This window comes from Dyadobacter sp. HNCC25DJ184 (assembly GCF_056895215.1).
Genome location: NZ_JBXHAQ010000009.1, coordinates 1 through 115,343 on the forward strand (window position 1 = coordinate 1; position 115,343 = coordinate 115,343).

Genomic DNA, 115,343 nt, shown 5'->3' on the forward strand with positions numbered 1-115,343 from the left:
TGTTAGACTCTTGCCAAGTCAGTCCTGCAATTATCTCACCTACTCCCCACTATAACAATAGCTATAAATGCGGTAGAGTGTTTCAATAGCACTCAAGATACCCGTGTTTCCTATGCTACATTCTCAATAGCCTGTCCATTTTTATTTTGGTAGGCTTCTCTTTTAAAGGCTTCTATATTTTTCGTGATTGCTTGACTTAGTACCTCGTATGTCGAAAGAGGAAAGAAGTAAACGAGTGCTGCGATATTTTTTCAACTTTCTGACCTCTCGCGGATTAAGTTAGTTGTGGACAGTATTCCAAGCGACCTTCCTTAATGGTTTTAAAGAATTTATGTAGCCTTACTGATGTGAAATTGCCGGAATTAGCACGCCTTTTAATATTTTGCAAGATTTTGACCGTTAACGTTACCGCTATTTATCTTATTTGTTTAATACGGCATTTTAGTTGTTTAAAATTCTTTTTAAATTGCTTTCAACATAGATATTCTGGGTATACTTTTAGCGGTCGTGTCTGAGTAAATTCTAACAGTGAGACGGTATGAAAAAAAGAGATTTTTTACGAATTACGGGTATAGGAAGCTTTGGTGTACTTGGTTCAGGTTTTGGGGAATTTCGACCGAAGATAGATTCGGTCTCTCGACCTGCCGAGTTCAACATGTCAGGATATGCGGCTCCTAAGATCGATACTGTTCGGATTGGATATATAGGGTTAGGTAACAGGGGAGGTGGAGCGGTGCAAAGAATCATTCACATAGACAATGTCGAGGTGAAGGCGTTGTGCGATATTAGGCCGGATCAGGCTACAAAAGCCGCCAAGACTTTCGAAGCAACTACGCATAAGCCACAACTTTATTCAGGGTCGAAAGATGAGTGGAAGAAAGTTTGTGAACGTGATGACATAGATCTGATTTATATATGCACGCCTTGGAGTCTCCATACGCCAATGGCTCTTTACGCGATGGAGCACGGCAAGCACGTGGCTGTGGAAATTCCTGCAGCAATTACTGTAGAGGAATGCTGGAAGTTGGTGGATACGTCCGAAAAGACCAAGAAGCATTGCATGATGCTGGAGAACTGTTGCTACGATTTTTTTGAATTGCTGACGCTGAACATGGCGCGTCAGGGCTATTTCGGGGAGATTGTACACGCGGAAGGAGCATATATCCATGATATTTTTGATTCACTTTTTGATACTACCAAAAGATATGACCTGTGGCGTCTGAGAGAGAATGAGCGCAACGGGAATTTATACCCTACACATGGACTTGGTCCTGTGGCTCAGATATTAGATATCAATAGAGGAGACAAAATGAACTATCTGGTCAGCATGGCAAGTGACGATTTCATGTTGGAGAAAGAAGCAAAAAAGCTAGCGGCCAGCAATTCGGATTTCAAAGAGTTCGCGGATAAGAAGTTCCGGGGAAATATGAATACCACGACCATCCGAACAGCAAAAGGTAAAACGATTATGCTTCAGCATGATGTTTCATCTCCACGAGTATACTCGCGTCTTCATACAATTAGCGGAACAAAGGGATCTGCACAGAAATATCCTTTGCCTGAAAACGCCCTGACCGGGAGAATTGCACAGGGACACGAGTGGGTAAGTGAAAGCGAGTTTAAGATTTTGGAAGAAAAATATCGGCCCGAAATCGTCAAGAAAGTAGGCGAGCTGGCAAAAAAAGTGGGAGGACATGGTGGAATGGATTTTCTGATGGACTGGCGATTGATCGATTGTCTTCGTAATGGCTTGCCACTGGACCAGGATGTGTATGATGCTGCTTCGTGGAGTGTAATATCGCCTTTGAGTGAGTGGTCGGTGAAGAACCGTTCGAATTCGATTGATATCCCTGACTTCACACGAGGGGCCTGGAAATCCAACAAGCCGGTTGATATATCGATGAAAGACGGCGGTAATACAGGCGTAAAATCCTGAAAAGGAATCAAATTAATTGAGAAACCACAGCGTGAATAATGAAAATTAATATTTCACCAGACAAGGAACGGCTTGGAAAGGCAGCCGGAAGATACGCAGGGCAGCTGATCAGAGAGGCTATTTCAGAAAATGGGAAAGCCAACGTGATATTGGCAACCGGCACAAGCCAATTTGAGACCTTGACTCAATTGATTTCTGAGGATGGAATTGATTGGGGCAGGGTGACAATGTTTCATTTGGATGAATATATAGGGTTGTCGATTACCCATCCGGCCAGTTTCAGGAAATATCTTACGGAGCGGTTTCTCGAAAAAGTTGCGCCTCTGAGTGAGGTATACCTTATCAACGGGGAAGAGGATATTGATCAGGAATTAAGTAGATTGAATGAAAAAATCAGCGCCAATCCTATCGATGTTGCATTGGTTGGAATAGGGGAGAACGGGCATTTGGCGTTCAATGACCCGCCTGCCGATTTTGAAACAGATGATCCGTATATTGTCGTAAACCTGGATGAGGCCTGTCGTTTGCAACAGTTGGGAGAAGGCTGGTTTTCTTCACTTGAGGAAGTTCCCAAACAAGCTATTAGTATGTCGATAAAGCAGATTATGAAGTCCAAACATATCGTTTGTTCTGTGCCTGATGGACGAAAGGCTCAAGCGGTAAGAAACAGTTTGACGCAGGAAGTTAATAATCAATATCCGGCGAGTATTTTACAAGCACATCCATTTTGTAGTTTTTTTCTGGATGAAAATTCTGCCTCTTTGATTCCTGATAAGGTTTTGACCGATATTTAGGTTTGACGAATACCTGAACATTTTGAATTGAAGTGCGTATATAGGCTTAGGTAAAAATGAAGTCCTGAATAAAGATTGATAAAAATCGAAACCCATGACCGAAGTATCGCCAGTTATAGAGCAACTAGAAAAACGCCAGTCCACGCGTTTGGCATCGATTGATGCTTTGAGAGGTTTTGATATGTTGATGATCGCGGGTGGCGGGCAGTTTATATATTTGTTAAAAGGCAAGACGGGATCAGCCTTTGTAGATACGATTGCCATGCAATTGGAACACCCTGAGTGGCACGGATTCACTTTTTACGATTTCATATTTCCTTTGTTTTTGTTTCTGGCCGGGACGTCTCTTGCTTTTAGTTTATCATCTGGTATTGCAAAGGGTATTGACCGAAGTATTCTTATCAAAAAAGTATTCTGGCGAATGCTGGTTCTTATTGCTTTGGGAATATTGGATAAAAACGCGCCCATTGACTTATTCGACCCCGCGCATATCCGTTACGGGAGTGTCTTAGGGCGAATTGGGCTAGCGACTTTTGTATGTACTTTGCTATTTCTCCGCTTCGATTTCAAACAAAGATTATACATTAGTTTGGCGGTGCTGGTCTTGTATTATATCGCTGTTGCATTTATACCTGCTCCCGGCTTTGGAAGAAGTGATTTTTCGTTTGAAGGGAATCTGGTTGGATGGATCGATAGAACATTTATGCCCGGAAGACTGAAACAAGGGACTTATGATGAGCTTGCACTTCTAACCCAATTCCCTGCCATATGCCTGACACTTTTTGGAACATTGGCTGGTCAAATATTATTGAAACAAAAAGCATCCAATCAAAAGGTACTGACATTGTTATCTTTCGGTGCTGCAGGATTAGTGCTGGCAGTTTTATGGGGACAGGTATTTCCAATCAATAAGCACTTGTGGTCGAGTTCTTTTATTATGCTGACGGGTGGCATGGCTTTTCTGTTCCTAGCGGTATTTTACTGGATCATTGATGTCAAGGGACACGTGCGATGGTCGTTTTTCTTTCGGGTGATCGGTATGAATTCGCTTGCCATATACCTTGCTTTCCGGTTTGTCGATTTTGGCGAATCGTCTCGACTGTTGTTTGAAGGTATTTATAAATATAGCCCTCCCGCGTTCCATGATGTATTCAATGCACTGGGAGCCACTGTTCTTGTCTGGTTATTTCTGTACTTTCTTTATCGCAATAAGATTTTTATCAAAGTGTAACAATGGGTCAGGAATCGGAGCAGTATTTTCAAGGGAGACGAGATTTTCTCAAAACCGCGGTGCCTATTGCTGGCATTCCTTTTCTTGGATTCCCATCACAATATTCTGAGGAACCATTACCTTTTTCCTTTTCAAATATGTCACAAAAAAGCATTATCGGAACATATGGCCAGTGGGCCACTGGTTTGGTGGAGGATATTCCGGCGTTATCATTTAGACATTCCCGTTGGACTGATATAGGGGCTTGGCGAAAGGAAGCAGTAAACAAAACCAAAGAATTGATATCAAGTCCGGAGCGAAAGGGAGTACCGGTAGTGACTGTTGAAAAAAGGTATACTTATGATGGGCTTGATATAGAGGAAATTTCGTGGCAACTTCCATATGGCCGCCGTACAAAGGCGGTTATTTTAAAACCTAAGGGTGTTACCAAACCATTGCCAGCAATATTGGGTTTGCACGATCACGCCGGGAAGAAATATTTTGGGTATCGTAAAATTGTAAAGACTTCCGATGATCAGCATCCATTGCTCCTGGATCACCAGAAGACGGATTATGGGGGAAAGGCATGGGCAAATGAGATTGCGAAAAGGGGATATGTGGTATTGGTTCACGACGCATTCGCTTTTGGGAGCCGTCGCGTATATTATGAAGATGTATCCGGCCTGGACTGGGGAGAGTTGAATGTCAAAGATAAAACCGACGCCGATCCTGAAAACATCGAGCATATTGAAAAATATAACGCGTGGTCCGGCGCGCATGAGCATGTCATGTCCAAGTCGCTTTTTTGTGCCGGGACTACCTGGCCCGGCGTTTTTCTGTCGGAGGATCAAACTGCGCTGGATATACTAGCGGCACGAAAAGATGTAGATCCTGAAAGAATCGGTTGTGGTGGATTATCTGGCGGCGGTTTGAGAACGGTATATCTCGGAGGTCTGGATCCAAGAATTAAATGTGCCGTTTCTGTGGGTTTTATGACAACATGGGCAGATTTGATTTTGAATAAATCTTACACGCATACCTGGATGACATATACCCCACTTCTGCCAAAGTATATCAATTTCCCGGAAATACTAGGCCTGAGAGCGCCGTTGCCGACCTTAGTGCAGAACAATAACCAGGATGAGTTATATACACTTCCGGAAATGAAAAAAGCGGATCAGATTTTAGGAGAAGTGTATAAAAAGGCTGGAGCTTCGGAGAAATATCAGGCCAGATTCTACGACGGTGAACATAAATTTGATGCTCAGATGCAAGCTGATGCTTTCGCGTGGTTTGATAAATGGTTGTAGACTTCAATTACAGACTTGCCAGGTATTCAGACCTTGTAAGTCTAAATGAGCTCTTTCTCCAAGTACCGCGCATACCGTTTCGCTGCAACTGTTAATTTTTCAAGCACACCTTTCCCAAGTTTGTCAAATGGGAGCAATTCGATATGCACTTTGTCCTTCTTTAAGGTACGACGCCAAATGCCTTTTACTTCTCCATTGACCACAATGGTTGGCATAAACATTCCGTTATTTCCAGGAACGATCTTGGCGATGTGAGATTGCGGAACCATTAAAGTGCGATTGGTGTATCCCAGCATATACTCATCAAATCCTGGAAGCAAGTGTACTGATTTCGTGGATAGTGAATCAGGCAGTTCGGGTGTCATCCAATAGGTAATGCCATCTGTTTCAAAGGATGTCAGTTTTGATTCAATGGATTGGAGACCTTTTTTTGCGTCTGAAATTTTCAATCCGGTCCACCATACAAAGTCATTAAGTGTCGCCGGGCCATGGCCCGAAAAATAGCGATATGCAATTTCGGCGAGTGCTTCGTCGGCTTCTATTACTTTTGAGGAGGGGAGCCAATCGTCGAGCAATACATATGTTGGCTGTTTTTCATTATGAATCCCATGGCATATGATCTGTTTTTGAGCAAGATAGTTCAGGATGTGAATGCCTCGCTGACCAGCCGGGTTAATTCCATTTTTCTCAAAAATCGTGTAGGCTTCGCCTCGAGTCAACTGCTTGCCGCCTTCCATTTCAGATATCAGTAAATCCTGAGTTTTGGCAAAAATAACATCATCCAGTTCCAGTTGTCTGTTCCGTCCAGCCATACCTGAAATGATACGCGGTGTTAGCAATTTCAGCATCCATCGGGCATCTTCGGCGGCAATAAAGTGAAGAGTGCCTCGCATAGGCCAGGTTCGGATGATCGATCTATCAGCAATAGCTTTGTCTATATCCGTTTCTGTTGAGCCGTATAACCTAAGTCCAATTGACCATTTGGCACCTGCATAGTCCTGCGCCTGAATTGCTCCTAATTTTGAGACTATCTCGGAAGTTGAAAGAGGCGACTCTCCTGTGATATGCAGGTTGTGGAGTCTTATGGCAATAAGCTCTCGGTAAGTCATATCATCTTGTTTTAAATTAGAAGATCAACTTTTTGCCAGATAAATTTCTGCCCATTTTAGATCTTCCGGTGTCGTAATTTTGATATTCTCATATGAACCCTCAATGAGGTGGATGGGATATCCGACCATTTCCAACACACTTGCGCAATCTGTAAAAAGTGGTTGATATTCAACTGCGAAGGCATTACGCATCCATTCCAATTTAAAGGTTTGCGGAGTTTGGATAATACGGAACAAAGACCGGTCTTCGGCTTGGTTCCGGTCATTTTCACGGATCGAACGTATGGAGTCTTTCAACGGGACACTTACAACGGCTGTCCCGTTAATTGCAGCACTTTTAAAACTATTTGCAATAATCTCGGCGTTGATAACTGGCCTTACGGCATCATGCACCGCTACTAACCCAGTCTCAGTAGTGATGCTGTTCAACCCATTTTTGACGGAATTGAATCTGGTGGCTCCCCCGGCGACTAAGTTACAGGGGATACTGAATTTAAATTTTTTACATAGTGCTTTCCAAAAAGCAAACTGATCTGCCGGTAAAACAATAATCAATTCGAGGTCCTCCGAATAACTTCTGAAAGCCTTGATCGTATGAAAAATAATGGGCAGGCCGTTTACCTCCAGAAATTGTTTTGGGATATCGCTTTTCATGCGACTACCGCTCCCACCGGCGACTAGTATTGCAAACTCTTGACTCATTTGGAGCTGTTAGCTACTAGCCGTTAGCTACTAGCTTTTGGTTTTTAGGTTTGTAATTCAATGATTTAGCCCAACTTGATTAGGCTGATAGGCCAAAAGATACTGTTTAATATATTTGTGTCTTCGAGTCGTTGTGACAAACAAAAGAGTATCCAGCTATCAAACGAAAAAAGTCATTTACATCCATGGCGAACCACTCTGTAAATGACAATTTATGACTTTTTAGGCTATATTATATAATCAGCATTGCGTCGCCATATGTAAAGAATTTGTACTTTTCTTTGATGGCTAATTCGTAGGCTTTCATCACAAGGTCATATCCTCCAAACGCACAGGCCGACATCAACAATATTGATTCAGGGAGCTGAAAGTTTGAAATCATAGCGTTCGCGATTTTGAAATCGTATGGAGGGAAAACAAATTTGTCTGTCCATCCCTCTACTGCTTTCAGGTGACCGCTTGCCGAAACAGATGATTCGATTGCTTTCAAAGATGTAGTGCCGACAGCGCAAACACGTTTTTTCTTATCGATCGCTTTGTTAACGATCTCTGCACTTTCCTGAGTGATTTTGTAGTTCTCAGAATCGGTTTTATGCTTTGTTAAATCTTCTACGTCAACATTACGGAAGGTTCCCAGGCCGACGTGTAGTGTGATGGGTGCGAAATCCACACCTTTAATTTCAAGACGTTTCATCATTGCTTTGGTGAAGTGCAAGCCAGCTGTTGGCGCAGCAACGGCTCCGATATGCTCAGCAAATATGGTCTGGAAACGCTCACGGTCAGCACTTTCTACTTTGCGACGTGAAATGATTTCCGGAGGAAGTGGTGTTTCTCCCAATTCGTCAACTAGTTTCATGAAAGCGTCATTATCGCCGTCATAAAGGAAACGGATTGTTCTTCCGCGTGAAGTAGTATTGTCAATTACTTCCGCAACCAGGTCGCTATCGCCGAAATACAATTTATTGCCTACTCTTATTTTACGTGCAGGATCTACCAAAACGTCCCAAAGACGCATTTCGCGGTTCAATTCTCTTAGAAGGAAAACCTCAATTTTTGCTCCTGTTTTCTCTTTTTGACCGAAAAGACGTGCCGGGAATACTTTTGTATCATTGATCGCCATTACATCACCATCGTCAAAATAGTTGATGAGGTTGGCGAAAGTTTTATGCTCAATTTCTCCGGTTTTGCGGTGAACGACCATCAGGCGCGACTCGCCGCGATCAGAGGGATGAAGTGCAATAAGACTTTGGGGGAGATCAAATTTAAATTCAGATAGCTTCATAGCCGGATTATCAGTATTTATCGAGAGTCAGTCAGAAAAAAGAGGAATATTGCAGCGACTTGTTTCCTTTTGAGGATGTGAAAATTGTCTTGATCAATGTGGTCGCCGTCTTTATCAAAAGGAGATTTGCAGTTTGTGTTACTGACATAAATCGCACTGAATTATGAATTAACTAACTTATAACTCAGCCATTATAAAAATTAAGTGCGCAAAAGTAGTGAATTTTTCAGGCAAAAGCAAGTCTTTTTTTACGCCTAGGCGCCAAGCCTGTTTCTTTTCCAATTGGATATTGCCTCCCTTTGAGCCGGTTGACTCCGCAAAGGTGCGTTTTTGTCTTTTTCTGCGAGAAATGCGGTGAAGACAGCGGCCAATGAATTTAGGTTGTCGGCAGCTTCCGGATTTAGAAAAGACGGCTCGAAATGTTCTTTTACGAAATTAGTACTGAAAGTTCCGTCCTGAAAATCTGAGTGTTGCATTACAAAACGGCAGAATGGTAAAGTGGTCTTCACGCCACTGATCTGGTATTCATCAATCGCTCTTATCATCTTGCTGATTGCCTCTTCCCGGTTTTCGCCATAGCTGATTAATTTGGCAATCATCGGGTCATAATATATGGGAATATTCATTCCCTGCTCGAAACCGTCATCCACTCGAACCCCGTTACCTTTTGGTATAGAATACGTTGCCAGCGTGCCAACATCAGGCAGAAAATCATTGGCAGGATCTTCTGCATATACTCTGGATTCTATTGCATGACCTCTGAAAGTAATATCCTCCTGCTTGTACGAAAGTGCTTTCCCCTCTGCAATCCATATCATTTGTTTGACCAAATCAATACCTGTAATGAGCTCCGTGACAGGATGTTCCACCTGAAGCCGGGTATTCATTTCCAGAAAATAGAAGTTTTTTTCCTGATCTACAATGAATTCCACTGTGCCAGCACCGTAATATCCGCATGATTTTGCCACCGCGACCGCGCATCGTCCCATTTCAGCTCTCACACTTTCGCTTATAGATACAGAGGGAGCTTCCTCTATCACTTTCTGATGTCTCCTTTGAATGGAACACTCACGCTCGAAAAGGTGAATGATATTGCCGTGTTGGTCACCCAAAATCTGGATTTCTATATGTTTGGGCGAGACAATGTATTTTTCAATAAAAACAGAACCGTCGCCAAACGAAGAAAGTGCCTCACTAATAGCACGATCCATTTGCTGGTCAAAGTCATTTGAATCATTTACAATACGCATACCTTTACCGCCGCCTCCTGCACTGGCTTTGATCAGAACCGGATATCCAATCTGTTCGGCGATTAGCCTGGCTTCGTCGCGATCGTCAATGGCTTCGGCGGTACCAGGAACGAGTGGTATATGATATTGCGCTGCTGCCTGTTTCGCTGACAGCTTGCTCCCCATAATTTCAATGGAAGAAGAGGAGGGACCAACAAAAATCAACCCCGTTTCTTCGACTTGTTTTGCAAACCCGGCATTCTCGGACAAAAATCCGTAACCGGGATGGATCGCGTCTGCGCCGGTAATCATGGCCGCGGAAAGAATTTTCGGAATATTTAAATAGGATTCTGATGCTGGTGCAGGGCCAATGCAAATTGCTTCCCTGGCATATTTAACATGAGGTGAAAGTCGGTCGGCTTCGCTGAAAACGGCTACTGTTTCAATATTCATTTCGTGAGCGGTTCTCATGATTCTCAGGGCAATTTCGCCACGATTAGCAATCAGTAACTTTTTTATTTTCAACATACTACAAATTTACAATGATTCGATTTAACCAAAATAATAGCATTTTTAGTGGTAAGAAATCGTAATTTTTCTAACTTACATTAGGGCTGATTGTTAGGTGCCTATTAAACTTAGGTTATTTTTTTTAATTTTGCACTTATCTAACATTTAAAAGATTGATTACCCACATAAATTAGAAGCGAGTGGATATTTTTGAGAAATTGCACAACAACTCCGGACCAATCGGTACACCGGCCAAAATGCTCAACAGCCATCATTACTTTTCTTTCCCAATGCTTGAAGGCGAATTGGGTCCCAAAATGAGATTTATGGGACGCGAGGTGCTGAACTGGAGTCTGAATAATTATTTAGGCCTGGCAAATCATCCGGAAGTAAGAAAGGTGGATGCTGAAGCTGCTGCAAAGTGGGGATTGGCTTATCCGATGGGTGCAAGGATGATGTCAGGTAATTCAACCCTTCATGAGCAATTTGAAAAGGAATTGGCTGAATTTGTGGGGAAAAAGGATGCTTTTTTGCTCAACTACGGCTATCAGGGTGTCATGTCAGCGATTGAATGTATTTGCGATCACAGAGATGTAATCGTTTACGACGCGGAGTCACATGCCTGTCTGATCGACGGAATTCGTTTGCATAAAGCTAAAATGGGTGCTTATTATAAGTTTAACCATAACGATATGGTTAGCCTTGAAAAGAACCTGAAGAGAGCTACCAAAATGGCTGAGGAAAAAGGTGGTGGGGTATTGGTGATCACTGAAGGAGTTTTCGGAATGTCCGGAAAAGTAGGGAGCCTGAAAGAGATTGTAGAATTAAAAAAGAAATATGAGTTTAGACTCCTGGTAGACGATGCACACGGCTTCGGAACAATGGGTGAAACCGGGGCTGGAGTTGGTGAAATGTTGGGCGTTCAGAAAGAAGTAGATCTTTACTTCTCTACGTTTGCAAAATCCATGGCTGCTATCGGGGCATTTATTGCTTCAGACGATGAGGAGATTGTCATGTACCTGAAATACAATATGCGTTCTCAGACTTATGCGAAAGCGCTTCCAATGCCATATGTTGAAGGTTGCCGTAAGCGTTTGGAGATGATTAAAACAATGCCTGAGTTGCGTACGAAACTTTGGGAAAACGTAAAGGCAATGCAAGACGGTCTTCGTTCTCGCGGATTTAACATCGGAGAAACGGAGTCACCGGTGACTCCTGTTTTCCTTCACAGTGAAGGTGGAGTTCCTGAGGTTACTCGTATGGTGAGAGACCTTCGCGAGAATATGGGTGTTTTCTGTTCAATTGTTGTATACCCTGTTGTTCCGAAGGGACAAATCATGTTGCGCATTATCCCTACGGCCTCCCATACATTGGAAGACGTAGAATATACGCTAAACGCCTTCACAACCCTTGCCGATAAACTTAAAAACAGAGTTTATCAGATCGAAGAAGTTCAGGAAGAAGTATAGCAAAATATGGGCTAAATAAGCATTGGAGGGCATTTTTGGAAACATGCCCTCTTTTTTATTGCTCCGTTAAATAGGTTTTGGTTTTGTATAACCTTCTGATGTACAGATGATTAAGGTTGTGACCGAACCGTTATTGTATTTTAGGGTTGTTTTTTTTTGTTTTTTGGGTTGCGGAAATGTTTTTAATTACTAAATTTCGGTCAAAAGATGCGTTTCTAGCTTGTTAGAGGCACTATTTAAACTAAAAAACAAATACACAAATGGCAAGATTTGATGAAGTAAAAGAATTGATTCTTTCATTGGAAGGAGACTTCGATAAGTTTTATAACAAGGCAAACCAAGCCGCTGGAACTCGTGTTCGTAAAGGAATGCAGGATCTTAAAACTTTAGCTCAGGAAATTCGTTCAGAGGTTCAGGACAAAAAGAACGCTGGAGAATAGTTGTTAAAAACACACTGAGAAATTAGAGCCCGGCCTTGAAGGTCGGGCTTATTTTTTTAAAATTTTTCTTTGTTAATCATCGTAGCCACACCTTTCACGGTAACTTTTTTAGTAGTGCCATCAATTATATCACCTCCAATTTCGGCAAGATGCTTTTCCGGGTTGATGCTTAGTATCGTGAATATTACTTTGTAATCTGTATCCACAAACATCGGGCGTAAAAACTCTAAAGTCTGTTTTACGTATACCGAACCGAAACCAGGAAACTGTGTACCTAATATTTTTGTAAAAACGGTTGCACTCAGCATTCCGTGGATAATCGGACGCTTAAAGGGAGTTGTGGCTGCATACTCGGCATCCAAATGCAGAGGGTTATTATCACCCGTCAATTCTGCGAATTTTTCTACCTGTTCCTGTGTAAATGAAAAGGCATACTCAAATGAGGCGCCTACTACCGGCTCAATATCCATAGTTTATAAAATTAGTCAGTTATGCTGCAAAATTGATGAATTAGTTTTTCACTGCCAACTGCCTGATATTAAAAAAAGAAGCCGCTTGGCGCGGCTTCCTTACATTAGATTTATATTTAGATTATTCCTCTGTTTCGTTCGTGAGTACAAGAAGTTCTTCCTCTTCTTCGACAACAACACCGTCAACAATTTTTGGAGCCCTTGCCTTATTCTTCTTATCCTTAAATTTTTTAACCTGCATTTTTAAAGTATCCACTGCCAGGTCCGTCGCCTCTTCGAAGGTAGTACCTTGTTCTCTCACAAACATTGTTCCTCCCGGCACATAAAGCTTCACTTCCAGTAATTTGGTATGAAGCTTCGCATTTTCATTTTTATCTAACCTCAAAAACACTTCACCACTTGTTATTCGGTCATAGAATGTGTCTAGTTTATCGAGTTTTTGCTGAATAAATTCCAACAATCTTGGATCCGCATCAAAGTGAATTGCTTGCATCTGCAGTCTCATAAGCACTATGGTTTAAGGTAAAACAATACTTACAATTCCTGCCTGACTGCCCCGCAAATGATTCAACAAACACATTCAAATTCGGTTATCCTTTTCTTCAATTGTCTGATGCCTCCGGGGTTTAAGGCAGAAATGTAGAGTGAATAAAACGAAATATTACCGGAATGTCAAGTTAAAATTAAGGTTTTATGAATGTCGCCTTAGTTTTCAGATTCTGTCGGTATTATTCTACACCTCCTGAAGAAGTGTCCGGAAAGAGACATAGTGGCCGTTGAAAATTTCATGATGCGTATCGATGATAAGTGGTTGATGATCTGACTGATACGATAGAAAATCGGCCATGTTTTTGAAGCTGAATTGGTTGGTATACGTAATGCCGTCCGTTTCGATTTCGGTGAGTAAACGTAAGAGCTTAACGTCTGTCGCTAAGCCTGTTGCCAAAATTGCCGGGATATGCTTGGATTTCATATAAGCCAGCCATTCGTTTTCGATTTCGGGGCTTACATTATAGGTTGTATTAAATGTAATCATGATGCTTATGTTATTTCGATGCAAAGATCGGGCAATTATGGTTGTCGGCCTAATAATTGTGAGAAGGCAGATAACAGGCAATTAATTATTTGGGAGAAGAACGACGGAGGATTACCTTTGTAACCATACAGTTGTCACCATAACCAGACTCTAAATGAATATTCTTCTCCATGCCCACTCAGGCTTACGTTATGTCGTCCTGGCATTATTGATTGCTTCCATATTTACAGCATATTCCAAATGGCAGTCCAATGCTCAGGGAGATAGCAAGTTATACCTGTTTGCGCTTATTGCTACACATACCCAACTCCTGATCGGCCTGATACTTTATGTATTGAGTCCAAAAGTTAATTTCAGTTTATTGAGTGAAAAGGTATTCAGATACTTCTCTATTGAACACGTCTTTATGATGGTGATCGCGATCGTATTGATCACAATCGGAAGAATAAAATCAAAGAAACTTTCTGGTGCAGCGAAGCACCGGACGATTCTTTACTTTTATGTGCTGGGCTTGATCATCATGCTGGTTGCTATTCCATGGCCGTTCAGAAACCTTGGATCTGGCTGGTTCTGATACAGTTATCCCTCTTTTGAATTCTTTCAGATTTGTATCTTGAATTCAAAAGAGGGATAATTTCAACCAAAAAGATCGCTCGACAAATATCTGTCACCACGATCGCAGATGATCGTTACAATAATGCCTTTTTCTATTTCCTGAGCCAGTTTAACTGCTCCCCAAACGCCCCCCCCGCTACTCATTCCCGCGAAAATAGCCTCTTCTCTGGCAAGCCTTCTGGTCATATTCGTAGCATCTTCCTGACTCACTTCTATAACCCGGTCTACTTTTGATCTGTCAAAGATCTTTGGTAAGTATTCTTCCGGCCATTTTCTGATACCGGGTATACTCGAGCCATCAGTAGGCTGACAGCCTACAATCTGAATGTCGCTATTCTGTTCTTTCAAATAAGTCGAAACGCCCATAATTGTTCCGGTTGTGCCCATAGACGAAACGAAGTGTGTGATTTTTCCGTCGGTATCGCGCAGGATTTCCGGGCCAGTGGTATTGTAGTGAGCTTTCCAGTTGTCAGGATTTGCAAACTGATTGAGCATGACATATGCACCCGTCGAGGCCTGTTCTTCTGCATAGTCCCTCGCGCTTTCCATTGTTTCGGTTAATATCACTTTTGCTCCGAAAGCCTCCATGGTTAACACCCTCTCACGGGTCGAATTTTGAGGCATAATCAGCTCAATATCAATTGAAAATAGCCTGGCCATCATTGCCAGCGCGATCCCCGTATTACCACTTGTGGCCTCAATCAGCTTGGTTCCGGCAGCGATTTCTCCTCGATCTACTGCGCCTTTTATCATGCTATATGCTGCCCGATCCTTTACGCTTCCACCTGGGTTATTCCCTTCTAGTTTACCGTAAATCTTAACATTGGGATTCGGATTAATTCTGTTTAACTCAACGAGAGGGGTATTGCCCACTAAATCAAAAAGTGATGACATGCGTATTGGAAAGTATCTGGGTGTTAGGACTCTGCTATGTGGATTGAATGCTGATGTTGGTGTCTTCGGGTATTTGTGACAATTTTGCCTAGGGCTACACTACATGTATTTCGGCGTTTGGAAGAAAGTCAGCGTATATATCAGATAATCATCAATCGAGCTTTCGTGTGTGCCGTTTGGTATGGTAATGAGTTCAACGTCAGGTGCACCTAATTTTTTCATTGCGGCATATGCGTTCACCGAATTCAGATAGAAAACCACCGGATCTTCGTCGCCGTGTACAAGCCTGGTTGGGGTAGTCGGTTTCCAGTTATACACATTATTGTCTGCCACAGCATCGATGAAACCTTTATTCGTTCCGTTATTAACTTCCGAAATGAACGTGTCGGTTAATGTGGTATTGAAACTCACATTGATTTCTGTATCAACTCCGTTTTGCTCAACCTGAGTGGCATATGGTTCTTTGAAGTAATAGCTTTTGGGTTTATTCAATTTGTAAACCCTGTCGTATGTCAATAAAACCCACAAATACAGCTTGTTATATTTGGCTACTCCCTGCGTAGTGTTGTTGATGATATTGTCAGTAAACGCGGTTTTGTCATATGCTCCGGCTCCGCAACTGGACGCCTTGAGGTTAAACTCCGCAGATGCCTCTTCTTCAATTTTTTTCTGAAGAGACATCGTTGCATACCCCCCCTCTGAGTATCCTCCAAGATATAGTTTCTGATTCCATTTTACATCATTCTGGCCTTTGATAAACTCCTTCGCAGCTCTAAGCATATCGAGACTTGCTGATGCAAGACTGGCCCGATGCTCATAGGGATGCGGGTAATCTTTCGACGCGCCATATCCTATGTAGTCGGGATAGACAACGATATAGCCGAGCGACGCACTCAAAGCTCCGAAAGTCGCAGCTTCCTGTCCCTCCTGAAAGTTGGACGGTGCGGATTCTTCAGTATAAATAGTCCCGTGTTGAATACTCAGCATAGATGCTTCCTGGTCAGTATCCGGAATGATTAATGCACCCGATGCCGTGATATCAGTGCCGTCTGTATTCTTGGTATGATAAGAGAGTTTGTAAACGGTAACGCCATTTTTGACATATCCCGTCAAAAGCGGACTGATGGCTGCTACCTGGGCTGAAATAGATTCTTTGGTAACGTCAGCAATCTTCGTGCTCTCGATCAGATACTGATTTTCCTCCGGAGTTACTGGATCGTTATTGTTATCACAAGCTGTCAGCAGCAGGAAGCACCATATAAACAGCAGCGAAAATTTGTACTGTAACGTTTTGTAGTCGAGATTCTTCATATTACAAAAAAAGTCAGTGTTTAGCCATGATATAACGAACACTGACTTGAATTAATAAATTCAAGAAGATATTGTTTTGATTAAATTTTGGACATATACCACGATATCATCCTGGAAGCAGCGTCAGGCCTTTCAACCATACCCATATGCCCGGCCTCGGCCAGTATAAAAGGATACATCTGATCAGGATATTCAACGAGTTCAATTGTGTTTTCAAAACTCAATACCTTATCCTGCATTCCGAGAATGAGGAGAACCGGAAATTTGAACGATTTTAGAACAGCCGTCCGGTCGGGACGATTGCGCATTGCAGTAACACCTGCTATCAGCGCTTCTGCCGGTAGCTTGCCAAAACGAGTCACGTGGCCTTTGATTTTCTCAGGAAACACCTCCTTAAACCGATCGCCGAAAAGATTTGGGCCGGTGTTTTTTATAAAAGTTTCCGCTCCATAGTTCCGGAGCATTTCGATCGTTTGGTTGCGCTGGTGTTTCTTGGTTTCATCATCTGCGAATGCGGTTGAATGAAATAGGCCGAATCCTTCCAGCATTTCAGGATACTTTTCCGCGAAAGCCAAGCCAATATATCCACCCATTGAGTGACCAATCAGCGTGCACTTTGTAATGGTTGCGTTGGTCAGGAAGCGGTGAAGCTCCTCTGCATATTGTTCCACAGTTTGACAAAACGTGAACAAGGAAATATTGGGTCTGACAATGGTGAAATATTCATTGAGATTAGCGTCCACATGATCCCAAATCGTATCGTCCATTCCATGACCATGAAGTAATACCAATGTTTTGCGGCGGAGATTCATATCGTTTTCTTATTTGGGTTGAGTAATAAATTAAGAAATGATGGCTGCCTGAATTGAGCCGTGGGATGATGAAACTAGTTGAATATCAATTATTATACAAGCTAAATGCGAATAAGAAGCTAATAATTCTTCAAATTCCTCGCCTTGGGATATTCAAATTAGTTGACTTTTAGAGCAGAAAATGGTGTCGTACGTGTAGCTACAAAAGACAAAAGCCAGAGATAACTACCCTGGCTTTGTCACTCATAATGAGTTAATTAATTATTAAATTCCTTATTTAGCAAGCGCTTCGTCTCTGAGTGCGCGGCGGAGAATTTTACCAACATTCGTTTTGGGCAATTCGTCACGAAATTCAATAACCTTCGGACACTTATAGCCGGTTAAATTTTCTCTGCAATATTTTTTAATTGTTTCTTCTGTCAAACCCTGATCACGTTTCACTACAAATATTTTTACGATTTCTCCGGATTTTTCACTCGGAACGCCCACGCACGCAACTTCCAGGACACCCGGACAACGGGAAACAACGTCTTCAATTTCGTTGGGATATACATTGAAACCCGAAACCAGGATCATATCCTTCTTCCGATCTACGATTTTGAAAAAGCCATCTTCATCTTCGATGCCGATATCGCCAGTTCTGAACCAACGTCCGTCTTTGTCTTCGAAAATAACCTTTTCAGTTTCGTCGGGTCGGTTTAAGTAGCCGAGCATAATTTGTGGCCCGGTTGCACATATCTCACCCCGTTCCCCTAACTCGGCCCAGGTATCGTCATCACGTAATATGCGCATTTCAGTACTTGGGAATGGAATACCGATCGTTCCAGGTCTGTGACGTCCGTTCAACGGATTAACGGATAATACGGGTGATGTTTCGGAAAGACCATATCCTTCAACCAATGTGCAGCCAGTAATTTTCTCCCATTTTTCCGCGACAACCTGCTGGAGTGCCATACCCCCGGCGATGGACACTTGCAGCCCACTAAAATCGACCGATTTAAAATCTTCGTTATTATTTAGTGCATTGAAAAGGGTATTGAGGCCAGGGAATATATTGATCCTGAATTGTTTGAGGTCTTTTATAAACGCCTTCATATCCCGCGGGTTAGTGATGAGCACGTTAAGTGCTCCCCATTTGATCCCACATAATCCATTCACCGTCATTGCGAAAATGTGGTAGAGTGGAAGAGGGGCCGCCATCACAAGTTGCTCGCTGCTTCCTGATTCCCGGAGTTTGGACATGAGCCATTCGTTTACACCTTCCGCATTTGCGATTAAATTGCGATGGGTTAGCATAGCCCCTTTTGCTACTCCCGTCGTTCCACCGGTATATTGAATGAAAGCAACATCAGACCCCTTGATTTCCGGTCGTTTATAACCCATCGCTGCTCCGATTGACAGCGCTTTATTAATTGACACAGCACTGGGCAAATCATATGCGGGAACCATTTTTTTGACATACCTGACCACAGCGTTCACAAGGATTTTTTTCGGAAAACCGAGCAAATCACCTATCTCAGTGACGATCACGTGCTGAATCTGGGTCTCTCCAATAATTTTCTGAAGGTTGGCAGCAAAATTTGCAAGAATTACTATCGCTTTAGCCCCTGAATCGGCAAACTGGTGGCGCATCTCCCTACTGGTATACAGCGGGTTGGTGTTGACAACGACCAGTCCTGCGCGAATCGCAGCAACCATTGCAACCGGATATTGCAAAACATTGGGCATTTGGATTGCAATTTTATCTCCCTTTTTCAGTCCCAAACTTTGAAAATATGCGGCCAGGTGTCGGGAATACACTTCCAGCTCAGCATACGTCATGTTTACGCCCATATTGTAAAAGGCGGTTAGGTTTGCATACTTTTGAAAGCTTTCTTCAAAAAGGTCTGCAATAGAACTATATAGGTCCGGGTTAATTTCTGCGGGAACGCCTTCCGGATAAAATTTGAGCCAGGGATATTTGTTTGTTGACATTTCAAACAGGGTTATGCCGGAACCAGAACATCTCGGTTCGGATGCTTAAAGTACTAAATTAGGGCAAAAAAAAGTAAATTAAGTCCTATATAAATTTTATCGGCAATTGAGTAGATAATTGGACTTTTGGTCAGGTCTCGTCAGGAAATGGTCATTGGATTGTAAAGGGTGAATGCACCTAGATGAAAACGGTATGGGATGTTTTATAAGAGATTGCATATCAATTATATAACTCCAGGTACCTTGCCTTGGAAAGCTCCCACAGCCAAAGCGGCCCTTCTTCCTGGTCTATGATATCCTCCGTTTGCTGGAATCCAATTTTTTGAAGAATATGTACAGAAGCATTTTCTTCCGAGATAGTATGGGCAATCACTTTGTGTACGCCACTTTGACTAAATGCGTGTGTAACCAAACCCCGGGCTGTTTCTTCGCCAAGCCCTCGGAGGCGGTGGGAAGGCATGATTTCATAACCGATTTCGACAGTGCCTGTACTATCAGGTTCGCCTTTGTATCCGCATGAGCCGATGAGTTGGTTGTCTATCGTACAGATTGTAAGATAAACCCACCACTCCCGCAGGGGAGGGTGGGCTTTCCAGCGATGATATGAAGGAGTAAACGTATCTCGGAATTCAGTCCATTTTTTTGGGACATTAGCCCCCAATACTCTGGCTAATATATTATTGCCCATTCTGATAGCGTCAAAAAGCGTATCGTCGCACGGGACAATTCTCAAATTCGGTGTTAGGATCATTTTACTGTAAGTCGGGAAAATGTCCGAATTTAAGCAATTTCGTTAGAAATTATTATCATCCAATCGATCCGTGATCGCCTTTCTTATTGCCTGATGGGGACGCATTCCTGTATTCTTGGTTCTAGTAACAGCCCTATCTGATGAGGAATTGGCCTTCGCCCGCAGCGCCAGGTTAGAAACCGTCAGATGACTGTTACGCCATTCATCGTATTCTTCTTCCGACATTACCGCCCGCGAAACTTGTCCGTGCGCATATCCACTTTCGAACAAGTCCTGACGGCTGTTTGTCATGGCTTCGCGCAATTCAGATTCCAACCTTTCGATCGCCATTCGAAGATTCGTTTCTTCTTCTTTCAATTTCGTAAGAGAAGGAATAAGATTCAGGTCGTTTTCGTGGATATTCTTCTGAGATACGTGCTCATGAATTTTCTCCTGAACAGCAGCTAATTGTGTAGCCAACTTCTTTCTTCTGCGTTTTAATCGCCACAATTTAGGATCCGCCTGCAGCCAGCGATACCAAAATCCCTGGAGTACCGGCAAAGCCATGCCCAGGGAAACAGCACCGGCAATCGCGAAAAGCACTCCACTTAAAACGAATGAAAGCAATGCCCAGGGACTATTCACCAAATCCAGGTTCAGTTGATCTGAATTTTGAAGCGCCTGTTCAATTTTGTTGGTCAATTCCGGACTATTGATTGGTGCACCCGTCAACGGATCAACGGCGTTTAACTGTAAGCTTTTAACCGATTTATTGATCGCCTCTTTTAATTTATCTGTGCGATATGCTTCATAACGGAACCAGCCTAGAACGATTAAAGTGACAATTGCAAAAACAGATAGCGTCAGTTTAAAACCTGCATATCTTGATCTTGCTTTAGGAGTATCCTCATTCCGAAAAGGTTCTTCAATCAAACGGTCATAGGCCGGTTTTAGCAAAACGGAAAGCATCGCCAAACCAATTGCAAAAGCCCATGCTTCGTTGGAGTTTCTGATATTCAAGGCATATGCCACAATTTCGTGGGATATGATAAGGTCACCCGCAATAAAGGATATACCTGCCGCTAGAAAGATTAGCCCGGCTATCAAAGAATAGGAAGGCCCTTTTTCTTCCCTTTTTGTCCGCAGCGTTTCCGAAGTAGTATCTATATCTGCTATCGATTGTTCGATCTGGCTTTCGAGTTGAGTCTGTGAATTTAGTCCTCTTAACTCGTTCTGAAGTTTATCGAAAGCATTTTTATGCAGAAGAGCCGCTTCTTTGTATTCGCTCTGGTTTAAAGCCAACGCCTCTTTTTTCTGTGTCAACTGCTCGGTATACCATTCCTGACTCGTATTGCTTGCCAGGTACGATTTATACGATTGAGGATCAGTTCCTTCAATTCCACTGGTATATCCGGTATTGAATTCCGGTTGTTGATTTTCTGTCTGTTCTTCCATAACTATATATTTCTGAAGATGAGAATGCTATTCTGGTTTTTCGAAGCGCAATGTTAATCGCTATTCTCTGTTGCCGCTGATATATTTTAATTGCTTGCTAGTCAGCTCGTTTTTCATCCTTCTTGCCAGGTAAAACTCACTTTCAAAAAGCTTGATGAGCATATCTCTTTTGGCGAAAATTTTATCCCTGGCGATTTCGGCATCTCTCTGTTCTTTCAAAGCCTGCCATTTTTTGACGCGCAATTCATCTATTTCTTCTTCGAGACGTAATATATCCTCTTCCCAGGTAGTGCAATTCTGCTCCGATTTCTCTTTATCGTTTTTGTTGTCAATCCATATTTTCAGGTCGTTTCGCAACAAGGTAATGTTGCTTAAAAGAAGTTTGCCAGCAAAAAGGAACAGAAAGAAAACAAACACAAACAGCGCCAGCGCTTGCCAGAAAGTTTGATAGGTCAGCGCGTTTATGAAGACAAACAGCGAAGCTGCAAAAGGCAACCCGATCTCCTCCAGAAGCGACCGCCAGGTTACTTTTGAGTCGCCGTCATGAAACATCGAAATTCGGCCAAAGAGGCTGAACATTCCCGCCAGAAAAACACCGATTGATATGGCCCCACTTGCCTTAAACACAGGTTCGAGCGATTCCTTGATCAGATAAAAATTGCCTGTACACATAATGATGCAAAGACCCAATCCGATAAGCGTCCGAGGTAAATGGTGATTGGAATTAAACCTTATTTGCGTTTCTAACGCGAATTTCGAGCTTAAGTCTTCCATCCGCTGGCTTTTTTGACCGATGAAAAGGTTCAACTCCTGAATGCGCTCATTCTGCTGTTCGATATCGGCAATATGCCCGGAAGACAATTGTGAAAAGTACTTATGAATGATTTCCGTTTTCTCCTGAGGATCCGACTCTGACAAACCAAAAAGAACTCCCTCGTCCCGCAAAGTTGCTTCGTCTTCAAGCCAGTAAGGAATGGAAGGACCCGGGTCTGGCGTTGAATTGTTTTCACCCGAATTTGGAATGGTAATGTCAGCCACAGCCGTTGGCTGCAGGTATGTGGTCAACGGATCCGTTGTGTTGTGTTTTTCTACAATTTCGGAAGACTCTTGTTCGTCGTCGTAATAGTCTTCTTCATCTGATCTCGATGAACGAAACCATTGCATTAGTTTTTCAGTGAGTTTGGCCATAATGGTGATGGATTAGCCTGCGATTATCCATCAAAACAGGTAAACTATCCACATTATTGTGATGATCGGTAATTAATTTGGCGTAAATGTCTCTGAACTAGGTATTTGGAAACATCGACTTTAGCGCCAGCCAAAGCTTCTTTTTGATATTGACGTCGGCTTCCACCACCGACAATGGGTCCGCGAGCAGAAACCATATACCTTCTATCTGCTTGGGTGTATACGGAGGGAGCAATAGATCCAGGTTCAGTTTAATTAACGGTACCCCGAATGTGATGAAATAATTGGTTCTTTTTTCAGCCAAAACAACCCGCGCATCTTTACTTTCAAGATGGCTGAAATTAAGCATATCAACTTCGGCAATGGAATGACCCACGGCTTTGAGGATGTTCGTCAGCAAAGTAAGCTCCGAATTATTGATCTCTTTGGATTTTGGTTCATCGGCCAGAACCAATATACTGTGTTTTAAGGCTGGGAAAGTAGTTTGATGAGCAACAGGTGCAACAACCACGGGCGGGATAATCGAAGGCGTAGATGGTAAGACAGGCTCTGAAACTGGCTTGGTGCTTTGCGACTCGGTGCTTTTGTGAATTACCGCTGGCTCGCTAATCTGAAAAAGCGTCTCGTCCTGAAATAATATCTGATAAAGTGCAGCCTCGTTTGTCATATCCTTTTATAATCTCCCCAAATTTATACCCTCCTGACTCCATATCCCAACTTTATTTGTTCTCGCCGTATTCTCAAGATCAGCATATGCCCGATCGGATGAATATTTTTTGAAGTGCACGGCAAGCCCGTTTCTAACCAGACTTTTGTTTAAATTCTCTCCATTGGCAAGAATTACTTCGCCGATGAGCCTACCATATTTATCGAATTCGCCATGATGTTTGATTTTCACCTGAGTGCGAAAACACATTCTGGAGGTATATTGTTTAGCCACTTTATAATACGGTTTGCCACGCTCCGGGCAATTGATATGCATCAATCGAATACGCAACGGCATGTTTTGTCTATGCCCGGCTTTTTTACCGCTATATATGTATTTCAACTCAATCGTGTCTCCATCCTGAATCCCTACAACTTCGGCTGCTAATGGATTCGGTAAATCATCTTTTTCGGCGAGAAATTCATTCGTGTGGAGACTGGTAAATCCTGATAAAATGTACAAAAGGAATATTAAACAAAAGCGGGTATTCGGAAGGAAAGGGAAAGGTTTCAAGAAGTTTTTGGGTATTGAGTAAACGAAAAGTTGTAGATGAACCACCAACATGTTAGGGACATTAAGATTGATTCCTAAGCTTAACTGGTTCAACAAAAAGAGTAGCAATAGTTAGCCTATTGTGAATTAAGCTTATACCATTTAATATCTTTCAACGGAGCCCTTCGCGCCACGGTCGCTGAAGGTGCGTAATATTTTTCCAGATAATCAAGCACCTGAACTTCGGTTTCGCCCAGATCCCACAAATTGTGGTTTGCCTGCATCCATCTGATCTTCTGGCGCCAGCCATCTCTTGAAAAGCGGTGTTGGATAATCAACTTGGTGGAATGGCAATTGGTGCATTGCGCCTTTACCATGTACAGATTTTTATCCTCATACAATCCAGTCTCCGGATCTTTTTTCAGCGTATCTGCAACCGATTCCGAGCCTAGAATTTCTTTTTTTGCAATAACATTTGAAAGCTGAATGCCATCATATCCGAAATACAACGCGGCACTTAACAATATCGTAAAGGCGTATTTAACAGGTAATATCATATCAAAAATTATTCGGCTTTTACAGCGATTCGCTCACATGCATTGTTCAGATATCCTCCCGGATTCCATGCAGGAGATAGCATTGGTTGGGAAATACCTTGGTCATCTGTTGCTTTAACCCACACCTCATAATATCCCTTTGTCGGTAATTTTATTTTAGTATTCCATTGCTGCCACGCAAGGCGATTTACAGGTGCTTCCAAATGGGTTAGTTGCCACGTTGCTCCAAAGTCAATTGAAATATGGACCTGTTTGACCTGTCTGTCGCCAGCCCAGGCATGCCCACGCAATGGCAATTCCTGATCCGGGCTGATTATAGCACCGGATTTTGGATAAGTAATTATAGACTTGACAGGCATTGAACCAATGATCTGAAAATATTCGTCAGTAAGCGGAACTTCGGTACCTGGGGCCACAGGGATTTTTGGAATTTTGTAACTGTGGCCTTCCATTTTTGCGCCGTCGTGAACCTTATTTCGAATTGATATACCGCTCAGCCATTTTCCGGAAGTTGAAGCGGGCCATCCACCGATTACCAAACGAAGCGGAAAACCGTGAAACTCGGGTATATCCTCGCCATTTAGTCCCCAGGCAATTAGCGTCTCGTCTTCCAAAGCTTTCGCAATAGGAACTCCTCGCGAAATAGCCTCTTTTTTGGGATCCCTGCTTAGGTGCAAATCCTTTGAATGATATCCTATATATACAGCATCATCTTTGATGCCCACATCCTTTAATATATCCTTTAGGCGTACACCTGTCCATTTGGCGCAATGAACAGCACCCTGTCCCCATTGATTTCCCGAAGTTTGGGGTTGATATCCCGATCGGCCGTTTCCACCGCATTCGAGGAGGAGCTGATAGGTATAAGTTTTAAACTGCTTTTTTAAATCCGCGATGGTATATGTTTTCGTGGTCTTCGCAGATTCACCATTAATAGTAAGCGTCCACGTTTTGACGTCAAAAGATTCAGGGATAAGCCCATTATTTCTAATAAACATTTTGTCTACCGGCGTCACGTTGTCATCCAGTAAGTGAAGCGGCGTTTCGACGTTCCAGGGCTTGTCACCCAGCACCAGCATTTCGGTGCTTTTGCCTTTCAATGCATCCTTCTCACCCAAAATAACAGGGACATATCCCACTGGCATATTTTCCGCAAAAACGATATTTGTACCGATTGCTGCAGTTAATGCTGCGAGACCAGAATTCTTAATAAATTTTCTTCTATTTAATGGGGTACTCATTATTTCAACGGCCTGGTTTGAACTATCACTTTCAAAAATAAGCAAACCTCGGCAGGGATATACCCATTTTTTAAATTATTGTACTCCTGGTATATCATAAAAAAAGGATTGACCTCAATGAAGTCAATCCTTAGCCAACCTGTTCCACTTTCAACTTTAACCAGTATAATGAATTCGTGTGTGTATAGCTTTAATCAATCTTCTGTTTTACAGAAGATTATGCACTGATGAAAGGGCCCGCGATTGCAAGCACTGCCTCTTTTGTTAATGGTTCATCGAATGCTTCCGTGATGGCAGCCGCACTTTTCCCGGAAAGCCCGTTCAAGTCAGCACCCCCTTGAGTCATATTATCTTCCCCAGCATAAATCGCAGGAACTGCTCCTTCTTTGCCAGTAATCCATCCTTTCATGGCCGCATTGCCCGTCAACACACCTGCCAATCTGCGGGTCACCGCAGCGTGACGTGCTTCCACGGAGTGAATGCGAAGTGCGTACTCAAGAATCGCGGGGTCAGCAATAAGCGCACCCGCCTGTCCTTTATAAGCTCTAACTCCGGTGTCCTCCAATGCGCTTGAAACGGTCACGAAAGTGTTATAGTTAGTGAACACGTCTGCAAAAGCACCTTTGTACTGGAAATCAAAATTAGGTTTAGAAATAGCCTTGTCTCCTAATGCTTTTACCAAAAATGCTACGTGAGCAGTTTCGTGTTTGCCAATTGTAGCGAATATTGCTTTATCCGAATCCGGGATAAGTCCTGTTGCAGCATTACCCATTTGGTAAAAACCATCTTCCAGATACTCTAACGTGAGCGCATAATTGAGCACATCAATTGCGGTTGCAGATTGTGCATATGCCTTGTTGATAACCGAGGCAAGTACTGTCGGAACTGCCACAGATGCAATTTTAGTCCCGATACGATTCATAAAAAGTCGACGTGAAGCATACTCCAGGCGGCCTGCCGCGTCTCCGTCGATTTTTTGAAATTCATCTATTATTTTGAAAATATCCATGAGTTTCTAAGATAGTGTTGTAAGAAATTATTTACCTATGTTGGCGCCGTTGATCGTATTCTTTACATAACCTTTTACGGCGGCAAGAATATCAGCAGGAGCTACTGCTTTGTCAAAACCGTCGGCGTCAATGACGTCACTACCAGCAAAATCCTGAGATTTAGGATTCAACAAATCGCGAATAACTGCTGCGTGGCGAGCCTCTACCGAAACGATTTTTCCCGCTATCAACAGATAGTCCGCATTTTTGATCAATTTTCCTGCACCGTTGTACGCTTGAACTCCAGTATCTTCGAATAACTTCGCAGCACCTAAAACGCTATCTCTTTTCGTAAAATCAATGGTGGAAAAGTTGACCTCCAAATCTTTGATGGCACCGCTTCCCAATGCTTTTTTGAAGAAATCTCTGTGAATAATTTCGTGATCGCGGATGTCGGTCAAAATCATTTTCTCCGCGTCACTCATTCCTGAATATGGAGTTGCGATGATCTGAGTGTAAAACGCGGCTTCCAATTGTTCCAAAGCATAGGCGTAATTTAGAACGCCTGCGTCACCCATACCCAAGTCTACTGTCATATCTCCCTGTATAACAGGGTCATCATCATTGTTACAAGCTCCAAGAATAAATGCTCCCATCGCAGAGGCTACTCCTGCGGAACGAAGGAAAAGCCTCCGGTTGACAACTGAAAGCATTTGACTTTCATTTTTGTCATGCTTGTGTGTGTTGCTTAATTGATCCATAGCGGTTGTGGTTTGAAAATCCCTCCGTTTGTCGGAAGGCTGAACTCTATTAAAACCTACGCCGGGAAAAAATGTTTAGATCAATTGATTTTAAGAATTGGTATACTTCCGAAAGATTTTGTTGGGACGTATAATCTTTTCAGTGCCGATGAAGTATCTGATATTGAGCTGGTTAAAGATTTGTAATTTTTTTGAAAGAAATTTGAAATAAAGTGAGAAACTATCCATCAAAACAGCCCGGGAGCGGCTCGTTCGAATTTTCACGAGTAAGAGATATTAGGGGAAATGAGGTATAGCCTGTCGGGATTTTTGAAGTTAGAAGTTGGCCGGGAAGAGCATATTATTTCGATAATTGTGAATAAGTTTTACTTAAATATAATTTTTTTGAATTGGCACGCGATTTTTTTGGACAAATAGCGGATAAAATCTTCATATACGTAACCTAAAAAAATCTGCCTAAAATATTAAATAGCTGATAATGAGACTATTATTTAGTTGCAGAATTTCAGGCTCAGTCTTTTAATTATCCATATCAGTTAAATTATTGTATTAAATTAATTCTTGGTAACTATGAAAAAGTTAGGAGCGTTGGTAATAGCGATCGGAATGGGAGCAGTAATGAGTGTTAATGCAAATCCACTTAAAGATTCATATAACGTAGTATATGCTTCTCAGGAAAAAGTAGCCGTGAAGCCGGAAGAACTTCCGGAAGCAGTAAAAACTACGCTGGCAGGCGACGCGTTTGCAGGCTGGACAGCAAGTTCTGCGTTTTTAGTAACAAAACCAGATAATTCTCAGTATTACGAAATTACCTTGAAAAAAGGTACTGAAACCGCTAATATCAATCTTGATAAAGATGGGAAGAAAGTAGAGTAGTAATTACACTTTTTTAGAGCTAAGTTTGTTAAAATGCCAAGGAGCCCGGAAGACCGGCTTTTTGGCATTTCTTTGTAATTTTACTGCGCGAATATCGTTAAAATTGTATTTAGTTAATTTTTCACAACATTTATGGCTCAACTACTCCTTGTAGAAGACGATACTACATTTTCCAAACTTCTTACTTCGTTCCTTGGCAAACACGGTCATGAAGTCAGAGTGTGTTCTTCTATTCAAGAAGCTAAAAATGTGCTTGATAAAAGTATAAAAGATGGTGTAGCCTTCGAGGTACTGATGTTGGATTATCGTCTTCCTGACGGGAATTCGGTTGATTTCCTGAAGGGAATTCGCAGCGAAGGAATCAGAATTCCGGCATTTATCATGACGAGTTTTCATGATGTCCGGACTGCAGTTAGCGCGATGCAGAACGGCGCGTTTGACTATATCACAAAGCCTGTCAATCCAGAGGAATTATTGATGGTTTTGGGTGAAGCGATCAGTAAATCCGGCGAAACGCCCGTCACGACTGTTGTGGATACCCCGGCTAAAAAACAAGGCAAAGAGGTTTCAGGGTTTATCGAAGGCCAAAGCGAGCTTTCGAAACAGCTCTATGAATATGTACGACTGGTTGCTCCGACGGATATGTCTGTCATTATTCAGGGGGAGAGCGGTACAGGTAAGGAACATGTAGCCAAATCCATTCACGCTTTAAGCAAGAGAAATAAGGGCCCATTTGTCGCCATTGATTGTGGATCGTTATCTAAGGAACTGGCAGCCAGCGAATTGTTTGGTCATAAAAAAGGTGCTTTTACGGGAGCACTTCAGGATAAATTGGGGCAGTTTGAAGCCGCAAACGGAGGTACCTTGTTTCTGGATGAAATTGGAAACTTGGGATACGACGTTCAGGTGAAGTTGTTAAGGGCTTTGCAGGAAAGAATTATTGTACCGGTTGGAAGTACCAATCAGGTCAAAGTTGATGTTCGTCTTATTGCGGCAACCAACGAGGATTTGATGGCGAACTCAGCAAAAGGAGATTTCAGAGAGGATCTATATCATCGCCTCAACGAATTTAAAATCGATGTGCCGCCATTGCGCCGGAGAGGAGAGGATCTGCATATTTTTGTTCAGCATTTTGTGGACAAAGCAAATCAGGAATTAGGTAGAAACGTGCGACGTTTGTCCCCGGAGGTTATGGACGTTTTTATGCGATATGACTGGCCAGGTAATCTTCGCGAGCTGAACAATGTGATCAAGCGACTGGTCTTGTTGTCGAAAGAAGAGGAGGCTACGTTGAATGGTCTGCCTTCGGAAATGATAACGGCTTTGGAAGAAGAGCAGCAGAAACCATCGGGATCAAACCTTAAAGCTATTCAGGAAAGTCATGAAAAAGAGATGATCGAAAAGGTTTTGCAGGAAGTGCGCTATAACAAAAGCAAAGCTGCCAAGCTGCTCAATATAGATCGGAAGACACTTTATTACAAGATTGAGAAATATCAGATTGAATAAGTATATATTTTCTCTTCGACTGTAACGATCAGTCCTTCCAACATGCCCGTAAGCTCAAGGATCTCAGACACCTCCGCTTTATGGGCATTGTTTTTAATTGCCATTTCAAGTTGCCTGAAGCGAGCCGATACATCTTTGGCGCCAATTTGCCCTGTTCTTCCAGCAAGCTTATGCGATAGTTCCATGATCCCGTTGTCATCTTTACGATCCATGGAGTCTTTCAAAGCGACTATATCTTTCTGTGAATCTTTGACAAATTGTTCCAATACCTCCCGAATCATACCTTCATCACCGAAAGTCATTTCCTGCAGATTGGTCAAGTCCAGGATTGGAGCTTCTGATATTCGTTCTGCGGAATTGACTTCAAGAATATCCAATAGCTCATTAGAATGGAAGGGTTTCATCAATATGCCGTCGAAACCCATTTCCATTAATTTTTCTCGCTCTTCTGGTAAAGCCTGAGCAGTAAGAACGAAGAATTTCACATCTGACGGCACCACTTTTCTCAATCGTTTACACATTTCGGCACCATTCATTCCCTGCATCCGCAGGTCGGTCAATACATATTTCACCTCCGGATCCCAGGGATGGTTGAGCGTTTCTTCAGCCGAGGAGAAACTTGAATTTCTGATACCATGCAAATCCAGCACCGAGGCACACCACTTGAGGATAAAAGCGTCATCGTCAACAAGCCAAACTTTTCCGTTGATCTGATATGTCTTTTCTTCCGGTTTTGCCACCACAGATTGAATGGGCTGCGCTTTTTTTAGTGCTACAGAAACGGTAAACACGGTACCTTCGCCCAGTTTGCTGGTCACCTTGATCTGTCCTTTCATAGCATCCACCAGGGATTTGACAATGCTAAGACCAAGTCCGCTTCCACCATACTTACGGGCGATGGAGGGATCTGCCTGCTCAAACTGGTTGAAAACGCGGTGTTGCTGTTCTTTAGACAATCCGATACCTGTATCGACGATCTCCAGCATCAGGTTGAAATTTGCCTTGTTTTGTTTTCCGCTTGCTTTCAAAATCACTTCGCCATGCTCGGTGAATTTGATCGCGTTGGTCAATAAATTATATAGAATCTGGCGTAGTCTGAAAGGATCGCCTTCGAGGTGTAAGTCTTTATCCAGACTATTTTCCAGCGAGAGTAACAGGGTTTTGGACGACGCGGTGGGGCGCAGCATCTGTATTACTTCCTCCAGCAGTGGTGATATAGCAAAAACCCTTTTTTCAAAACTGAACTGGTTGGATATAATCCTGCTATAATCTAATACGTCGTTGATCAGATACAGCAAGTGTTCAGAGGCAGAGTGGATCGTTTCAAGATCCTGTTTCTTTGGATTGGGCGAATTTTTTAATACCTCTGAATATCCGATAATAGACTGTAATGGCGTCCTGATCTCGTGGCTCATGTTGGACAGGAAGCGCTGTTTTGCCATGCTATGGTATTCAGCCTCTTCTTTTGCTTCTTCCAATTGAGACCTATAGGCATTGCTTTTAGTAATATCAGTGAGAATAAGATATGATAAAAGTGCAATTACAAAGAAAAATCCAAGCGCAACCCATTTAATCTTATCGACCGTGGCGGTGACCAGTTTTTGAGTTTGAGAGTTTTGTTTGTTGTTGTCATTCATCACGTCCCGCTCAACGTTTCGCATAACACCGAGAAGCTGACTAACCAAAGTATTTCCAGCGGTCGCGAGCTGTTGTTCGCGATCCACAAAACGATCAGTCCTTATTTTCTGAGCTTTTTCAATATCATGGACCACCTGTCCAACTTTTTCAATCGTGCTATCTTCCTTAGCTACCGTGAGGGTGTCTACTTCAATTTTGACCTCCTGTTTCTGAACGATTTTGGGAGACTCTTTTACGGTTTGTGACTCTTTCTTTTGTTTTTTTCCAAAAACCCTTTTGAGCAATCCGCTCTTTTTAACTTCTGCTTTTTGTTGGGAATCAGGAATCGAAGTGTATATAGTGGTCGTCGTAACTTTCTTTTCGGTTTTTACAACCGTGCTGTCCGGGCGTTTCTGATTTGTCGTGATCATCCCGGATATTGACTTTACCTGATCGGAAAGATCTTTGTTGCTGACAAGTTTTGAACGGACATCCACGTAGTTTCCATAGATCCCTTCTCTGGCCCTGAGGATCTTTTTCATGGAATCAATTCGAATAATCTGCAAGGGATTCTCAACAGAGAGGTCTTTCAGCGAATCGAGGCACTGGACAAGATATGCTGACTGCAACATTAATTCTTTTCGGGCTTGCTCGCCGCCATGAGGCAGCGCATTTTGCATCTGATCGAGCAATACGATCTCCCTGAACACTTTGTTTACATGTCTTAACTTATCATTCGGCTGCGACAATGTTGCCAGCTTTACCTGCATATCTTCAAATGCAAGTTTGCTGATAAACCAGGAAGCGCTCAAAGCTAACGAGGCAATAAAATAGCCAAATATTACCTTGCCCTTCACTGAACTTAGGAAAGACTTGTCTCGAAACGTTGACATAATGGGGCGTAAATGTTGCTTCAATAACGAAAGTTAAGTAATAAATGATTCATGCAGTCAATAATCGCGCCTGAGGAGGGCTGATGTTGAGGAACTTATCAAAAAAAATCGACCGCTTTTTATTAAGCGGTCGATTCAGGAATTTCCAAAAAGAAAAAAGTGGGCTTATTTAGCCAGTGAGTTAATCCACGAAGCAATTTTCGCTGCATCTCCTTTTGAAACCTGTGGCATCGGCGCCATTGGGGTCGCGAAGTCCGGCCAGTTTTCAGGCTTGGGATTGTAGATTAAATCAACAATTTTCTCATTCGAATATTTGCGTTTAGCCACATCAAGATAAGATGGGCCTACTACTTTTTTGTCAGCTGCATGGCAGGCCAAACACGTGTTTTTCTGAAGTATCGGCTTGATCTCTTCCCAGGTTGGAGCTTTTGCAACAGTTGCTTTCGCACCCGGTGTTTTTCCTTTTCCGTCTGGTGAAACATGGTCTTTCTCAGGTGCTGCTGCAGCTGCGCTTGCTTTTCCTGATCTTGTAGTTTTAAGTTCTGTAACTTTCAACTTTTCTCCGTCAGGGATATTGTTCAAAGTATAATATGCATCCGGGTGAACAAGTGACCATGAGTTATCAGCAGCTCTTATGCCTTCCAGAGATATTTTGTGAACATAATATTGACGAAGCCCGTCAACTACGATTCTCACAGTTTTGCCATCTTCTGATACCTTCACACCCTTTACATTCAGATCCTCGATGTTAGTCTGAGGGCTGCCATATACCGGGTGATGTTTGTAGATATAGCTGTTCACTTTGTATGAGTCCAGATCTTCCGCTGATTTTTTATCAACCGGCATTGTGAATTCGATTTCGAAACCGTCAGGTTTGGCTTTAACAGTATACATTTCGAAAGGCATTTTGCCATTCCAAACCAAGCGTTGTAAGCCCTGATTTGCGTCGCCTGCCGATCCCCAGCCTCTGTTGGTTTCACCCACGAACATCGAACCGTCTTTATCAAATGCCATTCTCAAAACACCCGACTGGAAACCACTGCGGAAACCGATCGAAGCACCCTGATATTCACCTTTTACTTTTTCAAGTACAATACGCATGATATTACTTTGACCTTGGTCACCTACGAAAACCTGGCCTGTAAATGGTCCGAAACCACCTTTTGTATCGTCAAGAATTAGCTCTGAAGTAGATACTCCGTGCACACCATATGGCAGCCATACAGCCGGAAGTCTTACCATATCATATTTTTCTTTCAATTGATATAGGTACTGAGGCGTTTCGTTTACAACATTTTCAGGCTTGATCGCCCTGTTATTTGCATCTCTGTTCTGACGGTTATCACGTTCTGCAAAGAACTGTTTTTCGGTCAATTTTACTGGAGAGTTTGGCAAGCTAGACCAGCGGAGACCAGCCGGGTGACCCATAAAGTCGCCTTTTTTAACCTGGAAAATACCACCAGTTCCCATCCAGTCACCCTGGTTGTCAGTATACCAAAGTTCACCATTCAACATACTGATACCAGCTGGGGAGCGAACACCTGTTGCCCAAGGTTCGAATTTGCCATCATTTGTGATATGGAAAATCCATCCACGGCCAGGTACACGGCTTTCACCTCTCCACCATTCTTCATCACCGAACGCTACGTTACCACTCACGAAAAAGCTGCCATCCGGAGCCAGTTTTGGTCCAAATGAATATTCATGATAGTGACCTGAAACCTGCCATGCATATACTGTTTCATAAACATCTGCTTTTCCATCGCCATTTTTGTCAACCAATTTCGTCAACTCGCCACGTTGTGCGCAGTAAAGCGCTCCGTCTTTATATGCCAATCCCAATATTTCATGAAGGCCTGAGGCAAACTTGCGGAAATAAGGTGCACGGCTAGTTGGGTTATCCACGATCCAAACTTCTCCGCGACGTGTGGAAAGAGCCAGTGAACCGTTAGGCAATGTGATCAATCCACCCACTTCAAGGATAATACCTTCCGGGATCGGCGGAGTTATGATTTTATAGAAATCTTCTTCTTTTGGTGATTCCTGGGCTCTTAGTGCCGGGAATGACGCCAAAATAATTAAGGCTATTAGAGCAATTCTTTTCATTGTCGAAAAATGTTAAAAAGGGTTTATCAGAATAGAATGGAGTATTTTACTTCTCCGTTTTTCACTGGAACGATCAGTTCCTGCTTTCCATCTATAGTTCTGATATCCGGCTTCAAGTTTTTATCAGTCAGTTGGATATAGTACGATTTGTCGTCGATAGCATAAAGTCCATCAGAAATTTTCTCAATCGATTTTCCTTCTGCAACCCTTGCCGCCAGGTCTTTCACAGCGTTGGCAACTTTTATCGTTCTTTCGAAATACTGGTTGTTTACAACTGACAGGTTATCTGATACCAATGAACCAAAAGCCAGGTATTGGAAAGTCGGTACATCTGAGTCGTCCAGGATATATCCTTTCGGGCGGTAGCCGCTTCCTGTAGTATCGGATACCCATTTAACCTGACCTTTTGCTGTTCCTAGAACCATATTGTCTCCTAACAATGAAACGCTTCCGCGAGGTCTTGACGAACCATCGCCACGATCATGCCACATTGGCGTTGCGTCAAGGAACTCGCCTCTCCAAACCTGGAACACAGCACCTTTGTCAAGATCGTATGTGTAGTGAAGGTTTGTCGGGCTACCAACAGAAACTGAATGAACGATACGTTTTCTCTTATTGTCCTCTGTTCTGATATCCATAAAGCTGCGCGTAACATTATTTGTGTTAGCTTCGATCAAAATCGGATCGGTTGAACCGCCGGCCAATGCCGAGCTTTTCGAGCCATATGAAACTTCCCTGAAACCGGGACCATTTACCCAAAGACCTAACGCAGGTCTTAACCATCCGTCTCTTTTGTTATTGAATATTTCAACTGAGTGATCCCCAGCAGTAAGATTTATATCAGCTTCACGGTATTCATTTCCATTTTTCCATTCAGCATCAAGTACTTCTTTTCCGTCGATTTTCATATAGGAATTACCCGCTGCCTGCAATCTGAAATGGTAGTTTCCAGCCGTTGGCGCGTTGTATTTTCCATTGTAAACCAATGAGAAGTTGTTGTTTTCTTTCAATACTTCCCAGGTAAGCTGAGGTGCGCTTCCGGTCTGAGCAGGTTTCAATTTTGAAAGATCTTCAGTTTCGGTAAGAGCACCGTAATAAGTTTTGTAGGTGAGGCCAGAAAGTGTACCGGGCTTTTTGTCAAAATTATTGATCACGATATTGCGGATTGCAAGAGAACCATGATCGCCTTGTAGACGAATCGGGCCCATTGCCACGTCTTCCGCAGTAAGTGAACCACGTGTAGGACCACTTACTTCCACATTTTCATGAATTGTAACTCCATTCAAAATTACTTTCAAGAAAACAGCGTTCGCTATTTTTTTACCGCTAGCATCGAATTTTGGAGCCTGATATGAGATTTTGATATTCTGCCACAAACCCGGAGCTTTTGCTACGTTGTAACGTGGAGCATATCCTTCATATCCTTTTTCGCCTTCTGGCTTGGAGTCGTTCCAGCGTTCGTAAATTCCACCGCAGTCGTTATACTTGGCGGATTTTTTACCCCAGCTATCGAACAATTGAACTTCATAATTTCCTTGCAGGTAGATACCTGAATTGGATCCTTTGGACATCATAAAGTCCAGTTCGATATCCAGATCGCCATGCGTGAAGTTTGATATCAGCTCATACTGAGCGCCATATTTTCCTTTTTCATGAATACAAGCCAAAACACCAGTACCCGGTGTGGTGGTAAGCGCATTTTCTTTTGAAATGTCGGCCGATGCGTTTCCTACAATTTTCCAGTTGGCAGGAGGCGGGGATTTGAAAGCGTTAAGATTGTCTAGTGGTATTGTTTGGGCCATGGAACCGACCGAAAAACAAGAAGCCAAACCAAGCAATAGCGCGTAAAGGGTTTTTCTTTTTGTACTATACATATGGGATTAGAAATTATTATAAACAGATTCGAAAGTTAAGGGTATTAAGTCTAAATGTTGTCAAAATAGAGCCAGAATAGAGAAAAATAGGCGCAATTCGACTCTGGACTGTCGTTAGAAATTGTTTCGTTTTTAATTGGAGCATATAGAAAAGGATGTAGGTTATCGGCTGCCAGCTGCTTCGGATTTTTGAGAAGACTCTCTGATAATCAGCTGAGAAGGCAAAACTACTTTCGCGGGAGAAAGCGGAATCTGTCCATTTTCAAGCGCGTTAAGCATGATCGTGATAATATTATTTGATATTTCTGCGATCGGTTGGGCAACTGCCGATATCGAAGGATTGTATAACTTGAAAAGATCCTGGTCATCAAATGATATCACACCGATGTCGTTCGGTATTTTAAGGTTCAGATTTTTGAGTGACTGTAATCCCCAAACGCATATGTAATTGGTCGTAAAAAAGACAGCGTCGATCTCTTTATTCTGAGTCAGGAAATCTGAAATCTGCGTGGTGTTTTCATCAGAGGTAGCATAATAATCCAGCTTTTTGACAAACGGAGTAAGGTTCTTTTCAGATATGGCTTGTTCGTAACCTTTCAGTCTATCTGCCATTTGTTGTTGAGCGCTATCCGTGGTAATGCAAGCGATGTTCTGGAAACCCTGCGATATCATATGCTTTGTAGCCTCATATGCGCTGGAATGGTTGTCAATGATCACATAATTACAATCCAGTCCTGGAAGACTTCTGTCTGCCAGTACAACCGGGATATTGTCGTTTAACAAGGATTGAATATCATCCTCGACTCCTTCAGGTGGTGTAATAATATAGCCGTCAATCAAACGGTCCCGGAAAATTCCAATAAGCTCACGCGTTTTCTGAGTACGGTTTTCGGTACTGCAATAGATAATACGATATCCTTTCGCATGCGCCTCTTCTTCGATGAGCCGGGCAACTTGTGAAAACAAAAAGTTGTTCGAGATATCTTCCACCATCAGGCATATAATTTTTGATTTGCCTGTTCGCAAGCCCTGAGCCATGGCGTTTGGTCTGAAATTGACCTTTTCCACGAAATCAAGTACCTTTTGAGTCAGCGCATCGCTGATCCGTTTTTCTTTTGCCTTGCCGTTCAGGATGAAGGAAACCGTGGTAATAGAAATCCCGAGTTCCCGCCCGATATCACGAATTGATAGTTTTTTTGTCATATTTAGCTGTTAGCTATTGGTTTTAGCGGTTAGCTTCGATTCGTTGCATTGTTCGTTTTTGAGGATATGTTTTTGACAGGACAACAAAAACACTTCCTTTCCACCGCTTCTGGATGAGTAAAGTTTTGTGTTGCGATTAATTAACCGACCCGATTCTTTTCTTATTAGGCTTGTCGCTCATGGTGAATGTAAGTGTACCACCGTCCATAATTTCAGCATGCGTAAGATAACTCCGTTTAAGTTCTACCCCATTTAACTCAATTTTCTGTACGTATACGTTTTTCTCGCCCTGACCTTTTACATCAACGACAAAGGTTTTCCCATTGCCGGTATTAATGGTAGCACCGGAAACTGAGGGGCTTCCAAAATAGTAAAGTGGCGAACCTGGCGCAACCGGATAAAAGCCCAGCGAACTGAATAAATACCAGGCGCTCATTTGCCCGAAATCATCATTTCCGCCCAATCCGTCAACAGTCGGTTTGTACATCGCCGTCAATATCATTCTGATCTTTTCCTGCGTTTTCCAGGGTTGGTCGAGCCAATTGTACAAGTAGGCTACGTGGTGGGAAGGTTCATTTCCGTGCACATAATTGCCAATGATTCCGTCACGGGAAATATCTTCTGTGTTTTCGAAATATTTATCCGGCAATTCCATTGAAAAAAGAGAATCGAGATGGGTCGTGAACTTCTTTTTCCCACCCATCATATCAATCATCGCAGCCGGATCGTGAGGGATATATAAACTATAGTTCCACGAGTTTCCTTCTATAAATCCTTGTCCGTGTGTTTCCAAAGGATCAAATTCAGCTCTCCAGGTACCGTCGCTCAGCTTCGGACGCATAAAGCCGATCTTCGCATCATATACATTTTTGTAGTTCAGTGCACGTTTGCTGAATTCCTTATAAATATCGTTCCGGTTTAATTTTTTAGCCATTTGGGCAATACACCAGTCGTCGTAAGCATATTCAAGGGTTTTAGAGACTGCGGAAGTGTTTTTGTCATCCGGAACATATCCGTTGGCCATATAGTAATTCAAGCCGTCGTAATACTTGTTTCTGGCTGTGGTGACGCAGGCGTCGAGTGCTTTATTTACATCAAAATCAGCATTTCCTTTCATCACCGCGTCAGCAATAACAGGTACGGAATGATATCCGATCATACACCAGTTTTCATTGGCATAATGTGACCAGACCGGCAGCATTTTATGAACACTCTGATCGTAATGTGCGAGCATCGATTTGATCATATCGCCGTTTCTTTTCGGCTGGAGCACATTAAACAATGGGTGCAAAGTGCGGTAAGTATCCCAAAGAGAGAAGCTCGTATAATTCGTGAAATTCTCTGCTTTATGTTCGTTCATATCAATTCCCTTATATGCACCATCCGCGTCCATATAGATAGTCGGCCCCAGAAACGCGTGGTACATAGCCGTGTAGAAATTGACTTTATCTTCTTCTTTTAAAGTCTTGACAACCACCTTGTTCAGTTCCTGATTCCAGAGCTTTTGACCTTCCGATTTTACTTTATCAAAATCCCAATGTGGAATCTCGGCTTTCATATTGGCAATCGCGCCCTGGGTACTTACGGGTGAAAGCGCGAATTTGATTTTGATTTTTTCCCCGTCATTGGTTTTGAAATCAAAATACATTTTCAGGTTGCGGGCAGCTACTTCGGGGAAATTATGTTCCTGATCAAATTTTTTCCAGAAGCCTTTATATACGTTGTTGTCGTCGATTTTAGTACCATAATTGGCAATCGGCTTGCTAAATGTCATAGCAAAATAGACGATTCTCGTTCGTGCCCAGCCGTTTGTCTGTCGGAACCCGGTAATAAGCGTATCGTTTTCAACACGGACAAATGTCCACACGTTTTTATTATCGTAGTTATAAAGTCCTGATGTTAAGTCTAATATGATATGGGCATCATCCGATTTTGGGAAGGTATATTGGTGCATACCTACGCGCGTCGAGGCCGTTAATTCGGCGGTTATATTATGGTCGTCCAGCTTTACCTTATAATATGCAGGCTCTGCCAGTTCGTTCTGGTGTGAAAACGCAGAACGATATCCGCCTTCCGGTTTATCTTCCGTTCCGGGATTGAGTTGCAATTTGCCAGTTGTTGGCATGATCAGAAAATCGCCTAAATCGGAATGTCCTGTTCCGCTGAAATGCGTGTGGCTAAAACCGACGATGGTCTTACTGCTATATTGATACCCCGCACAGAAGCGGTAGACATCCGCATTATATTTTCCATTCACACCATATGGCAACGTGTCTGTATCCGGGCTGAGCTGCACCATTCCAAAAGGAACCGTGGCTCCGGGATAGGTGTGGCCCATTTTGGCAGTACCGATCATTGGGTTCACGAATGGAACGAGATCGACGGCCTGCTGGGCGAGGGATAGGGTAGAAACAGTTAGAAATGCAGTAGTTAGTATACTGTAAAAGGCTTTCATATGTGAATAGTGATATGCGTCGCGGAATAATTCAGTGAAAATATCACCAAATTTTGAATAAACCGATTTAGCTTTTCCGATTACACGGTATATTTTCAATCTTTATATCATTTTCTAAATTTTTTTGCATTTTTGGAAGCAGAATTTTGACGTGTTCCAGATGGGGGCTGTGGGTGTGAATACTTGAGTTTTCAGTAAGTATAACGATTCAATAGTTGCCTTATCAACACAAACATTAATCTATTTTATGAAATTGGGGTATTGGTTGAAACAACGGTTTCTTCACCGAATTTCATGTGATCTTAAAACAAACAATTAAAGAAATGAAAGGAATTTCTCTTTTAGCGGCTGGTTTGCTTTTTGCCGCTTCCGCACATGCACAATTACAACCTACCAAACAGACTCCCGAATCAAGTGAACTATGGTCGCCTGTTCCGAGAATTGTAACGGCTGGTAAGCCATCGTCTGCGGTTTCAGGCTTCACTGCGCCTTCGGATGCTATCGTTTTATTTGACGGGAAAAATCTGGACAGCTGGGTTTCTGGAAAAGACGGAAGTTCTGCAGCTCCGTGGACTGTAGGTGACGGTGCAATCACTGTTGCGCCAAAATCAGGCGATATCCAGACTAAGCAAAGCTTTGGAGATTACCAGTTGCATATCGAATGGCGCACTCCGGCGAAAGTAGATGGATCTGGCCAGGGACGTGGCAACAGCGGTATCTTCATGCAAGGCGTATACGAACTCCAGGTTTTGGATAGCTATAACAACGTAACTTATTCAAACGGACAGGCTGGGTCAATTTATAAGCAAACTATGCCGCTGGTGAACGCAAGCAATGGTCCGGGCGAATGGCAGACTTATGATGTTGTATATACGGCACCACATTTTAACAAAGATGGCCAGATGACAATACCACCATATATCACTGTAATTCACAATGGCGTGTTGGTTCAAAATCATACTGCGATCCAGGGAACTACCCCATATATTGGTCAACCTGAAATAAAACCTCACGGTCGCGGACCGATCAAATTACAGGATCACAACAATACCACTAGCTTCCGCAATATCTGGATCAGAGAATTGTAAGAGTAGCATCAATTTATTGGCATAATTTTAGGAGCTCAGGTGATTTATCTCGCCTGAGCTCTTTGTATATTTATGAAACCGGATATTGACAAATAAGGAATGCAGGAACTTGAGCCATTTTATAATTGGGAAAAACATTACGTAGCCAGCCGCGACAAGAGGTCGCCATTTTATGGACGAACCTACAATCTGGATTACTACGAAAATGCGATTTATGGGTATTACATCCATCCGCTTTGGGACCATATCGGATCGGAAACGCTATATGTAAAGATCCTTTTCACCGACTACGTGAAAAAATATGCCATTATCGAAATATTCGGAGAGTGGAACGATACGCTTCACAACGATATCATGTTTCTGAAACGGCAGGTCGTGGATCCTTTGGTTGAAGAGGGTATCAATCAGTTTATATTGATGGGCGAAAACGTGCTGGATTTTCACGGGGCACCTGATGACGACTACTATGCCGAATGGTTTGATGACATAGAAGACGGGTGGATTGCCGCAGTGAATTTCAGGGAACATGTACAGCAGCAATGGATGCGTTTCAAGCTCGATTATTATATCAATTTTGGAGGGACGTTAGAGATCGAAAACTGGCGCACTCTGAAGCCGGAACCGTTTTACGAACTTGTTAAAAAATTGATCATTAGACGGTTATCATAATAAGATTAACATTGAATGTTTGGAAGCGTCCGAACTCCTTTGTAGATTTCGAAAACGTAAATTAACCAGGCTATATCAATTCTGAACATGGAGGATAACAATACCCCGAAAGGCAGCGAAGGCGCTGAAGAATCGCTTGACAAAAAAGCAGAAGAGCTGAAGGATGTTGCAGTGGATGCTTCCAAAGAAATTGCCTCAAAGGCAGACGATGTAAAAGAAGCGGCGAAGGAGGTAGTGGCTGAAAAAGCAGAAGAGTTGAAGGAAACAGCGCAAGAAGTCGTTGCCGAAAAAATAGCGGTTGCAGACGAGAAAGCCGCCGCGGTGGTAGAGGAAGTGAAGGAAGTTGCCGCAGCTAAAACGGAAGAAGTTAAAGAAAAAACAGCAGAGGTTGCTGCCGATGTTTCTTCTAATGCAGAAGATTTGAAAGATAAGGCAGCGTCAACAATAAGTGAAATTAAAACCGGCTTGTCCGAAAAAGAGAGCGAAGTTAGCGGTGCTGTGGGTGCTGGTGTAGCGGCCGGAAAGGAAAAAGCAGAGGATATAGCTTCGACGATTTCCGAAAAAGCAGGCGATTTGAAAGATGTCGCAACTGAACAACTGGCGGCCGCTACAGAAAAAGCCAAAGAAGCAGCGGCGAAGTTATCAGAAAGTGTTGATCATATTAAAAGCGAAGCCGCTGAAAAATTAGCTGATCTCAAAGAAGATGCTGCCGAGGCGATTGATGATGCAAAAGAAATAGCGACTCAAAAAATTGCAGAAGTACAGGCAAAAGCCAAAGAGCTTAGTGCAGACGCATCTGAAAAGCTAGCAGATCTGAAGGAAGATGCTGCTCATGTGCTTGAAGAAGCGAAAGAAACCGCTTCCAAAAAGCTTGCCGAAGCGCAGGTAAAAGCGGCAGAAATAAAAGCTGAAGCGGAAGAGCAACTTGAAGATCTGAAAGCTGCTGCTACGGAAAAATTTGAAGAGACCAAAACAAAAGCCAAAGGTTTCTGGGCCAGATTATTTGGTAAATAATCATTTGATGTGATCATATTTAGAGCTTGAATGTATGTTCAGGCTCTTTTTGTTGCCATTAAGTTGAGGTAAATCATCAACGGCGGGCGATTTTGGTACGGTTTTATTATTGTCCGGGCGTGACAACTATTGTCCATTTGCTCACACATTCTCAATTTACGTAATCTGTTTCTGTTATGTCAAAAGTCGCATTTACGCTTCCTTATAAACATCCTTTTGTACCGGATAAAAAATACAAAAAATCAGTCGCCTATTTTTCAATGGAATTCGGCATTGATCAGGCGCTCAAAATATACTCAGGGGGGCTCGGGTTTCTTGCTGGCTCTCATATGCGAAGTGTCTACGCCCTTAAACAAAATTTGATAGGTATTGGCATGCTTTGGAAGTTTGGTTATTACGACCAGGGACGTGCATCGGACAACAGCATGCAACCGGAGTTCCATGAAAAAATATATCACTTTCTGGAAGATACCAATATCCGGTTTCAGATTCCTGTAATGGGAAAGATGGTTTGGGTTGCAGCATATTACCTTCCGCCAGATGTGTTTCAATCTGCTCCGATTTTTCTATTGACCACCGATGTTGACGGAAATGACAAAACTTCAAGAACGATCAGCTATACCTTGTATGATTCGGACGTGACACTCAAGGTAGCGCAGTGCATGATATTGGGTATTGGAGGCGCCAAACTTTTGGAAAAACTCGGATATGAGCCAGAAGTATATCATTTCAATGAAGCACATGCAGTTTCAGCGGTTTTTCAGTTGTATGCCAAGTACAAAAAAGTGGCGGAAGTAAAGAAAAGGGTAGTCTTTACGACCCACACACCGGAAGAGGCTGGCAACGAAAAACACGATATTAATTTTCTTAAAGACCTGGGCTTCTTCGGAGATCTTTCCATCGATACGGTCAAAAAAATATGCGGTAGCAAAAGTGATGTATTCAATCATTCACTCGCAGCCTTGAGCCTTAGCAGAAAGGCCAATGGGGTATCCAAATTGCATGGTGAGGTTTCGAGAAATATGTGGAAGGCATATCCAAAAATTGCCCCGATTGATCATATCACCAATGCTCAGAACAAAACTTACTGGGTTGATCCGATTTTAGAGGAAGCTCGGAAGTCGAAGGATATATACGGGATTGTTAAGAGAAAAAAAGAACTGAAGGCACGTTTGTTCAAAACCGTTGCAGACCAGACCGGGCGACTTATGGATCCTGATATCCTGACAATCGTTTGGGCAAGAAGGTTCGCCGCATATAAAAGACCTGATATGCTGGTGTGGGATATGGAAAGATTTGAAAAGATCATGAACAATACCGACCAACCAGTGCAAGTAATATGGGCCGGGAAACCATATCCGAAGGATGAAGGTGCCATCAATACCTTTAATCATTTATTTTACCTTAGCCATCATTTCTCGAATATGGCAGTGTTGACGGGATATGAACTCGCTCTTTCCAAATTATTAAAAGACGGCTCGGATATATGGCTGAACAATCCGGTGGTAACGCGGGAAGCTTCGGGCACAAGCGGAATGACAGCGGCAATGAACGGGTCATTGAATCTTTCGACGTTTGATGGCTGGATATGCGAGTTTGCCCGGGATGAAGAGAATTCATTTCTCCTGCCCGTGGCAGAAGGTCCGGATATCAATAAGGTTGATTGCGAAAATCTGTTAGACAAGCTGGAGAAAACAGTAATTCCAACGTATTATTCTGACCAGGAAAAATGGATGAAAATTGTCCTCCAAAGTATGGATGACGTCGCCCCTGAATTTGATTCCGATCGTATGGCGAGGGAGTATTACGAGAAATTATATTAACCTATGATATAACCGCAAGGGACGCAATGGAAAGGGGCTGTTCAGCTCTCTTTGCGCCCATCGCTAAAAACCATTGCGTCTATTGCGGTTAAGCTATTCCACTAATTTGAGTAGCCAATATCTTTATCCCCTCATTATTACGAGAAATCGTATTAATCTATTGCGGTTAAGCTATTCCACTAATTTGAGTAGCCAAGATCTTTATCCCCTCCTCGAAACTGTGAGGCTCATAACAAAGTATCTCTCGCGGCCTGGTCAGGTCGAAACCTGTACGCGGAGGTCTTCTTGCTGGTTGCGTAAAATGAGAAGCATCCGTTGGTTGGATTAATGACTTGTCCAGACCAAAATATTCGGCAGTCATGATCGCCATTTCATAGGGAGTCAAAAAGTCTTTTCCAGAGATATTGTAAATACCCGTTGCCTCTTTTTCAGCAATTAACAAACATCCCAGAGCTAAATCCTCTGCTAGCGTTGGCGTTCTGAATTGGTCTGTTACGACTTTGATGGAAGTACCCGCCTCCAGTGATTTTTTTACCCACAAAATGATATTGCTGCGACTCATGTCGTGCGCAATTCCATATACGAGAACAGTTCTCGCAATAGCCCATTTCACCGCAGAATGAATAATGGCCTTTTCCGCCGCATATTTACTCCATCCATAAAAACTGATCGGATTAGGTTCGTCCGTTTCCGTATATGGACCAGATTTTCCGTCGAAAATAAAGTCGGTCGAAACGTGAAGTAGAAAAGAATTATGCTCTTCGCAGGCCTTTATGATGGTTTCTGTGGCAGTCACGTTCAATTTCCAGCAATCGTCCTTTTGAATTTCACACTGATCCACATTCGTCATCGCCGCGGTATGAATCACAATATCAGGCTGTACCTCATTCATTACAATCTGCACGTCATTCGGATTTGAAATATCCATCGACCGATAAATGTAGCTTTCAGAAAACGGCAAGCGGTTTTTACCAACTGATGTAGCCACAGTCTGAAATGTTGGGTGGCCTTGAAATAGCTCCACTAACTTTTGACCGAGAAGGCCGTTGGAGCCGGTGATGAGGATTGTTTTTAAAGGTTGTTTCTGAATGTGCATTTTTTAAAACAGAAGTTGATATTTCCGGCAAGATATGATATTGAGTTGAAAACGCTTTCGTAGTGGTAGGAGTTCATGTCCGAGTTGATGAAACCGAATACTCAGTATTAGTGTAATTGTTTGATCTTCAATATTTTAAAATGTACTTTCATTAAAAAACCATATTAAATATGATCACTATAACTCCCTCCGCAAGTAATAATCTGGATACTTTGGTTTCTCTTAAAGCTGACAAGGCCAAAGAATTTGAAAAACTGTATTCACGTTTTACCGTTACAACAAGCAGTGTCGTTGCGACCGCGACTGTGAAGCTGGAGCCGGGCGCCAGTCATTTTAGACTCTATTGGGGAGACGGAGCAACTTCATATGTGTCGACAAAAGGAGTTAAACACGGAGGTTGGAATGGGCGTAAGGACGATGGCTCTTACGAATTAAAACACGTTTATGCCGCCCCGGAAGATAGAGAAGCATTCGACGAAACCGTGGTTTTAAGGGTAGGGGATGGTGCGGGCAACAATGATTTATTTTCCATTACAGTCACTGTAACTCCGCTATATCGAGTTACTCACTATCCTATCTTTTTTCACCCTATTTCCTTTGAAGATTGGTTTTTTGAGCATGGAGATGAATGGATAATCACATTAAAAACGATTAATATCCTTCCAGAAATTAACAAAATTTGGAAATTTGATTTTGACTACCCGTTTCGTGGCTTTAGTGGATTTATAAAACTGGAAGACAGTACGGTCTCATATGATCTAAAAAAAGGACAGTCGCGTAAATTTTTATTGAAAGTGTTCGATTCGGACGTTCTTTGGGACGACGATATTTTGGAGAATATTTATACATTAAGTGGTGATGACGAAATCCAGACATTAGAATACGTCCGTGTAGAGAACACGAAGGTGAAATTACATTTTCGGAAGTCTGTCATGTTATTGGTTCCACTGCCAGACAACAATGATCTGCCGACACTGGAAATGTTGTAAAGAAGTTATTTGTCTCTCAAATTCAAAGAACATTATTAACAAAAAATCCGAAACGAATCCCCAATAAAATCGGCTCAACATTTCGGATTAAATATTGTCAAGGAAGCTTCCGGACTTAATTAGGATAGCTATATCCGTACTTTCTCGAAATCTTTTTCTTGCTCATCTTCTTTACGGAAATATCCATTGTGATGTTTTTTTCCGGGCGATTGCTCTCGTCTTTTGGTTGGGAAGCGATCTGGTCAATTACTGGTAAGTTGTCGATCACTTGTCCGAAAACAGTATAAGAGCCGTCGAGGTGAGGAGCACCGCCGATGGTTTCATATATTCTCTTTTGCTCATCTGTCAGTTTTCTGGCAGCGCGGGCTTCCTGTTTGGCCAGGTCAGCTTGTCCCCATACGCGTCCTTCTACAATATAAAACTGGCAGCCGCTTGATTCTTTGGCTGGATTGTTATCCCTTGCTGCGGCCAAAGCACCTTTTTGGTGGAATAGTTTCGGACTGAATTCTGCCGGGATTTTGTAGCCATTTTCGCCCCTTCCCAATGGTGTACCGGGTTGAGCGTTCCTTGATTCCGGATCTCCTCCCTGAATCATAAAATCTTCTATGACGCGGTGGAATAACAAACCATCGTAAAATTTGTCTTTCGATAGTTTGAGAAAATTCGCTTTATGTTTTGGTGTTTCGTCAAACAATATGGCGTGCATTGTGCCAAATTGGGTTTTAATCGTAATCAATTCATCCTTGCGGCTTTTCTTCTGAGCGAAGGCGTTGACGAATGTTAGTAGTAATAAAGCTTGTAAAAAAAGTAACCTTAATTTCATATAGCACCACTTATTTAAAAGTTTTTAAATTGGTTGGACTAAACTGGAAATTCAGACCAAAATCTTTTCCTTCCGACTTGTCTTCCATATCCACAATCAGCTCACCTTTTTTCCAGGTAATGATCTTCCCTTTAACTTCAGGCGAGCCATATTTTTCAGTAAAAGTGCTTTTCGCACTGTTCCACAATTGTTGGGTTGCTGCTTCACTGTTTAGATATACATCCACTTTTATCTGTTTTACCTCCTTTTCAGCAGACAACATATATAGTACGTCTATCGTCTCCAGTTGATCCGTTTCATGAGTAAAGCCCACGTGGTCAGGGAGTTCCTCAAACATCTCGTACGACTCTACCGATTTTAGCTTACTTAAGTGCGTGCGAAATGGTATTCCACGTATCACGCCTTCCTCTGAGGTTCCTAATACTTCCTGCAAAAGGGCAGACTGATCACTATTCAATTCTTCCTGATTCGGATTTGTTATTGCCACGCTGTCCGCGGTCGTTTCTATTTCCTCTTTTGTTTGGGTTTGACAGCTGTTTAAAAAGATTATACCAGTAATTAGTAACGAAAGAGACGAAGCTCTGTAATAAATCAAATTAGTTTTCATCCACAATTAGACTTAGGTTTCCAACACTCCAAAAAATATCTGCCATAAAATTAAGCTATCTTAATGCAGGTTTAAGCAAATGAGTTAAAATTCACGCGAAATGTTAAAGAAGAAGCGTCCTTCCTTTTTAGAATTTACGCTGTATGTGAACCTCATTACTACATTATAAAATGTGATAATATCAATTCCCGTTCCTGCACCGTAGATAAATTGGTTTGCGAGTTGGGTATTATTCAATTCAGGATACGCATTTTTAACATAACCTGCATCAGTAAAAGTGTTCAGGTACGCAGCCAGCGGCAATGTATTGAATTGCTTCACTGGCATCCATGAAAAATGTTTCTGAAAAGAGAAAAGGCGATATTTGATCTCATTTTTGGTGAGCAGATAATCCTGCCCGTCTACTACATATAGTTCATATCCACGAACAAGGTCGTTTCGATAACCCAGCCCGACGGTTTGCAAATACGGTTGTTTTTTTGGAAACGATGCTCGCCCGCGCAGACCGGTATTGGCAAACCACCGCTTGCCGAGTTCAAAATACTTGCGGTATGAAGCATAAAAGTATGCCTGGTTGATATCATCGGAAGGCAGCAAGCCCAATTTAGAAAATTGCGCACCATATGCCTGCCCCCTCAATGGATATTGAAAATTGTCCCTTTTATCGAAGGCGTAGGAATAGGAGAGCTGCAGGTATTGTTGACGAGTTCTTCCCTTCAGAAAATAGTCCGGGTTAAGAACGCTGATCGTATCCGAAATTTTTCCGGTACTCCACCGCAGGTCAGCTGTGTGGTATGAATAATATTTACCCCGATAGGTAAGTGCCGCAAACGCAGAAAAACGTCGCCGGTTGATATCTTCACTTGAAAGATAGTCGAGCTTGTCGGTCCAGCTTCGGAACGCCATCGTTTTGTTGATACCGTATGAAGTACCCACGGTGATACCCATTTTTTGAGCCTTATCGATATAAGGAAGCGAATAGGATACTTCAAATTTCGGAATAAAGCCGAATTCGGCGAGGAGCCGTAACTTGTCCGCCCTTCCCGTCACGTTTCCATAACTTACATATACCCCGTAAATAACCCGGCTAAGATCCCGGTTCCGATCGTACCACCACTCGTTGAAATTCCTGTCGGCAAGCTGAAAAACAGGAAGAGCGATCAGGTACCAACGTTCTTTGACAACCACATGCAAATCAGTATGCAGCGAATCGACATTAGGGCGGGTCAACATCTCGACCGTGACAAACAGATTCGTGTTGACTATTTTCCGACGATCGATTTCCAGAGCTTTGACCAGCGAGATACTGTCAAAAACATTTTCCGGCCTGATCGCCATCTCCCGCGTGATGATTGACGTGCGGGTTTTTGAATTGCCTTCAATAAATATATCACCTATAATATAACTGGCTGATGTGTCCCGGGCAGCGGCCGTCTGAGCATAGGTACTCATGGAAGCCGGCAAGAAATGCCATATCATACAGAGACTGGCAAAGAACAATCTGGTTTTTCTTGATTTTTGGAGTGTACCTGACAGCAATGGATGGACGTATTCAACTGGTTTATTTTCAAAAGTAATCTTAAAAACGTATTTGAACTATGATTTAGTCAAATATACGCTCCTGCGACTAACGGAGATGAGGCGGTTTTACCGTGTGTGTATTTTAAAAAAATGGGAAATGGTGATAGTCTTTTAAATCAGTGCGAGAGTATCATACACATATTAAGAACCTAACAATATGTCGCGCTCAAGAGCTGAAAATTTGATCAATAAGCTGATCAGCAATAAGCTGTCTGAGACTGAATTGTCGGAATTTCTCAAAGGCCTGACTGACGAGGAACAACAGCAATATTACTCGGACGTTTTGGAGCGGCATTTTCAAGATCTGCTGGACGAAAATCAGAACAAAGAGGAGCAGTAGACCTAAATGGCCGATTTATCCTCGGCTGAAATGCAATCCGAAGTACATCGCGCGGAAGTCGAGATGCCTGACTAGTGAACACCTTAATCAGTTTAACCTATATAATCTTTTTACTATCTGCTAGTTGACAAATGAAATCAAAAGGGGCCTTTAAGAATTGTATCCGGTATGTATCGGTGCTTTTTCTGATCATTCTGCTATCAGAAACGGCGGTAAGAGCGCAGAGCTATGTCGTGACCGGGAAAGTTACATCGAGCGAGGATAACCTCGCGATGCCGGGCGTAAGTATTTTGTTAAAAGGGACACAACGAGGCGCAAGTACGGATGTGGACGGTCGTTATTCGATTGAAGTATCTGAGCCAAACGCGATTCTGGTTTTTTCTTTCGTTGGCTTTGTTCAAAGCGAGACGGCGGTAGGTACCCGTCGAATTGTTGATATCTCACTGGCACCGAGCGCTGAAAACCTGAAGGAGGTTGTCGTAACGGCACTGGGCGTAAGCAAAGATGCCAAATCGTTGGGATATGCCACTTCTCAAGTCAAAACAGATGAGATAGTAAGGGCAGCCAATCCGAACTTGCTAAAATCGCTGGACGGAAAGGTGAGCGGGGTGAATTTCACCAGTTTGAGCAGTGATCCGACTTCTTCTGTTCTGGTCAATATCCGGGGTACGACTACGATGCCCAGCACTGCCAACGGCGGAACAAACGTTTCTGCCAAATCGCAACCTCTATATGTGGTAGACGGGATCCCGGTTGGAACTCAGTCTTTTACAGAAAAAGACGGTGTGGATTTCGGGAATATCCTTTCTCAGCTCAATCCAAATGATATCGCTTCGGTGACGATTCTGAAAGGTGGTAGCGCCGGTGCTTTATATGGCGCTGAAGGTGGAAATGGTGTTGTGATGATCACTACCAAATCCGGGCGCGGAGCTAAAAAGGGACTGGGTGTTTCCTATTCCCTTTCAGCATCGGCTGAAAAACCATATCAGTTTATTCAGGAGCAAACGTCCTTCGGGCAAGGCGAGCGTGCATACGAATGGCAATATGACAACACAGATACCTGGGGGCCCACGCTTGATGGCTCATTTAGCGCGGATTATTGGGATGTGAAAAATAAAAAATGGGCAAATGGCGCGATGCGCTCTTCAAATGAAAACCGTGTCAAAGCATATCTGCAAACAGGGCATACAGTTACCAATTCGATTGGTGTCACTGGAAATTATGACCGCGGCGCATTTCGTTTGGGTATATCAAATATGACAAATGTTGGGGTGATGCCTAATACCAAAACGGAACAGAAATCTTTCACGCTCAATACCGATTATAATATGAGCAAGAATCTGAAGGTTTCGGTCAGTACGAGCTATATACATACTTTTGCGCCAAATAAAACCAATACCACAGGATCAAACAGCGTTTTGAACAGCCTGCTTTTCAACCTGCCGACTAACCTGCAGCCGCTTGGTGATATGCATGACTACTGGCTGACGGGCTTCGAAGGTGTGAAACAAAACGGTGCTATTATGAAGGATAACGGCGTGGATGTTTCTGAAAACAATCCTTGGTGGACGACTTACGAAAAACTTCACCGCTTCACCCGTGATAATTTCTTTGGAAAAATTCAGCTGAACTGGCAGCTTTCGCAAGACTTCTCACTTTTGCTGAGAACGGGTATGCAAAACGTTCAGGAAAAATATGAACTGCGCCAATCATGGGGTGGAAAAGGGGATGCTTTTGGCCAATATGTGTCTGGTAATAATGCCAGTATCGAGGCCAATACGGATGCGATCCTGACCTACAACAAAAACGTTGGTAAGTTTTCGGTCAATGCGTCTGTCGGTGGTAATTATCGTTTCAATAACCAATCGAGCCAGACCATCACCGGTGGTGATTTGAACTCTCCGAATTTGTTTACGCTGGCCAATATCAAGTCAGGGACAATGACTGTTGCCGGAGATCCATATACCAATACCAAAACGCAGAGTCTTTATGGAATGGCGACTATTGGTTACGACGACAAGTTATTCCTTGACGTAACGGGCAGAAATGACTGGAAAGGGATTTTGCCGGAAGAGAAAATAAGCTATTTCTATCCGTCGGCTTCCCTGAGCTGGATCGTTTCTGAAAGCATAAAATTGCCAGAAAGCTTCAATTTGCTGAAAGCGAGAGTTAACTGGGCCGATGTGGGTAATGGTTTGGTAAGACAAAGATCAATTGATACCTATAGTTATGACCCAAGTCCGTGGGGAGCCGTGAATACGGTGAGCTTAAGTACTTCGCTTGTTGATGCTAATTTGAAACCGCAGCACTCAGTTTCGCAGGAATTGGGTATGGATTTGTGGATGTTCAACAACCGTCTGAAGTTTGACTTTACCTATTTCATCAAAACTCAAAAAGACCAGATCGACAATATCGCATTGGTTCCTGGAACAGGATATACCGGTTTGTTGACCAATATTGGTGATGTAAGAAGCAAAGGGTTCGAATGGGGTTTGACATTGACGCCCATCAAAACGCAGGATTTCAGCTGGGACTTGTCAGCAAGTTTTACCCATTACAAAGCTAAAATCGTAAGACTGTCGGATCAGTTTGCTCCAAATGGATACATATTCGCGAGCTATGACGGAAAAACAAAAGTGAAGATCGCAGAGGGTGAGGAGATCGGTAACATTTATGAAGAGAACCCGATAATGAGAGTTAAAACAGGGAAATATGCAGGTATGATGCTGCTCGATTCAGAGGAAGGAAAAGTTCAGAGGTCGTCTGATGAGCGTGATCGTGGCAAGTTGGGTAATTTCAATCCGGACTATATCCTTGGGCTTAATACCACAGTGAGATACAAACAATTCAGTCTGAATGTGGTGGGAAGTTTCCGCGTTGGAGGGAAATACGTTTCGGTCAACCAGCAATATCTTGAATCAAATGGACGGGCAACTACCACATTGGGTTCAGGCGACAACAACCCATATTGGCAGGGAGGTCGTGACGCTGCTCATGGCGGTATGGTTTGGCCTGCTGTTGGAGGGAGTTCATTTCAGGCTATCAATGATAACAACGACGCCAAAAGATCTGATTTTCAGGATGCAAGTTATGTAAAAGGAGTATTTGTCAACCCAGAATATTCAGGCGACCCGAATGCGGTAACTGACGAGAACTACATCGTAAACGGTGCCGACAAAGCAAACACGTTCTACGATTTCCCTTACAATGGATATGGAGATGTGATCTGGAATTTCGCTTCAACCAGAACTTTCAGCGCAACCAATTTCAAAATGCGCGAGATGTCGTTTGCATATACCGTTCCGGCGGCGATGTCACGGAAATGGAAGCTGAACAACCTGATGCTTTCCGTTTATGGAAGAAACCTTTTCCAGTGGAACAAATCCGGACGCCACGAAGATCCTGAGTCGGCATTCTCAGGCGTGGGTACAAGCCAGGGTATTTTGAGAGCCACTTTGCCTAGTATCAGATCCTACGGGTTTAAGCTGGCTGTTGATTTTTAATGACTTTAATTCTCTTTGGAACTATGAAATATTGTATAAGAATATTCTTTGTAATAGCCTTGCTGGGAACGGTTTCCTGCTCGGAGGATGAACTGCGCAAGGATGATACACTTCAGCGGATGGACGCGGTAGAGTCTGTAAATGACCCATATTTGTTGGCGTCTATTATCATGAAAACCTCACTTTTTTATCAAAAACAGGCTTTCGACAACCGCAGGCTGCCCGGTGCTACTCAGCATATGGAAAGTAACTACCAAAGCAGTGACAACTATTATGCCGGCTTCAAGTCGAACTTGGATGATATGTATACTGCGATGGAAATCCTGAAGTTGATCGAGAGTTCTATGGGGCTTTCGGAAGGTCGCGGATCGGTAGCTCATGTCGGAATCTTTCAGGTTTTCAGGGTGATGCTGTTCTCGTTCATGACGGATTTTTACGGCGACGTATATTATTCAGAGGCTTTGAAAGCAAGAGAGGGAATTCTATATCCGACTTACGATAATCAGGGCGATATATACGCGGGTCTTTTGAAAGAATTGGATGAAGCGATTGCGAAAATTGGTCAGGGAACAGAAGATATATCATCCTCTTACGACCTGATGTACGCTGGCGACAAAGCCAAATGGTTAAAATTTGCCAATTCGTTGAAACTTCGTTTGCTGATGCGTGTGTCGGCAAAAACGCCCGACGTCGCTGCAAAGATTGCGGCTTTGGCAAATTCAGTGATGGTAGACGGGGCTGACAACGCTGCGATCTCATATATTGGAACAACAAAAGACAATTCGTGGACCGGCGGTGTAAACAACTGGGGAACGATTGAAAATTTTGATACAAGAAGACCTTCCAAAACGCTGGTAGACAAGCTCGCAGAATTAAACGATCCGCGGATGATGGCATGGTTTGCTCCCGTTGAACAGCCATGGACGAGCGACAAAAGTCTGGATGGTGTCAGTTTCTCGACGACGGATCTCAACGGGTATACTTATACTTCTACATGGGAGTATATTGACAGATCAAAACCAGAGATTGCAAACGTGGCGACTTCGGATATCCTGATCGATTCGAATAAGGTATATGTAGGTTTCATCGCAGGGATGCAAAGCGACTGGAAAAACGGAAACGGGCATTACAATACTGCTGATGGTGGTGTAGTTGGAAATTTCAAAGTATCAAAATTCTCCAAACTATTCAGAGAAAACAGCCACAAGTTGCTGAAAGCAATGATTATGAATAGCGACGAGGTACAGTTTCTATTGGCAGAAGCCGTTGCGAAAGGGTATTTGAGTGGAAATGCTGAAACCTATTACAAAAGAGGGATAGCGCAGTCGATGCTTCGCTGGGGTGTTCCCCAGGCATCCATTGATACCTATCTCGCTCAGGCAAGTGTTGCGCTTCCTTCTGGTGCGACGGCTCAATTGGCAAAAATTGCGGAGCAAAAATGGATCGGATTGTTCCTAGTTTCGACAGAAGGATATCTTGATTTAAGAAGAACAAAACTTCCGAATATTTTCAACAATGGTCGTTTGAGCGGTTATGAATTCCCGTTGCGCTACCGCTATCCGGGTAATGAATCGGGTCAAAACAGGACAGCATATGACCTGGGAGTAACAACGCTTTCTCCGGCGGTAGATGATCAGTTCTCGAAGATCTGGCTTTTACAATAATGCATATGTGGGAGGGGAACGAATACTTCCCTTCCCATTTTTTTAAACAGAATAATCAGTCACCAATTAATAAATAAGAATGCCTAAAAAGTTTACAAATAATCCTCATCCTAACATTTATGGAAGCTATCCTCAATTTACAAAAAACGCTCCGTCGTTTGTTGATCCTGGTAATGACCACCGGATTCTATGCATCCGGAGTTTGTGCAAATGCAGCCAACTCGCCCACTCATGTCGCTGATCGAACGATTAGCGGAAAAATCACTACAAAAACAGACGGTACGGCGTTAGCGGGAGTCAACGTTATTCTCAAAGGCTCGCAGACAGGTACCAGCTCAGACGCTTCCGGTAACTATTCTATTTCTATCGGTGAAAGAAAAAATCCGGTTTTGGTCTTTTCTTTTATTGGTCACGTTACGCAGGAGATTACGGTTGGCAATGAATCGGCGATCAATATCGTCATGGAAGAAAGTAATGAAACCCTTACCGAAGTGGTGGTGACCGCGCTTGATATCAAACGGGAGGCCCGCTCGCTGGGATATGCCGTTGGCCAGGTAGATGGTAAGGACATAAGCCGGGTTGCACAGGAAAACGTGCTCAACTCTCTTTCCGGCAAAGTTCCGGGAGTGACGATCAGCTCGACAGGCGGAACAGGTTCTTCTGTCAGCATGGTAATCCGTGGAGCCACTTCTTTGAGCAATGACAATCAGCCTTTGTTTGTTGTGGATGGTGTTCCAATCACAAACACGCTGAATAACGTTAGCCAGATTGGGAATGATAACCGTGTCGATTATGGAAATGCCATATCAAGTATAAACCCTGACGACGTAGAGAGCGTATCTATCCTGAAGGGGCCAAGTGCTGCTGCCCTTTATGGCTCAAGAGCGGGAAATGGCGTGGTGTTGATCACTACTAAAAGTGGCAAAAAGGCAAAAAAAATGACGGTATCGATCAATTCAAGTACCGTTTTTGACAAACCATATAAATTCCTTGATTTTCACCACAAGTTTGCAACCGGTATATTACCTTTCACGCCGGATAATAACCCATATCCGGGTGGCGTGCTGGTGATCGACGAAGGATCTGCCGGTGGGGTAGGGCCTGAGTTGGACAAAGGATATAAGGCCATTCAGTGGAACAGTCCCTATGACGCAGACGGAAATCAGATTCCGACTGAGCTGGTATCGCATAAAGACAATGTGAAGAATTTTGTGAAAACCGGGATTACAACGACCAATGGGATTTCAATTTCAAATAACACCGATTTGATCACCTATCGGCTGTCTTATTCGAATATGACGAACCATGGTATCGTGCCAAATTCAGATTTGTTTCGTAACTCATTGAATGTCAGCTCTTCGGTTCGGGCAAGTAAAAAGCTGACAATCAGTACCAATATTGATATCAGCCGGAATAACTCGAACAATCGTCCTGCAACCAACCGTGGAACGAATCCATTGCAGTGGGCATATGCAGTATCTCCGCATATTGATATCAGAGATTTGAAAAACTACTGGGTTCCAGGTCAGGAAGGACTTCAGCAATTGTCGCAAGGCCCAGGGGATTACAATAACCCGTATTTCCTTGCATATGAAGTCAACAATGGCTTTGTGAGAGACCGGGTTTTTGGTAACCTGAAAGCAGATTGGCAAATCACGCCAAATTTGAGTTTGATGGGACGTTATTCATTGGATACGTATACTGAGCAACGTACAACCAAAATAGGGAATAGCTATACCAATGACAGCCGTGGCGCATTTGGTCTAATCAATTTGTCAAGATTTGAAAGAAATGCCGACTTCCTCGCAACTTACAAAAAGGATATAAGCGACTTTAGTCTTTCCATTTCTGGTGGAGGAAACACCAGGTATCAGAAAAGCGCAGACCAGACAACGGGTACTAAAAACGGTACAGGTTTGATCATTCCTGGTTTGTACACGCTGTCGAATATTGCCCCGGCCAACCTGAGTTATACCAATGCGGTTTATGAAAAAGCAGTATTCAGCGTTTATGGATTGGCAAATCTTGGCTTCAAGGATATGGTTTACCTCGATTTGACCGCCAGAAATGACTGGTCAAGTACGTTGCCCAAAGCCAACCGTTCCTATTTCTATCCTTCAGCTTCCGTGAGCGTTTTGCTGAATGAAATGTTCGGGCTGTCCAATCAGGTCAATCTGTTCAAAATCCGAGGTGGGGTTGCACAGGTGGGTAATGATACCAACCCGTATAGCTTGCTGGCCACGCTGGGCAACTCTGGTGCATGGGACGGCATCACGCGTTTGTCAAAATCTGGAACCATTCTCTTGCCGGATTTGAAGCCGGAGATTGCGACTTCATATGAGACAGGGATTGACTTCAATATGTTTAAAAACCGTTTACGTTTTGCAGGAACGTATTATATGGTTGAAAACCGTAACCAGATTATCCCAACCAAACTTCCTCCTTCGTCTGGTTTTACCCAAAAGAATATCAACGCTGGTTTGCTCGTGAGCAAAGGACTTGAATTGCAATTGGGAGGAACACCGGTTGATGCGAACGGATGGAGATGGGATATCACAGCCAACTGGTCGAGAAACAGAACAACGATTAAAGAATTGTCTGACAACCTTGCTTTTTACACCTTGTGGACTGACGCAAAAGGTGGTGCCTGGACATATGTTGGTGACAAAATCGGGGATATCTATGATGCTGAAATCGTTACTGTAAAAGACAAAGAGTCGAAATATTATGGATATCCGATATTGAACGACGACGGTTCGTGGCAAAGCATTAGTGCGAGCACGACCAGAAACCGCATCGGAAACTTCAATCCAGACTTCATACTAGGTTTACAAACTTCCATTGCCTACAAAGGATTTAGTTTGAATATGACGTTCGACTGGAGACAGGGTGGAAATTTTGTTTCTCAAACTTACAGATATTCAGAGTCTGACCTGAAATCACAACGGTTTCTGGATAACCTGATTAACCCGAACGGAATGTCAGGCGATGCGCTTCGTAACTATTTGGTAGACAATGACAAAGTGATTATTCGAGGCAACAACTTCCCGATCGTGGGTGGGCCGACTGCGGAATATGGCGGTTTTCCATTTAAATATGGTGGCAATACATACGACTACGCAGTGTTTAATCCGGGTGTGATCGCGACATATGACGAAAATAATGAGATTACCGGCTATACCGAAAATCTGGGTGGCGCAGGTACCAAATACATTCCATATGGAGACAATTATCCTTGGGATTTTACGCGCGCGGCAACTTTCGATGCATCGTTTGTAAAACTTCGTGAAATAAGTCTGGGATATGATCTGCCAGCGAAACTCATCAAACGTGTGGGTCTGCAAAACGCCAATATCGCGGTATATAGCCGTAATATCATCCTTTGGACAAAAGCCAAAATCGGTATTGATCCTGAGCAGGCGTTTCAGCAGGAGTCTAATGCACAGGCCGGAACTCAGTTCAAACAAGGTATTGAGCGCTATAATGTTACGCCTTGGGTACTGCCGATTGGTTTTAAATTGGGTCTGACATTCTGAAAATCCGAAACATCGTTTATATCGAAATAAACTATCATGGAAAAAATTAATAAATCACTTATAAGCCTGTTGTGTCTCACCATCATGATCTTTTCATGTAAGGATCTTACAGAGATCAACGAGAACCCGAACGGGGTCGCACCGGAAACGGTCAACCCGAACCTAATCATGCCTACGGTGTTGACAGAAGCTGCCAAGTTATATGTAAACCTTGGTTATCAGGATATTGCGGGTGTTGTGCAGCATACTCAGAAAGATGCCTGGGCAAGTGGCCATAACGACTATGACTGGGGCGGAGACCAAAGCTGGAGCGCCTATTATGATGTGCTTCGGACCAATAATCTGCTTTTGACCAGATCGGAGGAAGTTGGGTTTGAATACCATCAGGGAGTAGCGCTCGTAATGAAATCTTTCGTGTTCGGACTCGTTACCGACCTTTGGGGCGACGCACCATATACCAACGCGCTGAATGGCGAGGCAGGAGGATCAGAAAATATCTATCCCGCCTTCGATGATCAACAGACGATCTACACCGGCATACTTGCGGACCTTGAAAAAGCGAATACATTGCTATCCAAATCAAAAGCGGAATATTCGGGGATTGTTGATAATGTGGATGTGTTTTACGGCGGTGATCCTGCCAAATGGCGGAAGTTTGCCAACTCGCTTGCACTGAGATATTACATGCGTATTTCTACCAAACTTCCTGATGTAGCGAAAGCTGGGATTGAAAAAATTGCCGGAAACGCAGCGCAATATCCGATCATCACTGCTAATGATGACGACGCAACGATGTCATTTCCAGGTAATTCCGACAGTGATTCCTGGCCCGCAAATGCAGTATATGATGCCAGCGGAAGTAACTATCGTCGTATCAAAATGTGCGCGACGTTTGTTGAAAGGCTTCAGAGCTTAAAAGATCCGAGGTTGGATATATGGGCAAAAAAGGTAGAAGTTCCTTTGGTTGTAGACGGAACTTTGCCCGCGGGAACAGATAAAATTGTAGATGGCAAACGCTATTTGTCGCCTGATAAAGTGGGTAGTGAAGTGATTGATACCGACCCGGATTATGTGGGATTGCCACCTAGCTTCTCGGCACTTCCTTCTGCCTATAATCTGAACCCGACGCCAGGGCAAACCTCTTACAATCCACACGTTTCGTTTGTGAACGAGATATATAAAGCTGCAAAAGGGCCTTTATTGAAAGCAAGGTTAATATCCGCAGCAGAAGTACATTTCATATTGGCTGAGGCAGCATTAAAAGGCTGGTCTGCGGGAACTGCAAAAACGCATTATGAAGAAGGAGTAAAAGCATCAATGACAACCTGGACGGTGGGAAGTGGCTACAGCGCATACATCGCTCAGGCAGGAGTTGCTTTTAATAGTACCTTAAAACAAATTATTGAACAAAAATGGATTGCCAGCTGGACTGCTGCAACGGAAGCATGGTTTGACTACCGCCGTACCGGATTCCCTGCCTTAAAGGCTGGTCCTGCTGCGAAAAGGGAAGTATTACCACTTCGTTTTTACTATATGCGGGATGAAATTAACATCAACCAGGCCAGTGCATCTGTAGCTTTGGGGAAACTGGAAGTAACCAAATATTCTCAAGCCGATCAGCAAAACAGCCCATGGTCTAAACAGTGGCTGGTGAAGGGATCCACAATTCCTTGGTAATGAAGATTTAAACTCAGCGTAATGAAAATCAGGCACCGGGGCTGGTAATTCAGCCTCGGTTTAATTTTGAACTGGCACAAAAATATGAATCGACGTTTTTTCGCACTGATCTTCACTTGGTTGGTATGCTTGGCGTTTTCAGCAGGAGCACAAAACTTGAAAGTTGGAGCAGCCGTTCGGAACATTACTCCTGACCCGCTGTTGCCTGTCTCCGGAGGCATTGGTACCCCAAAGAAGGCAACGGAAACAAAGGGAAATTTATTTATCAGGGTCATGGTTTTCGAGAAAGGCGACACCCGCGTGGCAATAGTCAATATTGACAATTTGGGCTGGCCATCTGTTTTAGGAAACAAAACAAGAGCATTGGTAAAAGGCATTCGACCTGAGAATATTCTGATTGGAGCGACTCACACCCACAGCGGGCCCGATGCATATGGTTTCCCGAATGAAAAAGGTGAGGCCTTTGCCGATCTGAAATATCTGGATAAATGCGTTCAGCAAATGGCTGATGCGATAAATGAGGCGGTTCAAAAATTGCAGCCTGCGAAATTGAAAATTGCGGTGGGGGAAGCGAAGGGGAAAATATCCTATAATTATTATGCGGATAAGCTGTTCGATCCACGTTGCGGCGTCATTCAAGCCGTGGCAAGCGGCGGTTCCCAAAATGGAAAAGTCATCGCGACTTTGGTCAACTATGCGATCCATCCGGAAGTGATTGGTTCAGGGAGAGGGATATTGAGTCCGGACTTATGTGGGCCGTTATATGACCGTATTGAATCGAAAACCGGGGGGATTGCTTTGTTTATGAATGGCGCTCAAGGTGGTATGGTCACTGCCGATAATCGTTTGCAGGACGGTAAGGAGGCGAATAACTGGGAAGAATGCCAGCGTATCGGTGAGCTGCTTGCAGACGAGGCGTTAAGGATAGTTTCCAACGCGCCGACCGAGAATAATCCTTCACTTTTTTGTACATCCAAACAAGTCGAATTCCCAATCGATTCGGATATAATGCGGTACATTTTAGCAAAGTCGCCCCTTAAATATCCTGTCAACGAAAAAAATACTGCTCCGGCGCAAGTCAATATCCTGAACATAGGTTCAGCGCAGATTTTAACCATTCCCGGCGAGGCTTTACCCAACATCGGATACTACGTGAAACGGCATATGAAAACCAAGTCGCCATTTTTATTTGGATTAACCAACGATGCTTTTGGATATATCTTAACCAAAGTTGACTTTGATAGTTTCAAAAGATATGAATATGTCAGCAAAACCAGTTTGGGTGAAATGACAGGTGAAATCTATATCGAAGAAGCCCTCAAGCTTATTAAATCTGCTCCTGAAGCGGATCATTAAATGTAAATACAAGAGTTTAGTAATGAATAAGATACGTTCACTAACAACTAAAAGCTAATAGCTATTATGCTTAATAAGAGATCGATTACTGCTTTTCTAATGCTTTTGTTTGCCTTCGGCACGGCAAATTCCCAAACAAAAATAACGCCGGAAACGGCTTTGCAGGCCTACCTTCATAATGGTGATAAAGCATTCAAGTGGGAGCTGAAGGAAACAAATACCCACGACGGAAATACATTTTACAACATATTGCTTACCTCGCAGAAGTGGCGTGAATTCACATGGACGCACCAGCTTACGATCATCGTTCCGAAGGAAATCAAGTACGATGGCGCGTTGCTGTTCATAACCGGTGGCTCGAATAAGGAAGGAAATCCCAATTGGAAAAATAATACAGAGGATGAGCTTTTGGCATCGCTTTCGGGTGTTGCGAAAATTAATAAAGCCATCGTGACGCAGTTAAGACAAACCCCCAATCAGCCGTTTTACGACGACTTGACAGAAGATGCACTGATATCCTACACGCTTCACAATTTTAAAAAGGACAAGGATTATAGCTGGCCACTGCTTTTCCCGATGGTCAAAAGTGCGGTTCGGGCGATGGACGTAGTGCAGGAATTTTCCAAACAAAAGTTAAATAAGCCTGTCAAAAACTTTGTGATTTCGGGTGCATCCAAACGAGGATGGACGACCTGGCTAACCGGAGCGAATGATACTCGCGTTGCCGCCATTGCACCGATGGTTATTGATATTCTGAATATGCCCGTAAGTCTTGATTATCAGATCCAATCATGGGGCGACTATAGTGTTCAGATCGAAGATTATGTAAAACTGGGTATTCCACAGTCGACGGGAAGCGAAGATGGAAAGGCGATCACGGCAATGATTGACCCTTATTCCTATCGTACGAAACTCACAATGCCGAAACTCATATTTATGGGTACTAACGATGAATATTGGGTCGTGGATAATATCAAAAACTACCTGAAAGATATTCCGGGGCTTAATATGCTGCATTATGTACCAAACGCCGGGCACGATTTAGGCGACGGAAAACAGGCTATGGAGGCTTTGAGTGCCTTTTTTGGAGCAACAATGACAGGCAGCGAGTATACCATGTGCGACTGGAAACAAACTCCGGGAACGAAGAGCGTTACATTGGATATCAAAGCAACTCCTGATAAGTTGGTGGATGTAATCGTATGGTCTGCCACTTCGCCCGATCAGGATTTGAGAAACGATACCTGGACAAGCAAAAGCCTTGGTATTAAAAATAAGGGCAATATTCAAGTGAAGGAGGCACTTCCTTCGAAGGGTTTTAAAGCGTTTTATGTTGATCTGAAATATAAGAATCTCAATGGCCAGACATATACCGAGAGCACGCGGATATTCCTGGCGAATGAAAAGTCAGTGCTGTGATTTACACCATTTATGTACTCCTATGAAGTTTTTAAGGCCATTTTCAGTATTTGTTTCAACTTGCCTTTTGCTCAGTTGCCACACTCAAAAAGAAGTTAGTAATCGAAGTATCAAGAATGTGGTCGATGATTTGGTTACGAAGTTTTATGCAGAATTGAAGCCAGAGCAACTGGATACGATCCGGGAGGACTATATTCTAAGCAAGATCAGCGACGCCGACAAAGAAGTCCTTTCCACTAAATACCTCACATTTGATGTCAATGTGCCGGTGACAGTTTCGCTGATGCGACATGATTATCCGAAAGTGCTACCGTTCTGGTTACCGAAAAGCGGTTTTGTTAAAACTAATATGCTCGTCAAAAACGAGGACTACACCTACGAGGTATGGCAGAAGGATTTCGATGCCGGAGAAGTGGGGTTGGGTATTAACGGGTTCGACAAAGACCGGCCCGTGTATTTTATCTGTGTAGCTCCGAAGAAGAAGGGTGACATTCTGAAAATTTCGAATGTGTTTCCCAAAGAATTTGAAAGGGATACCACGCAGTTGATAACGATGCATAAAGGGGCATTTACCTACCACGACTGGGATAGCCTGGTGCTGAAGGAAGTACCTGAAAGTTTGGATGGACAAGTGCTTTTTACGACGATAAGAGGTCGCGCGCGGGAGGCACATCTTGTCAATGCTTTCCGTAAAACCGCATTTCCTTCTTCTAAAAAGCCAGACCAGCTTCTGCAAACATGGAGTGGAGATCCAAAAACTACGCTGGATATACAATGGCGGACTTCCCCTGATATAATGAAAGGCCTGGTAAGATACTGGAAGGATCAGTCAAACGATACGCTCGCGGTAACAGCTACCAGTTTTAAAATGGAAGATAGGCTACTTGAAAATGATCGCTATGTTATAAGGCATACTTCGAAATTGAGCGGTTTGAAACCCGGCACTTTATATCATTATAAAGCCGGCAGTGATCAGGGCGGATGGTCGCCAGCCTATACCTTTAAGACCGAAGGCGAATCCCCGAAAGAATTTTCATATATATGGTTCGGGGATACGCACTACTCACCAATCTGGGGTGATATGATAAAAAAAGCAGCTATTCGCCACCCTGAGACCGCATTTTATTCTATCGCCGGTGACTTGGTAAGTACTGGATTGTCGAGAAACGAGTGGGATGAATTTTGGCAATTTTCGGGAGACGTGTTTGCTTCAAAACCTTTGATGGCTGTTCCCGGCAACCACGACAGTCAGGATGGTTTGGGGGCGTGGATGTATCAGGAGATGTTCAGTTATCCGGAAAACGGACCGAAAGGCCAGCCGAAGGAGATGACTTATTCTTTCGAATATGGCAATGCGTTATTTCTTCAGATCGACGCCACGCTCAACGTCCCTGCCCAGACTTCATGGATAGAAACTCAGTTGAAAAACTCGAAAGCCAAATGGAAATTTGTAATGTTCCATTTTTCGCCCTACAATTTCGTGGAGCCATATGATGAGATCGTGAGAGAATGGGGGACTTTGTTTGACAAGTATCACGTGGATATGATGATGGGCGGGCATATGCATTATTACCTGAGAACCAAGCCAATTTATAACGGAAAAACTGTGGATGATCCTGCCAAGGGAACCATATATACCATGTCCATCAGTATCCCGGGCAAACAGGACAAATGGCCGGATGAAGATTACGCAGTGAAAAGATATCCGGACGGGCCTTTATATCAGCATATTACAATTAAAGGAAATAAGCTGTTTTACAAATGCCTGGATCCGGAGGGGAATGTGAAGGATGAGCTGGTGATTGAGAAATAGGGGAGGGGTTAATATTTTCTTAACGATATCATGATCTGCAACAATGGATTAGAGCGAATATCACACTAAAAAAGGGTTGGCAGGAGTTATCGGCCAACCCTCTTTAAATGTGAAATCCTATTTCTCAACAACGACCTTTTCGGATTTGTCGCCGTTTCTGATGACGTACGTTCCGATTGGCCAGTTTGTAGTTGAAACGGTTTGCAGGTCCATTATAGGTCTTTCCAATATCTTCGTTCCTTTCAAATTGTATATCTCAATCGATTTGGCAGTACCCGAAGTCTCGATGGTGAGAATATCTTTGGCCGGATTCGGATAAAGCTTGAGAACCTGTACATCTGAGGTGACCTGCACAATTCTTGAGTTAGAAGATTTTCCATCAAAATCGATTTGTTTTAACCGATAGTAGCTCACAGGAAGCGGTTCTTTATCCAAAAACTGGTAGGTTTCAAGATCTTTGGATTCTCCTTTTCCATCCAGAAAACCAATTTTTTCAAACTTTCTGGTGTCACTGCTCCGCTCAATTTCAAATCCTGAATTATTGATCTCTGCGGTGGTAGACCAACGTAACAAATTCGATTCGCCGGATTTTCTTGCGGTAAAGTTTACGAGTTGGACGGGAAGGGAATTATTTTGAATGTAATCCTCGCTCACAAGTCTGACATTGCCTGCAAGGCTATTTACTATATCTGCCCTATACTTTCCTGGTCCGGTCATGTTGAAGGCGATCGTGTCGGAAAGCGTAGCCACTAGATTATCATCCTTATACCAATAATAAATGTTGTTCGCTACAGTGCCACCTGCGTTCACATAAAGCAAATTTCCAGAGGTATATATCGGGATTTTTGCTTGAGGTGAATACGCATCGATTTTGGAAAAATTAGGTTCAAGCGCGTCAAATGTAAGATAGTTGTCGTTGAAACTGACTTCCGCTGATATGGGAACACTTGTTAAGGACGGAAGTCCATCAAATCGGTTATGGTTAGCTCTTAAGATTGTTACCTTACTCCAGTTTTCTTCGCCTCCCGGAAACGATCCGGAAAAATTATTATGGTCCAAATAAACATTTTCCAGATTTGTGAGGTTTGCAATAGATGAAGGTAGAGTGCCATCGAGTTTATTTCCTGCTATTGCTAATATTTTTAATTTTGACAAATTTCCAATGTTAGCGGGAACGGGGCCAGTTAGCGAGTTGTATCCCACACTGAGATAATCGAGATTAGTCGCATTGGTCAATGATGCTGGAATTGAACCGGAAAGTTTGTTGAGATTCAGGCTGAAGATTTGCAATTCCGGAAGATTCCCAAATCCGCTCGGAATTTCTCCAGTTAATTGGTTTACTGATAAATCAAACCATTTTAACGCGGGAAGGTTTCCTATTTGAGCAGGTATTTGTCCTGTGACCAAATTGTCATACAAGTTTAAGAACCATAGGTTTGATAGCCTTCCAATCTCTTCGGGAACAGTTCCAACAAATTCATTTTGAGATAATTCGAGGATTTCGAGTGCCTGCAATTGTCCAAGCTCCGGCGGTATGGGGCCTCCAATGTGGTTATTCCCCAGTAATAGTAATCTTAATTTCGGGAGTTCCCCAAGCGATGATGGAATGATTCCGGATAAATTATTACTCTGGAGATCCACCGTTTCCAGTTGGCTGAGTTCTCCCAGCGAAGAAGGCATTTTTCCGGATAGCAAGGGATTTTCGTTGATTCTTAAAGATTTAAGTTTTTTGAGGTTTTTCAGTTCAGGCGTAATTATACCATTCAAATTGTTGCTTTGTAACTGCAGTTCTGTTACTCGGCCTCCGGTGCATCCAACCCCATACCAGCTGCATGGAGAATCACCTGCATTGCCCGGGTTATTCCAGCCGTATTTTGCAACCCATGCCCATCCTTTCGTTTCAAGATAAAAAGCCAATAATGCCTGTCTGTCGCTTTCTAAGTTATCAGGTCCAACGATATAATCCTCACTCACCAACGTCAGGGAAGATGCCACACTGCTAGTTATCTCTGCCCGGTAGGTTCCATCACCAATGGCGGCAAACAGATCGGTGACATTATTAGTGGCCACCAAAATGCCATTTTTATACCAACGGTAAATGTTATTTGCAGCGGATCCTCCCACGTTTGCCCTTAAAAGTCCACCATCGTTAGTTAATGGAAATTCCTTTTGGGGGCCATAATAATCCAGCTTGGTAATATTGGGCTCCATACCATCGAACGTGAAATGATTGGAAGTAATATTGATCTCGCAGGATGTCGATATCATGCTCAAATCTGGTATAACACCCGAAAGCTTATTGGACTCCAGATAGAGATATGCCAGATTCGTTAAATTTCCAAACGAAGAGGGGATTGGGCCAGTTAGGTTATTATAACCCAAATTGAGGGAAGTGAGTGAAGCAATGTTTCCAAGTTCATCAGGAATATCGCCTGAGAGTTGATTTCTGGACAACAAGAGCCCGTTCAATTGAAATAAATTACCTAACTCTTTCGGAATTGGGCCATATAATTGATTTGAAGTAAGTGAAATCGTTTTTAGCTGAGTAAGCGTTCCCAACCCGGCAGGGATTTTTCCGCCAATTCTTGTATCGTTTATACTGAGCATCTCCAGAAGATGTAATTTACCAATTGATGTTGGTATCTCACCTAACAATTCAGTATTACTGCTCATTTCCAAATGCCTCAAATTCGACAAATCGCCAATGTCGGCAGGGATATAGCCTGATATAACATTACCAGCGAAATAAAGGTATTTTAGTGCACTCATTGTAGTTAAAGATTCAGGAATTTTCCCCGCAAGATTATTGCCGGACATTGCAATTGACGTTACTCTTCCGTTCTCACACGAAATGCCTGACCAACTACAGGGATTATCACCAGGGATGCCAGGTACCGACCAACCGGATCGATTATTCCAATAGTCTCCATTAGTGGCATTATACAAATCAACTAATGCAAGCCGATCAGACTCCAATGTCTGGGCAAATGATTCGAGAGAAAGTAAAAGGAGAAGTGATAGTAAAAGTGTTTTCGTTAGGGCACTGGTAGATGAAGTCTCAGGCGTAAAATACTTCATAGGTTACGAGGGGGTTAGTTGAGTTGGTTAAATTGAAAAGTAGATGTTTTCAATTGTGATTAGTTTCGGACGCATTTGTTACAGTAAAAAATAGGGAAAATAAATAAGAAAATAGTGTGCAGAAGAGTCTTAGGTGCTTATTTATTTGATGATTGGTCAAACAAAATGGGTTCATGAGGTATTATTCAGGTGAGAAAGTTGGTTGCTAGGTGGATAAAGCAAAAAAGCATATGATTGATTATAAATACCAATCATATGCGAGTTAGTTTGATAAAATTATCCAGTGGTTACTTACTGAGAAGTAAAATGTTAGCGGAAAATGGATATGAGAGGATATCCCATTCCAAGTCCGAAAGAGGGTTTATGTTTGTCATAAAGAAAAATGTAATAACTGAACAAAATCGCCTAAAACCGATCATGAGCCCCATTGAGCGGGCCGTGGCTACTAACAGCAATCGCTGTGCACAGCGCAATAATTACCAAGACGAACAGTAAATTAATAGCCCAGCGGCTAACGTTTAATCCACGGTCAGTGAAGACTGGATCTGATTTTTTAATGAGAAAGAAGATTGCGAAAAAATTGAGGATATACAGATATTGTTCAGGACGATACAAACTCATGAAAGCACCCGTGATCAGGAAGCTGTAAATGATATATAAACCAAGATATATCAATATGGAAATGTATAAATCGTTTTCGGATATGTTTGTTTCGGTTGAAGCGTTTTTGAGATAGAAATAGTAAATTGAAAGCGCGGATATGGATAGTACAAGAATAAACGATACCCACTGCACGTTTCGCGTTATGGCCAGGATATCTGAACCTGGGGAAATGTTTTGGACATATTCGGATATCCGGTTCGAGTCAAAAGATTGGTCCCAAACCAGAAAAGGGATAATCAGAACGACGATAATGAGCGGGATTATAACACGTTGCTTACCACCTAGGTGACGAGTTTCCGGCCATGTAGAAGTGAAGGTGCCATATGCCATGCCAACGCCGCCGAAGAAACCGATGGAATATTCCATTACATTCCAGAAGTTGAATTTGAAACCCGAAGTGCTGCCCAGGACCTGTAAGAAATTTCCAAAAGCAAATCCGAATCCCGCACCCAGCCCGGTGATGATTGCCAACCGAATGGCCTGCGTGTGATTATGGCGGATCATATACCAGAGCAAGGCGACGAACATACCCAAAGCGCCCGCCCAAGCTTCGGAACGCGGTGGCGTCATGAGCCAGCCTAGTTCTTCAATAAGAAAATAATAGAATATCAGCGCGCCGGCGGTCATTTCAGTCAATAATCGCGACCACTTCACAGGGTTTTCTTTTGTGTCCGAAAGTGTGAGTCCAAACATCCCGCCACCCATTAACCCAAACAATCCACCGATGATAAACAACATCAACAAGCCATAAAAAGCATTTCCGAAATCGCTGCTTCGGCCATATCCTACCACTTGTCCATAGCTGATGATGCCTGTTACACCCCAACCCGCTGCGGAAGCAAGTGCCAATTGAAACGCCCTGTCATACCAGTCCTTCCGCTTTGATATCAATACAATCGCCAGCCCGCCAATAGCTCCCGCCCATGCAGCTCCCTGTTCGTGCCCAAACTGACCACGTATGGCCCATGCAGTGCCGAGTGAAATTCCTGATAAAAGTAATGAGTAAAGTAATTGGCGGTTCATGTTTACGACCAGGTGTTTTTGGTGAAGGTTATTGAAATCACAAGGTTATTGGCGATTTTTAGTAAATACAGATGTCCAACAGAAACGGGCTATCCGCAGCATTTTTCGCCATAGAAATGGCCTGAAAATTCCCGTTGTCGGTACTACGCATATAAACTTGTTTAGAATAAAATGATGAAGGATCTGTTGGCAATTAACGGTGGTGAGGTGACGGTAAAAAAGACTTTTGAGTGGCCAGTATATAATCAGGAGGATATAGATGCGGTGACGGAAGTGGTGGCAAGTGGTAAGTGGGGAAACCCTGATTGCGGGGATGAAGTCGAAAAGTTTGAGCAGGAATTTGCAGCTTATTGTGGGAGCAAATATGCAATAACCTGCGTTAACGGTTCTGTATCGCTTCGACTTGCATTGATAGCCATTGGTGTCAAGCCAGGTGATGAAGTGATTGTGCCGCCGTACACTTTCATTGCGACCGCTTCCACAGTTATCGAATGTAATTGTGTTCCGGTTTTTGTTGATATTCAGCCCGATACCTATAATCTTGATCCGGCCAAAATTGAAGAGGCTATTACCGAACGAACCAAGGCGATTATACCGGTTCATTTCGGAGGGCTGGCTTGTGATATGGATGCGATTATGGAAATTGCAAAGCGTCGTAACTTAAGAGTAATCGAGGATGCGGCGCATGCGCATGGAGCGGAATACAAGGGAAAAAAGCTGGGTACTATTGGGGATGTCGGAAGTTTTAGTTTCCAGTCATCCAAAAACCTGACGTCAGGTGAAGGCGGGATTGTAATCACGGATGACGACGATTTGTATCAAACCATGCGTTCGTTGAGGAATGTTGGTCGCGTGGAAGGTGGTCAGTGGTACGACCATTATAATCCCGGCTGTAATTATCGGATCACGCAAATGCAGGCGGTCTTGCTGTCGTCCCAACTTAAACGACTGGAAGATCAAACTCAAAAGCGAAATGATAATGGGTTATATCTGAATCGGTTATTGGAGGAGGTTGAAGGCATCACGCCCTTGTCAAGAGGAGAGGATATAACCATGCATTCGTATCATATCTATATTTTTAAATACGACGCTTCTAAATTCGGAGATATTCCTAAAAATAAATTTACAGAAATGCTGGTAGCGGAAGGTGTTCCCAGTTTCCGGGGATATCCTCATCCACTGTATAAACAGCCGCTTTTCCAGAACAAAAATTTTATGTGTTATGCCATTCCAGAAACAGCCGATTATAGTCAGGTAGTATGTCCTGTCGCCGAGCTGGCTTGTGAGACGGAGGCTGTCTGGATTTTACAACATGCCATGTTGGGTGAAAAAGAGGATATGGAGTCGTTCGTGACGGCTATTCGCAAAATTCAGGAATCTGTTCGCGACATTTCGGTTTAGCGATCTCATCCTTTGGTTTTTAAACCCAGATAATAGGTTCTGTCGCTCGCGTCCAAATGTTCGGTGGCATTTCTTAGTGCCACCCGAGGCATGGTGAGTGCATAGTTATCCAGGAAGTCCAGAAGTCGGTTTGGATCTCTTTTCCCGGCTTCACGTATCCAGGCGCCTACCGCCTTCTGAATGAGATCGTGTTCGTCGTAAAGCAGTATTTCAGCAATTTTGAATGTGTCCTCCAAGTCATTTTTTCGGATAAAGAAATACGTGCTGACAATCGCCGTCCGCCGTTCCCATGTGCTTTTGGATATGGCCAGCTGGTATAATATATCTCGCGGTTTGTCTGCCAGATATCCCCCAACAACATACGGTGCCGCCCGGTCGACCAGGTCCCAGCTGTTGATGCGATCATGGCGACGGATGTATAAATCAAAGAGTTCTTTTTTGCGGGCAGGAGATACTTTTTTATCTCTCGCCTGAAAATCCATAATACTTACCGCACCAGCGCGACCCTCATGAACCGGACTCTCCAGTAATAACTCAATCTCATTGAGAGGCATTTGCACAAACTCCTTGGCTAAATCAAATACCTGACCCATTCTGACACCGATAAATACATCATCTTCTTGACCATCCTCTGGTTTGAAATACCGTTGAATTTTAGTCAGTTCAATATCTGACTTATAATCGTTAAGTATTTCCAGAAAGGTGCTTGCTGTTAATTCATTATCCATTCACGAATAAGTTTAAACGCAGAGTAATGGGAGTTATACGCAGAGGACGCAGCAATAGAAAACCGCCCTCTTACTCAGCGTTACCAAAGCGAGAACCGCGTTTAAACATCATATGGTATCAGACGCCTTTTTCAGCAAGTCGGAAAGCAAATCATAATCCACATCTGTATCCTGCTTAATTGTCACAGTTTTGCGGTCCGGGGCGGTGGTTGCTTTGAAGAAAGTACCGATTTCATCCAGCTCTGTTGCGTTAAAGATCATAAAAGAGACCTTGTCTTTGGAGGCGGTAATGACAGCAGCGTAGCTGCCATTTTTGAGGTAATGAGGTTTACTATACTGAATCCGTTCCTGTACTTCAGGAATGGCAGTAAATACTATTTTCCGTAGTTTTTCACATACATCAACTTGCCAGGACGGCAGCTTGTTGATGTATTGCGTTACTTCTTCGTTCATGTGCCTTTTGAATATAGTTTTAGATGGATTTTAAAATTGTCAAGGATTAATCTTGGAATAAATACCCTTATCGTATTGTAAAGTTGCTGATATTAAACTTAACTAAACAGGGGTAAAAGGGACAAATTAAGGGAGGTTTACGACAAAATTTGACAGCTGAATCAAATCCTAAATATGATTATTTGGTGATAGTGCAATTGCCTGATCGGGTGCTGTTTTTCGAAAAATGCGAAATTAAATCTTGTTAATATGGCCATCAGGCAAAGTATAATTCACTCCTTTCTACTTTGTTCAATATATAGTACCTTTAATACTATTGAATTAAAAATATAACATTTCGAGAAATAAATTGTACTGAAACTTTTTATACTGTTATGCGTACCGTTTTATTGATTGGTGGAGTAATTATCGCTTTGGTGTTGGGCAAGCTGTTCATCTTCTCAAAACCGGGAAAGGATAAGCCCGAAAGTGGAAAGAGCGCTGGGAAGAGCGAAGGGAAGTCCGGTGGTGCGATACCAGTGAATGTTTATGTAGTGGGCAGGCAGTCTGTGGAGAACGAAATATTTGCCTCTGGAACGGTTTTGCCAAATGAAGAAGTAGACTTGAAAGCAGAAATTTCGGGAAGATTGGTAAAATTGAGCATAACTGAAGGCGCGGTGGTCAGCAAAGGCCAGTTGATCGCTAAGATCAACGACCGTGACCTGAAAGCACAGTATCAAAAGATAGAATATAATCAGGACTTAGCCAGAAAAATAGAGGCCAGGCAGAAGAAACTTCTTAATATAGAGGCAATTAACCTTCAGGATTACGATATTACGGCAAACGACATCAGGGTATTGGATGCAGACAAAGAATTGTTGGAGTCTCAACTCGAAAAAACAGAGATCAGGGCACCGTTCAATGGAAGGATCGGCCTGAAGAATATCAGTGAAGGAGCATATGTAGCCCCGGGGACTTCAATCGTGACGATCGTCCAGAATAATCCGGTGAAAATTGATTTTACCATTCCTGAAAAATATTCGGGTGAAGTTCAAATCGGTAGTGTGATCAGATTTCGAACTGATGCAAACAGCTCTGATTCGGAAGCCAAAGTCGTTGCGCTGGATCCCAAGGTAGACGAAGTTTTGAGAACGAGGCGCGTCAGAGCCTTGGCATCCAATCCATCAGGACGGATTGTTCCGGGTATGTTTGTGAATGTGAAAGTGAACCTTGCCGCGAACAAAAATGCAATCATGATTCCGTCGGAAGCGATTGTTCCTGTGTTGAAAGGTAAAAAGGTATTTGTTGTGAAAAACGGCAAAGCCACCGAGGCAATGATTGTTACTGGTCTCAGAACAGATACTCAGGTTCAGGTAATCGAGGGTCTTCAGCCCGGTGATTCCCTGATCACTTCCGGTATTATTGCTTTAAAGCCTGATGCATCTGTGAAGGTGAACAAATAATCGATTTCAAGAAATTTCTTTTACTCAAAGCCACCACCTTCAATGAGTATATCCACTCTTTCGATCAAGCGCCCGGTACTGGCCATCGTGATGAACCTTCTCATCATTTTGTTCGGTTTTCTGGGATATAAGTTTTTGGGAATGAGGGAATTCCCATCCATTGATCCACCAGTTGTTTCCATAAGGACCAGCTATACCGGAGCCAATGCGGATATTATTGAATCGCAAATTACTGAACCTCTTGAAAAGCAGCTGAATAGTATTGAGGGAATCAAATCTATTAACTCAACGAGTAGTCAAGGGGCAAGTCAGATTACGGTTGAGTTTGATATTGGTGTGGATATGGAGCGTGCTGCAAATGATGTTCGCGATAAAGTAAGTTCTGCTTCACGTACGCTTCCCCGCGATCTGGACGGGCCGCCGGTGGTTAGCAAGGCTGATGCGAACTCCGAACCTATTATCGTTCTTACATTTAAAAGCGATACAAGGTCTCACCTCGAAGTGAGCGATTATGCCGAAAACGTGATCGCGCAGCGATTGCAGACCATTGAAGGGGTCAGTGAAATCAGGATATTCGGACAAAAGAAATATGCGATGCGGATCTGGATGGATCCTGTAAAAATGGCGTCGCTGGGCATTACGAGCCAGGACGTCAAAGACGCACTCGACAAAGAAAATGTAGAACTTCCGAGTGGGAAACTGGCGGGAAATAATACTGAGCTTACCGTTAACACGATTGGTCGCTTTAAAACCGAGGACGATTTTAACAATATGATCGTCAAAAACCTGACGACGCAGGCAATACACTTACGGGATATCGGATCCGCACAATTGGGTCCGGAAAATGAAGAAACCGTTCTTCGACTTGACAACGTGCCGATGATTGGTTTGGCAATTTCCCCGATGCCTGGAGCGAACTATATCAACATTGCGGATGAGGTGAACAAGCGAATGGCGGATATCAAAAAGGAGCTTCCCAAAGATTATCAGCTTGATACTTTGATCGATAATACCATTTTTGTTAAAAGATCAATAGAGGAAGTTGGCGAGACGCTGCTCATCGCGATTGTTTTGGTGGTATTGATTATCTATCTGTTCTTCCGCGACTGGCTTATTGCTTTCCGGCCTTTGATTGATATCCCGGTTTCGCTCATCGGAACCTTTTTTGTGATGTATATCATGGGATTTTCGATCAATGTATTAACCCTGCTGGCTATTGTGCTCGCAACAGGACTTGTGGTGGATGACGGGATTGTCGTCACGGAGAATATATTCAAGAAAATAGAAGAGGGGATGAGTCCGATCGAAGCGGCGATTAAAGGCGCGAATGAGATTATTTTTGCGGTAATATCCACATCGATAACCCTTGCTGCGGTATTCCTTCCGGTTATTTTTATGCAAGGCTTTGTCGGAAAGCTATTCCGTGAATTTGGTATCGTTATATCTGCTGCGGTGCTTATCTCGGCATTCGTATCATTGACACTTACGCCGATGCTGAATGCATATCTGGTTCGTAAGTCACATAAGAAGAGCTGGTTCTATGAAAAGACGGAGCCGTTCTTTGAGCGTATCACCACCAATTACAGCACTGCGCTGGCCGACTTCCTCAAAATCAGATGGGTTGCATTTCCGTTGGTCGCCATCACACTTGGGATGATCTATTTTTTTGGAAAAGGGTTACAATCAGAACTTGCACCCCTTGACGATAGAAATTGGTTTCGCCTTACGATAACAGCTCCCGAAGGCGCTTCTTACGAGTTCACCGATAACTATGTTCAGAAGGTTGGTCAGATGCTGATGGACTCTATGCCTGGCAGAAAAGGATTGATGCTGATTACTTCCCCCGGAAATTCAGGATTAGGTGCTGTCAACGCCGGGAGTGGCCGGATTGCGCTGGTTGATAAAATGGAAAGACAGGAAAGTCAGCAGGATATCGCTGATTTTGTGAATAAAAAATTAAAACAAATGCCTGATGCTAAGTCATTTGTGGTTCAGCAACAGACTATATCGGTCGACTCGAGGGGTGGTCTTCCGGTCCAGTATGTAATTCAGGCACCTGATTTTGAGAAGTTACGGGAATATGTTCCGAAGTTTATGGAGCTGGTGGGAGAGGATCCGACATTCGCTATTACCGACGTGAACCTGAAATTCAGCAAACCGGAGCTGCAGATCACTATTGACAGGGAGAAGGCCAAATCATTAGGCGTATCGGTTCAGGATGTGGCGCAAACGATGCAATTAGCTTTTGCCGGACAACGTTTTGGTTATTTTACGATGAACGGACGTCAATATCAGGTAATTGGTCAATATGATCGCGAAAACCGCGACGAGCCGCTGGATTTGAAAAGTATGTTTGTGAAAACAAATACGGGTTCTTTGGTTCAGCTGGATAACATTGTTGAAGCAACTGAGGAAAGTAGCCCACCGCAGCTTTACCATTTCAACCGATACATGAGTGCGACGGTTCAGGCAGCGTTGGCTCCGGGAAAAACAATCGGAGACGGTATTGCGGCCATGGACAGGATCAGAGACAAGTTGCATGATGAAGTTATTCAAACTTCGTTAAGTGGTTCGTCAAGAGATTATGCAGAAAGTTCTTCCAATACGATGTTCTCGTTTTTTCTTGCTCTTATTTTGATATACTTTATCCTTGCTGGTCAGTTTGAAAGCTTCGTTGATCCGTTTATCATCATGATCACCGTTCCTTTGGCGATTGGTGGCGCGGTGTTCTCGCTTTGGCTTTTTGATCAGACGCTTAACATTTTCAGCCAGATCGGGATGATTATGCTGATCGGTTTGGTAACCAAAAACGGTATCCTGATTGTGGAGTTTGCCAATCAATTGAGGGAACAGGGCAGAACTAAGAAGGAGGCAGCACTGGAAGCCGCCACGCTACGTTTCAGACCTATTCTGATGACCAGTCTTGCCACGATATTAGGCGCCTTGCCGATTGCTATGGCGCTAGGTTCGGCCGGTCAGAGCCGCATGTCGATGGGGATTGTCATTATGGGTGGATTGCTGTTCTCGCTGGTACTGACGCTGTACGTTATTCCAGCCATATACACCTACCTGTCACGGGACAGGAATTATGAGAAAATGAGAATGATAGAGCAGATCGCTCATGATAGTGAGCTGGAAGAAGTGTAGTAAGTATGACAGTTAAGGTTGCTGTCAGGAATTGGTCAATTGGTTGAAAGGGGGATTATCTTTACTGAAAAGTTTGGTCAGGAGTAGGTGCCGCCAGGTATTGGTCATTCATTGAAAGGGTCTGGCGCTTTCCTCAAAATACTTTTCCGTTAATATAAACCCCTGCTCTGTCATTCAACTTTTATATTAATAAGTTTCGACGAGTGCTTCCACCTGAGATTTAACGGGGTTGATAGCTTCGTGTCCCATTGATTTAAGCATTCTTATATGTGATCCCAGCGCACTTTGGAAGTTGGCTTTTGCATTATATACATGCCCGAATTCTTCCGCCGTTTCGCGAATGATCGGCGAAATTGCATTGTAATGGATATGGGATATGGATGGGAACAAGTGATGTTCAATTTGATAATCCAAGCCACCGATATACCATGAAAGTGCACGATTTTTACCTGCAAAATTGGATGTGGTCACTAGCTGATGAACTGCCCAGGCATTTTCGATACATCCGGAATTGTCGGGAATTGGCTGAGATACTCCTTCTACTACATGAGCCATCTGAAAAACGGTGCTCAATATCATTCCAGCTGTGAAGTGCATGATCATGAATCCGATAAACCATTGCCCAAATGTGAGGTCAGTAACTAGCAGTGGAATAGCGCATATGAAAATTGCGTAGGCTATTTTGGTCACTATAAGCGTGATATACTCTTTTCGAGGAAATTTTTTCGTAAGTCCGGATTCTGACAATTTGTTAAATAGCCCAATCTCTTTGAAATCTTTCCATAGAAAAGAAATCGTCATCAGACTATATAGAAAGAATGCATAAATGTGTTGAAAGCGATGAAGTGCCTTTTGTTTTTCCTGATAAGAGAGTCGAAGCAGGAATTTGCCGGTAATATCTTCGTCTACCTCATGAATATTGGTATAAGTATGATGAAGTCTATTGTGTTGAACCTCCCAGTTATACGCATTCCCGCCAAGCAGGTAAATGCTCCCGCCCAAAATCTTGTTCAGGATCTTTGATTTTGCCAGAGAACCATGAATGGCATCGTGCATGACAGACATACCCACTCCGGCTACTCCGAAGCCCATGATAACTGCTAAAAGCAAAAGTAAAGGCGTAGATAAAGACGTAAACAGGATAAGGAAATAAGGGATGAGATAAAGGGCCAGCATGAACATTGCTTTGAACAATAGTTGATTGCCTCCCGTTTTGCACAAATTGTTAGTTACAAAATAATTATCAACCCGCTGCCTTAAAACGTGAAAAAATTTAGTGTTGTCCGAATTGGTAAATTTTACTTTTAGATTTTGCATGACGTGGGTTTCAAAAAAACGGGTCGGAGGAAGTTTACTCCAATAATATGCGCAATAAAGATAGGAAACAAAAAAGGACGGCACCAAGGCCGCCCTTTTAGAATTTTATTCTTCTCGTTACTATAACTCGAAAGCGGCTTTTATATTGTCCACAAAGTCCAGTTTTTCCCATGTAAATAGTTCAACTTCAACTTGTTTCTCTTCTCCGTTAGCACCTCTGAATATTTTGGTAACTGTTTCGTTCTTTCTTCCCATATGGCCATAAGCCGCAGTTTCTGAATAAATCGGATTCCGTAATTTCAGACGTTGCTCAATCGCATATGGACGTAAGTCGAATATCTTGCCGATTTTATCTGCGATTGCTCCATCATTATCCGCTACTTTCGCAGTTCCGTAAGTATTGATATACAAACCACAAGGCTCCGCAACACCAATTGCATAGGAAACCTGAACGAGTACTTCGTCGCAAAGACCGGAAGCTACCATGTTTTTCGCAATATGGCGAGTCGCATAAGCCGCAGACCTGTCTACTTTCGAAGGATCTTTACCGGAGAATGCGCCACCACCATGAGCACCCTTACCGCCGTATGTATCAACGATAATTTTGCGGCCCGTAAGACCTGTATCGCCATGAGGCCCACCGATCACAAACTTTCCGGTTGGATTGATATGGTATTTTATATCGTCATTGAAAAGGCTTTGTAATTCCGGTTTCAAAGTAGCCTTAACACGAGGAATTACAATGCTGATAATATCCGACTTGATTTTTGCAAGCATTGTTGCTTCGGAATCAAAGTCATCATGTTGTGTTGAAACAACGATACTGTCAATTCTTTGAGGTACGTTATCGTCGCTATATTCAATCGTTACCTGCGATTTTGCGTCCGGACGCAAGTAGCCAATAACATTTGGTTCATTATTTCTGATTGACGAAAGTTCCTGCAAAATTTTGTGCGCAAGATCCAACGCCAATGGCATATAGTTCTCAGTTTCTTTTGTCGCATATCCGAACATCATACCCTGGTCACCCGCGCCTTGTGCATTTGCTTTTTCCTCAAAGCTTTCGGTAGAAACGACTCTGTCAACACCCTGGTTGATATCAGCACTCTGGTCGTGAATTGCAGAGAGAATACCGCATGAGTTTGCCTCAAACATGTATTCACTTTTGGTATAGCCAATTTTACGGATTACCTCGCGCGCAATTTTTTGGACATCCAGATAAGTGTTAGTTTTCACTTCTCCGGCAAGTACAACCTGTCCGGTTGTAACTAATGTTTCACAGGCAACTTTACTAGTGGCATCCCAGGCTAAGAAATTGTCAATCAGTGCATCGGATATCTGATCCGCCACTTTGTCCGGGTGACCTTCGGAAACAGATTCCGAGGTAAATAAATATGGCATAAAAAATAGTTTTGGAAATAATAATTAGTTTGTGTGTAGCAGACATCTTCAATATTACTGCGGCGCAAAATTGAATTTTTTTAAGAACTTAACCAAATTTTTAAGCCACAAAACGACTGAGAACGAATACAATTACCCTATCAAAAACCTGAAACCCCAGAAAGTCTATCGATTCTGGGGTTTCGTTTATTGTAAATATTATTTAGTCTTTAAATGGGCACATTTACGTGCCGCTCGGCATGATAGCTGGATCTTACCAAAGGTCCGGACTCCACATATTTCAATCCTCTCTTCAAACCTTCCTCTTTGTAGTTTTCAAACATTTCAGGCGTGATCCATTCGATTACCTCATGGTGCATTTTGGTGGGCTGAAGGTATTGTCCCAAGGTAAGGATATCTAGTCCATGAGCGGCCAGATCATCCATGGCTTTATGAACTTCGTCCTGAGTTTCTCCCAGGCCGAGCATAATTCCGGATTTGGTGCGTTGACCGTATTCCTTTGTTCTTTTGATCTGCTCCAGGCTACGCTCATATTTGGCTTGCGGACGAACGGCCCTGTATAAGCGTTGTACCGTTTCCATGTTATGAGAAACCACTTCCTGTCCACCCTCGATCATACGGATCAAGGCGTCCCAGTTGTTTTTTACATCCGGAATCAGAGTTTCAATGGTGGTTTCGGGTGTGTTTTTCTTCACCTGAATAACCGTCTGATACCATATCTCTGCCCCCCGATCCTTTAGTTCGTCACGGTTTACGGAGGTAATGACCGCGTGCTTCACCTGCATCAGCTGAATCGCTTCTGCAACCCGGCGTGGCTCGTCGGTATCATACTCGTTTGGTCTACCGGTGGCAACGGCGCAAAAACTGCAGCTTCGGGTACAAACATTGCCGAGTATCATAAAAGTGGCGGTTCCGGCACCCCAGCATTCTCCCATATTGGGACAACTTCCACTCTCACAAATTGTATGAAGCTTATAATTATCTACTAGCTGACGTACTTTTCTGAACTCAGGTCCTGCGGGTAACTTCACCCGCAACCAGTCCGGACGTTTTTTTCGTTCTGACGGTATTACTGGTAATTCAATCATAATTATTTAACGAAACTGGCTCGAAGCCCCCTTTAAAATTTGACGTACGTAGGTTTTATCTCTTTTTCGTACCGAAGTACAAAGTTATAAAACCAGAAGTGAAAAAGTTCTTATTTTCTGCAACAGCCATGATCTGCGGTTTTCGGGCGAAAGCCTCTGTAAGGAATCCAACCTCGATTCCGGTTACATTGTCGCGAAAGGCACTCAATTCAAAACTCAAAGCCGCTTTGGCGTGAAGACCCGGAATGATTTTCATTTGTCCGAAACCTGCAAAAAAGCTGCCTGCTCCAACAATGCTGGCCGTTGAATTCGGGTCAAACGGCTTAGTTGTAACTCTGCCGTCAGTTCCTTGATACTGAATCATATAAGGTTTTTCTAGGCCTATCGACGGCCCTGCTGCAAGAATGGCACTGATTGAGATTCCTTCATCCTCATGGCGACTGAACAAAGTTACTTCCCGGCCATATTCCGGACGGATTACAAAAAGGTAGTTTTCCTTGCCGTAAGTCAGACGTGCGCCCGTCACGAAAACCTGTTGAGAGATTTCCTTCGGATGTTTCACATTTACCAACTCAACTGCCAGATACCGGTATTGGTTATTTCCTCTGAATTTGGAGGACAAGGCAGAAGATTGCCGAAAAACGGCTCCTCCGAGAATCCCTGAGTTGGTATTGGTTGTTACACCGAATGAGGTGAAAGTCTTATACGAATCTTCACTGTCCTCCACTTTCTTTGGTTTTCGTTGACCAAATGAGTTTGCGGAGAGGCTGAAAATCAGTACAGCTGATAGTAAAAGTTTTATATGCTGCATATTCCTGGGATCTATCGCCAAAATGGAATCGTAAAATTACAATTCACAGTGAATATAATAATATAATACTATATTCTTTGTGCCATTCCATGGTGGTTAACGGTTTTTCGTACTTTTATGTTCTATAACGACGAAAAGAAATAATACATGTCGTTATGTCAACTGTTTTTTAAAAATTTAGCCGTAGAGGTACTGAACTTGTCGCCGGGCTATTAATCACTTGTGTGTATTGGCTTCTTTTCTGTATCAATTGAGCATGCTGCTCATAAAGGCCGGAATGTCGTTTGGGGCTTTTTTTTCTAACAAAATAAAACTGGGCGCCGAAGGAAGAAAAAATCTCCGGCAAAACCTTACGAATTTCAGGTCTTCTTTGCCAGCTGATATAAAGATTGTCTGGTTCCATGCTGCATCGCTCGGAGAGTTTGAGCAAGGAAGACCGGTGATGGAAGCTTTTCGAAAGCATTACCCTGATCATCGAATCGTGCTTACTTTTTTTTCGCCGTCGGGTTACGAAATCAGGAAAAATTATCCTGGGGCTGATTTTGTATGCTATATACCGGTGGATACCCTGGCTGACAGCAAATGGTTCGTGGAGACCTTGAAGCCTGACATCGCTTTCTTTATTAAGTATGAATTCTGGTATAATTTCCTGCGGGCTCTTCACCGGAACAACACCTACATATTGTCTTTTTCCACAATCTTCCGACCGCAGCAAGTCTTTTTCAAATCTTATGGTGGCTTTTACCGATCTCTTCTTCAATATTTTGATGCGATTTTTGTTCAAAATGAGGAGTCTCTCGAGCTGTTGAAAAGTATCGGCATCTCGAACTGCCAGATTGCTGGCGATACCAGGTTCGATCGTGTCAGTTCGATAGTAAAACAAGCGGTTGAATTGCCTGTTATTCAGAGTTTTAAGGGAGATATGCCATGTTTGGTTGCAGGTTCAGTTTGGCAGGAGGACATGCAGGTATTGATTCCTGTTTTAAATAGTCTGGCAGGAAAGGTTAAAGTAATAATTGCGCCACACGAGATTAAAAGTGAGCAGATTGATCAATGGACGAAAGAGTTGAAAATACGATCGGTACGGTATTCCGCAATTTCGCAGCAGAATCTGGAGTCAGTTGACTGTATTATTATAGACAACATCGGAATGCTTTCATCTTTGTACAGGTATGGTGATATGGCTTATATCGGTGGTTCTTTTGGTGTTGGCCTCCACAATATTCTGGAGGCGGCGACTTTCGGATTGCCCGTTGTTTTCGGAAATAAGAGTTATCATCGTTTTCAGGAAGCCCGGGACCTTGTAGAAAAAGGGGGAGCTTTCCCTGTGGCTGGAATGAAAGATATTCAGCTGCTATTGCAAAACTGGATCACCGATCCTGAAGGGAGAAAATTGTTGGGTGATATCTCCGCAAGTTACGTGGCAAGTCAGGTAGGCGCTACTGCGAAAATTATGGAGACGGTGGATACCTTAATAGAAAAATAAATCCGGAGGCGTTGCTCCGGATTCAATATGTAGCATTTGAGTAATTCTCAGGCAAATTCCATATTGATCAAATGCTCGAAAAGATAGGCCTGGGTGCCTAGTAGTCGGGCTTTTGGCCCAAGTTTCGAGGTGTGAATCAACAGAGAGTTCTTGAAATCGGACAAGCAGTACTTATTAATCGCCTGTTCTATCGGGTTCGAGATAAACGGCCCGGCTTCTGCCAAGAGGCCGCCGATGATAATCACCTCAGGATTAAATAAATGTACCGCTGTGGCAAGCCCTTTTCCTAATTCAGTTCCCAGGCTTCCTAACAAATCAATAGAGAATTCGTCACCTGCGTGAACTGCCTCGACTATATGTGACGAGTCCAGATCTTCCAGTTTGTTATTGACAATCTGAGTAAGAATTGTTGCTTTTCCGGATGCAATACCTTCTTTCGCCTGTCTGATCAACGCCGATGCTGAGGTGATGGTATCAAGACATCCGATCTTGCCGCAATGACAAAGCATTCCATCCGGTTTTGCCTGGATATGCCCTAATTCGCCGGCAAATCCCGATGTTCCATTGAAAACCTCACCATTAATTATAATTCCTAATCCAACTCCCCAGTCAATATTGATTGTCAAAACCTGCGACTTATCAACAGCAAATCCAAAACGATGCTCGCCAACGGTCGTTGCTTTGGTGTCATTGAAAAGGCAAATCGGTACCTTGAAATGTTTCTTTAAAGTTGAAACCAACGAGACGCCGGATGATGTCGGCGTAAGATTAGGATAAGTCAGGTTAATGCCTTGGGCAGTATTGATAAGGCCCGGCATCGACATCCCTATTCCCCATATCTTCTCCATTCCAATGTTATGGAAATTTAAGAATGCTTCGGTTTCGGCATATAACAACTCCAGGAATTGGGGAGAGTCTTCGAGTCTGATATCTATTTTTCTTTTGACAATCAGTTGATTATGCAAATCAAAAATAACAAGCTGCGTACCATGGAGGTTGATATCCATGATTAGGGTAAGGTATTTTTTTGAATTTAATCCATATAACACAGGAGGACGGCCTGCTCTGGCCGGTCCGGTTCCTGTCTCGATAATCCAGCCTTCACGCATCAGATCATTTATAATCCCTGTCGCGGAGGGGATACTCGCATGGAATAACCTCGCCATCTTATTGATGGAGGCATCGCCGTGCTTATAGAGGTGATGCATTAAATTACTCTTAATGCGATTTTTGCGGATGTCAATAACAGAACTAGGTTCCTCTACTATTAAATTCATAAAATGGAGACTAAGGAGCGATTAAGGTGTTAGGTTGAGTAATTAAATTTTCTATAAAATTATGAATCTAATATAGTAATCTATTGACACTTTGTAATATACTTTTTAAAAAAACTTATTATCATGAAGGTGTCTTGAAGAAAAAATCTCAAATTTAAAATCATAAACGTAGATGGTTATACTCGTCTTAAATCAGGTAATTTGTTTATTTTGAGATTAATATTCATTAATTTGATGTTATTTCGGCTTGATTTTAATGCTGAATTGATACACGACCGCAATTCAACGAATTTTTGACCCGGCTAAGGCGGGTTATCTGTTATCTTCGCCTTCAAATCACAATGAAACATTTGCAGAGACGTGCTAAATAAAGGATTGGTAATGAGATCCACGGGTTCGTGGTATGACGTAAGGGACTTTGAAACCGGCCATATCTGGCAATGCAGGTTGAAAGGGAGGTTCAAGTCTTTGGGCCTAAAGGTAACCAATCCGATTGCTGTGGGCGATTATGTTGGATATGAAATAGAGGATGGCGATGAGAATTTTGGAATTATTGACGAAATACATCCAAGGGAAAATTATGTGATCAGAAGTTCAGTGCATAAAACTGCACATGGTCATTTGATCGCTGCTAATGTGGATCAGGCGATTTTGATCGCTACCCTGGTATTCCCCAAAACGTCATTGGGCTTTATCGACCGTTTTCTTGTGGCAATCGAATCATTCAGAATTCCCGGAATCCTGATTTTCAATAAACAGGATCTCATAAGCGAGGAAATGGGGGAGTTCCAGCAGGAGCTTATGGATATATATGAAAGCGTGGGATATCGCTGCCTGAAAGCAACCGCTGTGACTGGCGAGGGAGTCGCAGAGTTTCATGAGACATTAAAGGGGAAGACTTCACTGCTCTCGGGACATTCCGGTGTGGGCAAGTCTACCCTTGTGAATGCCATTGCCCCAAATCTGGATTTGCGAACTAACGAGATATCTACATTTGCAAATAAGGGTGTTCATACCACAACTTTTGCTGAAATGTTTGAATTGGAGCCAGGAACATTCATTATAGATTCTCCGGGAATTAAAGAGTTGGGGTTGGCAGACATTAAACCAAGTGAAATCAGCCATTATTTTCCGGAAATGCGGGAGCTACTCAATCAATGTAAGTTTAATAATTGCCTGCATGTGAACGAACCGGGTTGTTCGGTGAAGGAGGGTGTCATGGCGGGAGAAATCGCAATGAGCCGCTACGAGAGTTACCTGAGTATGATATCAGGAGCCGACAATCGCAAATAGCTAAACTCCTAAAGTCTGTGAGTCAAGAGCACTAACCCCTAAAAGCCAATAGCTAAATGCTAATGAACGTCGAGCATATCGGAATTGCAGTCAAAGACCTCGCATCAGCCGAGGGCTTATATCAACGGTTACTTGGGGTTGGGTCATATAAGCAGGAAACCGTGGAATCAGAAGGCGTATCGACTTCTTTTTTTAAAGTAAATGATACGAAAATAGAACTGCTCCAGGCCACTTCTTCAGCCAGCCCCGTTCATCGATTTATTGAGAAGAGGGGAGAAGGAATACACCATATCGCCTTCGAAGTCGATGATATAGTTTTGGAAATGGAAAGGCTCAAAGCCGAAGGGTTTCATTTGTTGAATGAAACCCCAAAACTCGGTGCAGATAATAAGCTGGTGTGTTTTGTGCATCCAAAAGGCGCACACGGCGTGTTGGTCGAGCTTTGTCAGGAAATTAAATAAGCTTTAAAAGGGCAGACCGACAGCGATATTCAACACCAGATTCTGCTTTCTCCAACTTTTGCTACCAAAATTAATTTCATTAAAAACCCATGGGTTCTTATAACGAACGGGATCGTCGATATTTTCCGTTGGTATCGTCTGATATGCATACCATGGTTTTCTGAATGGCGTCGCCAAATCAAGTCTGAAAACGAGAAAAGAGAAATCCATTCTTAAACCAATTCCTCCTCCGACAGCCAATTGCTTGAAAAAATCTTTTGTGAACACTGCCGACGAATCATACCCTGTACGATCCACCGGGGGAACACTCCATATGTTTCCGGCGTCTGCAAAGACTGCAAAGTTGAATAAATCAGACAATTTGAATCGAAGTTCAGTATTCATCTCGAGTCTTATGTCTCCCAATGCCTGATATCCAAACAACGCGATGGAAGTGGAGTCCTGAAAATATCCTCCCGGACCCACAGATCTTGGCCTGAACGCGCGAATCCCGGTACTACCACCTGCGAAGTACTGTTTGAATTGAGGAGTAACCATGTTTTTTGAGTTCCCGTAAGGTAATACAATACCTCCCAAAAACCGGTTAGCCCATTTTATCCCCGGCGTTATCGTCCTCTGGTATCGAATTTCGGTATCGAATTTGCTATATTGAAATATTGGAACGCCAAGAAACTGCTTGGGTTGGGTCGCATCGCTATTTTTCTTGGCCAATGAACTCAGAAGATTTCCTCCCCATTCAACGCCTCCAGACAACACCCACTGGTCTTTTCCAAATGGTTTTGGCGTTGGTCGGAAAGTTATGTTGTAAGCCGAACCTGCTATGAAATATTTCGATTCCAGAATTTGCAAATAACGTTTTACATCAAGTGGATTAGTATCTGGATCCCTGATGATATCGGCTAATCTCTCAGAGTTTACGTTTCTTGGTTGCACAAAGTTGATCGAAATCGGAGTAAAAGTTTGCTCCAGCTTGGAGCTCTTGCTCCAGACGTATGACCAGTCTCCCCGAATCGAAGTTGTCGTATATAAGCCTCTCTGAATTCTGTTTTCGTAATTGAGCGATAAAATGGTTTTGGGTAAAACCTCGCTCTTCTCTGGTCTAATTTTAAAATATGGAATAATAAAACGAGGGAACGACAAATCAGCGCGGCCCCCATATCTTATATATTCGTTACCAACATTCGTATTTGCACTTGATTTTCCTCTTAACTGTAAGTCAAAACCGACATAGGCAGTTACTGTTAAAATTTCAGCACCTTTGAAAAAGTTACGATTCTTCCAACTGACATCCAGCTGCCCACCACCCAGGTTGTTTGATTTCGTGCTTCCAGTGATACTCGTTTGTAATGCCCTCTTTTTGAGCGGAGCCAGGTCGTAATATGCATTTAACATCGCAGAATCGGATCTGGGAACAACCTCAAACCGGCTTTTAACGATCTTGAAATTCTGCAAATTAAACAAGCGCGCCATCGATACGTTGTACATCGTGCTGGTATACATGTTCCCGCTCCGAAAACCTATCGCGTCATAGAAAATTCTCCTTTTATATTGCTTCCCCGGGTCAGTTACTGTTATCCCACGGCGGAAACGGAGACGGGTATTTGCGAGGTTAACACTGTCTGCAGAACCATCTTCGCGTGTACCGGTATTTACAAATATCCGGTTGATATAATACTGCTTCAGCGCAGCCTGTACCGTTTGAGGCTTAAGTTCAACATATAAATTAACTTGCTGGCGGCTCATGGTAGAGTCTACTCTGCCAATTGTTGAATCTACTTTAATGATCAGATTATCAGGATTGAAATAATAATATCCTTTGGTTTTAAGATCACTTTCAATCCTCAGACGTTCAGCGGATATGATATCAACACGAACGGGATCGCCCTTTTTCAGATATGTGTCTTGAGAAGTCTTAACAAGGTTTTTATTAAAATCGCTGCTGTCAGGTACTACAACTTTTACGGAGTTGATGAAATAACGGGGCATCACATAAGCATCGTATTCAACAACAGCCGTTCTGTTTTCCTTTAAAATTATTCTGCCTTTTGCCTGAGAACGATAGTATCCCTCATTGTCCAGATAACCAACCATATTGGCCGCATTAATATCTGCAACCCGCTGGGTAGCGATTACTGGCGGTTCACCGAGTTTTTTTCGGAACCAGCTTTTTATTCCTCCTTCATCTTTCGGTTCGCCAATTACATAATACCACCATACTTTCCAGGGCCTACCAAACAATGTCTTGTTGGGCACTGGCTTAATAAGAGCTTCCAAGCCATCTTCGACCCCGGAAATATTGGGTTTTGAAAGAGAGTCCGGGGTCACTTTAACCTTGGCCCCAACATATAGTCCCTGGCCTTCGGGTATAAATTTCTTTACCGAACAGCTACTAAGATACACACAGAAAACAAGTAACAGGGCTATGCTAATTCTCATCCTTTTGCTTTTGAAACAACTCCCGAAACACATTATAGTCGGCAGTAATGATAAAACTAACTCCGGTTTCAATAATGAAACCTTCCAGAATTGATTGATATTGATTTTTTCGATAGGCCCGGAAAACGTAACGGCCGTCTTTTGACAAGGAATAATCCAGGGCGATATTGTCAAACACCTCAGAAGACTGTGTTGCACCTGAACTGTTTTCAAGTTCAAAGTTCTTTCCAACCGCAATTTTAAGGCGGTTATTGAGAAATGCTTTGCTCAAACCGACATTCAAATCTGTTTTAGCTCCGGCGGTCTGATCTGCGGTTGAATTAAGATTTAAATCCAAATCCACGCCTTTGACCAAATCGGATGCCAGATTATTGAGCTGATCACTTAATAATTGACTTACGCTTTGTCTGGCCATGGATTCGGCGCTGGTGTTCAGGTTAAATGACGAAGACTGGTCGGTGATGAACCGGTTCGTTATCAACAATGCAAACGCTTGTCTGTTTGATTCAGCCGCACTGTTGTCCATGTTCGTCCAAAATGGCTGATCGGTAAGCTCTTTCTTCAAGTCAGCTGATATGTTGTCGGATGGTTTAACTTTGAAAGTAATATTGGGTTTGGTCAGGTTACCAGTAATGATGATCTGAACATCAATAGCCACTTTTTGGCTGGAAACGAGCGTGGGAGAAATTGTCGCCGGGTCGACCATCACAGGGTACGATGCTGTGATATTCAAATCGGCCTTCATAGGATCTCCCGTCCATATCAGCGTGCTTCCTTTTTCAATCAGGAATTTCCTTTTTAGAATTTCCAGAGTAATATCATAAGAGCCTTGAGTCACATCATAGGCTCCGAGAACGAAGAGTTGTCCATTAGGCGCAATACCTGCGGATAGGGTGGCATTTCCTTTCAGCTTGATATTATCTCCATTTAGTTCATCTATCACCAAAGTGAACTGAGATTTGTCGTCAATCCCCAAATCCATTGAGATTGATGAAGCTGCAGTATTTGCATCCACAGTAACTTCCTCTTTACGAATAGAATCAGGATCCGCAGATGTGAGTGCGTCCATATCTACAAATTCGATCACACCTTTGGTTTTATCTCCCGCTTCGGTGGCATCGTTGGTCATCACGAAAGTAACGTCGCTACCAGGATCCACTCTCACTTTACCGTCCACTACCGATTGGCTTCCCACTCCTTTGACACTCACATTTGCATCGATAGTAGCTTTTCCGAAAAACTGATTGTTAGTTTTTTGACTTGCGTTAAGAACTGCGAAGTTTTTGGTGTCGATCTTCATATCGTATGCCACATCCGGAAGTTTGGAGATATCCACCTTCCCGTCCACCGTCAACTTTTGGTTTAATGTGTCCGACACCACGAATTTGTTGAACAATATCTGCTGATCCTGAAATTGCAATTTTTGACCTGCAATCGAATATCTGGTACCCAGCTGCGTGACATTAAAAGCAACGCTATCAGCAGAAATCGACCCGTTCAATTTAGGGGAATCTGTCGACCCAGAAATCTGGATTTTTCCAGATAATGCACCTTTTCCACGTTGTAGTTCACCAAAACTAAATGCTTCGACCGTTTTTGTATTTAGCCGTTTCAGGTCCATTGTGAAGTCCAGCGGATTAGTCTCCTCTGGCAGATATCGACCGTTGATATGAACATCATTGTTTTCGCCGATTAATGAAGATTCAACCAAAATGGTATTCGCCGTTTCGTTGGTCGATTTAAGTGACAAATCACCGACAGGGATTTGCATAACCCTCAAATTGCTGATATGGAAATCTCCGGTATAAATCGGCGATGTCATATAATTGCTTAATAATACCTTACCACCGAGTATACCTGCAGCAAGCGTGGTATCCTGAAGCGCGATCGCTATCAGCGGGCTGACTGCAATGCTGTCCATTGTGATTTGCAGCGGACTGTTTGGTGCACCGGAAGTGGAGTTAACCGTAAGTCGTTGGACGCCCTGGCTGATTTCAACATTTTTGACCCACAGGCTATCGGTCGAGTATTCAATATATCCGGCGGGATTGGTGTTCCATTCTTTATAATCCAGCAACATCCCATCCGTGAGACTCAACTTATATAAACCATTATTCACTGCCAAATCTCCATTCAGTTCGTGCCTGTCCGTGTTCACCGAATCTTTTACCAGAAACTTGAACTTAATATTATTGTCGTGGATATCACCGTTGAGAGAAGCGTTCTGCATTCTGAAACCTCCCGAACTCAATAGCCCCAGGTTCGCATTGACGGCGGCTTTTTCATTTGTATTTGCCACGCTCACATTGACGCGTTCCGTCTTAATATCTCCATAAATTACAGACGGCACCGATAGCGTTGCGATCAGCGTGGAATCCTTCTGATTGTCAAGCACTGCTTTGAAACCGATCGGGTTCATTTTACCCAATTCGGGCACGAACACTTTCAAAACCGGATGTTCGATCAAGGTTGCACTCAGGGTAAAATTTGTGGGTTTGGTAAGTGGCGTGAAAGCGAAATCAGGTGACTTGAAATTCTTGGAGACTTCGGTAAAAACAGCATCTGCTATTTCTGTATAGACAAAATTGCCGTCCATCTTTGCCTGCAAAAATGGGGAACGAAACAATGCGTGTTTAATGCCGGAACTGTCACTGAGACTGATAGATATGCTATCTACATCCACTTCTTTTCCACGATGATTCATCATCAAATCATTGATGGTAACTGTGCCCAGCGGATTTTCAGGAGAGGTCGACGAAAGATCCATCGAAATATCCCCGCTAAGACGAAGAGAATCAGTATATAGATTGAGCTTGGTAAGGTCCAGATTTTTGATATCAATATCGCCAACTACCGAAGGATACTCTTTGGAAAGATCCGCCTTGCCATCAATTTTCAAGGAGATATTTTCATCATCAATATTGGCTTTCAAAGTCGCCATTCCCTGATCCACACTTCCGTTGAGAGCAAGGTTGTTGTAGATATATCCCTTTATGTCGATGCTCTGAATGGTGCCGTCCAGATTCGCCTGCATGGTTTTTGGGGCATATCCATTACCATTCATGTTTATCGATAAGCTCAGCTTGCCGAGCTCTTCCGGCGGTTGCTTCAGCATTCTGCCCAGATCGAAATTCGTAAAAGTCAGGTTGCCATCATATACCGCTTTCAGGCTGTCAGTTATATTTTTGAGATTTCCGGTAAATACCGCTGCTCCGAATGATGTGTTGATGGTGGTATTTAAAGTTAAATTCGCCATCGAACCAGCGATTTTGCCAGACAAAGCAATATCATCAGGTAACTCAACTGAAGCTGGTAGCGTGCTGTCGGGCAGGAGCTTAAGTATATCAGCTTTGGTGGAAGTCAGGTTTTGAATGTTGACGTTCACCGAAAGTTTGTCTGCATTCGGAAGCCCTGATATACGTCCGTCCATCCGCAAACTGGTGCCGTCCAACATACTAAAGTTTGCTTTGGAAATCATCAGATTCTCGACCGTGCCGTTTACTTGTCCAGAACCTTTCAGTTTTCCGTTAGGATCCGTGTCAAATGGAGGAGTTTTTTCCAGATCGGGAGCTAGCAAGAGAAGATCAGAAAATGCAACTGTACTGTTGGTAAGGGAAAGTTTTACCTGCACTTTGCCAATATCTTTGGTCAACTGATCCAGGTTTTTATATTTCAAAACCAGCTCGTCTGCCAATCTCGTATTTTTTGTTCTGAATAAAAGGTTTTTCAGATACGTTTGCTTTTCGCCATACGCGAAATCCGTTTTGAGTTCACGAACCACAAAACCACTTTTATCTCCAAAAGATGCCGCCTTTAATTTACCCGCTATATTCTCGTCTGAAAACAGAAAATCGTCGAGACTGATATTAAGATTCTTGATATCAATGTGTGAATAATCCAGCCCTTTTTTTAAGGCCGGTGCATTGAAATCATCATACCTGATCTGGTTATTTTCGAGGGCGATTTTTCCGACCTTAACTGTCCAGCCAGGGGCCGCCGCAGTATCTGCCGGAGTTTCATTTGTAACTTTTGCCTCCGCTCTTTTTTCAAACTCGGCATAAGTTTTCATGTTCTGAACCAATATATTTCTCACATCTGCTTTTTGAGAAGCCAGAGAAACCTGATTCACATGTCCCTGAAGTTTGTCGAGCGCAACTCCATTTTTTAGACCTAAGGTCTCGTCTGTGAATATCCACTTAAACTTTTCGATATCAATATCTCCCAGTTTGATATCCAATGAGTCAGCCGGATCAGAAGGAGTTTCAGGCGTTGTTTTTTTCTCAACGCTTGCATACATTCTTAGCTCAGCCGCACTGTTGGAAAGGTATATGGTCGTCGGATGATATTGCGATTTGGTAGGATTGAATTTTGAAAAAGCAACGTAGGCACTGTCAATGGTGGTTATTGCGTCGGTGCCAATTACCGCATCCCTATATGACAAGCGCACGTTTTTTAGCTGAATCTTATCCAGCCGCATTTCTAACGTGCTTTCGGTAGTATCTGCAGGTGTAGGTTCAGTGCTTGCAAACGCATCAATAATATATTGGAAATTGAAGACAGTATCGGGCAGCGTGCGGTAAATTTTGGCGTTTATGTCGGTCAACTCAACAGCGTTAATACCGACATTGCCCTTGATCAACGCATACATATCCAGATCAACCCGTAATTTTCGGCCTGCTACTAAGGTGTCTCCTTTATAATCAGGAATGAAAACTCCTTCCAATGATATCCAGTCGGGTATATCAAACCTGATTTTTTCAATCCTGACCTGAGGATTTAGTTTTTTCCGAAGGTAACTGTTAACCTGAAGTGTGAGAAAGTTTTGGCCGGCTGGAGTTTGAATTCCCCAAACCAGCAACCCCACCAAAATAAGTAAGGTTAGAATAATAATTGCTACGACCTTTAAGACTTTCTTCATACGTTAATCTTTACTCTATCATTCATCTTACATAGAGCATGGGTGATAACCAATCTATCAAAAGCCCCGGATAGTTGGCTAAACTTGATATCCGGGGCTTTTGAAATTATTTTTAAGCGTTTAGCGCTTAAACAATTCTACACTAACGGGCGGGTTGATGGTAAGAGTTGAGGTGATTGTCACCGTCTTCTTATCGTCAGAAGCCAGTCTTGATTTTTTGGATGGATATAAAATCCCGTAAGCTGATTTCTTATAATCTGAATAGTTTGTTGTCGTCACAATGCCGGCTGCAGCAGTTTTCGAACGTACTAAAAGTCCCGTTTTTGCATCGAACCAAAGGTTGTACAATATGTCTTTGCCCTGAAGCTCTACCTGCTGAGTAGCTACGCCGTTCAATGTTTCCGGACCAACTGTGGTCACAATAAGGTTACGGCTGCCATAATCCATGATGGGAGCAAGTTCGTTATAGATATCGTTGCGAAGTTTGGTTTGCTCCGCCTGGCTAAGATCTTTAGTATCTACTTTCGTGCCAATCGGAACCTTGATCCAGCCTTCATTGCCCTTAACAGTGTATGTAATACTTCTTTTCAAAATTGTTACCGATTTGTTAATTGATTTGTCAGGAATGGAGACAGACACAGTTTCGGTATAAGGGGTTGCTCCCGGCGCTACGTAGCTATTATCGAATGTATAGGTTTTTACATTCTGCCATAGCGCTTTTCCACCCGTTGCATCATAGAATTTCGAAAAAATAGAGTCAGCGGCAATTTTTTGTCCAACGCTGACGGTGGCGATCGAAAGAAAGGAAACTAAAATAGCAAGTACTTTTTTCATGATTATTGTTTGTTAATTCAAGCTTAAAAAATGCGACGTTTCAGTTTAGATATAGTCGCAAGCCAATAGTTTAAAACTACTATCGTATATAGTTGCAATAATTATTCCATCATCTCCATGAATTTGTAAGTATACCCAAAACTGATGAGTGTGGGCATAAAAAAAGTGGATTTTATTGATAAAATCCACTTCATTCAAATAATATTAAACTTGATATTAGTCAGTCGGTCAGGCCGTTTGGGAATATTTCCCGTCAAATGACATATCTGATTTCCACAATTTAGGCATCATCGCCAGATGCTGAGATCTTACCGAACCGATATTGAAAGGAAAGGTTGATCATTCTGTTGGTTTGCTGCCACAGGGAGCTTTGGATATATGTTGAAGTTGCCAACTGGCTTTTGTATGCTCTTGACAAAAACACATCCTGAATATTAAAAGATACCGTCGCTTTCTTTTCCAGCAAATCTTTACGTATACCCATATTGGCAACAAAAACACCGTCCCTTCTCCCTTGGGCAATGGCTCTCGGGCCTTCGTAGTTTAGATATGCCGATGCACGGAAGTCCATTGGCAGTGTCACGAAGGCATTCAGGTTGCCGGCATAGCTCCACGTTTTATTGTCAATCTGCGCTACTTCTGAAACGACTTCACTTCTATAAAAACGGCCACTGGCGTTAACTTTGACGATATCGCCGAAGTTTTGAGAAAAATCAGAGGTAATACCATATGCAAGTTCCATCCCAACGTTGTCATATCTCGTTAAAGAGACGCCATCTTCATTGATGGTTTTTATTCGGGTAATCGCATTGTTGGAGTAGTCCATAAAAAGGGAAGGACCCCAGCCGCCTTGCGCTTCGTAATTGGAATACCCTAGTTCGGCTTTATGCACAAATTCCGGTTTCAGATTAGGATTACCAGTTTGAATATTTCGCGGATCCGAAACATCCACATATGGATTCAGCCAGGCAGCTTCCGGTCGTTGTACACGGCGGCTATAGTTAAGTTTAAACTGAGAAGCATCATCAATCTTGCGAGTCAATGCCATTGAAGGAATTAACGTCAAAAAGTGTACACCAAATTTCTGATCAGCACTGATCTGGTTAATGGTCTGGTTGTAGTCAGTCAGGCGCAGACCGGCACGAATTCCCCACATATCGGTTTTCTGAGAGAAGGTCATAAAACCTGTATATAGTGCATCACTATATCCGAAGACATTGCTGATTGTTGGATCGAAAACATAATCGCCCGCGGCAGTGTCATACAAATAGAATGCATTTGTATTGTCATTGCTGCTAAGACGGGAGCGAAGCCCAACCTCTAAGGTAGATTTTGGTGTAATGGGCCAGGTATAATCGGTGTTCAGGAATAACGATTTATTTTTGTTGTTTCTTAAATTGAGTTGCTGGCTTACCAGACTTTCCGTCTCGCTGTCCTGGTCATATTTGGAATCACCGTCCGACTTACCTGAAGAATAGTTGGCAGTGAATGTCAACAGATGGTCTTTCTCGCTGAATTTATGACGATAATCAAAGCTCATATTGACGTTCTGTCCGTCACCATTGCTTCTTGTTAGCCTGTTAAACTCTTCAGAAACAGTGCCGTCGGCCATTGTTGTGCGGTTGAGAATATCGGAACTGCTTTTGTTGTTATCCTTATTATAATTAAGGCCGGCTTCAAATGAATTCTTATCGTCCAGGTCATAGTTGATACCCATTCTTCCAAAGATATTCCCGCCATTGTTTCGTCCGTTTCCACCTTGCAATAAATTGCTCGGCTGATCGCCCAGGAAATTGTCTCGGTTGAGTGTCTTTTTCCAATACCTGTTATATGTATTCGCGTTTGCCGAGGCATTTAGTCCCAATTTTCCGGATTTGTAATTGATATTGCCCGAACCATTGTAATTGTCCTTTGTGCCCAAACTCATCCTCGCACCGCCGTTTGTACCTCTTATTTTGTTCTTTTTTGTGATGATATCAATAACACCAGATGCACCATCGCCTTCATATTTGGCAGATGGAGTCGTCATTACGTCTATGCGTTCAATAAGATTCGCCGGAAACGATTGCAGGATAGTTGGTAAGTCATTGCCATATAAAGTGGAAGGTTTTCCGTCGATAAGCACAATGACATTGCCTTTGCCCCGAACCTGCGGATTGCCATTTTCATCCAGCGAAACGGCCGGTACTTTTTCAAGCAAATCGCTTACGGTATTGCTGGAAGCTAGCAGATCCTTTCCAATATTGATGCTTTTCTTATCAATATCGTCAACAATCATACTTTTCTCTCCTCGGACGATCACCTCGCCAAGTTTCTGTGCTTCGGGAGTCATTTTTAATATGCCCAAGTCGACCATACTAACTTCCGCTGCAACGCTGACACGAGGAACGAGCAAAGTTTGATACCCCATGTTTGTTACACGGATGACATATGTTCCCGGCTTTACATTACTGATCGTAAATAATCCGTTTTCATCGGCAACCGCTCCATCGGTCAGAGAAGAATCTTTCGGGGTCAGAAGCGCGACGGCCGCAAAGCTTACGGGAGCGTTACCGGAAACCTCGACAATTTTACCGACCAGTTTGCTACCATCGATTTTGGATAGGATAATGCGAGGATCTGCCTTTGCATGCGAAGCGTACGTGAGGAACGTAAAGGCAATAAGATTAATAAGAAAATAGAATCTTCTCACTTGGTTGAGTTTTAAAATTGAAAGGGGTATAGGAATTTTAACAGGAAAATGCTATTTATTCATAACTGCAATTGTTAAAACAAACTTTCACAGCGGAAATGTATAAATGTCAATCCCTGAAATTGTTAACGGCAGTTGGGGACGAAATGTTACACAAAATTATAAAAAAGCATCCTTTTATGAAATTTTAAATTGTTGGGCATTAACTTGCATAGTTTTTAAATATTTTTAATAATCCAATATCATTATAATGAAAGGCTTGTTACTAACCGTTCTGTGTGCTGTGGGCAGTTTTTGCGCTTATGCTCAGACAAACATTATTCCTAAACCCTCACAAATTATTGTCGCACAGGGAGAATATGTGCTTAAAAGTAAAATCAGTATCGGAGCTCCTGCTGATCCATTATGGCAGCACGTCGCCAATGTGCTTGGAGAACAGCTTACAAAAGCAACCGGAAACGAAGTAAAAGAAGGCAAAGGGAAAGGGGATATCACTTTCACTCAATCGGCGGACAACACTTTGGGGCAGGAAGGGTATCGATTGCTGGTAACCCGTAAAGGAGTTACAATCCAGTCGCAAACTGCGAAGGGTGCTTTTTATGGTGTTCAAACTTTGCTTCAGTTATTGCCGGCTGAGATATTCAGTAAAACGGCGGTAGGCAATGTAAAATGGACAATACCTTTGGCGACGATCAAGGACGTACCGAGATATCAATACCGTGGATTGATGCTCGATGTCAGTCGTCACTTTATGTCGATTGATTTTGTGAAAAAATATATTGACCTGATTGCCTTGCACAAGCAAAATCAGTTTCACTGGCACCTGACTGATGATCAGGGCTGGAGAATTGAGATCAAGAAATATCCGTTGTTGACCCAAATCGGATCGAAGCGCAAGGAAACGATGAAAGGGCCTTATGCTGACCAGAAATATGATGGTACCCCATATGAAGGGTTTTACACGCAGGAGCAAATTAAAGAAGTGATCAAATATGCGCAGGATCGTTTTGTGGAAATTATTCCTGAAATAGAAATGCCCGGTCACGCACTGGCTGCTTTGGCTTCATATCCGCAGTTGGGTAACAACCCTGACAGAATATATGAAACAGGAACGCACTGGGGGGTCTACGATGAGGTGTTCATGCCGAGAGAAGAAACACTGAAGTTTTTGGAAGATGTTTTGACTGAGGTAATTGATTTATTCCCAGGTAAGTATATCCATATTGGAGGAGACGAATGCCCGAAAGTGCAATGGAAGGAAAGTCGTTTCGCGCAGGATTTGATCAAAAAAGAAAACTTGAAAGATGAACATGGATTGCAGAGCTATGTGGTAAAACGCATTGATAAATTCATCACAGGTAAAGGAAGGAGAATGATTGGCTGGGACGAAATCCTGGAAGGCGGACTTTCACCGAATGCAACCGTGATGAGCTGGAGAGGAACGGAAGGCGGTATCACTGCTGCAAAAGAAGGCCACGATGTGGTGATGACTCCTGGAAATTTTGTGTATCTGGATCACTATCAGGCGGATCCTAAAACGCAGCCGGTAGCTTTTACTTCATTTACCGACCTGGCGGAAACTTATTCGTATGACCCGACTCCAAAAGAATTGAGTGCTGAGGAGGCAAAGCACATTCTAGGTGTTCAGGGAAATGTCTGGACGGAGTATATGACCTCTTCTGATTACGTCGAATATATGGTTTTCCCAAGAGCCATCGCGATATCTGAAACTGCCTGGACTCCCGGCGACAAGAAGGATTTTGCAGATTTTAACAAAAGATTGGAAGCACATAAAAAACGTCTGGATTTTCTCGGAGTAAATTATTTTGGCGCACCGATCAACAGCAAGTTTGAATATGTTTGGCCAGCTAAGAAGTAATAAGGTTATTTCTAGCCGAATTATTTGAGTAGGTCTATGAACTTCAAAGTTTTCAAAATAAGGGCATCCCGCAAAATGGGATGCCTTTATTTTGAATCCGGTTCGGGTTTTAGAAAATCTTATATAACGGAAAAATGAAGTGCAATTCTACGACGATTCAAACTGATCTAATATTGCATCTCTCAAACAAGGGTTGATCGATACACGCTCTTCTAAAAAATATATCTCCACCGCATCTTCCTAACCTGTAAAACCTGTTATTTTTGCAGGATGTACAAAATACTGATCTCCCCTATACTTTTTCTTTTTGACGCTGAGCGAGTCCACTACTTCGTTTGCGAAGTGTTGCATGTTGCGTTCAAAATTCCATTTGTATCCTCCATTTTACGAGGAATGTATACCTATGAACACCCTGATCTCGTTCAGGAGGTGGCAGGATTGAAATTCCGCAATCCGGTGGGATTGGCTGCTGGATTTGACAAAAATGCAGAAATGGTCGATGAACTCGAGGCATTGGGCTTCGGATTTATTGAGATAGGAACAGTTACACCCCGCCCGCAGCCAGGGAATGATAAACCACGCCTTTTCCGACTGAAAAAAGACAGAGGGTTGATTAATAGAATGGGGTTTAACAATAAAGGAGCGGCGGTTGCAGCTGCTAAATTGAAAAGCCGGAAGTCGAAAATTCTGGTAGGAGGGAATATCGGTAAGAACAAGGATACCCCAAACGACCAGGCCCTGAGCGACTATCTGATCTGTTTTAACGAGCTGTTTGACGTCGTTGACTATTTTGTGGTGAACGTAAGTTCGCCCAATACACCTGGCCTGCGGGATTTGCAGGAAAAGGAACCGCTTACTAATATCTTGCGTGAACTCAACGATAAAAATAAGTCCAGAAGGCAGCCAAAGCCGATTTTTCTTAAAATTGCTCCAGACTTAACCAATAGTCAACTGGACGATATAGTAGAAATCGTCACTGTTACAGGCATTGCCGGAGTTATCGCAACGAACACGACGATCAGCCGGGAAGGTCTTAAAACGCCAGGAGAAGAGGTAGAAAAAATTGGAGCTGGAGGACTAAGCGGAGACCCGCTGGCATCAAGGTCAACTGAAGTAATTCGTTATATTTGTGACAAGTCGAAAAATTCGTTTCCGGTTATCGGCGTTGGAGGTATATCGTCCGGTGCGGATGCGATTGAAAAACAAAAGGCTGGAGCAAGTCTGGTACAGATTTATTCAGGCTTTATTTATGAAGGTCCAGGGCTTGCCAAGAATATTTGTAAGGCTCTTGTAAGGAAATAGTTGTGGCTATTTCCCTCTTCAACATATTAAAAAAATGAATCGTTGTAAATGTCTGTAAATAAGCCAAGAGGGAGTAACTCACGTCTAAAGGAAGAGGAGTCGGTGAAAAAATCAAATCCGTTCGCGCTGAACTGGAGCAATGTTTTTTCAAGCCCGAAGAGTACCTTGGCCTGGGGGATATTTTTTATAATCCTGGGCATTTTTCTCGAAATTTCATTTGTATCCTACATCATCACCGGCATATCCGATCAAAGCGTGGTTGACAATTTTGGCCAACAATCGATCAGAGACGCTGGCCGCCAAACGAGAAATGCTTTTGGTGTGCTTGGAGCTACTTTTTCGCAGATATTCATTTACCGCTGGTTTGGAGTTGGTGCACTTTTAATTCCGATCATTCCTTTTATCTCCGGCTGGAAAATTACATTGGGCAAAGAATTGCTGCCTCTGACCAAAACCACAAAGGAGATTATTTTCTATACACTTTGGGTCAGCATGTTGATGGGATATATCGTCCTGATGAGCAATACCGAGAATAATCTCAGTTTTGTTTCTGGAGGGATTGGCTACTCAATTAACGTGATGCTTTTTGATTGGCTTAAATGGGCGAGTGTGATTCCGGTCATTTTTTGTCTGTTTTTGTTTGCAGTCTACTTTTATGATGCACGCGATATTCTCGACAACTGGCAGGCCAAAAATGCCCGAAGTGACAACAATATTCCGGTAGCGGAAGAAGAGAAAGAAACTCCTGTTGAGATAGATCCTATTACCGAAGCACCATCTTTACCTTCTGTTATAAATGATACATATGACGATGAAGAAATATTGCCGGAATCGGAGGAGGTTCCTGTAATTGCTGAAATTGTAGCTCCGGTTGTTGAGCCTGTCAGACCAGCCCTAACGATCATAGAACCTGTTTCTGACGATGGATTTATGGACGCGCCGATCGCAAAATCAGTCTTGGCTCCACCGGTGGAAGGCGATCTTGAACTCGAGGTTGAATATGCTCCGGTTGTGAAAAGCGAAGTGGTTGAGCAGGATGATGAAGACGTAAATGCCTCAATTTTACGCGAATTCGGGCAATATGACCCAACCCTCGACCTGCCTTCGTATCAATTCCCGCACATGGGTTTGCTAAGCGATGCGGTGGATAGTCAGGAGAAAGTGACGCAGGAAGAGCTGGAAAGCAACAAGATCCGGATCGTTGATACGCTCGGCAGTTATGGAATCAATATTTCAAAAATAAAAGCGACCATCGGGCCGACGGTAACTTTATATGAAATTATCCCGGAAGCGGGTGTGAGGATATCCAAAATCAAGAATCTGGAGGGGGATATCGCGCTAAGTTTGGCTGCTTTAGGTATTCGTATCATTGCACCAATGCCAGGCCGTGGAACGATCGGTATAGAAGTGCCAAATAAAAACCGCGAAACAGTATTTATTCGTTCGGTTTTGTCCAATGAGCGTTTTCAGAAGTCGACCTATGACTTACCTGTGATATTAGGTAAGACCATTTCAAACGAAATCCATATTGCAGATCTTGCCAAAATGCCTCACCTTTTGATGGCAGGAGCAACCGGCCAGGGTAAGTCGGTTGGCTTGAACGTAATTCTGGCTTCGCTGATTTATAAGAAACACCCGGCTGAACTGAAATTTGTGTTGGTGGATCCAAAAAAAGTGGAGCTTACCCTTTTTAATAAGCTGGAAAGGCACTTTTTAGCCAAACTTCCCAATGCGGAAGAAGCCATTATAACGGACACAAAAAAGGTAATTTTCACGCTGAATTCATTGTGTATTGAAATGGATTCGAGATATGACCTGCTGAAAGAAGCGGCTGTCAGGAACCTGAAAGAATACAATGCGAAATTTGCACAACGAAAACTGAATCCGGAAAAAGGCCACAGATTCCTCCCATATATTGTATTGGTAATAGATGAGTTGGCCGATTTGATGATGACGGCGGGCAAAGAGGTAGAAACGCCGATCGCGCGTTTAGCACAGCTCGCGCGAGCCGTTGGGATACATTTGGTTGTAGCAACTCAGCGTCCGTCTGTGAAAGTTATCACTGGTTTGATCAAAGCCAACTTCCCGGCCCGTCTGTCTTTCCGTGTTACTTCCAGCATAGATTCCCGAACTATTTTGGATATGGGTGGCGCGGAACAGCTTGTAGGTCAGGGAGATATGTTGTTGGCGATCAACTCGGAAGTGATTCGTTTGCAATGTCCTTTTATTGATACCAGAGAAATTGAGGATGTCTGCGATTATATCGGGTCTCAACGGGGATATGACGAAGCATATGCGTTGCCGGAGTATGAGGGAGAAGAAGGGTCGGAGGCGAAAGGAGAATTGAATCCGGACGATTTTGATAATTTGTTACCAGATGCGGCGAGGCTTATCGTAACACATCAACAGGGAAGCACGTCGCTAATCCAGCGAAAAATGAAGCTCGGATATAACCGCGCAGGAAGGATCATGGACCAACTCGAAGTGCTTGGAGTTGTCGGGCCATTTACAGGAAGTAAAGCCAGGGATGTTATGTTTCATGACCTAAGCGGACTGGAAGAACACCTGCGCGTAATGGGTATCAGCTAAAATTTAATGTGGATATTGTAAGGCCTTGTCACTCAGTGGTATGGTTATTGATATTATATTTAAAATAATAAGTATTTTCCTAAGGCGTTTAATCTTTGGGCTACCTTAGAAGTCAAAGGTTTTGAGAAGAGAGGACCCAAGTAACATGACGTCTGTAAACCAGAATTTTAATTTTGTTTCTCAGAGACTTTGTAGCAAAGAAAGAAGTGGCCATTGAAAATGTAATGGTAAGGAATACAAAAGTGATAATTTATTTAAACAACCAATTATGCGTATTTTGAAAATGACGAAAGCGGTATTATTAAGTGCAACGTTATCGATGGCACTTTTTCAGCCGGTTTTTAGTCAGGGTGACAAAAAATCGACAGCGATATTAGATGCGATGAGCAACAAATATCAAAACATGAAATCATTCAAGGCATTGTTTACCTACACACCCGACGGCGGACAGTCGATGAAAGGTGATGTGACTGTAAAAGGCTCTAAATACAAGCTTAAAATGGCTGGTCAGGAGATATACAATGATGGTAAACTGATGGCTACTTATATCAAGGAAACCAACGAAGTGAACCTTCAGGATTTCGATCCTGCTTCGGCAGGGGATCTGGATCCGACAAAAATTTATACTGCCTACAAAAAGGGGTTTAAGCACGCTTTCGTACAGGAAAAGAAGCAGGGTGACACGGTTGTTGATGTTGTTGAATTAACTTCGACGAACAAAAATAGCCAGGTTGCGAAAGTTCAGCTTTGGATCAGCAAGGTAGATAAGTCGATCAAAGGCTGGAAAATTTTCCAGAAAAATGGTCAGAAAGTGAATTATGAAGTTCAGTTATTTCAACCGAATGTAGCTGTTGCAGACAAAGACTTCATTTTCAATTCAAAACAATATCCGGGTGTAGAGGTAGTTGATTTAAGATAGACTGAAGTTATTCAATATATATTAAGCCCTGGAAATTCAGATTTTCGGGGCTTTTTTCGTGTTATATCTCGAGCGTCATAGTCCTGAATCTGTATATTGAATTGTTGTGGTGTATGTCTTCACCGGCAACAGAACACTCAGGCCACGAATTTCGTATTGAACCGGAATTCCGCTTTTTGAAGCCGTTAAAATGGTGAGCAGCACTGAGAAAAAAAGGTGTTGGTCGTCGTGACCTTCTGGAAATTCTCGCCTCCAAGTGGAATGGTTAAACCTGCCCCATTTCCGGTTCGTTTTACCCATATCTCCAGTGTTGAATCCCAGTTTGCGCCGACAATTTGCCTAACGCTCACGACGGTTAGAACAATACCGGTCATACTTATCAAGGTCTGACTAGCAGGACTGGTTTCGTTTGCTTCATAGTTTTTCCCAGACAGCGTGACCGGTGTTGTCGGAGAAGCCACCGTCCAGGTGTTACCCGTTATTGAAATGGTTTGTGCCAAACTTTCCAATCCGGCAACAATAAATAGCTTGCCATGAGTTATTTTCAGTGACTGGAATTTTTTGAAATACGATTATTTTGGCTGTCGTGTTTGGGTCATGAATAAGACTATCGAAGCTATTTGCAAACAGCATTGATATGCCAATAGAGACAAAAAAGCGGAAGCCTCGAGAGGTTATCCCAAGGCTTCCGCTTTTTTGGTGAAAGTGTTCTTTTTACTTGCCCGACTTCGCAAGCTTTAACGCCGACGTAGTTAGATAGTATTTTGAAATCATATTGGGAACCTCCCATTCCGGCAGTTTCCCGGCTTTCAGGTATTCCATGTATTTATTGGCAACCTGCGCAAAATGCGACTCATGGCCGGTATCATATTTCGCCGGGATCACTACTTCCCATCCTTTGTCATTTTTCTTCAATTCAATCCCCGGGAATTTGTCCTGCACCGATTTGAATTCTGCAGCTACAGCATCTTCGTATGCCTTGCCACTTTCGTTTGACTCAATATACAGCACTGGTTTGAAATTCTGCTCTTTGCCCTGACGTACCACCAAACTGGCTTTTGTGCCTTTCATGATTGAATAATGCGTATCGCCGGTTCCTTCCGGTGCCTGGAAATTCCAGTAGACAGCGACACGGGCGTTAATTCCTTTTACCTTATAGTTGATCGCGCCATTGGCATATACATTCAAAACAGTATCCTTTACATCCTTTTTGAGGAAGTCCGGAAAAGTTTCGCTTTTGGTCACAAGCTTGAATTGGGAAGGGGTTATTTGCGTTGCAATTCGTTTTGCGCTCAGCAATTCTATATCCTTCTGATAGTCAAGTGTAACGTTTGGCAGGCAGCTCCATTGAACAAGATCCACCAAGTGGGTAGTTACATCAACAATTCCTTCACCTTGTTGGTCGGTATCAAAAAACCAGGTCGGCCGTATTAGCGGTTCGCCGGAGATATACTTGAAGAAATGGTGAACGCTCTCTTTCACAACCGCAGGGTTTTCCGGAGTTCCTTTTGTGATTTCACCGAACACGCCCGGAAGCGAAGCCAGCTCGCGCTGCAAGGTATTGGTGATCTCATATCGCTCAGTCATTATATCATAAAGCAGCACTTTGTTTTTCTCGGCACTTGCAAAAGCAGCTTTGAGTTCATCAAATCCGGCTTCAGTGATTGTCATCGGCTTGTCGGCCAACACGTTCAGTCCGGCATCTACCGATTTTTTTATATAGTCGGTCTTTTTTTGATTGTTTCCAGCCAATACAACCACGTTTCCTTTTTTCTCCGAAATCATTTTGTCAAAGAAATCCGAACCGGTATATACCGCCTCTGACCATTTTGTCGGGTCTTCGGGACGGGTATTGTATTTTTCGATTTTGTCCAGATATGCCTTTACATCAGGGCCTTCGGAAGCATATACATGTACCACGGAATCAACATCCGGATACATCGATTTTTGAACCAAAGCAGCATGGAAATGGCCCGGTTCAACTACAATAAGACTCAATGGTTTTGATGAACTTTGAGTTGTTTCTTTTGTGGTGTTACATCCCTGATTCAACGTAAGTATGCCGCCCAAAGCAACAGTTAAAAGTTTTGCCTTCATTTTATAGGTTTAGTTTACTTCGTATTTAGTATGAAAGTTAGGAATTCTGTGCGAAGATCGTCAAGAATCGATCATTACAAAACCGACTAAACTTCCGATCTGCATATAAGACGAAGTTTATGTCAACTTACCTGCACTGTTTTTGTCAATGAATAGAATTGCCGACGGGTGCTTCCTCAATATGGTCGACGGATATAGCTCCTGAATATCGTCCTCAAGCGTATGTTTGATCGCGGTCGCCTTGTTTACGCCCGGAACCATGGCATATGCATATCTGGCCCTAAATAATGCAGGAATGGTGATCGTCAGCGCATTAGTCGGAACTTCCGTGATACTGGAAAAACAACCGTCGTTGACCTGCTGTTGCCGACATTCCTGGTCGAGCTCAACGACTTTCACAACTTCTGGATCATCGAAAAAAGCAACATGAGGATCATTAAAAGCAAGGTGACAATTCTCACCAATTCCCAGACAAAGGATATCAGTCGGGTAGTCTTTCAGCAATTGGGAATAATAAATACATTCAAGGTTTGCATCGGTAGCGTTGCCATTCAGGTAGAAAACGGAATTCACCGGAACCATATCAAACAAGCGCACTTTCAGGAAATAGCCGAAACTCTGGGGTGCATCACCAGGCAGATCGATATATTCATCCATATGAAAAGCATTGATCTGATGCCAATTGATATCTTTTTCAAGAAGAAGTGCTTCCAGAAATTCGTTCTGCGACGGTGCTGACGCGAATACGATATTCACAAATTGCTGTGTTTTCTGAAGTTGGCGGATTTTGTTTGCCACCATTTTCGCAGCGTTGATGCCCAGCTGCAACCGATTTTCGAAAATTCTGACCTGAAGCCGATCTACCAAAAGTTCCTGATAGAGTGTGTCCATTGATATAGTTTTTAGCGATTTAGTATTAGTTTTTAGCAAGACGAGCCGGTTGTTTTTGATATATAGTTCTGCCATTCACCATTGTCAAGGCGATATCGATATTTTCATTAAAAATCACAATATCAGCGTCTTTGCCTTTTGCGATTGATCCCTTTTTGTGATCAATGCTCATGATTCTGGCTGGAGTCATGGTCATCATTTTGACAGCTTCTGATAAACTTACCTCCGCCATTTGCACCATATTCCTCACCAACCGATCTGTGGTTGAAACACTTCCGGCAAATGAAGTACGATCCGGTAATTTGGCAACGCCGTCTTCTATGATGACTTTTAACCCGGTATCCAATGGCCCCAGAACGCTTTCTCCTTCGGGCATTCCGGCGGCTCTCATGGCGTCGGTGATCAATGCGGTTTTATCCGATCCTTTTATTTTGAATACCAATTTGAGAAGCGGGGCAGGCAAGTGAACGCCGTCGGCAATGATTTCCACGTCCATATCCAGCAGATAGGCTGCTTCGATAGTGCCTGCATAGCGGAAGGCATTTTTTCTGGTGACTCCCGACATGGCAGAGTACAAATGTGTGGCGAGCGAATATCCGTTATCATATGCTTCAAGCACTTCCTCATATATGGCATCGGTATGGGCTACGGCCGCCAGAATGCCTTTTTGACGTAACCGCTGACCGAATTCAATAGCTCCCGGAAGTTCAGGCGCGGCGCTCCATCTGACAATAGAATTGGAATAAGCCAATATCTCTTCATATTCCGCCGGATCCGGATTCCGGATATACCTAGGATCCTGCGCACCCCGCTGACTAAGTGCAAAATAGGGGCCTTCCAGGTGCATACCTAAAAACTGAGCCCCATTATGGTTGCTCTTGTGAGCGGCCTCATATATATCCAGCGTTTTAAGCAAGTCGTCCTTTTCGCTGGTCAATGTTGTCGGCACCATCGATGTCGTACCATATCTGGCATGGGTTTCGGCGATCTTATGAAACGCTGCGACCGTTCCATCCATAAAGTCGGAACCGCCGCCGCCATGGACATGCAGGTCAATAAAACCTGGTGCGATATACAATCCTTTAGCGTCAATTGTCTCAGCATCTGGAATGTCAATGTCGGTTATATGCACCCCTTCGATTATCCCGTCGTGAATGACTACGCATCCATTTTCGATCAACCGATTAGGGGTCAATATTTTCCCGTTTGTTATTTTAATTCTCATTCTTCCTGGTTTAGACAGTAGCAATTCCAGCCACGGGAACCGGATAATTTCCATTTTGGTCTGGCATTACAGGCGGGTTTGCGTCCCACGCCAGTACTTTTGGGACAATGCTCGTTTCCGATCGAAGCGCACTTTCCCATTCAATATCCAATCCCGAATGTGCTGCCATTCGGCCCATAATGCTGGTCATGGTACTTTTGGCACCCCACTCGGTGTCGTTAATCGGCTTTTTATTCAGGATACTTTCGAATAGTTTGTCGTGTTCGATCTGATAAGGATTGTGGATTATCCGGTCTGCCTTCTTCCAAATTTGTTTGCCACCATGTTCTTTCAATCCGGAAGTCAGATCGCCGGAGCCTTTTGTTCCCAAAACGGTAAAGCCATTTTTCTTCATTGTACCATCTATGTGGCGGATCTCGCTATGCAATTTACAGCCATCTGCATATTCGTATTCAACGTAAAAATGGTCATATACATCGCCGTTGTCTGGGCCTTTAAATGCGGAACGACCGCCGACTCCCTGGGCTTTTACAGGATAAGACTTTTTGATCCAATTGATTACATCGTCATTATGTATCTGCAGTCCGGCTGGCGAACCCGCCCATAACCAATTGAAATACCGCCAGTTACGAACCTGGTATTCCATTTCGGTCCAACCAGGTTTTCTGGGGACCAGATTGATATTGCCGATCATATAATAGCAAGTGGCGGAAAGGACATCGCCAATCGCACCGTCGTGAATCAAATTCACAAATTCCTGATAAGTGGGATCATATCTATTTTGAAGTCCAACGACAACCGACAAATTTTTCTTTTTTGCCAGTTCTCCTGTCGCCAGAATCTTACGGATTCCCGGCGCGTCGGAAGCCAGCGGTTTTTCCATAAACACATGCTTGGATGCGTTAATGGCGGCTTCAAAATGATCGGGGCGAAATGGCGCTGGCGTGGCCAGTAGCACAACATCAGCCAATTCGATTGCTTTTTGATATGCATCAAATCCGACAAACTTCCGGCTTTCGGGGACGTCAATTTGCCCTTTCAGTTTCGGAATTTTTGATAGATGCGAAAACGTCTCATCCAGTTGATCCCGGAATACATCGGCCAAGGCAACCAGTCGGATATTCGACCCCGCGGTTAATGCCTGAGCTGCCGCACCCGCACCCCGCTTTCCACAGCCGACAAGGGCGATTTTGATGATATCATCGTTGGAATTATTGATAAATGGAAGCTTACCGGAATTTCCAACAATAGCTCCACCAAGCGCCAGCGAGGAACTTTTTATAAAATCCCGTCGCCCGGTCAGGCTGAATGAGTCATTTTCCATCATCTTGAAATATTTATATGAAGTAAAAAAGAATTGATTTTAGATCACCAGCGACGAAGCTTGTGACCATAAAACGCGTAAAAAACAAGGTATAGATAGCATGGGAATAACACCCAATATGCCTGCCGAACATCATACAAATCGGCGAAATGACCATAAAATAGGGGCATAATCGCGTTCCCGCAAAGACCCATTATCATAACCGACGCACCCAATTTTGTAAACCGTCCGAGATTGTCAAGCGCTAATGGCCATATACCCGCCCAAACCAAGGAGTTGGCTAGCCCAAGTAACACTACAAACCATATAGATATATCAGTACTATGTCCCAGAAACGTAACCGGGCCTTTTGTGAAAATGATCAGTAAAGTAAAAATAGAACCTAGTAATGTGCAGATTCTTAGGGTATTGACCTGGCTAATGAATTTTGGAATGGCCACTATTCCAATGAAATAGCCGCATATGGTACAGAAAAGCGTATAGGAAGGGAAAACTTTGGCTTCAAGTAAATCAATGTTCATGGAATTGGCATATCCGATGATCGTATCAATCGCGATAACCTGTGTGCCGACATGAAGGAATATTGCCAACGCTCCCAATATAAGATGTGGGAATTGAAAAATACTGGTTTTGCCCGCGTTTGCGACTGCCACGTCGCCCGTCTCATGTTCTGTATCAATTTCGGGAAGTGGAGAGCGATATACCAGATATCCGAGGATAAACAAAAAACTGCCAAGTGCGAGATATGGATTGATTACCCTCCGTATCAGTTCGTCAAGTGCGGCGCTTTTCGCGCTGGCGTCCATTGTGCTTAATTGTGCAAAAAGGTCTGTGTCGGTTGGACGAAGAATGACGGCTGCAAAGACAATAGGGGAGAGGATACCCGCTGCCTTGTTGCATATGCCCATGATACTAATCCGCTGTGCTGCTCTTTCCTTGGCGCCCAGGATGGTGATATACGGATTTGCTGCAGTTTGTAATATCGACAATCCGATTCCGATTGTGAAGAGTCCGAGAAGGAATATCTCGTAGGTCCGAGTCATCGCAGCCGGTACAAAAATGAATGCACCTAATGCCATTGCCCAAAATCCGAACATCATTCCTTTTTTAAAACCAACGGCCTTCAACAAATAAGACGAAGGTACCGACATGACGAAATAGGCAATATAAAAAGCAAAAGCAACCAGATAGGCTTTGAAGCTGGTGAGCTCACAGGCGATTTTGAAATAGGGAATCAATATGGAATTGACCCACGATATGAACCCGAAAATGAAAAACATCAGTCCGATCAGGAATATCGATATCGTGGTCTGCCTTTGGCTAAGCTGTTCTACCCGAATGGCAGCGACGGCACTTTTCATATGATATGGGTTAAATTTTTAATGGACTTTGTTTTTCGGCTTTTAGCCAGCGTGAAGATTTTATCTTTTGAAAAAGACAAAATATTTTTCTGCCTGAGCTTACGGTCCGCCGCTGCGGTCGAAGGCCGCTCAACGAACTTTAAATTATTAATAATCAGATAGTTGATTGTTTATGCTTTTTTGATGCTCGCGTTGAAAACGCTTAACCATTGCGCACCGATGGTTCGCCGCACGATTGCAAATCGGTGCCAGCGCGCCAGATTAAAAACCTAAACTGTTGGTTCCCAACCCTTCTGATATTCCCTTGACCAAAGCTTATTTGCCTTTTTATTATTCTTGATATGCCCGTTGGAAGGATCAATATCTAATGTTCCACCTGAGCGGAGCGCAATATTTCCGAGTTGAGCCAATAACGTGCTTTGATGCCCGCTCACGATATCAGAATTCAGCGCAGAGCCCTTTTTGATTCCGTCAAAAAAGTTTTGAATATGCAGTGCGTCCAATCCTTGCGACGGGTTCATTTTGTTTCGGGGATCAATTACGAAATCGTTTGTGACGTCTTTAACCACTTTATTATCCAGGTCATAAATCTTGTAATTATTCCCGTCACCAATGGCTAATGAGCCTTTTTCCCCGTAAAAAATAACTCCGACACTGGTTCCTTCGATGGTTCGCCCGTTGCAACTGCGACCTTCCCAGGTCATGGCGGTATTGTTATTGAACTCTAAATTAATAACCTGTGTATCAGGTGTTTGCCAGTCGTCTTTATATCGATATCTTCCACCCGCTGATGTTACGCGAGTCGGAAATTCCACTTGCAACCCCCAGCGCATAAGGTCGAGCATATGCGTTCCGTTATTTAAGGCTTCACCCGTTCCCCAGTTCCAGAACCAATGCCAGTTATAGTGTATCAGGTTGTCTTTAAATGCCTCGCGTGGCGCTGGTCCCTGCCATAAGTCATAGTCAAGCCACTCAGGTACAGCAGTTTCTTTTCCAATTCCAATAGAAGCACGGTTATTGGTATACCATCCTTTCACGAAATACGGCCGGCCAATTACTCCGTCATGTACTTCTTTAATACCTGCCGCAACATTAGGCCATGAACGGCGCTGGTTGCCCATTTGGATATAATTCTTGTACTTTTTCTGAACGGCAAGCAGCAATTCCCCCTCATGCGGATTATGGCTGCATGGCTTTTCAAGATATACATGTTTGCCAGCTTTAGAAGCTAATATCGCAGCAGGAGCATGCCAGTGGTCGGGAGCCGCAATGACCAACGCGTCCATGTCCTTGTTTTCGAGTGCTTTCCGGAAATCTGGTATGTTCGCAGGTTTATGTCGCTGAATATCATTCACGGTATTGATACACTTCTCTGCAGCTCTTGTGTCGACATCGGAAATGGAGATAACCTGAGAATTAGGCTGTAGCGCATAATTGCTCGCCAAAGCCAGTCCCCGACTGTTAACCCCCATCATCCCCACCAGGACTTTCTCGTTCGCACCAATGATACGCGCATAACTTTTGGGGGTAAAGCCCGGAAGTATACCTCCGATCGAAAACAGTGCCGTTCCAGCCAGCGTCTTTTTCATAAAGTCTCGCCGGGAATTCAGCTTAACGTCTTCTTTTGAATTTAATGTTTTCATATTAATATCAGGTATGGGAATAGCTTGAGTATATCGTCAATTTTATAAATCCAATCAGCAATTTAACGTAAATTATCCCTCGTATAAAAAAGTAAAATTTACACTGTTTTCAACTGGCTTGCTTCATATTCCAGTAGTTGCTTGATGAAAAAATCATCGGTCAGATGGGGATATGCCAAAGTCACTCTTGTGATTTCTTCGGCCTGCCCGGGCGACAAAGATTCGGAAGGATTTAAAGTCCATATCCCCTCCAGTAAACCCTGCCTCCTTAGTACTTCGTGTACGCCTGTGATGCAGCCATGAAACTGGTGCGCAGGATCAAAAATTGCCGCATTCATATCTGTCACTTCAATATTTGTAGCTAACCAATTTTTTAAATCTGCATCGTTGTCAATTGATTTAATATCAGCCAAAAGTTCGACAGCTTTTTTGGTCCACACCGCCCAATGACCTAATAACCCACCCACAAACTTCTTTTCAACTTGTAAACCATTCACATTGAATCGATATGGCGTGATCAGGTCGGCAATAATGTTATCATCGTTTCCGGTATATAACGCAATTTCATCGCGACGGGAAGAAAGACAAACCGCGCGGACTACGTCCAAAGTCTGGTATCTGTTGAAAGCGGCAATCTTGATTGCTTTTACATTCTGAATTTCAGCGAATTCCTCCCAAAAATGATAACTGTAAACCCGCCCGCCAATCGCCGCCTGCAGATAAAAACCAAATACCGGGATAATTGCAGCAATTGTTTTGATATGCTCGATAATTTCGGATTCTGTCTCCGTTTCAAACGCGGCCATGCTAACCAATCCGAGGTCATAGCCAAATTGGACAGCGACATTCGCCTCATATACAGCTTGTTCGGTCTTTCCACATACGCCCGCCACTTTCAGAAAAGGTCTGGTCAACTCATTTTTTTCAATTTCGTCTGAAGTGATTTGCAATACCTTTTCAAACAAATTAACCTTTGCGTCACGTATCTCAAACTGAGTTGTGTGCACGCCTATCGCCAGGCCGCCTGCCCCGCTTGCGATATAGTACCGCGTAAGACGTCGCTGCCGTTCTTCATCCAGACGGAGGTTAGCATCCAGCGCCAGCGGATGAGCTGGTATTACCGTTCCATTTTGTAAAAGCGTTTCTTTTTCCTGACTTAACATTTTCATGTCCAAGTGGTTGATCCTTTATTTTTCTCTTTAGCTAAAACTGTCCTTTTCTCTCCTGAAAATGAGTGGGTTTGTTAATGATCTTGCCTCCGGCTAAAAGCCAACGCGCGGTGATATCGATCATCTGCTTCAATGTCGTTCGCGGATACCCGAATATCCGGAACGACTCTGCGGCGTTGCTAAGCAGTGCGGTTGGTTGCTCCTGACCTGTGAAGATTGGTTCGGTGTTGAATATTATTCCAAACTCCCTCGCCAACCATTGAACGGAAACCGTTTCTGGGCCGGTGATATTCAGAATTTTGGCCGGAGTTTCGCAATGCAAAAGGGAACGAACGGCCATTTCATTGGCATCGCCTTGCCAGATTACATTTGCATATCCGGTGGTGAGGTCGATGGGCTTCTGATTGATCACTGATTTGGCAACTTCCAGTAAAACCCCATATCGAAAGTCAATGGCGTAATTGAGCCGGTAAATAAGTAACGGAGTGTTATGTATCGATGAAAAATATTCAAACATTCTTTCGCGGCCCAGGCACGACTGACCATATTCTCCCACTGGATCCGGACGCGTTTCTTCGGTTGCGCCCCCTGAGCCGATTGGTGTGAATGGATATACATTTCCAGTGGAATAAACGACGATCCGCGAATTACGGAATTTGTCGGCTACCCGACCCGGTAAGTAGGTGTTCATCGCCCAGGTATATGGCTCATTGCCGGATGTGCCAAATTTGGTTCCTGCCAGATATAAAATGTTTTTGATTTCCGGAAGAGCGTTTAATTGTTTGTCATCCAGAAGGTTTGCGGATATTGTTTCAATTCCTTCCGCATTCAGTTCTTCAGATAAACCTTCTTCGCTGAACCTGGAAACAGCAATCACCCTTTTTCGAATACCAGCCAAGTCGATTGATTGTTTACATAACCGGGCAATGCTTGGGCCTATTTTTCCGCCTGCGCCAAGTATTAGTATATCTCCCTCAATTTTGCCTATATCCTCAATTAAAGCTGGCGAGGGACTCAGATATTGTTTCTCCAAATTATGAATATCACTCATCGTTTGCTGCTGATTTTGTTAGCTGAAAAATAGTTCTTTCACGTTGCTGATAGCCAATCCGAAGAGAACCAGCAACCCGAGTGAAGCAAATGCCTTGGTTACCGGTGAGTTTTTATTTTCGCCCATGATCTGCCCGTCATTTCCGACAATGAACATGGCTGTTCCGATGAAAGGGACAATGAAAATGGTGATACTCTGCGCGAAGATGATCAGCTCCAGCGGTAATTTTCCAAACAGGATGGCTATGAATGCCCCCACGACCATCACCGCAGCAATTAGATATCGTACCGTTTTTGAACTAAACTGACTTCCATATCCGAGGGCGTCTGCCAGGAGGGTTCCGCCGACACTTGCGTTACCAATTAAGGAAGAAAAAGCTGCTCCAAACAATCCGATCAGGAATATCATCGTAGCATTGCTTCCAAAAATTGGTTCGAGCGCTTTGGCCATATCTGATGCTGAGTTGACCTTTATTCCCTTTGGATGTAGTACCGCTGCGGCACATATGATGACGACCGCACTCATGACGCCCAGTAAAATAATTCCCGTCAGTGTTCCGCTCTTTCCTTTCCGTAGATCGCGCTGGTGTAACCGCCGCTCCTGCACGAGATAAGATTGATATAATGCGCCGACGATCGAAAAGCAGGACGCAGTAAAAGCGATAATCAATTTCAATGAATCGGATGGGAAAGTTGGGACAAGTCCTGATGCGATTCCGATAATATCGGGTTTTGCGTAAAACAGGGTTGTGATGAACGAGAAGAGCATCATAACGATGAGAATGATCATTGTTCTCTCCAGTACCGAATAGAATTTTCTGAGAAATAACAGGCTGATTCCGAATAGGGTAAAGGCAACGATCCATGGAGCAGGGGGAGTGCCAGTCATTTCGCCTAGCGCAATTCCGACGCCTATACAGTTACCGGCTTGAAATGAAGTACAGACCAGAAATACGCCAATTCCCATGGCAACAGAAGCTGATTTTCCCCATTTCGTTCGGATGGTTTCCAACAAAGATATCCGGGTTGATTCGCCAATTCTCGTGGACATATCCGTAAAGATTGTCATAAAGAATATCGCAAAAACAACGATCCAGAGCAGTGAATAGCCATAATCAGCACCCAGTCGGGAGGTGATAGTCATCTTGCTCGGTCCAAAAACCAGTGCCGCAATAATAAGACCCGGCCCCAAAGA

Annotated in this window: 84 protein-coding genes (1 of these 84 running past the window's edge); 32 read left to right on the forward strand and 52 right to left on the reverse strand. The window is 43.2% G+C overall.

Annotated elements, in window-relative coordinates; genetic code table 11:
• Nucleotides 1-538 precede the first annotated feature (538 nt).
• The 4 genes from AC1XUD_RS14735 (at nt 539) to AC1XUD_RS14750 (ending at nt 5,250) form a co-directional block, all read left to right on the forward strand.
• Nucleotides 539-1,936, forward strand: a complete 1,398-nt coding sequence (locus AC1XUD_RS14735) for a Gfo/Idh/MocA family protein (RefSeq protein ID WP_483361785.1) — start codon at nt 539-541, stop codon at nt 1,934-1,936.
• A 38-nt stretch (nt 1,937-1,974) separates the two neighbouring features.
• Nucleotides 1,975-2,730 carry a glucosamine-6-phosphate deaminase gene (locus tag AC1XUD_RS14740; protein WP_483361786.1) on the forward strand — a complete coding sequence of 252 codons (756 nt, stop codon included), beginning with the start codon at nt 1,975-1,977 and terminating at the stop codon, nt 2,728-2,730.
• Between the two features lie 94 nt (nt 2,731-2,824).
• Nucleotides 2,825-3,961, forward strand: a complete 1,137-nt coding sequence (locus AC1XUD_RS14745) for an acyltransferase family protein (protein ID WP_483361787.1) — start codon at nt 2,825-2,827, stop codon at nt 3,959-3,961.
• Between the two features lie 137 nt (nt 3,962-4,098).
• On the forward strand, nt 4,099-5,250 hold the full coding sequence (locus tag AC1XUD_RS14750; protein ID WP_483361788.1) for a prolyl oligopeptidase family serine peptidase: 1,152 nt from the start codon (nt 4,099-4,101) through the stop codon (nt 5,248-5,250).
• A gap of 41 nt (nt 5,251-5,291) precedes the next feature.
• Here AC1XUD_RS14750 and AC1XUD_RS14755 read toward each other — a convergent pair whose 3' ends face one another.
• The 4 genes from AC1XUD_RS14755 to accC form a co-directional block, all read right to left on the reverse strand.
• Nucleotides 5,292-6,359, reverse strand: coding sequence for a winged helix DNA-binding domain-containing protein (locus AC1XUD_RS14755; RefSeq protein WP_483361789.1), 1,068 nt, complete (start codon nt 6,357-6,359; stop codon nt 5,292-5,294).
• Nucleotides 6,360-6,383: 24 nt separating this feature from the next.
• Nucleotides 6,384-7,061, reverse strand: a complete 678-nt coding sequence (locus AC1XUD_RS14760; RefSeq protein WP_483361790.1) for a 2-C-methyl-D-erythritol 4-phosphate cytidylyltransferase — start codon at nt 7,059-7,061, stop codon at nt 6,384-6,386.
• 232 nt (nt 7,062-7,293) lie between these two features.
• The gene (gene queA, locus AC1XUD_RS14765; protein WP_483361791.1) at nt 7,294-8,343 is read right to left on the reverse strand and encodes a tRNA preQ1(34) S-adenosylmethionine ribosyltransferase-isomerase QueA; all 1,050 of its coding nucleotides are present in this window, start codon (nt 8,341-8,343) and stop codon (nt 7,294-7,296) included.
• 254 nt (nt 8,344-8,597) lie between these two features.
• Nucleotides 8,598-10,100, reverse strand: coding sequence for an acetyl-CoA carboxylase biotin carboxylase subunit (accC, locus tag AC1XUD_RS14770; RefSeq protein WP_483361792.1), 1,503 nt, complete (start codon nt 10,098-10,100; stop codon nt 8,598-8,600).
• Between the two features lie 182 nt (nt 10,101-10,282).
• On the opposite strand from accC, the gene AC1XUD_RS14775 reads away from it, so the two are divergent.
• Together AC1XUD_RS14775 and AC1XUD_RS14780 are read left to right on the forward strand one after the other, a co-directional pair.
• Nucleotides 10,283-11,551, forward strand: coding sequence for an aminotransferase class I/II-fold pyridoxal phosphate-dependent enzyme (locus AC1XUD_RS14775; protein WP_483361793.1), 1,269 nt, complete (start codon nt 10,283-10,285; stop codon nt 11,549-11,551).
• 260 nt (nt 11,552-11,811) lie between these two features.
• Nucleotides 11,812-11,991, forward strand: coding sequence for a histone H1 (locus AC1XUD_RS14780; protein WP_483361794.1), 180 nt, complete (start codon nt 11,812-11,814; stop codon nt 11,989-11,991).
• A 56-nt stretch (nt 11,992-12,047) separates the two neighbouring features.
• Here the strand turns inward: AC1XUD_RS14780 and AC1XUD_RS14785 are convergent, their stop codons facing one another.
• The 3 genes from AC1XUD_RS14785 to AC1XUD_RS14795 form a co-directional block, all read right to left on the reverse strand.
• Nucleotides 12,048-12,461: a MaoC family dehydratase gene (locus AC1XUD_RS14785; RefSeq protein WP_483361795.1), complete on the reverse strand. Its 414-nt coding sequence runs from the start codon at nt 12,459-12,461 to the stop codon at nt 12,048-12,050.
• Between the two features lie 121 nt (nt 12,462-12,582).
• Nucleotides 12,583-12,966, reverse strand: coding sequence for a ribosome hibernation-promoting factor, HPF/YfiA family (gene hpf / locus AC1XUD_RS14790; RefSeq protein WP_483361796.1), 384 nt, complete (start codon nt 12,964-12,966; stop codon nt 12,583-12,585).
• Nucleotides 12,967-13,194: 228 nt separating this feature from the next.
• Entirely contained in the window at nt 13,195-13,497 is a 303-nt protein-coding gene (locus AC1XUD_RS14795) for a DUF4286 family protein (protein ID WP_483361797.1), read from the reverse strand.
• A gap of 154 nt (nt 13,498-13,651) precedes the next feature.
• On the opposite strand from AC1XUD_RS14795, the gene AC1XUD_RS14800 reads away from it, so the two are divergent.
• Nucleotides 13,652-14,071 (forward strand): cytochrome B, encoded by a 420-nt coding sequence (locus AC1XUD_RS14800; protein ID WP_483361798.1) that lies wholly within the window; start codon nt 13,652-13,654, stop codon nt 14,069-14,071.
• A 62-nt stretch (nt 14,072-14,133) separates the two neighbouring features.
• Here the strand turns inward: AC1XUD_RS14800 and cysM are convergent, their stop codons facing one another.
• The 13 genes from cysM to AC1XUD_RS14865 all read right to left on the reverse strand — a co-directional run bounded on the left by cysM (nt 14,134) and on the right by AC1XUD_RS14865 (nt 27,222).
• Entirely contained in the window at nt 14,134-15,006 is an 873-nt protein-coding gene (gene cysM / locus AC1XUD_RS14805) for a cysteine synthase CysM (protein ID WP_483361799.1), read from the reverse strand.
• Between the two features lie 99 nt (nt 15,007-15,105).
• Nucleotides 15,106-16,317: an alpha/beta hydrolase family protein gene (locus AC1XUD_RS14810; RefSeq protein WP_483361800.1), complete on the reverse strand. Its 1,212-nt coding sequence runs from the start codon at nt 16,315-16,317 to the stop codon at nt 15,106-15,108.
• Nucleotides 16,318-16,397: 80 nt separating this feature from the next.
• A complete protein-coding gene (locus AC1XUD_RS14815; RefSeq protein WP_483361801.1) occupies nt 16,398-17,129 on the reverse strand; it encodes an alpha/beta fold hydrolase in 732 nt (243 codons plus the stop codon).
• Between the two features lie 273 nt (nt 17,130-17,402).
• Nucleotides 17,403-19,103 carry an AMP-binding protein gene (locus AC1XUD_RS14820; RefSeq protein WP_483361802.1) on the reverse strand — a complete coding sequence of 567 codons (1,701 nt, stop codon included), beginning with the start codon at nt 19,101-19,103 and terminating at the stop codon, nt 17,403-17,405.
• A gap of 220 nt (nt 19,104-19,323) precedes the next feature.
• Complete coding sequence (locus tag AC1XUD_RS14825; protein WP_483361803.1) at nt 19,324-19,854, reverse strand: GNAT family N-acetyltransferase; 531 nt, start codon at nt 19,852-19,854, stop codon at nt 19,324-19,326.
• Nucleotides 19,855-19,896: 42 nt separating this feature from the next.
• On the reverse strand, nt 19,897-21,288 hold the full coding sequence (locus AC1XUD_RS14830; protein WP_483361804.1) for a hypothetical protein: 1,392 nt from the start codon (nt 21,286-21,288) through the stop codon (nt 19,897-19,899).
• Nucleotides 21,289-21,348: 60 nt separating this feature from the next.
• Complete coding sequence (locus AC1XUD_RS14835) at nt 21,349-22,476, reverse strand: hypothetical protein (protein ID WP_483361805.1); 1,128 nt, start codon at nt 22,474-22,476, stop codon at nt 21,349-21,351.
• Nucleotides 22,477-22,573: 97 nt separating this feature from the next.
• The gene (locus AC1XUD_RS14840; RefSeq protein WP_483361806.1) at nt 22,574-23,143 is read right to left on the reverse strand and encodes a hypothetical protein; all 570 of its coding nucleotides are present in this window, start codon (nt 23,141-23,143) and stop codon (nt 22,574-22,576) included.
• Between the two features lie 6 nt (nt 23,144-23,149).
• Nucleotides 23,150-23,644, reverse strand: coding sequence for a thermonuclease family protein (locus AC1XUD_RS14845; RefSeq protein ID WP_483361807.1), 495 nt, complete (start codon nt 23,642-23,644; stop codon nt 23,150-23,152).
• A 167-nt stretch (nt 23,645-23,811) separates the two neighbouring features.
• Nucleotides 23,812-24,231 (reverse strand): hypothetical protein, encoded by a 420-nt coding sequence (locus AC1XUD_RS14850; protein WP_483361808.1) that lies wholly within the window; start codon nt 24,229-24,231, stop codon nt 23,812-23,814.
• 8 nt (nt 24,232-24,239) lie between these two features.
• On the reverse strand, nt 24,240-25,472 hold the full coding sequence (locus AC1XUD_RS14855) for a sulfite oxidase (RefSeq protein ID WP_483361809.1): 1,233 nt from the start codon (nt 25,470-25,472) through the stop codon (nt 24,240-24,242).
• A 217-nt stretch (nt 25,473-25,689) separates the two neighbouring features.
• Nucleotides 25,690-26,481, reverse strand: coding sequence for a ferritin-like domain-containing protein (locus AC1XUD_RS14860; RefSeq protein ID WP_483361810.1), 792 nt, complete (start codon nt 26,479-26,481; stop codon nt 25,690-25,692).
• A gap of 27 nt (nt 26,482-26,508) precedes the next feature.
• On the reverse strand, nt 26,509-27,222 hold the full coding sequence (locus tag AC1XUD_RS14865) for a ferritin-like domain-containing protein (RefSeq protein WP_483361811.1): 714 nt from the start codon (nt 27,220-27,222) through the stop codon (nt 26,509-26,511).
• A gap of 570 nt (nt 27,223-27,792) precedes the next feature.
• On the opposite strand from AC1XUD_RS14865, the gene AC1XUD_RS14870 reads away from it, so the two are divergent.
• Nucleotides 27,793-28,098 (forward strand): hypothetical protein, encoded by a 306-nt coding sequence (locus tag AC1XUD_RS14870; protein ID WP_483361812.1) that lies wholly within the window; start codon nt 27,793-27,795, stop codon nt 28,096-28,098.
• 132 nt (nt 28,099-28,230) lie between these two features.
• Nucleotides 28,231-29,604: a sigma-54-dependent transcriptional regulator gene (locus tag AC1XUD_RS14875; protein ID WP_483361813.1), complete on the forward strand. Its 1,374-nt coding sequence runs from the start codon at nt 28,231-28,233 to the stop codon at nt 29,602-29,604.
• Here the strand turns inward: AC1XUD_RS14875 and AC1XUD_RS14880 are convergent.
• The 5 genes from AC1XUD_RS14880 to AC1XUD_RS14900 all read right to left on the reverse strand — a co-directional run bounded on the left by AC1XUD_RS14880 (nt 29,592) and on the right by AC1XUD_RS14900 (nt 39,752).
• Nucleotides 29,592-32,114: an ATP-binding protein gene (locus AC1XUD_RS14880; protein WP_483361814.1), complete on the reverse strand. Its 2,523-nt coding sequence runs from the start codon at nt 32,112-32,114 to the stop codon at nt 29,592-29,594. The genes AC1XUD_RS14875 and AC1XUD_RS14880 overlap by 13 nt on opposite strands.
• A 165-nt stretch (nt 32,115-32,279) precedes the next feature.
• Nucleotides 32,280-34,220 carry a c-type cytochrome gene (locus AC1XUD_RS14885; protein ID WP_483361815.1) on the reverse strand — a complete coding sequence of 647 codons (1,941 nt, stop codon included), beginning with the start codon at nt 34,218-34,220 and terminating at the stop codon, nt 32,280-32,282.
• A 26-nt stretch (nt 34,221-34,246) separates the two neighbouring features.
• Nucleotides 34,247-36,022 carry a 3-keto-alpha-glucoside-1,2-lyase-like domain-containing protein gene (locus AC1XUD_RS14890; RefSeq protein WP_483361816.1) on the reverse strand — a complete coding sequence of 592 codons (1,776 nt, stop codon included), beginning with the start codon at nt 36,020-36,022 and terminating at the stop codon, nt 34,247-34,249.
• Between the two features lie 234 nt (nt 36,023-36,256).
• Nucleotides 36,257-37,297, reverse strand: a complete 1,041-nt coding sequence (locus tag AC1XUD_RS14895; RefSeq protein WP_483361817.1) for a LacI family DNA-binding transcriptional regulator — start codon at nt 37,295-37,297, stop codon at nt 36,257-36,259.
• A gap of 136 nt (nt 37,298-37,433) precedes the next feature.
• On the reverse strand, nt 37,434-39,752 hold the full coding sequence (locus AC1XUD_RS14900) for a GH92 family glycosyl hydrolase (protein ID WP_483361975.1): 2,319 nt from the start codon (nt 39,750-39,752) through the stop codon (nt 37,434-37,436).
• A 323-nt stretch (nt 39,753-40,075) separates the two neighbouring features.
• On the opposite strand from AC1XUD_RS14900, the gene AC1XUD_RS14905 reads away from it, so the two are divergent.
• The 4 genes from AC1XUD_RS14905 to glgP all read left to right on the forward strand — a co-directional run bounded on the left by AC1XUD_RS14905 (nt 40,076) and on the right by glgP (nt 44,346).
• The gene (locus AC1XUD_RS14905) at nt 40,076-40,840 is read left to right on the forward strand and encodes a 3-keto-disaccharide hydrolase (RefSeq protein WP_483361818.1); all 765 of its coding nucleotides are present in this window, start codon (nt 40,076-40,078) and stop codon (nt 40,838-40,840) included.
• A 99-nt stretch (nt 40,841-40,939) separates the two neighbouring features.
• Nucleotides 40,940-41,509, forward strand: coding sequence for a hypothetical protein (locus AC1XUD_RS14910; RefSeq protein WP_483361819.1), 570 nt, complete (start codon nt 40,940-40,942; stop codon nt 41,507-41,509).
• Nucleotides 41,510-41,596: 87 nt separating this feature from the next.
• The gene (locus AC1XUD_RS14915; RefSeq protein WP_483361820.1) at nt 41,597-42,523 is read left to right on the forward strand and encodes a hypothetical protein; all 927 of its coding nucleotides are present in this window, start codon (nt 41,597-41,599) and stop codon (nt 42,521-42,523) included.
• 176 nt (nt 42,524-42,699) lie between these two features.
• Nucleotides 42,700-44,346, forward strand: a complete 1,647-nt coding sequence (glgP, locus tag AC1XUD_RS14920) for an alpha-glucan family phosphorylase (protein WP_483361821.1) — start codon at nt 42,700-42,702, stop codon at nt 44,344-44,346.
• 166 nt (nt 44,347-44,512) lie between these two features.
• On the opposite strand, the gene AC1XUD_RS14925 is transcribed toward glgP, so the two are convergent.
• The gene (locus AC1XUD_RS14925) at nt 44,513-45,442 is read right to left on the reverse strand and encodes an SDR family oxidoreductase (RefSeq protein ID WP_483361822.1); all 930 of its coding nucleotides are present in this window, start codon (nt 45,440-45,442) and stop codon (nt 44,513-44,515) included.
• A 170-nt stretch (nt 45,443-45,612) separates the two neighbouring features.
• On the opposite strand from AC1XUD_RS14925, the gene AC1XUD_RS14930 reads away from it, so the two are divergent.
• A complete protein-coding gene (locus AC1XUD_RS14930) occupies nt 45,613-46,431 on the forward strand; it encodes a hypothetical protein (protein WP_483361823.1) in 819 nt (272 codons plus the stop codon).
• Between the two features lie 115 nt (nt 46,432-46,546).
• Here AC1XUD_RS14930 and AC1XUD_RS14935 read toward each other — a convergent pair whose 3' ends face one another.
• The 3 genes from AC1XUD_RS14935 to AC1XUD_RS14945 all read right to left on the reverse strand — a co-directional run bounded on the left by AC1XUD_RS14935 (nt 46,547) and on the right by AC1XUD_RS14945 (nt 49,340).
• Nucleotides 46,547-47,254 carry a peptidylprolyl isomerase gene (locus tag AC1XUD_RS14935; protein WP_483361824.1) on the reverse strand — a complete coding sequence of 236 codons (708 nt, stop codon included), beginning with the start codon at nt 47,252-47,254 and terminating at the stop codon, nt 46,547-46,549.
• Between the two features lie 10 nt (nt 47,255-47,264).
• The gene (locus AC1XUD_RS14940) at nt 47,265-47,861 is read right to left on the reverse strand and encodes a hypothetical protein (protein ID WP_483361825.1); all 597 of its coding nucleotides are present in this window, start codon (nt 47,859-47,861) and stop codon (nt 47,265-47,267) included.
• A gap of 84 nt (nt 47,862-47,945) precedes the next feature.
• Nucleotides 47,946-49,340, reverse strand: coding sequence for a BamA/TamA family outer membrane protein (locus AC1XUD_RS14945; protein WP_483361826.1), 1,395 nt, complete (start codon nt 49,338-49,340; stop codon nt 47,946-47,948).
• A 259-nt stretch (nt 49,341-49,599) separates the two neighbouring features.
• Here AC1XUD_RS14945 and AC1XUD_RS14950 point away from each other — a divergent pair, with 259 nt between their 5' ends.
• The 8 genes from AC1XUD_RS14950 to AC1XUD_RS14985 all read left to right on the forward strand — a co-directional run bounded on the left by AC1XUD_RS14950 (nt 49,600) and on the right by AC1XUD_RS14985 (nt 64,750).
• Nucleotides 49,600-49,782 carry a hypothetical protein gene (locus tag AC1XUD_RS14950; RefSeq protein WP_483361827.1) on the forward strand — a complete coding sequence of 61 codons (183 nt, stop codon included), beginning with the start codon at nt 49,600-49,602 and terminating at the stop codon, nt 49,780-49,782.
• Between the two features lie 131 nt (nt 49,783-49,913).
• On the forward strand, nt 49,914-53,285 hold the full coding sequence (locus tag AC1XUD_RS14955; protein ID WP_483361828.1) for a SusC/RagA family TonB-linked outer membrane protein: 3,372 nt from the start codon (nt 49,914-49,916) through the stop codon (nt 53,283-53,285).
• A gap of 23 nt (nt 53,286-53,308) precedes the next feature.
• On the forward strand, nt 53,309-54,949 hold the full coding sequence (locus AC1XUD_RS14960; RefSeq protein WP_483361829.1) for a SusD/RagB family nutrient-binding outer membrane lipoprotein: 1,641 nt from the start codon (nt 53,309-53,311) through the stop codon (nt 54,947-54,949).
• Nucleotides 54,950-55,068: 119 nt separating this feature from the next.
• On the forward strand, nt 55,069-58,485 hold the full coding sequence (locus tag AC1XUD_RS14965; RefSeq protein WP_483361830.1) for a SusC/RagA family TonB-linked outer membrane protein: 3,417 nt from the start codon (nt 55,069-55,071) through the stop codon (nt 58,483-58,485).
• 36 nt (nt 58,486-58,521) lie between these two features.
• Nucleotides 58,522-60,162, forward strand: a complete 1,641-nt coding sequence (locus AC1XUD_RS14970; protein ID WP_483361831.1) for a SusD/RagB family nutrient-binding outer membrane lipoprotein — start codon at nt 58,522-58,524, stop codon at nt 60,160-60,162.
• 84 nt (nt 60,163-60,246) lie between these two features.
• On the forward strand, nt 60,247-61,518 hold the full coding sequence (locus tag AC1XUD_RS14975) for a hypothetical protein (RefSeq protein ID WP_483361832.1): 1,272 nt from the start codon (nt 60,247-60,249) through the stop codon (nt 61,516-61,518).
• A 66-nt stretch (nt 61,519-61,584) separates the two neighbouring features.
• Nucleotides 61,585-62,937 carry a PhoPQ-activated pathogenicity-related family protein gene (locus tag AC1XUD_RS14980; protein WP_483361833.1) on the forward strand — a complete coding sequence of 451 codons (1,353 nt, stop codon included), beginning with the start codon at nt 61,585-61,587 and terminating at the stop codon, nt 62,935-62,937.
• Nucleotides 62,938-62,959: 22 nt separating this feature from the next.
• Entirely contained in the window at nt 62,960-64,750 is a 1,791-nt protein-coding gene (locus AC1XUD_RS14985; RefSeq protein WP_483361834.1) for a purple acid phosphatase family protein, read from the forward strand.
• A 117-nt stretch (nt 64,751-64,867) separates the two neighbouring features.
• Here the strand turns inward: AC1XUD_RS14985 and AC1XUD_RS14990 are convergent, their stop codons facing one another.
• Complete coding sequence (locus AC1XUD_RS14990; protein ID WP_483361835.1) at nt 64,868-67,828, reverse strand: leucine-rich repeat domain-containing protein; 2,961 nt, start codon at nt 67,826-67,828, stop codon at nt 64,868-64,870.
• A gap of 405 nt (nt 67,829-68,233) precedes the next feature.
• Complete coding sequence (locus AC1XUD_RS14995; RefSeq protein WP_483361836.1) at nt 68,234-69,514, reverse strand: hypothetical protein; 1,281 nt, start codon at nt 69,512-69,514, stop codon at nt 68,234-68,236.
• A 171-nt stretch (nt 69,515-69,685) separates the two neighbouring features.
• Here AC1XUD_RS14995 and AC1XUD_RS15000 point away from each other — a divergent pair, with 171 nt between their 5' ends.
• Nucleotides 69,686-70,915 (forward strand): DegT/DnrJ/EryC1/StrS family aminotransferase, encoded by a 1,230-nt coding sequence (locus AC1XUD_RS15000; protein WP_483361837.1) that lies wholly within the window; start codon nt 69,686-69,688, stop codon nt 70,913-70,915.
• A gap of 5 nt (nt 70,916-70,920) precedes the next feature.
• Here the strand turns inward: AC1XUD_RS15000 and AC1XUD_RS15005 are convergent, their stop codons facing one another.
• Together AC1XUD_RS15005 and AC1XUD_RS15010 are read right to left on the reverse strand one after the other, a co-directional pair.
• Nucleotides 70,921-71,643: a DNA alkylation repair protein gene (locus AC1XUD_RS15005; protein WP_483361838.1), complete on the reverse strand. Its 723-nt coding sequence runs from the start codon at nt 71,641-71,643 to the stop codon at nt 70,921-70,923.
• Between the two features lie 108 nt (nt 71,644-71,751).
• On the reverse strand, nt 71,752-72,096 hold the full coding sequence (locus tag AC1XUD_RS15010; RefSeq protein WP_483361839.1) for a DUF1801 domain-containing protein: 345 nt from the start codon (nt 72,094-72,096) through the stop codon (nt 71,752-71,754).
• A 374-nt stretch (nt 72,097-72,470) separates the two neighbouring features.
• On the opposite strand from AC1XUD_RS15010, the gene AC1XUD_RS15015 reads away from it, so the two are divergent.
• Both AC1XUD_RS15015 and AC1XUD_RS15020 read left to right on the forward strand, forming a co-directional pair.
• Nucleotides 72,471-73,538, forward strand: a complete 1,068-nt coding sequence (locus AC1XUD_RS15015; protein ID WP_483361840.1) for an efflux RND transporter periplasmic adaptor subunit — start codon at nt 72,471-72,473, stop codon at nt 73,536-73,538.
• Nucleotides 73,539-73,580: 42 nt separating this feature from the next.
• The gene (locus AC1XUD_RS15020; RefSeq protein WP_483361841.1) at nt 73,581-76,685 is read left to right on the forward strand and encodes an efflux RND transporter permease subunit; all 3,105 of its coding nucleotides are present in this window, start codon (nt 73,581-73,583) and stop codon (nt 76,683-76,685) included.
• 186 nt (nt 76,686-76,871) lie between these two features.
• On the opposite strand, the gene AC1XUD_RS15025 is transcribed toward AC1XUD_RS15020, so the two are convergent.
• The 4 genes from AC1XUD_RS15025 to AC1XUD_RS15040 form a co-directional block, all read right to left on the reverse strand.
• Nucleotides 76,872-78,002 (reverse strand): fatty acid desaturase family protein, encoded by a 1,131-nt coding sequence (locus AC1XUD_RS15025; protein ID WP_483361842.1) that lies wholly within the window; start codon nt 78,000-78,002, stop codon nt 76,872-76,874.
• A 120-nt stretch (nt 78,003-78,122) separates the two neighbouring features.
• On the reverse strand, nt 78,123-79,403 hold the full coding sequence (metK, locus tag AC1XUD_RS15030; RefSeq protein WP_483361843.1) for a methionine adenosyltransferase: 1,281 nt from the start codon (nt 79,401-79,403) through the stop codon (nt 78,123-78,125).
• Between the two features lie 209 nt (nt 79,404-79,612).
• Nucleotides 79,613-80,491 (reverse strand): lipoyl synthase, encoded by an 879-nt coding sequence (gene lipA / locus AC1XUD_RS15035; protein ID WP_483361844.1) that lies wholly within the window; start codon nt 80,489-80,491, stop codon nt 79,613-79,615.
• A gap of 55 nt (nt 80,492-80,546) precedes the next feature.
• Nucleotides 80,547-81,302: a hypothetical protein gene (locus tag AC1XUD_RS15040; RefSeq protein WP_483361845.1), complete on the reverse strand. Its 756-nt coding sequence runs from the start codon at nt 81,300-81,302 to the stop codon at nt 80,547-80,549.
• Between the two features lie 256 nt (nt 81,303-81,558).
• Between AC1XUD_RS15040 and AC1XUD_RS15045 the strand changes: the two genes are divergently transcribed.
• Nucleotides 81,559-82,788, forward strand: a complete 1,230-nt coding sequence (locus AC1XUD_RS15045; protein WP_483361846.1) for a 3-deoxy-D-manno-octulosonic acid transferase — start codon at nt 81,559-81,561, stop codon at nt 82,786-82,788.
• A gap of 47 nt (nt 82,789-82,835) precedes the next feature.
• Here the strand turns inward: AC1XUD_RS15045 and AC1XUD_RS15050 are convergent, their stop codons facing one another.
• The gene (locus AC1XUD_RS15050) at nt 82,836-83,996 is read right to left on the reverse strand and encodes an ROK family protein (protein WP_483361847.1); all 1,161 of its coding nucleotides are present in this window, start codon (nt 83,994-83,996) and stop codon (nt 82,836-82,838) included.
• 450 nt (nt 83,997-84,446) lie between these two features.
• On the opposite strand from AC1XUD_RS15050, the gene rsgA reads away from it, so the two are divergent.
• Both rsgA and mce read left to right on the forward strand, forming a co-directional pair.
• Nucleotides 84,447-85,358, forward strand: coding sequence for a ribosome small subunit-dependent GTPase A (gene rsgA / locus AC1XUD_RS15055; protein WP_483361848.1), 912 nt, complete (start codon nt 84,447-84,449; stop codon nt 85,356-85,358).
• Nucleotides 85,359-85,414: 56 nt separating this feature from the next.
• Complete coding sequence (gene mce / locus AC1XUD_RS15060; protein WP_483361849.1) at nt 85,415-85,819, forward strand: methylmalonyl-CoA epimerase; 405 nt, start codon at nt 85,415-85,417, stop codon at nt 85,817-85,819.
• Nucleotides 85,820-85,822: 3 nt separating this feature from the next.
• On the opposite strand, the gene tamL is transcribed toward mce, so the two are convergent.
• The 4 genes from tamL to AC1XUD_RS15080 all read right to left on the reverse strand — a co-directional run bounded on the left by tamL (nt 85,823) and on the right by AC1XUD_RS15080 (nt 96,699).
• Entirely contained in the window at nt 85,823-88,255 is a 2,433-nt protein-coding gene (gene tamL / locus AC1XUD_RS15065; RefSeq protein ID WP_483361850.1) for a translocation and assembly module lipoprotein TamL, read from the reverse strand.
• Nucleotides 88,245-93,173, reverse strand: a complete 4,929-nt coding sequence (locus AC1XUD_RS15070) for a translocation/assembly module TamB domain-containing protein (RefSeq protein WP_483361851.1) — start codon at nt 93,171-93,173, stop codon at nt 88,245-88,247. The genes tamL and AC1XUD_RS15070 overlap by 11 nt, the downstream gene beginning before the upstream one ends.
• A gap of 120 nt (nt 93,174-93,293) precedes the next feature.
• A complete protein-coding gene (locus AC1XUD_RS15075; RefSeq protein WP_483361852.1) occupies nt 93,294-94,007 on the reverse strand; it encodes a hypothetical protein in 714 nt (237 codons plus the stop codon).
• Between the two features lie 280 nt (nt 94,008-94,287).
• Nucleotides 94,288-96,699 (reverse strand): TonB-dependent receptor, encoded by a 2,412-nt coding sequence (locus AC1XUD_RS15080; RefSeq protein WP_483361853.1) that lies wholly within the window; start codon nt 96,697-96,699, stop codon nt 94,288-94,290.
• A gap of 250 nt (nt 96,700-96,949) precedes the next feature.
• Between AC1XUD_RS15080 and AC1XUD_RS15085 the strand changes: the two genes are divergently transcribed.
• The 4 genes from AC1XUD_RS15085 to lolA1 all read left to right on the forward strand — a co-directional run bounded on the left by AC1XUD_RS15085 (nt 96,950) and on the right by lolA1 (nt 103,388).
• Nucleotides 96,950-98,578, forward strand: a complete 1,629-nt coding sequence (locus AC1XUD_RS15085; protein WP_483361854.1) for a beta-N-acetylhexosaminidase — start codon at nt 96,950-96,952, stop codon at nt 98,576-98,578.
• A gap of 270 nt (nt 98,579-98,848) precedes the next feature.
• Complete coding sequence (locus AC1XUD_RS15090; RefSeq protein WP_483361855.1) at nt 98,849-99,880, forward strand: quinone-dependent dihydroorotate dehydrogenase; 1,032 nt, start codon at nt 98,849-98,851, stop codon at nt 99,878-99,880.
• Between the two features lie 48 nt (nt 99,881-99,928).
• Nucleotides 99,929-102,469: an FtsK/SpoIIIE family DNA translocase gene (locus AC1XUD_RS15095; protein WP_483361856.1), complete on the forward strand. Its 2,541-nt coding sequence runs from the start codon at nt 99,929-99,931 to the stop codon at nt 102,467-102,469.
• A gap of 268 nt (nt 102,470-102,737) precedes the next feature.
• On the forward strand, nt 102,738-103,388 hold the full coding sequence (lolA1, locus tag AC1XUD_RS15100; RefSeq protein ID WP_483361857.1) for an outer membrane lipoprotein periplasmic chaperone LolA1: 651 nt from the start codon (nt 102,738-102,740) through the stop codon (nt 103,386-103,388).
• A 185-nt stretch (nt 103,389-103,573) separates the two neighbouring features.
• Here the strand turns inward: lolA1 and AC1XUD_RS15105 are convergent, their stop codons facing one another.
• The 10 genes from AC1XUD_RS15105 to AC1XUD_RS15150 all read right to left on the reverse strand — a co-directional run.
• Nucleotides 103,574-103,897, reverse strand: a complete 324-nt coding sequence (locus AC1XUD_RS15105) for a hypothetical protein (protein WP_483361858.1) — start codon at nt 103,895-103,897, stop codon at nt 103,574-103,576.
• A 205-nt stretch (nt 103,898-104,102) separates the two neighbouring features.
• Complete coding sequence (locus AC1XUD_RS15110) at nt 104,103-105,485, reverse strand: putative oxidoreductase C-terminal domain-containing protein (RefSeq protein WP_483361859.1); 1,383 nt, start codon at nt 105,483-105,485, stop codon at nt 104,103-104,105.
• A gap of 117 nt (nt 105,486-105,602) precedes the next feature.
• The gene (locus tag AC1XUD_RS15115) at nt 105,603-106,376 is read right to left on the reverse strand and encodes a glucosamine-6-phosphate deaminase (protein WP_483361860.1); all 774 of its coding nucleotides are present in this window, start codon (nt 106,374-106,376) and stop codon (nt 105,603-105,605) included.
• Nucleotides 106,377-106,401: 25 nt separating this feature from the next.
• The gene (nagA, locus tag AC1XUD_RS15120) at nt 106,402-107,601 is read right to left on the reverse strand and encodes an N-acetylglucosamine-6-phosphate deacetylase (protein WP_483361861.1); all 1,200 of its coding nucleotides are present in this window, start codon (nt 107,599-107,601) and stop codon (nt 106,402-106,404) included.
• Nucleotides 107,602-107,611: 10 nt separating this feature from the next.
• A complete protein-coding gene (locus AC1XUD_RS15125) occupies nt 107,612-108,928 on the reverse strand; it encodes a Gfo/Idh/MocA family protein (protein ID WP_483361862.1) in 1,317 nt (438 codons plus the stop codon).
• Between the two features lie 41 nt (nt 108,929-108,969).
• The gene (locus AC1XUD_RS15130) at nt 108,970-110,286 is read right to left on the reverse strand and encodes a sugar MFS transporter (protein WP_483361863.1); all 1,317 of its coding nucleotides are present in this window, start codon (nt 110,284-110,286) and stop codon (nt 108,970-108,972) included.
• 269 nt (nt 110,287-110,555) lie between these two features.
• Complete coding sequence (locus AC1XUD_RS15135; RefSeq protein WP_483361864.1) at nt 110,556-111,929, reverse strand: Gfo/Idh/MocA family protein; 1,374 nt, start codon at nt 111,927-111,929, stop codon at nt 110,556-110,558.
• 98 nt (nt 111,930-112,027) lie between these two features.
• A complete protein-coding gene (locus AC1XUD_RS15140) occupies nt 112,028-113,098 on the reverse strand; it encodes a dihydrodipicolinate synthase family protein (RefSeq protein WP_483361865.1) in 1,071 nt (356 codons plus the stop codon).
• A 34-nt stretch (nt 113,099-113,132) separates the two neighbouring features.
• Entirely contained in the window at nt 113,133-114,149 is a 1,017-nt protein-coding gene (locus AC1XUD_RS15145) for an NAD-dependent epimerase/dehydratase family protein (protein ID WP_483361866.1), read from the reverse strand.
• 18 nt (nt 114,150-114,167) lie between these two features.
• Nucleotides 114,168-115,343, reverse strand: partial view of an Nramp family divalent metal transporter gene (locus AC1XUD_RS15150; RefSeq protein WP_483361867.1) — the 3' portion only. Its footprint extends 39 nt past the window's final position; only the last 1,176 of its 1,215 coding nucleotides appear in the window; its start codon lies off the right edge, out of view — the gene reads right to left on this strand; its stop codon occupies nt 114,168-114,170.

Bases quoted from the DNA above. Each gene is read 5' to 3' on its own strand.
- AC1XUD_RS14735 (WP_483361785.1), top strand. From the start codon at position 539: ATGAAAAAAAGAGATTTTTTACGAATTACGGGTATAGGAAGCTTTGGT.
- AC1XUD_RS14740 (WP_483361786.1), top strand. From the start codon at position 1,975: ATGAAAATTAATATTTCACCAGACAAGGAACGGCTTGGAAAGGCAGCC.
- AC1XUD_RS14745 (WP_483361787.1), top strand. From the start codon at position 2,825: ATGACCGAAGTATCGCCAGTTATAGAGCAACTAGAAAAACGCCAGTCC.
- AC1XUD_RS14750 (WP_483361788.1), top strand. From the start codon at position 4,099: ATGTCACAAAAAAGCATTATCGGAACATATGGCCAGTGGGCCACTGGT.
- AC1XUD_RS14755 (WP_483361789.1), bottom strand. From the start codon at position 6,359: ATGACTTACCGAGAGCTTATTGCCATAAGACTCCACAACCTGCATATC.
- AC1XUD_RS14760 (WP_483361790.1), bottom strand. From the start codon at position 7,061: ATGAGTCAAGAGTTTGCAATACTAGTCGCCGGTGGGAGCGGTAGTCGC.
- queA (WP_483361791.1), bottom strand. From the start codon at position 8,343: ATGAAGCTATCTGAATTTAAATTTGATCTCCCCCAAAGTCTTATTGCA.
- accC (WP_483361792.1), bottom strand. From the start codon at position 10,100: ATGTTGAAAATAAAAAAGTTACTGATTGCTAATCGTGGCGAAATTGCC.
- AC1XUD_RS14780 (WP_483361794.1), top strand. From the start codon at position 11,812: ATGGCAAGATTTGATGAAGTAAAAGAATTGATTCTTTCATTGGAAGGA.
- AC1XUD_RS14785 (WP_483361795.1), bottom strand. From the start codon at position 12,461: ATGGATATTGAGCCGGTAGTAGGCGCCTCATTTGAGTATGCCTTTTCA.
- hpf (WP_483361796.1), bottom strand. From the start codon at position 12,966: ATGAGACTGCAGATGCAAGCAATTCACTTTGATGCGGATCCAAGATTG.
- AC1XUD_RS14795 (WP_483361797.1), bottom strand. From the start codon at position 13,497: ATGATTACATTTAATACAACCTATAATGTAAGCCCCGAAATCGAAAAC.
- AC1XUD_RS14800 (WP_483361798.1), top strand. From the start codon at position 13,652: ATGAATATTCTTCTCCATGCCCACTCAGGCTTACGTTATGTCGTCCTG.
- cysM (WP_483361799.1), bottom strand. From the start codon at position 15,006: ATGTCATCACTTTTTGATTTAGTGGGCAATACCCCTCTCGTTGAGTTA.
- AC1XUD_RS14810 (WP_483361800.1), bottom strand. From the start codon at position 16,317: ATGAAGAATCTCGACTACAAAACGTTACAGTACAAATTTTCGCTGCTG.
- AC1XUD_RS14815 (WP_483361801.1), bottom strand. From the start codon at position 17,129: ATGAATCTCCGCCGCAAAACATTGGTATTACTTCATGGTCATGGAATG.
- AC1XUD_RS14820 (WP_483361802.1), bottom strand. From the start codon at position 19,103: ATGTCAACAAACAAATATCCCTGGCTCAAATTTTATCCGGAAGGCGTT.
- AC1XUD_RS14825 (WP_483361803.1), bottom strand. From the start codon at position 19,854: ATGATCCTAACACCGAATTTGAGAATTGTCCCGTGCGACGATACGCTT.
- AC1XUD_RS14830 (WP_483361804.1), bottom strand. From the start codon at position 21,288: ATGGAAGAACAGACAGAAAATCAACAACCGGAATTCAATACCGGATAT.
- AC1XUD_RS14835 (WP_483361805.1), bottom strand. From the start codon at position 22,476: ATGGCCAAACTCACTGAAAAACTAATGCAATGGTTTCGTTCATCGAGA.
- AC1XUD_RS14840 (WP_483361806.1), bottom strand. From the start codon at position 23,143: ATGACAAACGAGGCTGCACTTTATCAGATATTATTTCAGGACGAGACG.
- AC1XUD_RS14850 (WP_483361808.1), bottom strand. From the start codon at position 24,231: ATGATATTACCTGTTAAATACGCCTTTACGATATTGTTAAGTGCCGCG.
- AC1XUD_RS14855 (WP_483361809.1), bottom strand. From the start codon at position 25,472: ATGAGTACCCCATTAAATAGAAGAAAATTTATTAAGAATTCTGGTCTC.
- AC1XUD_RS14860 (WP_483361810.1), bottom strand. From the start codon at position 26,481: ATGGATATTTTCAAAATAATAGATGAATTTCAAAAAATCGACGGAGAC.
- AC1XUD_RS14865 (WP_483361811.1), bottom strand. From the start codon at position 27,222: ATGGATCAATTAAGCAACACACACAAGCATGACAAAAATGAAAGTCAA.
- AC1XUD_RS14870 (WP_483361812.1), top strand. From the start codon at position 27,793: ATGAAAAAGTTAGGAGCGTTGGTAATAGCGATCGGAATGGGAGCAGTA.
- AC1XUD_RS14875 (WP_483361813.1), top strand. From the start codon at position 28,231: ATGGCTCAACTACTCCTTGTAGAAGACGATACTACATTTTCCAAACTT.
- AC1XUD_RS14880 (WP_483361814.1), bottom strand. From the start codon at position 32,114: ATGTCAACGTTTCGAGACAAGTCTTTCCTAAGTTCAGTGAAGGGCAAG.
- AC1XUD_RS14885 (WP_483361815.1), bottom strand. From the start codon at position 34,220: ATGAAAAGAATTGCTCTAATAGCCTTAATTATTTTGGCGTCATTCCCG.
- AC1XUD_RS14890 (WP_483361816.1), bottom strand. From the start codon at position 36,022: ATGGCCCAAACAATACCACTAGACAATCTTAACGCTTTCAAATCCCCG.
- AC1XUD_RS14895 (WP_483361817.1), bottom strand. From the start codon at position 37,297: ATGACAAAAAAACTATCAATTCGTGATATCGGGCGGGAACTCGGGATT.
- AC1XUD_RS14900 (WP_483361975.1), bottom strand. From the start codon at position 39,752: ATGAAAGCCTTTTACAGTATACTAACTACTGCATTTCTAACTGTTTCT.
- AC1XUD_RS14905 (WP_483361818.1), top strand. From the start codon at position 40,076: ATGAAAGGAATTTCTCTTTTAGCGGCTGGTTTGCTTTTTGCCGCTTCC.
- AC1XUD_RS14910 (WP_483361819.1), top strand. From the start codon at position 40,940: ATGCAGGAACTTGAGCCATTTTATAATTGGGAAAAACATTACGTAGCC.
- AC1XUD_RS14915 (WP_483361820.1), top strand. From the start codon at position 41,597: ATGGAGGATAACAATACCCCGAAAGGCAGCGAAGGCGCTGAAGAATCG.
- glgP (WP_483361821.1), top strand. From the start codon at position 42,700: ATGTCAAAAGTCGCATTTACGCTTCCTTATAAACATCCTTTTGTACCG.
- AC1XUD_RS14925 (WP_483361822.1), bottom strand. From the start codon at position 45,442: ATGCACATTCAGAAACAACCTTTAAAAACAATCCTCATCACCGGCTCC.
- AC1XUD_RS14930 (WP_483361823.1), top strand. From the start codon at position 45,613: ATGATCACTATAACTCCCTCCGCAAGTAATAATCTGGATACTTTGGTT.
- AC1XUD_RS14935 (WP_483361824.1), bottom strand. From the start codon at position 47,254: ATGAAATTAAGGTTACTTTTTTTACAAGCTTTATTACTACTAACATTC.
- AC1XUD_RS14940 (WP_483361825.1), bottom strand. From the start codon at position 47,861: ATGAAAACTAATTTGATTTATTACAGAGCTTCGTCTCTTTCGTTACTA.
- AC1XUD_RS14945 (WP_483361826.1), bottom strand. From the start codon at position 49,340: ATGATATGGCATTTCTTGCCGGCTTCCATGAGTACCTATGCTCAGACG.
- AC1XUD_RS14950 (WP_483361827.1), top strand. From the start codon at position 49,600: ATGTCGCGCTCAAGAGCTGAAAATTTGATCAATAAGCTGATCAGCAAT.
- AC1XUD_RS14955 (WP_483361828.1), top strand. From the start codon at position 49,914: ATGAAATCAAAAGGGGCCTTTAAGAATTGTATCCGGTATGTATCGGTG.
- AC1XUD_RS14960 (WP_483361829.1), top strand. From the start codon at position 53,309: ATGAAATATTGTATAAGAATATTCTTTGTAATAGCCTTGCTGGGAACG.
- AC1XUD_RS14965 (WP_483361830.1), top strand. From the start codon at position 55,069: ATGGAAGCTATCCTCAATTTACAAAAAACGCTCCGTCGTTTGTTGATC.
- AC1XUD_RS14970 (WP_483361831.1), top strand. From the start codon at position 58,522: ATGGAAAAAATTAATAAATCACTTATAAGCCTGTTGTGTCTCACCATC.
- AC1XUD_RS14975 (WP_483361832.1), top strand. From the start codon at position 60,247: ATGAATCGACGTTTTTTCGCACTGATCTTCACTTGGTTGGTATGCTTG.
- AC1XUD_RS14980 (WP_483361833.1), top strand. From the start codon at position 61,585: ATGCTTAATAAGAGATCGATTACTGCTTTTCTAATGCTTTTGTTTGCC.
- AC1XUD_RS14985 (WP_483361834.1), top strand. From the start codon at position 62,960: ATGAAGTTTTTAAGGCCATTTTCAGTATTTGTTTCAACTTGCCTTTTG.
- AC1XUD_RS14990 (WP_483361835.1), bottom strand. From the start codon at position 67,828: ATGAAGTATTTTACGCCTGAGACTTCATCTACCAGTGCCCTAACGAAA.
- AC1XUD_RS14995 (WP_483361836.1), bottom strand. From the start codon at position 69,514: ATGAACCGCCAATTACTTTACTCATTACTTTTATCAGGAATTTCACTC.
- AC1XUD_RS15000 (WP_483361837.1), top strand. From the start codon at position 69,686: ATGATGAAGGATCTGTTGGCAATTAACGGTGGTGAGGTGACGGTAAAA.
- AC1XUD_RS15005 (WP_483361838.1), bottom strand. From the start codon at position 71,643: ATGGATAATGAATTAACAGCAAGCACCTTTCTGGAAATACTTAACGAT.
- AC1XUD_RS15010 (WP_483361839.1), bottom strand. From the start codon at position 72,096: ATGAACGAAGAAGTAACGCAATACATCAACAAGCTGCCGTCCTGGCAA.
- AC1XUD_RS15015 (WP_483361840.1), top strand. From the start codon at position 72,471: ATGCGTACCGTTTTATTGATTGGTGGAGTAATTATCGCTTTGGTGTTG.
- AC1XUD_RS15020 (WP_483361841.1), top strand. From the start codon at position 73,581: ATGAGTATATCCACTCTTTCGATCAAGCGCCCGGTACTGGCCATCGTG.
- AC1XUD_RS15025 (WP_483361842.1), bottom strand. From the start codon at position 78,002: ATGCAAAATCTAAAAGTAAAATTTACCAATTCGGACAACACTAAATTT.
- metK (WP_483361843.1), bottom strand. From the start codon at position 79,403: ATGCCATATTTATTTACCTCGGAATCTGTTTCCGAAGGTCACCCGGAC.
- lipA (WP_483361844.1), bottom strand. From the start codon at position 80,491: ATGATTGAATTACCAGTAATACCGTCAGAACGAAAAAAACGTCCGGAC.
- AC1XUD_RS15040 (WP_483361845.1), bottom strand. From the start codon at position 81,302: ATGCAGCATATAAAACTTTTACTATCAGCTGTACTGATTTTCAGCCTC.
- AC1XUD_RS15045 (WP_483361846.1), top strand. From the start codon at position 81,559: ATGCTGCTCATAAAGGCCGGAATGTCGTTTGGGGCTTTTTTTTCTAAC.
- AC1XUD_RS15050 (WP_483361847.1), bottom strand. From the start codon at position 83,996: ATGCATCACCTCTATAAGCACGGCGATGCCTCCATCAATAAGATGGCG.
- rsgA (WP_483361848.1), top strand. From the start codon at position 84,447: ATGAGATCCACGGGTTCGTGGTATGACGTAAGGGACTTTGAAACCGGC.
- mce (WP_483361849.1), top strand. From the start codon at position 85,415: ATGCTAATGAACGTCGAGCATATCGGAATTGCAGTCAAAGACCTCGCA.
- tamL (WP_483361850.1), bottom strand. From the start codon at position 88,255: ATGAGAATTAGCATAGCCCTGTTACTTGTTTTCTGTGTGTATCTTAGT.
- AC1XUD_RS15070 (WP_483361851.1), bottom strand. From the start codon at position 93,173: ATGAAGAAAGTCTTAAAGGTCGTAGCAATTATTATTCTAACCTTACTT.
- AC1XUD_RS15075 (WP_483361852.1), bottom strand. From the start codon at position 94,007: ATGAAAAAAGTACTTGCTATTTTAGTTTCCTTTCTTTCGATCGCCACC.
- AC1XUD_RS15085 (WP_483361854.1), top strand. From the start codon at position 96,950: ATGAAAGGCTTGTTACTAACCGTTCTGTGTGCTGTGGGCAGTTTTTGC.
- AC1XUD_RS15090 (WP_483361855.1), top strand. From the start codon at position 98,849: ATGTACAAAATACTGATCTCCCCTATACTTTTTCTTTTTGACGCTGAG.
- AC1XUD_RS15095 (WP_483361856.1), top strand. From the start codon at position 99,929: ATGTCTGTAAATAAGCCAAGAGGGAGTAACTCACGTCTAAAGGAAGAG.
- lolA1 (WP_483361857.1), top strand. From the start codon at position 102,738: ATGCGTATTTTGAAAATGACGAAAGCGGTATTATTAAGTGCAACGTTA.
- AC1XUD_RS15110 (WP_483361859.1), bottom strand. From the start codon at position 105,485: ATGAAGGCAAAACTTTTAACTGTTGCTTTGGGCGGCATACTTACGTTG.
- AC1XUD_RS15115 (WP_483361860.1), bottom strand. From the start codon at position 106,376: ATGGACACACTCTATCAGGAACTTTTGGTAGATCGGCTTCAGGTCAGA.
- nagA (WP_483361861.1), bottom strand. From the start codon at position 107,601: ATGAGAATTAAAATAACAAACGGGAAAATATTGACCCCTAATCGGTTG.
- AC1XUD_RS15125 (WP_483361862.1), bottom strand. From the start codon at position 108,928: ATGATGGAAAATGACTCATTCAGCCTGACCGGGCGACGGGATTTTATA.
- AC1XUD_RS15130 (WP_483361863.1), bottom strand. From the start codon at position 110,286: ATGAAAAGTGCCGTCGCTGCCATTCGGGTAGAACAGCTTAGCCAAAGG.
- AC1XUD_RS15135 (WP_483361864.1), bottom strand. From the start codon at position 111,929: ATGAAAACATTAAATTCAAAAGAAGACGTTAAGCTGAATTCCCGGCGA.
- AC1XUD_RS15140 (WP_483361865.1), bottom strand. From the start codon at position 113,098: ATGAAAATGTTAAGTCAGGAAAAAGAAACGCTTTTACAAAATGGAACG.
- AC1XUD_RS15145 (WP_483361866.1), bottom strand. From the start codon at position 114,149: ATGAGTGATATTCATAATTTGGAGAAACAATATCTGAGTCCCTCGCCA.